Below are 115343 nucleotides of genomic sequence, written 5' to 3'. Positions count from 1 at the left end.
TCAAGAGCATCAGGCTGGAATGTGCTGATTTATGCAAAGAAGGGGCAGACAAGTCTGGACCATTTACTGAAAAAACCTTCACCGATGAACATGAACTTGAAGTCTTTGCAAATGCCTTGAACAAGGCAGTGAAAATAAATGGTGAACTGAATTATGTTACATGTTTTCTAATGCATATTTCTTACCTTGACGGCACGCAAAAAAAGTATGTACTAAACATTTCGGATAGCGAACAAGAGGGGATAACGGGTCTGCTGGTAGATACTGAAGACAGTGGACAGGGTTATGAGATCCCAGAGAGAATTCATAATGAGTTAAGGGCACTGATTTATTAGTTACTTAGCTTTCGCACTAGAGATATCAGGTGAATCCCTCATGGCAGGAATAGAGGGAATACAGAAAACCCGAGCAATTATCGCGAAATCGGCGAGAAATTGTTCGGGTTTTTGAGTGAACATCAGCAGCAAAATACAATACATAAACTAGGCCGCAAAATATGTGCGTTTTGCACACATTTATGTTATGGTATATATGTGCAAAACGCACATAAATGAATTGAAGGGAAGAATGCAAATGATTAAAGCCGCAATTGTTAAGCAAGCGGGAATCCCTCCCGTATTAGGTCAATTTCCTGCCCCCATTGAATCCGCTGACAAAGTTATTGTTAACGTTTCGGCCGCTGCTTTAAGTAAACTTAGTAAGTTTCGTTCATTAGGCATGCATTATTCATCAGAAACAAACTTTCCACTTGTAGCTGGTGCAGATGGTGTCGGCACATTGGCAGATGGATCTCGTGTTTACTTTGCGCTCCCTGCCGCACCCTATGGGAGTTTTGCTGAACAAACGATTGTAGAAAAAAATATGATTATACATTTACCCAAAGAGATTGATGAAATAACCGCCGCTGCAATCACAAACCCGGCTATGTCCTCGTGGGCTGCTTTGGTCTATCGGGCGCATTTCCAGTCTGGTCAAACGGTTCTGATTAACGGTGCAACTAGTGAATCCGGTAGTTTGGCCATTCAAATTGCAAAACATTTAGGCGCAAAAAAAATTATTGCAACAGGACGAAACCACACAAAGCTACAGTCCATCGGAGCAGATGAATTCGTTGCATTTGACATGAATACTGACAACGGCAAAAATGCTTTTGAGAAAGCCTTAGAGCCAGCTTTTGCGGATGGAGTAGATGTTGTACTCGATTATCTCTGGGGTGACAGTGCCTTCGCCATTCTCTCTGCTGCTGCAAAAGCTGGTAGGAGCCGCCCAACGCGATTTGTTAGTATAGGAACTGCGTCCGGGCAAGAATCCATCAATATGCCCTCTTCATTACTTCGTGCATCTACGATCGAGCTGGTCGGCAGTGGCGGCAGAAGTGTTTCACAATTGAATATGCTGTCATCTGCACAAAGTGTTTTGGATCTTGCTTCAAAAGGAAAGATCCACATCGCTACAACAACATTTTCTTTAGAAGATATCGAAATAGCCTGGAATGCGCCATTGACACCTCGTCCCGTTATAATGATAAAATAAGGAACATGGAAGATAAACTTTTTAGTACACTGATTGAATTGACTACAATGCTTAATCAGTCAGATCGCCATAAGAAAATGATTGCCCATGCTGGCGTTAACATGGAAGCAGCTGCTTTTCGTGTTTTCATCGGCATTGGGCGTCTTCAGTCAACTAGTGTCGGCGATTTGGCTGCCATGATGGGCAAAAATTACTCCAGTGTTAGCCGTCAAATTGATAAATTGGAAATAGCCGGATTGGTCCATACTTATCCGGCAAAGAATGATTCTAGAATTCGTGTTTCTGAATTAACAAATCACGGAAAGGAGATTTTTTCTCAAATTAACTCCACTCGAAATGGCATCTTACAAGAAGCCTTGACGGACTGGACCGTAGACGAAAAGCAGCGTTTATTGAACGACTTAAGACGCTTAATTGATTCCTTAAATAAATTCAACTAATCAATGTTCAGACACTTTCTTATTGGCATGGTTGCTCGCGCTCCCATGATACCAAACGAGCAAGGTGTTTTTTTTGTCAAGCCCAAAAAGGGCATAGTGACTCAATCACTTTGCACCTTTTAGAATAGCTAACCTTATTGTGATGGGGGAAGTGCGTATTGCTGCTGAATGGCGGTATCCCTGCTGCGTGTAAGTGTTTTACCCCATTTAATAGACGGGATTTCTATAAAAAGATAGGACAATGCAGCAATGGAAATACTAGCCGCGGCTGTTAGCAAGAGGATGAAGCCAATAGGGATGATTCCGTACAATAATTTAATGGAAGCTACCAGGATAATGAAATGATATAAATACAGGCTGTACGAGATCCGCCCCAGATAGCTGACGATTTTATTTCTCAGGATTGTTGAGAATCTCCCGCTGGATAAGGCAATGATTATTAACGAGCCGCACCCGAGCATGTTGATATAGGAAACCATACCTGTGATTAAGGGGTTGCTTCCTGGTGCATGCAGCGAATACAACGCATAGGCAAAGGTAAAAAGAATGATTTTCGGGAGAGATCCGGTTCTTTTATAATGTTTGATGAAAAAAGCTCTGTGTTTCGCCAGCAATGCGCCGACCACAAACAGCAGCATATAACCAACCGTATCTCCGTATCCGCCTAAATAAAAACCGATAATACCAGCCAATAGGTAGGCTGCGACGTTTTTTTGCCATGAATATCTGATCACTCCATACATCATCAAGGGGAACAGAATGGATATGCGCATTTCATGAACCAGCGACCAAATTACATTGTTAAATGCATTCACATTGAAGCTGCCGATCAGGAAAAAATGTCCCAAGAGTAGTCTGGCTGAGATCGGCGTAGTCCAGCTCATGGAATTATACCACTCACTCAGTTCAGGAATGGAGCTCCTTTGGATCACTATGCTGAGAAGTACCGCTAAACATATGGCAACATAGAAAGGGATGCAGATTCTGAGAAATCTCTTGAGCAAGTAGGGCAAGTACCGGATTGTAGTTCCTTTAAGAAAGGGTAAAGCCAGAACAAATCCGCTCAGCACGAAGAATAGTTTGACAGCTTCCGGACCGCCGATAAACAGAGCCCTTGTGAACGGCAAATATTTGAGCACGAAGAGAGTCAGGTTATCCTGCGGCGAACTGGGCGAGTAAATCATGGGGAAGACAATCATCAGGTGTGTAATAAGCACCAGAACAGAAGCGATGCCTCTGAGCGAATCTAATTCAACATAATGACCATTAGCTTTAACTTTATGGTTATTCATCAGCATCCCTCCTTTATTTGTTTATATTTTAGCACATATGGAGAACTTTTATATAAAAAGTTATTCATAACGAATAACTAATAAGAATATGAAAAAGTTTTGGTAAATGCTGTAACATCAAGGTATACTAGCCCGTCAATAGTAACAGAGGTGAATTACGATGATGAAATGGATAAAAAGTGGCGGGCCGATTTCAATACTGCTTATATTGCTGCTGCTCGCAGCCGGTTGTGGGACGACAAATAAGGCGAGTGTGAAGCCAATAGCCGGGACTGCTGCACCTGAAGCAGCGCCGGAGCAGACGTCAGAACCCTGCTATGCCGAGATTGAATGGGTGGATTTCTTGATGATCAATGATATCAGGTATTCTCATAATTATGATGCAACCAAGCCGGTACCTGCGGATCAACGGGGAGATAAGGTTGGGGAAGTGTCTTTTAAGGTGAGTGATAATGCCTGTACCGATCATGTCGTCAAAAACGGGGATGCCGCATTTCTTCCTGTGGGTACAGTGATCTATGCGCTGGAAGGCTACAGATCCGAATATCGGGTGGTAGCGGATAACAAGATTTATGAAGTAGAAGAGAATCCAAAGGCAGCCACTATCGGAGACCTGCTGGATATTGCAGGGAAAGTGGACAAAGTTAGTCTGGAAAGCGGTATGGATAGCAGTCAGATTGGTGATTTCACTAAAGAGGCCTCCGAAGGATTTATTCGTGAACTGCTGCCTCTGAAGAATGTTGGTTTTGATGCAGTCTATAAGCAAACAAAACATGAATACGGAGTGTTCCTGCGGGTGCATCTGCAAGACGGCACTTCTTTCCGGATGGTATATTATCCCAAGGGGAATGCCTTCACGGCAGGCGCGTTCGGAACAGACCGTTTACAGGAGTTAATCACAACCCAAAGGCAGCAAATTAAGGCGGCTGCGGGAATGTAAGTTTCATTATATTTTTGCTGAGGGTGTGAATATAAATGCTTCCATTAGTCAGGCTGGCTACAATAAAAGATGCGGATGTTTTGTCCAGGTTAAATTATGAGTTTAATGGCGGGGATAAGCGTCCGGAGGCGGAAATTATCGAAAGTTTGAACACTGGGAACGAGTTAGTTGCCGTTGCCGAATTAAGGGACCAAGTCGTCGGCTTTGCCTGCGCGCAGAGCTCACAATCCTTCTGCTACGCAGCAAGTCATGGTGAAATTACGGAAATGTATGTTCAGGAATCAGCCCGGAGGAAAGGCGTGGCGGTGGCACTGCTTGCCTTTCTGGAAGCTAAGCTCCGCTTGCGCGGTGTAGGCACAGTGAAGATTTTGACAGGAAAAACGAATCATCCGGCGATTGCCACATATGCACGCTGCGGGTATATTAAGCATGATGAAGCTGTTTTAGAGAAAAGATTATAGTATGAATATTGCCTGGAGATTTTGCTGATGCAGTTACTTACATAGAGCAGTACGTGCGTGGTGTGGAATAACCACTGATCTAAATCTCTAAGGACCCGTCATTAACAGTGCACGAATTGTCGGGTGACTGTGCACCATTATTGCTATTCTGGATGTGAGGAGAGGAGGAGCGAAGATGAACCTGCTGGAGAACATGAATCATGCATTGGCTTATATCGAAGAACAACTGACTGGGGAGATTGATTACCGGGAAGCGGCAAAACGCGCATTATGCTCGGAATATCATTTCAAGCGGATGTTTTCTTTTCTCGCCGGCCTTTCGCTTTCGGAATATGTACGGCGTAGACGGTTGACGCTCGCGGCCTTCGATCTGCAGAGCAGTCAGCTCAAAATTATCGACATTGCGCTGAATTATGGATACAGTTCACCGGACGCCTTCACCAAGGCATTCCAGCAGTTTCACGGTGTTCTGCCCTCAGAAGCAAGAACCGCAGGACCTTCACTGAAGTCCTTTCCTCGAATGACTTTTCAGCTCATGATCAGAGGAGGAAATGAAATGAATTACCGGATTGAGGAGAAGGAAGCATTCCATATCGTCGGGATCAAGAAGAGAGTCCCTATTATTTTTGAGGGGGTGAATCCGGAGATCTCCGCAATGTGGCAAAGCCTGGATCTGCCAACCCTCTCCAAGCTCAAGGAGCTTTCGAATGTCGTACCCCTGGGACTGATAAGCGCGTCCACAAACTTTTCCGAGGGGCGGATGGAAGAAAAGGGGGAACTGGATCATTACATCGGAGTGGCTACCACTCTGGGATGTCCCGAGACCTTCTCGGTGCTGGAGGTTCCGGCAATGTCTTGGGCGGTATTCGAGTCCATCGGACCTTTTCCGGCTACCCTGCAAAATATTTGGGGACGGATCTATTCCGAGTGGTTCCCTTCTTCCAACTATGAGCAGACCGAAGGGCCGGAAATCTTATGGAATGAGAGCAAAGACGTAACGTCCCCGACTTACAAAAGCGAAATCTGGATTCCGGTTGCAAAAAGAGTGTAGAAGCGGGTGCAGCTTAAGGGAGCACACTTGTTCAAGAAGGATTAGTACAAAACAAATACACCGTCAGATTGCTGACGGTGTATTTGTTTTGTCTGGCTCAACCGGCAACACAGGTGACCGGTTCTCTCACATGTCAATCCCCTCAAGGCCGCTTCAACGGAAATCCGTATACCTTCGCTTGCCAAGCTGTGAACAGCGCAAGCAGCAATAGAATAAACAATGCCCAGGGGAATGAGGCGACACCCAGCGTTTCGATTAGAACCCCGCCCAGCACACCACCGCTGCCGATCGCCAGATTCCATGCCGTCACCAACATAGACTGGGCGACATCGGCACTCTCCCCGGCAGCTTCAGCAATTGCTGTCTGCAGCATTGTTGCAGCGCCTCCGAACGTCAATCCCCATGCAGCAACCACAGGATAGATTACGACGGGATGGTTGCTTATGCCAAGTGCAATGGCGGCCAAAGTAAATGCTGCGAGGCTGATCAGAACCAATGGACGCAATTTACGGTCGATCAGAATACCGGTAATCCCGATGCCTGCCAGTGAAGTAATACCGAAAATAAGCAGCACCAGGTCAATACGCCGGGTAAGTCCGGCCTGCGCAAGAAATGGCGCAATATAGGTATAAAGGATGTTATGGGCCAGTACCCAAGCGAGAACGACTGCCAGAACCGGCCGCACTCCGGGAATAACAAAAACCTTATAGAGCGGCAGCTGCTTATCGGCACTTGTGCCCGGGTAGTCCGGCAGCTTCCAAAGCACCCAGAAGACCAGCAGCAGCGCAAGCAGTGACATGATTCCAAACACAGCACGCCAGCCGACGAAGGTGCCAAGAAATGTTCCGGCAGGGACACCGATGGCCAGGGCCAGAGGCGTGCCGACCATCGCCACCGCCATGGCCCGCCCCTTAAGTGATTCCGGCACCATGCGGCGGGCATAACCTGCGATCATCCCCCACAGGACACCGGCACAGATGCCGGCCAAAAAGCGGGCTGCCAGTGTCAATATATAATTAGATGAAAAGGCAGTGACGGTGTTGAATACGAGAAAACCAATAATGCATAGCAGCAGCAGGGGCCTCCGCCGCCATCCGCGTGTTGCGGCGGTTAAAGGAATGGCGGCCAACAATGAACCGAGGGCGTACAAAGTGACAAGCTGACCGGCTAGAGCTTCAGAGACTCCAAGCCCATCACCAATTTGCAGCAGCAAGCCGGCTGGAACCGTTTCGGTGAGAATACAGATAAACCCCGTCATCGCGAGGGCGAGCAAGCCAGCCCATGGGAGCCGCTCAGAAGTGCCGGAGTCATGCTGTGCGGAAGAAGTTGTATTTTGGCTCATTTGAGTAGCACCCTCTCCTGTACTCATTCTCTATGATCTGATGCCGGCATAAATTGCGTCACAAAGGTCAACCGTAAACTGGCCGGACATGCCTTCCAGTAAGGTATTGGTAAATGCCACAACGCTGAGCCGCTGCGTAGGATCGACGAACCATGAATGACCATAAGTGCCGCCCATCCGCCATGTTCCCGGTGATTCAGGAGTGTTTGCGGCGGCAGGGTCTTTCAGTACTGTAATGCCAAGACCGAATCCCCGTCCTGGCCAAAAGGGCATAGGCAGATCACCGATCTGATTGGTAGTCATTTCATGAATCAGAGATTCCGGCAGCAAAGGGGCCCCGCCCTGGCGCAATGTTTCCAGCAGATGCAAAAAGTCCCCGGCACTGCCAACCATACCGGCTCCACCGGAGGGATAGGCGGCGGCATCAAGTGCCCGGCCTGGAGCAAGCAGGAAGCCTGCTGTACCGTCCACAAAGGCAATCTTGTCGGGATCAAGTAATGGCCGCGGCTCCGGGTAGTCGTTGGCATAGGGGGTGGCCAGCCGTTCTGGATCAGCTGCAATGAACCCGGTGTCACTCATGCCGAGCGGTTTGGTTACCAGTGAATCTATGGCTTCGCTAAGCGTTGTTTCTGTGACCTGGGCGATGATTGCACCCAGCACATCCGTTGCTATGGAATATCTCCACTCGGTGCCTGGCGTGTAGAGAAGCGGCACAGAGGCGAGGCGGCGCATATTCTCTTCCAGTGTGATTCCGGACTGATCCATGCCGTCCGAAATCCCTGCCCGCTGATAGGAACTATTCTCTTCCTGTAAGAACCGGTAAGACAGACCCGCCGTATGCGTCATTAGATGGCGGACCGTCAATTGCGCGAGTTCGCCGTTCTGCAAGCGTGGGCGGAACTCCGGAAGCCAACGGTCAACACGGTCGTCCAACTGCAGGCGCCCTTGCGCAACCAGCACTAAGGCAGCCGTGGAAACAATAGGTTTGGTGACCGAGGCGAGCCGGAATAAAGCATCTTCACTCATGAGCCGGTTCAGCCCGCGGTCAGCATAACCGGCAGCGCGGCTGTAAACTATTGTTCCGTCTATCGCCACTTTAATGACGGCTCCTACCAACCTCTTGTCGGCAAGCGTCCGATCCAATACTTCATCGATGCGGCCCGACAAACATTGCGGATCACTTGGGTTTGAATATAATGTATACATGGTCTCCATCCTCTCGGAATAGTTAAAGTCTTGGACACTTTACTATTGTAGGCTTATTATATAAAATAAGTTACCTTGGTTACATAACGTAACAAAGGTAACTCGGCTGTATAACGATTAAATTATATTTGTTTTAACCAATTGACCTGAATTTTAAAGGAGCTGACTATAATGGATCATGTGGATAAGCAAATCCTGTTCCACCTGCAGAGCCAAGCGAGAATTTCTATGACAGAACTGGGGAAAAACGTCGGCTTATCACAGCCTGCAGTTACAGAGAGGGTTAAACGCATGGAGGAGAAGGGGATCATCAGTGAGTATCGCACCATCATATCCCCTGAAAAGATTGGCAAGCAGGCTGCCGCCTATATATTGTTTCATTCTAGAGATTGTAACGCATTCCTTGATTTCTGCCGGGCCGCTCCCGATGTGGTCGAATGTTACCGGATAAGCGGGGAGCACAACTATTTGTTGAAAGTGATTAGCGATTCTACGCGAGCGCTTGAAGAGTTCGGAAATCAATGTGATAAATACGGGACCTACACGATTCTAATCGTGATGTCATCTCCTATCGATCATAAATTCCTCATCCCTTCACTGGGGGAAACACCAATAAATATGCTGAGTTAATCAACCCCCGCCGGAATGATTTAAGGCTCGAACCCTAGCGCAGCTGCGCCGGGGATTCGAGCCTTTGTGTGCTTCAACTATAAACTAAGCAGGTAGTATAGCTGCATGTGATTCTTCAAATAGGGATGCTTCTGCCTCTGCTGCTTTAAACTGGAGGTTATATAACTGTGCATAAAGCCCGTTTTGGGCGAGCAAAACATCATGTGTGCCTTCCTCGGCAATTACCCCCTGATCCAGTACAACAATTCTGGATGCGTTCCGTACGGTTGAAAGCCTGTGTGCAATTACCAGTGTAGTCCTGTTGTTCATCAAGTGATCCAACGCTTCCTGAACCAGCAGCTCGGATTCGTTATCCAGAGCAGAAGTGGCTTCGTCCAGCAAAAGCAGCGGTGCATCACGAAGAAAGGCCCGGGCAATAGCGATTCGCTGCCGTTGTCCGCCGGAAAGACTCGAGCCGTGTTCACCGATGACCGTATCGTATCCGCCCGGAAGCTTCGCGATAAACTCGGCTGCGCCCGCAAGCCGGGCGGCTTCGTAAATTTCTTGTTCACTGGCTGAATTAGAGCTGAAGGCTATATTGTCTCTAATCGTACCAGAGAACAAATAAGGGGATTGCGGTACATAAGTAACCTGTGCCCGGGCTTCTTCCAGCTGCTCCTGAACCGCTCTTCCATAAACTGAGATGCTGCCGGCATCGGGTGCATACAATCCACAGCATAAGCGGGCAAGCGTTGTTTTGCCGGAACCGCTTGGACCTACAACAGCGACCGTTTCTCCATGCTGAATTTGCAGGCTGAAGCCTTCAAACAGCGGCGGCTCCGTTTCTATTCGGCCGGAATAGCTATAGCTGACCTCTTGTAGGCTTAATGCAGCCGACTTCTCCGAAGCGGGGGGAGGAGGGGACGAAGCCGGGGAAGAATGTGGTGCTCCTTCCTCATCTGCATCCAGTACAGCGAATACGCGGTCGGCTGCTCCTAACGCTTCTTGAACACCACCCCAGGTCTGGGACATGTGGACAAAAGGCCACTGTACCCGTCCCATCAGAATGATGAAGGCGAGTACTTCACCGGCTGTTGTTCCGCCTCTTACGGCAGAGACTGCGATCAGCGCAGCGCAGGCCACCATTACGATATTGTTGATAAAGGCAGAGGACTGCCAGAGCAGCGTGTTCAGCAGTGCTCTTTGGCGCTGCAGCCGGTTCAACTGCTCACGTCCGGCTGCATACCGGTTCAAGAGATTGTCCTCCAGGGAAAAGGCCCGGACCACTTTCATTCCTTGCAGCGTTTCCTGCAGAATACCCCGCAGCTCAGCTTCCTTCTGATGGATCTCCGTGAACAGTTTGCGGAGTCTGCGGTCAAAGAAGCGTCCGGAAAGAAACACAACCGGTCCCGAACCGAGCGCCAGCAGCGCGATCCAGACATCCATTTTCGCCAGGTACAGAAAAGAAACGAGACATAAAAGCAGATTATAGCCCAAATCATAGACGATGCCGTTAATCATGCCAATGGCCGCACCTGCATCCCGGTTATTGCGCGAGACCAAATCTCCTGAATGCATGGACTGGACTTCGCGGAAGGGAAGCCGGTGGGTCTTGTCGAACAGCTTGGCGCGAATCGCCCAAGCCATTTGGCTCTCTGTAATAAAGCGGAAGTAATGCTGCAGCATGAGGCAGATAATAATGATAAAACAGACGATGGCGCAAATAACGGTAATGCGGGTAAGGGAATGCATATTAGAGCTGTTGATGGTATCAATAAACACCTGCTGGATGGCTGCAAAGCCGATGTCCAAGACTAGCCTTGCCGAGAGCAGTAATACAGCCGCCATTAACCCGATACGGTAGGGGGTTGAGAAGGTCATCAACCTGCGCAGTACATATCCAAGCTTGAGTTTTGCGGACGCTTTTGCATTCATTCCAGACCCTCCCTGACCTCAAGCAAATCGTGATTCTGCTTCATCGAAGTCTCAACCATTTTGAAGTACTTGCCTTCTAGTGCCATTAACTCCTGATGTGTGCCTGTTTCTGCTACAGATCCTGCTTCCATGAAATAAATCTGATCGGCGTCACGGATAGTGGACAATCTATGGGCAATAACGACTGTTGTCCGGTCATGCATGAGCTCCCTGAGGGCTTGCTGAATCAGCTCCTCATTGTGGCTGTCCAGTGCGGCCGTGGGTTCATCGAGCAGCAGAAGTTTGGGCTCGCGGACAAACGCCCGGGCAATGGAGAGACGCTGCCGTTCCCCGCCGGATAATGTTAACCCCCGTTCCCCAACAGTAGTCTCATATTGTAAGGGCGTTCTCATAATGACTTCATGGATGCCGGCTCTTTGGGCTGCTTGGATGACCTCCTCCGTTGTGGCACCGGATTTTCCCCAGGCTATATTCTCATGGAAAGTGCCGGAGAACAGATAAGGCTCCTGGGACACGTAGGCAATTCGCTCACGCCAGAGCCGGAGCGGGATTCTGCTTAAGGGGTGAGCGCCACAGCAGATAACCCCTTCGTCCGGTTCATAGGCTGCGAGCAGCAAATGAAGCAGGGTGCTTTTTCCGCTTCCACTGGGGCCTGCTAATGCAGTCACCTTCCCGGGTCGTATGGTAAGCTGCACATTGTTTAATACTGGAGCGGCATCATAGCGGAAAGTTACGTTGTTAAAAGAAATATCGGATCGGCTGATCATTTCCGGATCGGGCTCTTCAGTTATCTCCATCCGGGAATTTAAAGCTGCAGCTTCGTAATTTGCCGCTTCCTCCGGTAAATCCAGCACTTCAAACATCCTTTTGCCTTGCGCTAAAGACATCTGCAACTCCGTCCACAGGTTGGCCAGCTTCGAGACCGGATTTGAAATCTGCTCAAAACAGATCAGAAAGGCCGCCACAGCCCCCACATCCAAACGCCCCCCGATGACCAGATATCCGCCAAAAGAGAGGACGTAGAGCAGTCCGCCAAGGATAACGACCAGTGGCATATTATAGCCAACAGCTTCTAAACGGGTGAGCGGTATATGAATAGTGAAATATTGTTTTACCCGGGCGGCAAATTGTTGGTGCAGCCTGGGGGCAAGAGAGAAGGCACGCACGACTTCGGCACCCTGGACCGTATCCTGAATAAACATTTGCTGCGCGGTTTCGATCTTCTGTCTTTGCTCATGCATGGAGCGCAGCCGGGAAGTGAAGGGAAGCATGACGAGTGGAACCAGGGAACAAATGATGATCGTTCCCAAGGTTAACGCAAATTGAAGCGATAACAGATAGGTGAGAAGGAAAGCAATCTGCAGCAGATTGCTGAACAGGTCAATGGTTTTCTGGTTGATTCCATGCTGGGCCGCAGAGGCGGAATCATTAATCCGGCTGATCAGATCTGCAGAATGATAACGATCCAGCTCTTTCATTTGCACGTTCAGCAGTCTGCCCAGAAGTGATACCTGAAGCCGGGAGGTCGACTTGACCTCAAGTACACCTGACAAATAGCTTTTTAGAAAGTTGGCTGCGGCATCGACGAACATAATGACAACGGCAAACAGGGTGGCGGAGGTCAGGCCCGGCATATTGTGATTTGTAGCCGAATTAATAATTCGCCGTAAAGCTTCGGCTACACCAACCGTTGTAAGAGAGATGACTGCTGCCAGGGCGCATAATAGAATGTACCAGCCTAAATAAGGCCTGCCAAGTTTAAATAAACGGAAAGTTGTGCTGGAAACAGCAGCGGATTCCTTGTTGCCGGCTGCTGCATGGCTTGATTCACTCACGAGGGACACTCCCCTTATTCTCAAATTTTCCTGTACTCCTGTTAAGCCAGTCTAATCTTCATCCAGCATGACTTTTGTGGTTAAAGCCAGCAATTCCCTTAATCTATCTATGCGCAGATGGTAATATAAGCGGTGATCCTCTCTTTTAATTTCCAGAAGATCCAGAAAGAATAAGAAGTTGGAATGGTAATTTACAGCTGCCGGTGTAATGCCAAGGGCCGCGGCGATTTCCTGCCCGTAATGCGGGCGTTTTTTTAACAGCAGCAGGAAGTCGAGGCGTCTTTTATCCGAGAATGCTTTTAAGAAAAGCTCTGTTTTCTCCCGGTCAGCAGCAGGTCCGTATACACGGTCGTTGAGTACCCCAAATATCACCCATCCGACCCTTCCAGCCTCCGTCCAGAAATTAAGAAAATGATTGCCCACCTGCGAAAAGAAGCTGATATGAAAAGTCGTCGGTTCATCATACAGCGCAGGCTCATTTTTGTTAATATCCCTAATGAAGCGGACGGGATCGGCCAGGAAAAGTGCTTCGTAATGTAGAGTGGCTTGTTCAGACTCCATTCGTAACCGCTCTTTCCAATAGGTAAAGACATCCTTGTAGAATTGATGGAGCAGCTGCATATACCGCAGTTTCGTTTCTTCCGGGAAAGCAAGACATTCAAGCAGCGGTCCTTGCGCCCCGGCAACCTCAGGCTGGGGTTTCGTTCTTGCCACAAGCTCAGACATCAAATGAACATCCTTCTTGACTTCCTCCCAGTCATTGCCTTCCAGCAGATCCTCCAATTTATCGGAATACACGCCATACACCATTTCGGCTACCACTTGTTCTGCCGGTCTCTGCTCCAGCCGTTCAATCCATGCTTCTGCAGTCTGTGGATCAGGATATGTGCAGATGGATTCGTAGAAAGCAAAATCGAGTGCCTTATGGAAAAAGTTATAATTGAAAAAAAACTGAAGCTCCCGGTAGGAATGAGGTGACAAACGGACCCGTGCGTCCTCAAAGTAGGCTGCTACGAGTGGGTCCATCTTAATCTTGTAATCCTCTGCCATGGAGGTAAGCTCTCCCTTACAAGCGATCATTCCCATGGACACTATCAATTCGATGGCCTCATTGTAAGCAAAATTAATATTGTTCAGTAACATATCCTTCATCGCAATTTGCATACTGTCCTCCAATTTCAGGATTGAATATTTTAAATCTTATGGATAGTTGGTTAATATTTAATAATTACTTAATGTTAAAATAACCCATAGTCAATATTTTGTAAAGAGTAAATTTATGATGGAGATCCAAGCCATAAAACGGCAAAAAAAAGATGCCATAGGCATCTAGGGTGATCCGTAATTGTATTATTGTAATTGTGTCATGTACTCATATGCAGTAATCCCGAACATACTTTTGAAATGCCTGTTCAGATGTGTCAGATCCACAAATCCGTATTCCGCTACGGCCGTGTAGATATCCTTGCTGGCCTCAATGGACCGTTTGGCATGTTCCACCTTGCAATTCAGAAAAAACTGATAGGGCGAGATCCCTGTATGGGCCTTGAACTCGCGGATCAGCTGGTATTTGGACATCCCAAACTCTGTACAAAGATCATCGAGTTTGAGCACATTGCCGATGCTGCCGTACATCATTTCCTTCGCCTGTTTCACTAGCCGGTTATTCTTCCGCTGCTCTGCGTCCATCGCTGTTTTGGATAACATGCCGATTAGATTGATCAACCGCTCCGTACACAGCGTTTCGTCGTTACCGTCCAGAATGGCCCGGCTGAGGGCGCAGATGCTTCGTGCCAGGCTGACGTCGTATACGATAGGGGTCTGGAAACGCAGCTCTTTCTTCCCCAGGATCTCAGCTACCAGCTCGGGCTTGATATAGAGCATAACATAATCAATGCCTTCCTTATCGTAGGACCTGCCGTCATGATACTGCTCGCGGTTAAACAGCATGACGCCATTCCTGTGGGAGGACTGGAAGCTGTCGCTCAAATTATATTGCTGAATGCCGCGCAGGGTTACGCCGACAGCATACTCCTCGTGGCAATGTTTTTTATAGGTGAAATCGGCAAAACTTGCCGCCAGAGCAAGGACATCTGCAGATTTTTTATACGTAAATTGCTCCATACTCTCACCCCCAACACTCTCTATATGATTCCCGATGCCATAATTGCAGAGTATACCAGAAACAGCGCCATTAGAACATTGACTATTTTTTGATGCTGCTGGAGAAATTTCTTGAAGACTGTACCACAGATGACCCAGGTCATAAACGCCAGAAACCCGATAACCGTAATGATAGCTACAAACTGAAATGATGCTAAAGAGGAGGAATAGTAAGGCATCACATAGCTGGGAATCACCGTTAAAGTAAATATGATCACCTTTGGATTCACAAACTGCATCACTAGGCCTGACAAAAAATTGGTATTGTGGAACGGTGTGGCCTTCCCTGTATTCATCTTGTAGATTTGATAGGCAAGATAGAGCATATAGACACTGCCGATGATCTGCATAATACTCACAATATTCGGGATCACTCCGGCAAGCACATGGTTCAGCACAGCAGAAGCGGCAAGCAGCAGGCCAAAGGCAATCGTGGCTCCGTATACATATTTCATGGTTTTTCTTGCACCGAAATGCTGCACTGAAGATAAGATCACAATATTGGTGGGCCCGGGTGTGAAGGTGATAACAACGCAATAGATGATAAAAGCTGTAATATTCATGAGGACCTCCTAAAGTGTATTCCCATGAATAATACAGGCGATCTTAGCATGCATATAGTATATTATTGCAGAAATCACCGAACAGGTGAAACAGGCAGGTGGCACCATCCACAGTGGATTTACGTTCAAATGAGCATACGGAAAAACTCAATCCCCACTTTTTGCAGCGATCCTCTTCCCGTGGACCGTTATTGCTTTTCGCTCGGAAATGTAGGAGCCGGCGAGGGTGAGCAAGGTTCCCGCTACAGTGACCCAAGTGATATTCTCATGCAGGAACAGGGCAGAGGCGGCAACCGTAACTACAGGCACAATATAGATGTACACGCTTGTTTTTACCGCTCCAAGGATTCCGACCACCCGGTTCCAGGTGACAAAACAGAGTGCCGAGGCTCCCAGACCTAAGAAAAGAAGGTTGGATACATTGGAAAGGCTGAGGTTCTATGTAGCCATTATAATATGAACAAAAGAACATTTCTTGAATGATGTTGCTGGAGCTGAGGTGCAGAACAGCCTTACAGAAAAGGCTAATTGTGGTATGATTTCCGGGAAGAAGCGAAAAAGGAGTTTGCCAATAAGGGGGATTAATCATTGTCCAGAACAAGATATGGAGCTTGTATCATCACGCTGATGTTAGGCTTGCAGCTGGGGTGCAGCGCGGACATAGAGGGAAATGGGAATCATAGAGTAACGGAAACTAAGACTGAAACCAAAACTGTAGAAATAGATAGTAATAAACAGAGTGCAAGTATTCCGTTTACACAACATCTCTACTCCAAGCATTCGACTGATTTTACTTGGGAGTGGAGTAATACCGAAAATTTACCGAAGGAAGTAACGGACCGGTATAAAGAGTACGAAAATTCAGCACCCGGCGGATATCTAGTGAAGGAAACCCCCACAGAGTATTTCATTTGCGTGAGCATCGGGGAAACAGAGTCGGTAACAAAGGGATTTGAGGTAAAATCGCTAACATTTCCGGCTGAACATGCCGCAGCTGAAAAACCAATTTTAAAAATTGAGGCAGTGCCTGCAAGTGATCAGAATCCATCGGACAAAGAAATGTCAGGAAAATTGTTTACCAGATCTCTTATCAGTGTCGCCAAGGAAGATTTGCCGGAAGGCATCCGTCTACATTCAATGATTATGAGTCTGGAAGATTGAATGGAATATCAATAATTAAGTGAAGGTGATCAAGATGTTAGATTTAATCTCTGCACACCGTTATTTATATTTTCTTATTAAAAATCAGGGCTCCATAGCAGAATTCGAACAGTGGCTTTACAGCAATGATGAATTGGAGCAAATTTTGGGTGAACAGGAATACTACGAATTTATCTCGAGGAATTATAAGAACAAATACGCTTTTCTTGAAACAGAGAAGCAGGTCTACAGAATTATTCAGCTAGGCAGGTTTGAACAAGAAAGGCTTGAACTGTTGCTTAATGAGCTTCTGACGCTTGAGGATGCTTCAAGACAACTGGAGATTATGCATGTGCTTTATGAAGAGTATTGTAGTGGTTACTCATTTTTGAGATACATAGCTTTAACCTATATTACTACGTCTGACGAATATAAGGAGATACTCATTGAGGATAAACAGAAGAATAATTCTTATATCACTGGCGTAAGGAGAGAAGCGAGCAGGCTGCTTGGTTTTTTCGGACGAAACGAAATCATTATCGAGGAAGAACATGAATTTATAGACCACAGGACTGAAAAGGACAGAATTGAAATGCATAGCATTGATAAAATGTTAAATCAAAAATGACTTTAATTTCCCGTTACCCCCTTGCATTCCCTTCTCATTTCTCTGTGACCGCTGGTCCGGTTGCAGGGGGATTCCTATCCATAGCGTCAAATAAAGGAAGTATGACAGCACAGCGGATTGCATTGAAAGGAGTAGAGTATTAGGGGCAATAACAACTTAAGAATAACGTAAGAATTACATAAGAAAAAAGAAATTTCTGATCACTACTATAGTAATTAGGGAAAAGAACAGCTAAGTAAGGAAGGTGTATCATTTGGAAATCAAAATACGGAAAACTACGGTTCAAAACCTCTGGATGATGTGGGAAAAGGCATTTTCGGTGCTTACATATTTTCGGGGAGCGAGTACATCGCGTTTTGGCATATGCTCGGTGATGCTAAAAAAACATCGGGGCGAGGCCATTGTATGCCAGGATTCAACAGTTATCCATAAAGGAGAGTGGGTAGGGGAGCTTCACCTGGACAATGAAAAAATTCTGAAGCTTATTAAGTCCGAAGGCTCGGATCGTGCGGCACTGCAAACGGCCCGGCTGCTGCGTAAATCAATGAAGCAAATTAATGAAGCCTTTGAATCGCAGTCGGAGTACCAGCAGGTGAAAGCGTTAATGGGGATCACGCTGCTCCATCGCGGTTTGACACATGGTCTGGGCTTTGAGCAGCAGCAGATGAAATCGGGATTTTTTATGAGAATTACAACAGTCTACCTCCGCCTGCTGCTGTCAGCTATGCATCCGGAAGGAAGAAAAAGAATTGACCGGCGCACTGATCAGCTTGTACCCATGCTTCTGGTTCACTCGCGGGGATCGCTGAAGAAGCGTTTCTCACCCGAACAGCGTCTGTCCGGATAAGCTGCCAATAAAGGGGGAGGCGAACCATGTTTAACTATTTAATAGGAGGAATACTCTGTATTGCCGCTTTTTATATGTTCATTCCAAGCTTAATTTCGCGGATGACCGGATGGGGGGTCTTCCGCAAAGGTAAAGGAAAGGGAGAGGTGGCCTTCACTTTTGATGATGGGCCACATCCGGAATATACACCGAAATTACTCGATTTATTGAAACGGCATCAGGTTAAGGCAACCTTTTTCGTACTGGGATCGCAAGCGGAACGGTATCCCGAGCTTGTTCGCAGAATTGACCGTGAGGGCCATCAGATTGGCATACATAATTATTGTCATACTTCCAACTGGCTAATGCTGCCTAAAACGATTCGCAGTGAACATCTGGATCGTTCCGCAGATATTATAGAAGGTATTGTTGGCACCAGACCCGACCACTATCGTCCGCCCTGGGGCTTAATGAATATGTTTGATTACTTCCGTTACAAGGAGTACCGGATTGCACTATGGTCAATTACGGCAGGTGACTGGAGCAGCCGGGTCTGTCAGACCCGCCTCCAGTCAAAGCTGCTTGACCAAATTACTGGCGGCTCCGTTGTGTTACTGCATGACAGCGGCGAGACAGTGGGTGCAGACTCACAGGCACCTCATTTTATGCTGGAGGCTTTAGACGAGGTGCTGCCGCAATTGAAGACAAGACACCTTAGATTCGTACGTTTGGATGAAATGGCATAATACTCATAATGAACCCTCTGCGTTGTTCGCAGCGGGTTTTTCCTGTAAAGGGGATTAAGTAATATTGACCTGGCATAACGAAATAGTTAATGATAATGTAGATGGACACTACAAAAAGATGAATCTGTCCAAGGATTCAAAGCGGGGTGGCTTTATTTGTTTAAAATTATGCTTATCGAAGATGATGTTACGTTATTCAATGAGATCAAGGACCGGTTGTCCCAGTGGTCCTATGAGGTCTATGGCATTTCGGATTTCGGCAAGGTGCTGCAGGAATTCACGGTGATCAAACCGGAGCTGGTCGTGATCGACATCCAGCTGCCTCAGTTTGACGGGTTCCACTGGTGCCGGCTGCTGCGTGCACATTCCAATGTGCCGATTATCTTTCTGTCCTCACGCGATCATCCGAGCGATATGGTGATGTCTATGCAGCTGGGAGCCGATGATTTTATTCAGAAGCCGTTTCATTTCGAGGTGCTGATCGCCAAAATCCAAGCCACATTACGCCGGGTGTACAACTATAGCACTGAGCGGACGGAGCTGAAGACATGGCGCGGAGCGACGATTGAATATGTGAAGAACACTGTAACCAACAGTCTTGGCGCTGCTCTGCTTACTAAGAATGAGACGTTTATCCTGAAGATCCTGGTAGAGCGCAAAGATCAGATTGTAAACCGTGAAGACCTGATCAAGGATCTGTGGGACAATGAGCATTTTGTGAGCGACAATACGCTGACCGTGAATGTGAACCGGCTGCGCAAAAAGCTGGAACCGCTGGGGCTGGACACTTACATTGAAACCCGGGTGGGACAAGGGTATATGGCAACTGAAGAGGCGGCGTTATGATCTGGAAATACCTTAAGGAGAAACGGAGCTGGCTGCTCCTGCTCGTCTTGCTGCAGCTGCTCCTTCTGTTAGTAGTCTATCTCGATGCATCTATTCCGTTAATGCCGATGCTGTACATAATACTGCTAAATCTGCTGGTCTGTACCGCATTTATGTTTCTCCGATATCCCAAGGAGACCCGGTTCTACAGAAACATGGAAGCCTGGGATCAGACTTATGATCTTGGTGTTCTGGGTGAAGCCGAGAGCCCGTTTGAAAAGGTAGTGCAGGAAGCGGTGATCACCCAAACGGAACGTTACCGGCAGGAGACCTCGGTGAATTTTCAACTGCTGGAATCGGAGAAGGATGATCTGCTGTCGTGGATTCATGAGGTCAAAACTCCGCTAACGGCAATGCAGCTGATGATCGAACGTCTTCCGGACGAGACGCTGCAGAAGCAGTTAATGTACGAATGGCTGCGGGTCCATCATCTGCTCGACCAGCAGCTTCACCAGAAACGGATTCCCTTTATGCGCAATGACCTATTTATCGAAAGGGTCAAGCTGGAGCCGGTTCTGAACAAGGAGATCCGGGCGCTGAAATCCTGGTGTATTCCCAAAGGCATTGGTTTCGACGTATTCCTTACGTCCGAAGAAGTACTGACCGATGGCAAGTGGCTAGGCTTTATGCTCAGGCAGCTGCTGACGAATGCCGTGAAATACAGTGAAGCTTCCGATATCCTCATCCTGAGCACGGAAAGAGATGGTCATGTTGTGCTTACCGTTGAGGATTTCGGACGGGGAATTGACCCTAAGGATCTGCCGCGGATATTTGATAAAGGCTTCACCTCAACGAGCGGGCGTCAGGAAGGGGCCGCTACCGGGATGGGACTGTATTTGACTAGGCAAGTAGCGGAGCCGCTGGGGATCAATATTCAGGTGAATTCCGTATTTGGGCAAGGAACAGTATTTACATTGATTTTTCCACGGGAGAATGAGTTTGTAAAGATTGAAGGCTTGTGAACACATTTGAACGATTTCTCGCGAGAGCCGCTGCATAAGGATGTTTTTGCACATGAAGGCCAGCAGGACTATTATGCTATCTCGAAGATCCGTTGGTCGCCGGATGGAACGCTGGCTTGGGCGGATACGGCAAGTCCAGCCCATACATTCTGAGAATGGCTGGGCCTTTTAGGAGATACCGGGCATGTGACAACAATGTCACATGCCTCTTCACTTTGTTCGGCGAATCGCAGGAAAAAGAACAACATCCCGCTTATGATAGAACTATAGAAAAGGAGTGGGTGAAACATGATTATTATGCAGGCTAATAAAATTTACAAAACCTACGGAAAGAAATTCAATAAACAAGAGGTCTTGAAAGGCATTGACCTTCAAGTAAATAAAGGCGAGTTTGTCGGCATTATGGGGGCGTCCGGTTCAGGAAAGACGACACTGCTGAACGTGCTGTCCTCCATTGACCGCGTAAGCCAGGGAACGATCGAAATCGAAGGCAAGGAATTTACGGGCATGAAGGAAAAACAGCTGGCTGAATTCCGCAAGCATCATCTCGGATTTATTTTTCAGGAATATAACCTGCTGGATACGCTAACGGTCAAAGAAAATGTGATGCTGCCGCTGTCCATCACAGGTATTTCCAAGAAGGATGCCCATCAGAAGTTTGAACAGGTAGCGGGCGAACTGGGAATCTACGAGTTGAAGGATAAGTACCCCTCGGAAATATCCGGCGGGCAGAAGCAGCGGACATCGGCGGCAAGGGCGTTTGTGCATGACCCGAGCATCATTTTTGCAGATGAGCCTACAGGGGCGCTGGATTCCAAGTCGGCTTCCGATCTGCTGAACAAGCTTTCTGACATGAACAGCAAACGCCAGGCGACCATCGTCATGGTTACGCATGATCCTGTGGCGGCCAGCTATTGCAGCCGGGTGGTGTTTATCCGTGACGGGCAAATTTATACGCAGTTGAACAAAGGTGATGAGTCCCGGCAGTCCTTCTTCAACGATATTATCAAGACTCAGGGCGTATTGGGCGGTGTTCAGCAATGAGCCTGAATTATATCGTTCTGCGCAATCTGAAAAAAAATATTAAAAATTATTATCTTTACGTCTTTGCCTTGATCTTCGGTGTGGCGTTGTATTTTTCCTTTGTGACCCTTAAATATGATCCGGCCATGGACGAAGTCAAAGGTTCGGTAAAGGGTGGGGCAGCTATCGGCACCTCTTCTGTGCTGCTAGTGGTCATTGTTGCGATTTTCCTGCTCTATGCCAATACGATTTTCATTAAACGGCGCAGCCGGGAGATCGGCTTGTTCCAGTTGATAGGACTCACCAAGGGTAAAATCTTCAAATTGCTCAGTGCGGAGAACCTGATTCTGTATTTCGGTTCCATGATCATCGGAATTGGTGCGGGATTTGTGATGTCACGGCTGATATTGATGATTTTGTTCAAAATCCTTGAAGTGGATGAATTGGCCAAGCTGCGTTTCTCCACGCAGGCGCTGCTGCAGACCGTAATCGTTTTTGCCGCGATATACCTGCTGATTATGATCATGAACTACGTGTTCATTAAAGGGCAGAGCATCCTTTCCCTGTTCAGGGTCACTTCCACGACTCAGGAGCGGATTAAAAAAATGTCGCTGTGGGAGATTATCATGGGTTTGCTAGGCATTGGATTTGTTGCAGGGGGGTATTATCTGTCGACCCAGCTTTTCGGCGGAAAGTTCAATGCCATGAACGAATTAATGATTATCATGATCTTGGTTCTCGGCTTAGTCATTGTCGGCACCTACCTCTTCTATAAAGGTTCGGTCAGCTTTGTATTCAACGCGATCCGCAAGAGCAAAAAGGGTTACCTGTCCATCAACGAGGTACTGTCGCTCTCATCGATCATGTTCCGGATGAAATCGAACGCGCTGCTCTTGACGATCATCACGACGGTTTCTGCACTGGCCATCGGGTTGTTGTCTTTAAGCTATATCTCCTATTATTCGGCGGAAGCGACAGCCAAAGAAAGTTCCCCGCATGATTTTGGCTTTGCCCGGACCGAGGCGAAGGAGAAGTTTATTCAAGCGCTCAATAAGGAGCAGATCAAGTACAAGGAAATTGATATCTATCCGGTTGGGGTGGATGTAGATGCCACTCAAATTATGGACTTCTCACCGTTCACAGCCTCCCGGGACCGCCTCCTATCCACCTCTGTTGTCAGTGACATCAGCATCGAAGGTGTAGAATTGGAACCCGGTGAGACCCGTCTCATGGGCTACAGCAGTGCTTTGGAAAAATTAATAACACTGAAAGAGACCGGAGAGGTTGGGTTCCTGACTTCAAGCGGGACGATTAAACTGCAGCTGAACGGTGTATCCAGTCAGCCTACCCTGCCTGTCTATTATGCCTCCGGCTCCGGAGTATTCGTGGTGGATGAGTCCGTTTATCAGAAACTGGTTAAAGTGCTCGATCCCAAACTGCAAAAAAAGAAAGAGGTAGCGAATTATTATGGGATTGAAATCACCGACCGGTCGAAATTGGACACCGCGAATCAAATTTACGAGAACCAAGCTCCGCAGGAGCCAAGCTTTTCCCAGCATGAGTACGAAATGAACCAGCGGAGTAATATGGGGATGATTATGTTCATCGTCGGGTTTCTGGGCCTGACCTTCCTCATTACCTCAGGCTGTATTCTTTACTTCAAGCAGATGGATGAAGGCGAGGAGGAAAAAGGCGGCTATACGATCCTGCGCAAGCTGGGCTTTACCCAGAGCGACCTTCTACGCGGCATCCAATTCAAGCAGTTGTTCAATTTCGGCATTCCGCTGGTCTTCGGCCTGAGTCATAGCTACTTTGCTGTCAAATCCGGCTGGTTCTTCTTCGGTACTGAGATGCTTACACCGATGATCCTGGTCATGCTGTTCTATACAGTACTGTATTCGGTCTTCGGCTTCCTGTCGGTACTCTTTTACAAGAGAGTGATCCGTGAATCGTTATAGGAATTACAGCAGTCTGCCTTTCCGGCAGGCTGTTTTTTTATATGAAGCAAGTAATCGAAACTTCCCAAATAACGGAAGCGTATGTATATATAAAGCTATATTTAAATGGAGGATAACTGCTATGCCAAATGAGGCGAAAAGGTTCTTTAAGCTGTTTGCCAAGAATATTAAGGAATCAACAGGTCCCGGTTATTATCAGGCCAATGGAATTTATGTCACTTGTGTTCATTGCCAATATGATAAATTCGAGCATGGATACGCGCAGCTGAATACAGCTTTCTTAAGTTTTTTGAACCTTGATTTTGCCAACCGTTCCGCGAACACCTTAACTTGTCACCGTTGTGGTTATATTCATTGGTTTAACAAGGATATTAAAAGAATGAGGTGAAGGTATGGACCCGGTAGAGGTATACAAAGGCAGACGTCCTGCGGAGCTTATGATGACTATATCGCTATGTGTGTCGATAGGAATTGCGATCTTTTCAATGCTCTATTTATCGGAAGAAGGGAGCTTTTTACTTTATTTCGCGTATGTTTGGAGCATCTTCAGTCTTACCATCATAGGGGTTTTGCTGCAACGGCTTTTCACAGCCAGGCAGATTATGAATATCGAGCTGAAACCTGGTGCAATTATCTTAAAAGATTTGACCATTGAAGCCGAGAAAACCAAAGCTGTGTATATTAAAGGGTATTTCAAGCCTGTGGTCGGAATTAAACCGAATGGAAATGTTTTTGTACCGTATAAGTCCTGTTTCTCCTTTGCCGAAAAAGAAGACCAGGGGATGAAAGCGCTGAAGGCATGGGCAGAACATCATCAGATTGAAGTATTCCATAAAAGCTTTAAGAGATGGCTATAAGCTTGACTACAAGGTACATAAGAGCGTACAAAGGCACTAACCCGCGTTAGTGCTTTTTGCGATGAATAGTTGCAGACAGAAGCTGTAAGTATAGCCTGAAGTCGTCTTAGCATAGCGCTGGGACGATTTCAGGCTTTTTATTTCTTGCTCCAGCAGTCCTACCCGTGCAGTTCATCGTCCACTGAAGTAGTTCCGTGGCATAACTCCGGGAATGATCGCGCAATAACAATGGAATCCTCGTAGCCGAGGTTGCCGGAATGGGATACAAGAATCGGATATTCCAGGGCGTCCCTTTCCATGCGCATATCCCAAATGTAATGATTACCGCTCCCGTCCATCGCAAAGGGCACCGCTCCCGGCATATACTCCGGAAACTCATAGGCCAGAAGCATGGGTCTTAATTCAGCCGCGCTAAAAAACTGAAAGTAGCGTTCCCCGTTCACAAACTCCCCGCCATTAGAATAACGCAGAAAGTCCAGATAACTTGCAGGCAGCGCTTTGTGCGGGATGGACCATAAGCCGGGGTCAAACGGAGCGTACTGCGCATGCAGCGGATGGGCAACCGGGAAGGGATTGCGCTGCCGGCTGATGATTTCGTCGATTTCCGGCGCCGTTAGCGGTTTGTGCCAGCTCTGCATAAATTGCTCCAGCTCTGTTTCCGTTAGGCCAGGCTGCTTCTGATAACTGATTCCGAATACGTTGTCCCATTCCATGAACGATTCCCCCTTGTCCGGTCTACCGGATGATGTCACAATACGTTAAGATTAATAGAGTAGTAGAGCCAATGCAAATTACGTTTCCAGAGAAGGAGCGGGAATTGGACATAATTGTAGCTGGAGGTAACCTAAGTGGATGACTCAAACATCAAAGTACTCGTAATAGAAGATGATGCCGATATCAATCGCCTGCTGTGCCGTATGCTTACGGGCGAAGGACTTACTGCCGTCTCTGCATTTTCAGGAAGTGAAGCATCGCTTCGGCTGTCGCTTGAAGCATACCAGCTGGTGCTGATGGACCTAATGCTTCCGGGAATGCCTGGAGAAACGTTGATTCCGCAAATCCGGGAACAATCCACGGTTCCGATCATTGTCATTTCTGCAAAAAGTACGCTGGAGGACAAGGTGGGGCTGCTGCGTTTAGGTGCGGATGATTATATTACCAAGCCCTTTGATCAGGAAGAAGTTATGGCTAGAGTGGAGGCACAGCTTCGGCGTCTACAGTATCTGCATGCGGTGAATCCTGACGAAGAAATTATCCGTATACGTGAACTGATCATGGACAAGCGGCGGCGTGAAGTCACCTTGAACAGCGAATTGCTGACTATAACCAAATATGAATTCGAAATTCTGGCGCTGCTCCTGTCCAAGCCTGATAAGATTTTCTCGAAAAGTGAGATCTACCGGAATATCTGGCAGGGGACGTATCTTGGAGACGATAACACCATTAATGTACATATCAGCAACTTGCGGGCCAAAATCGCCGCGGTTACCGAAGAGGAATATATCCGTACGGTTTGGGGTATCGGGTTCAAAGTGGTGTAGCTTTAACTTCTTTAAGGTTTCTTAAGGTTTTGCTTAAAGCTTATTAAGGGTGACCTGGATACAATTGAATTATCAAATTGCAAGGGAGTCATTACGATGATGCATTGTATACTGGAGATTGAGGGACTAAGTAAAACCTACCGGGAATCACACGCACTCCAGAATATCCACCTGAACATTGCTGCAGGTGATATTTGTGCAGTAATTGGTAAAAATGGCGCAGGTAAAACTACATTATTCAAATGTATTACCGAACAGGTCTTTCCGACGGCAGGCAAAATCACTTTGTATGGAAAAAGTGAAGCTGCCGAGGTTAGGCAGGAACGCAGGAAAATAGGTGCCCTCATTGAAGAACCCGCATTTTTTCCGGACTTTACGGCCAGGCAGAACCTGGAATATTACCGCCAGCAACGGGGCATCGCAGGCAAAACCTCTATCGATCAAGCCCTTAAGGAAGTGAGGCTTCTTACTACCGGGAAGAAGAAATTCAGGGCGTTTTCCCTCGGGATGAAGCAGCGGCTGGGACTGGCGCTTGCCCTGATGACTCATCCGACATTCCTGCTTCTGGATGAACCGACTAACGGTTTGGATCTGGAAGGGAAGGTGGAGATCCGTCAGCTTATTCAGACCTTAAATGAGGAAAAAAAAGTGACGATCTTAATCTCAAGTCATGTGTTATCTGAATTACAAAGCGTGGCTACCCGGTATGTTTTCATGGATCAGGGACGGATTGTTGAGCAGCTGACGGCAGAGGAACTGCTGAACAAAACCAGAAAAACCGTTGAGCTGGTTGTGAATGACAGCGGCAAAGCCGCCACGATTCTGGAAAAGCACTTCCCGGGCATCCCTTATCGAATCCTGCCGGATCATCACATTCAGCTGTTCGGCGGTATGGACAAGACCGATCATATTAACGGGGTACTCTATAGTCAGGGTATCGGTGTATTTTCGATAAATGTCACGGGAGGAGACCTGGAAGAATACTACCTGAGTCTGCTGGGAGGTGAACGTGATGCTTAATCTGATGAAAAGCGAGCAGTATCGTTTCGTCCGGACCCGAAACTATTATTTATCTGGCTTGCTCTATATTCTGCTAATGGTTGGCGCTGCTGTGGCCCTTTATGCTTTTAATCAGTCAGAGCTTAATTTTCCTTACGGGAATGAACGTTTCTTCTACCGCAATGTCCTAAGCATGATGCCGGTTGTGTTCGTATTGCTCTTCATCTTTCCGCTGATCGTTATGGGCGACAATAAGAATGTGCTTAAGAATACGGTAGCCTATGGCTACAGCAGGCAAGCCATCTATACAGCCAAACTGCTGATTACAATGGCCGGATTCTTCTTATTCGCTCTTGTACTGGTGGGAGTGTCCTTGCTTTTGGGAACTACCCTGATGGTTCGCAATGTGGATCATGCACTCACGGAATATACGAGGATGCTGGTTAACATGCTGCCCCTCATGATTGCAGGAATCACAACCTACTACTGTCTTGCTGCCAGCATGAAGAAAAATGCACAGCTGCTCATCGCCTACCTGCTCATCTATTTCCTGCCACATTATATTCTGGGTTACCTCCAAGGCAGATTTACATGGGCAGAGTGGCTGCATAGTCATGGACCAGCTTATTATTTGCTTAATGCCTATGAAGATATGGGCTATGCAGCCTGGGAACCGTGGGCAGTGGGGGCGGTCTATACGCTGGTCTTTTATACGCTAGGGCTATATCTGTTCAAGAAAGAAGAGTTCTGACTATAAGTCCAGGAGGGGATAAGGAACATGCATCTAGCTCTCGTCATAACTGCGGCCTTAACGGCTGCTTTGTTTCTTATTCCCTATATGCTGCAGCGGCGGAGCATTATGCAAGTACGAAAACAACTGGCAGAAGTAGACCATCCTCCCACGCAGCACCTGAACGTTAAGCTGCCTTTGCCGGGGCGTGAAATGGAGCAGCTGGTGGTTGCCATTAACCGGCAGCTCGATCAGCGCAGGAAAGAACAAGTGACCCATCAATCGAGAGAGCTTGCAATTAAGCGGGAAATCGCCAACATTTCTCACGATTTGCGGACACCTCTTACTTCAATGCAAGGCTACGCCAATCTGCTGAAGGACCCGGCAATCCCCATAGCGGAGCGTCAGGAGTACCTGGACATTATTCTGCATAAAATGACGGTGATGAACAACATTGTGGAGTCGTTCTATGAATTGTCCAGTCTGGAGTCCGGGGACTATCCTATGGATATGCAGCCCCTCTATCTGTACAGCATGTTGAGCGAAGTTATTCTCGCGTTCCACACGGACCTAGTACAGAAGAACATTGAAGTTCAGCTGAACTTGGATGAAGCGGTGCGGAGTATCTGGCTGGATGAGAAAGCCATGATCCGAATTTTCTCCAATGTGCTGCAGAACGTGCTTAGGTATGCCAAAAACCGGCTTACAATTTCTTTATTTACAGAGGATCACAAAGTAATGATTATTTTCGCGAATGACACCGATCATATCCACGAATGGGATCTTCCCAAGCTGTTCGAGCGAACCTATACCAGTGATCACTCCAGAGCAAGCGGCCAACTGGGCCTCGGCTTATCCATCGTGAAACAACTGGTAGAGAAGCAGGGGGGGAGCCTTGGCGCCGCACTTGCGGATGGGGAGTTTCAATTGGTTCTTACGTTTGGAGAATGACAGAAAGGGAGCCGCACCCAGTGCGGCTCCCTTTCTGTCATAAACTAAACTATAATTCTGTTAGATAAGCGTGACCAACAGTTCAGTGATTTTGCCGTTACTAACCTTACAACGTAATGTCAGGTTAGAGTGTTTTGCTTGATTTTAAATAGGGAACGCCAATCGTCATATTCTTCCATTTCATTGTATAATAAACTTATATATAGACTACTTTGGCAGCTCAGGGGAGGACAAAATGAACAAACGGATTGCAATCCTATGGGTCACTATCATTCTCATGTTTGTTATAGCTGGTTGTAATTCCAACAAAAGTTCAGTCAGCCGGGAATGGAGCACATCCAATCCAACTGCGGAAGATGTTCTGTCTGACAATTCCAATGCGAACATCTTTATGTTCTCGGATATCATTTATAACTCTGGGATTCCATGGGTGGATGAATTAGAACTTCATAAAGATCAGTATGTAACGGAAATTATTGAACAGTCTGGAGATGGCAAGGAATTTAAGAATGGCACGGCCAATCAATTATCCATTGGGACAAAGATCTACAGCGTCAAGGAACGGAGCGATATATACATCGCGGAAACTGAAGACGGAGATTTGAGATTTTATGGATTAGTGGAAGGGTGAAGAGAGAAAGGAACGGCCAATACTAAAGAGTGGTCAGGAGGAAGCAACAATGCGAAGGAAGACAGTAGCCATATGGAGTGGCGTCATTTTTTTAATCGTTATCGGTATAGGTGTGGGTTATAAAATATATGACAACGATACCGCAACCTATGATATGTGGAGCAGCAGGTGGGGAATAACGATCCCCAAACCAGCAGAGCTAGTAGTTGTTTTTGAAAGTGAACCGAGTTTTCATGGGGATGGAGAAGGATACTATGTTCTGAATTATAACGAAGAACAACTGGCAAAGGTTCAAGACCAGGCACTCTGGCAGCCAATAACTGAAGAATCAAGGCATTCCCTGGAAGGAGAAGTATCGCGGTTCACACAATCTATTATACTGGTGTCCCAGAAAGAGATTGCTAAATACGGTAAGCTTTATAAGAACTACCCGACGGAGTATGACGCAGGTGATTATTATTATTACAAAAAGAAAGAGGACGGCAGTTACTGCATCGTCATCCTTAACGTGGATAAGCAACGGTTGTACTTGATGGAATGGATACAATAAGGCGCTAATTCCTGGATAGCGGCCTGAATTAGTTTGGCACTTTCACTTCAATGAGCGGGCAGAAACCGGGATTCGCCTGGCATAATTGTTCGGTAAACTCCGGCTGAAGCTTGGAGAGCGCTGTGAAATAACTTCCGATAATATGATTAAGACCAACAGCACCATTCTGGAAAGACTGCGGGTTGAGGGTCTGGACATGACTGTAATAGTACCTTTTCTCCCGCTTAGGCAGCTTGTAGATAGAGGGTGGAGTGTAGGTCACAACGTCAAAAGGATTGGCAATGCGGTAGCTGTTCGGAACATACCTTGTACTTACTTTTGCAAAGGCCGGATCGCCTACACGGGGGGACCCATAAGTGAATAGATAAGGTGAGCGGTAATCCGTATTGGCACTCAGATCGACTGCACACATGGTTGCAAGTGCTGCACCGAGGCTGTGGCCTGTAATGTATAAGGTCTTGCCGGATTCGATCTTGGACAGTGCTGAGAGAATTCCTTCACGGGCCGAAGAATAGATGTCTGTGAAGCCGCGATGGGTAAGGCAATCTTCCTTAATATATTTGAATTTTCTCTGTGAGGCGATGATGTCCGAGATCCAATTGGTTGTCGAGCTGGTCCCCCGAAAAGCAATAATTATCTCCTGTGGAGATTCCATAATAAACCCGAAGTTTTCCCATACATGGCCCAAGGATTTCGCCTTAATTACATGATTGACCGAATAATTCGCCGGCACGGCGAACGAACCATCCGTATTCGAAAATTGCGCATAGGTCTGTCCGCAGACAGCAGCCAGAAAAATCGCCCATTGCTCATAACCCTTATTGCTGCCCATCTGCATCCCGCCCTTCTTTCTTATTTAGGCTACCCGACAAACCTGGATAGTTCCCGGTTGAATTTTTCGCATTCGTCATAGAACAATCCGTGGCCGCTATTCTCGAATGGCACAAGCACAGAATTCTTTATCCCTTGATGCTGCACCACAGCCAAAGGGTAGTAACAAACTTGATCATGGATACCATGAAGAATCAAAGTAGGGACCTGTATTTTTGGGAGATCCTGAAATAATACTTCGGCGAGCCAGGCGTTGGAGACGGCTATAGTGGACCAGCTTGCTGCCTGCAGTCCTAGTTGGAAGAACCAGTCCGAGAACGGCTCCGATACTTTTTGATAGAAGAATTGTTCTCCGAAGTCACGCAGCATCTTGGGCCGATCCTGATAGGTCGCTTGAATGATCTGATCTATAGCTTCTTTTGTGGTGCCATAAGGAAAACCGGGCCGCTGAATCAGGCTGGGAGCAGCCGAGGCGAAAAGCGCAAGTTTGGACACCCCATACCCGTTGTGGCGGGCCATATAACGTATAGTTACAGCTCCTCCGGTGGAGTGTCCCGCGAGTGTAATGTCCCGAAGCCCTAAAGCCCCGATAACACACCGGATATCGTCCGCTAACCGATTGTAGTCGTATCCGCTCAAAGGTTTATCCGAATTGCCGAATCCCCGCATATCCATTCCGATACAACGATATCCCATGGGCACCAGACGATTGTACTGATATTCGAACATCTTGTGGTTCGCAGGCCAGCCATGGATGAACAATATCGTTTTCCTGCCTAGCGGGTTGATATCATTTACATATACATTCACCTGCGGTTCTACTCTAATCCAATGTTCCATTAGGCTTCCCTCATTCATCCGTTAATTTGTCTTTTCAAACCATATTATTCAGCTGATTGGGTTAAGTGCCTACAAAAAAAACCACCGTTTAATAACGGTGGGGTTGAATGGGCTATGTAGGGCTGTCCTTGCCGCGAGGGCTGTGCCTACTATTCTACTTCGGCAACCTCTCTATCAGGTAATTGTGTCACATAACTGTCTGACAGCTGAAGGAGCGCCAGGGCACGATTGAACTCATCTTCTGTGGATTGAAGCGGTTTAGCGCCATCTCCGGATAAAGTATAATGTTGGCCATCTTCAAAGCCGCTGCCGGACAAGAAAAGCTCTTCGTTATTCACGAAAGATCCGGTAGGTAAATAATAGCGTTGAGGCAGCAGGTTATAGGCGGATTCATTTAACAGATCCTGTCCAAAATGAATATGGTTATCTAGCGTTACCCCTAATAAATTGGATACCGTAGGTAAAATGTCAACCTGTCCGCCTAATTGATCCTTTACAGTTGGAGTCGTAATCCCCTTAGAAGCTATGATTAACGGAATATTGATCAAATCGCGTTCCGTATATTCATGATTCAGAATTTCCTCAAGTAAGACTTTATCCTCATCCTTAAGTGAGAAAATAGGAAGCCCCCGATGATCACCATATAATGCGATTAAGCTGTTATCCCATACGCCGTTCTGCTTTAGTTCGTCGATAAACTGTCCAAGCGCGTAATCCGCGTAATTCTGAGCACGAATATAATCGCCAACGAGCGTTCCTTCAAATCGCTCCGGTAATGTCATTTTGTATTTGCTTTCCGGAATCGAGAACGGATTATGAGAGGACATGGAGATTACATGTGAATAGAAAGGTTGGGCACTTTGGTCCATTCGGGCCAGCTCTTGCGATGTCTTCTTGTAAAGAACTTCATCGGACGCCCCGTAGAAGACGGTGTCATCTTCACCGAAGTAAGATTTGTCATAAAAGCGGTCGAATCCTAATGCCTCATAAAGCTCCCCGCGGTTCCAAAAGTCAACTTCATTCGTATGGAAGGTTGCCGTATCATAACCCTGCGCCTGCAGCAGCTTAGGTAAGCTTGGAAGCTCTTTGGGAGCATAGATATCAGTAGCTGGACCATTCGGTGGCACATAAAAGGAAGTGTTCACGATAAATTCAGCATCGGAAGTGTTGCCTTGTCCAACCTGCTGGTAGAAACGGGGGAAATAGAAATTCCCGGCGGCAAGCTTGTTCAGATTCGGAGTGATTTCCTCCCCGTCAATCGACAAGTTAATCAGGAAGTTCTGAAAAGACTCCATTTGAATAATAATCAGGTTCTTTCCTTTGGCGGCTCCGAACAAGAGCGGATTAGATTGAGCCTCAATGCCTTTAGTTTGATCAATGACGGATTGATTAATTTTGGAAAGCTCAATAAGCTCTTCTTCACGCTCTGCAAGCAGGGCGTAGGCTTCATAGTTGAGAATTCCCATTTGCTCAGCCTGGATGGTTTCATTCATACTGGCCTGGTTCGGAAAAATATTCATTACACAGATCGCAAAAGAAACACAGAACAAGGCAGCCACCACTTTGCGGTTACTTCGGCGTGACATGGCTTTTTTCCAGGCGACTGCTTTCTTTCGGCTAAACATAACCAAACTAATGATAATGATATCCAGAAAAATAAGCATATATTGAGGGTGCATGACCGAAAAAATACTTTTCTTCACAGCTCCGACCTGTTTCGCCTGACCGATGACCTGAGAAGTAGCAATAATACCAAAATGATTATGATATACAATCAAAGAGAAGAACAAAACAGTAATGAGCAAATTCACAAACATGTAGATGGCTATTTTACGTTTTGTAGCGAACCATTCGATCAAGCAGAAGATCAATAGCACAAAAGGAATTTCTTTGAACCATGTAGTCCAGGTTGGCCCGTCTTCGAACAAGTAATACCAAGCAAAATAGCTTTTGGCAAGCATGATCAGTGAGAAAAATAATATGGATCTTTTACTGAGTGTACGTGGTTTCTTCAACCGCATCGGTTATGCGCATCCTTTTCCTTTTAATTAGTCCATTCTATTACATGGAAGCGCTCAAAATCAACTAGATTGGGAGAAGGATTTAAGAGAAAGACAACCTTATTATGTAAAATTCATGTCAATTACTGGATTTGACTACTCGCAGTATAATTCTCTTAACAAGCTAAAGAGCTCTATATGAGGGCTGAAGTGTTAAAAGTTGAAGCCATGCTATTTGCCGCTCCTCCTTGAATTCGATCAGTGGACGGAATACCATTATTTTGTGGACGGTTGCGCCGGACACCAACGGGATAGAGCGCTTGAATCCGTAATTGACTCCCGTAGACAGAATGGTCATGTTCATTTGTCGAACGGCTTTCAATGAAATATGTAGCCCCACTTGCCAGTACTGTCAAAAAAACCCCCGTTTTTATTAAAAATCATATTTCCCTCCCGATGGGTAGCGCACACTTATACGCCTGCGATACATTTCGTTTCCTAATCATAAGTCAACAGAAACTTTACTACCTCAGTCTTCAGCGTTTCGTGAAATTGCACGCGATCAAAGCCAGGTGGGTCCTGTGAGGGGGGAAAGGCGGGTGAAATCATCGCAGCTGGGAAAGGACTCAGGAAGGAAAAGTGTCCGGCATTCTCCACAGTCCGATAGCGAATCATCCGTGGTTCAGCAACACCATTCAAGATGATCTGTGCGTGAAATGGAGGTGTGTACGGGTCTCGCTCCGCGTCCAGCATGAGAATGGGGAGACGAACGTCGCTTAATGCCCCCTCATTCTGGAACCAAACGGACGCCGGGGCCAGCAAAATCAGGGACTGGATTCGCGAATCGCGAAGGACATCGATTTGCTGCGGCTTCCCATTTGGGCTCTCATTAGGGAAGGAGGTCGGGACGCCGCCAGCTGCTGCCAGCGCGGTGTAGCCGCCCATGGAATGCCCGATGACCGAGAGGCTTCCCGGCTGGATAAGCCCCTTAAACCTCTCATCTTCAAAAAACCAGTCGGCTGCCATGCGAAGGTGCTGGGGTCGATAGGTGAGGTTTTGGACCGTACCTTCCAAACTATTATCGTTGCGGTTATTGTGCGGATGTTCGGGCAGGCCAACGATAAAGCCGCTGCGTGCCAAATGCCGAGCAAGCGACCAGTACACAAGCGGCGAACCACCTGTACCGTGTGAAATGAGGACCAACCTAAACTTTCCCTCCCTCGGCGTAGCGTCTCTGGCCACTTCCAACGAGTACGGCCCTAGACGATCAGCCTGTTCCGGTGAGTCTGTCGGATACATCACGATCATAGGAAAGGTCACCCTCAATGAGTTTTCTGTAATTTGTACCTCGCAGCATCCTGCGTATCCTTCATTAATGTCTGCTTTTTTGTTCATCTTGATTTCTTCCTCTCCTTAAGCGAAACGCTCCTAAGATGGCGAGCTAACGGGAATATATATGTCCAATACCGAATCCTCGTTCGTCGGTCCTAGATATCGTTGGTCGTAACGCGCGAACTCCGGGGCATTCGTACGAACGCTGCCTGACTGGGGTAACCACGTTTCGTAAATGTATTGGAACGTATCGTTGAGTCTCGCTAATGTCCCCTTATGAGTAAAAACCGCATAAGTTGCCGCTGGTAGCAGCTTAGCGACCATTCCCAAGAGAACCGTACTCTCCTCGCTGGTCGCCTCGACACAAGCGGTATAAGTGACTTCCCATTGCTCGCCCGTAAGTTCAATGACCGCATAAAATATGTCTTCCGTATCCGGCTTTCGCTTAATTTCAAACACACGCTGCCTAAAGCTCCGCCATAGCATTCCGACCTCGTCCGAATTGACACCCGGTATCGACATGCCGACCAAATGCAGATTGTCCAGGCAGACAAAAGCTGGCACGAGGGAAAAGCCCTTATGCAAATGTTGCAGCCCCACTTCATCCAAAGGAAGCTTCTCCATGGCCCGGAACAACGTGTCCTTCATGTCCCTTTGCTTGCGAAATTGTCCTGGCGAGATGGAGAACAATTTCCGAAAGGCTCGGGCGAAGGATTCCTGGGACTCGAATCGGTACTGGATGGCAATATCTATGATCCTTTGGTTGGTATGAAATAAATCGTATGCCGCGTGCGTCAATCTCCGCTTGCGTATGTACTCTGAGACGGAGCATCGAGTAACTGATAGGAAGATCCTGTGAAAATGGTAAGGCGAATAGCCGGCAGCTTCCGAAACCTTGGCGCTTAAACTCTCATCGGTCAGATGATTTTCAATATAGGAAATGGCCTTGATTACCGAATCCTTATAGTTCACATTAATGCCTCCATAGAGATATTATCACTGTACGACAGATGAAACGCTCGGTTTTGATATTTTTTGCGGAATATTTTTCGTAAATCTGAGCATAAGCCTTTTTCATTTCTTCTCGTAATTCTTTGTTCTCGTTCTCCAGTGCTTTGATTTTGCGTTTTAACGTTTCGATGAGTATATCCTTATTCGCATCATTCATCTCACGCTTGATTTGCTTTGGAGTAGGTGCTTGTGATTGTTGACGGCGTAAGGATTCGATCCTCTCGCGGATATCTGAATGGTTATATAAACTCGCTTTCGATACACCCGATTCTTCTGATACGCTATTGAAATTGATACTCTTGTTGGCTCGTAAGAGGCGTTTAATCGCCTGATCTACCTTCTCTAAGGTACTCGCCTTCCCGTTGGGCATGGATTCTCTTCAGATAAGCTGTACGGTCGTAATTAGCCATTTCCAGCACTTACCTTTCTTTTTATACGGTCTTGTCTACCGAAAATGATATTGCCTTCTTGAAGGTTAGTTAGAATCCCCTGATAACGTAGTAGATTTTTCTCGTTCTTCTCAGCCATATCTTCACGACCATGTTGTTTTGCTGCCACAATAGCCTTTGATGTGGTTTTAATATGCAGTTCATATTTCAGTACATCCAATTCAGAGAAGCCTATGGCTAAATCTTTACATGGGCTTCCTCCATTACACGTTAAGCAAGGTGGTGCTTCCATGTGAGGGCATTCACCTTTTAAACGAGCGTGGCATGTCCCATAAGGGTTATCCATTGCATTCAACTTATGGTCTTGCCATAACGCATTTAAGATCTCTGCAGGAATGTCTTCTCCCACTTTAATTTCTTGCACATCACCGACTTTCGATCTTCGTGAAATCAAGATAGTGAGCAGAATTACTCTTGTTATAGTGGATCCCATATTTATCATGCAGTATCCTTACATCCCAGCGATCTTTTTCCCATTCTTCACGGGTGTCTGTTAATTGTAAGAACTTTGAAAGAAACAATCACAAATAGCCCGCCAAATGTGTTTTTCGTGTAACTTCGGCACGAAATGCATGTTTTTGAATCTCTTGTGTCTTATATTTCTGTTCATGCAACCAAAATAGCCATTCACGCTCTACTTTATCAATACCTAAGTCAAGCAGGGAAAACAGAGTAGGGTACTATTCATTTAGGAATTTTGAAAATACGCTCCAGCATTGTCCCACAAAAATAGTGACGAGAGCTTTCTCAGCATAAAATAGCTCGTGATACCAAAAATATTTTACTTCCAAATTAACCGTAGAGCTTTTGATTTTAAAATGGATATTTTGAGTTGAGTGATTATAATTCTCCGCCAGCTTTTTAAGCTGTTTGATATCTCCGATAAAATCAACATTCCATTTATCATTGACCAGGAAATAAGGATTATTTACATGCTTCACGTTTATAGATCCATCAGTATGAATGGTCTTCTCAGGATAAGCAGAAAGCTCTTGCTCTAATCTCTCATGAAAGCTCAATTCCTCACGGTATGTACGTAGAATAGTTTTTTTCATATTCAATCACCTTGAATCCTTTATATTGATCTGAAATGCTGTCTGTGCTTTCTCCCAATCCTTACGAATGTCATCTTCTGAAAGATGTACGTATAGATTCATCGTGGTCTGAATCTGCGAATGTCCTAAACGTTCCTGCACTTGCTTTATGTCTTTGGTTTCTTGGTAATACATCGTAGCGTGTGTGTGTCTAAAAAGGTGGGGGTGAAGTTTGCGAATTCCCGTTTTCTCCCTTAAACGCTTAAAAAGAGCTTCTACAGCGGTAAGTGTCAGGGGCTTACCTTTATTTTCACCTCGAAGAATTACAAAAACGAAATTGGAGCGAAAGTCCAACTCATCAAGGACTTCATATAAGTAGTCATCAAACAAGTCCATTAACGCTTGGGACACATATATTCCGCGCTCACCTGTTTTGAGCATGGCTCCGTTTTGTAATTCCCCTCGATCTTTTAGAAAAATCCGATGGCCTCTATAATCAAACTTAAAATCTTCCAAATAGAGTGAGAGGACTTCACCAATTCGCAAACCTGTTTCAAATAACACTTGGATGAGAAACTGATCTCTGATGTTTGTTGTTGCGTTTAGCACTTGCTGCACTTGTTCTTTTGAAAGTGTCTCAACATTTTTGCGTGGCTCTTTAATTTTTAATATATTTCTTATAGACGGCTTGTCCTTATGGACGTGATGCAGAAAGCTTTTATATCGTGATCTTCCTCCAGTAAATACCCGCATAAACTTCTCGGACATATCATCGGGAAGCTCTTCATTTCGATACAAGTAATCATAAAAGTTTGTAACAGCTGTTACTGTTAGATTAATGGTCTTTTCTGTCCTCTTTGTTTGAATCGGTTTAAGTGGAGTTATCTTGTTGCTTTCAAAAGGGCTACGCAACCAACCAACAAATTCCACCAAGTCTTCTAATCGAATATTATTTTGATCTTTATTCGTCTCTTTTTAGTACGCAAAATACTGCTTTAACGCATAACAATACGTTTTCTGCGTATTTCTACTTTTTCCCGTATTGTCTAAGTATTTTAGGTATTTCAAAACAGGGATCACAGGTAAACCATTTCCATCTATCAACATGTAACGTTTGTTGTTATCCATTAGAATAACTTCTTGTACTCGCATCGACTTTCACCTTCCAACATTAATTGATTACGCTCGGTTTTTAACCACTCTACGCCTCCCGCTATGGGCTACGCCCTCCACAAATAGAATCATATGTTGCATACTTCGATGTCTAAATAATGAATCTATCATATATAAATATAGTGGATATATGCTCATAAATTGAACAAAGTATCCACTATTTATAATAGTCTAATTAATGAAAAATAAATTGTTAGACTCGGAAAATAAAGTTGTAGACTGAGAAAATAAAGTATTAGACTGGCGGGCGCTTCATTAAGCTAAACATTCCTGTAAGGCTTAAGATTTGGTCTTTGTCAAAAAAGGAGCGCCTCGGTATGATGGGTTTGTCGACGGGTTTATAACCCAACACCATCAAGGAGGCGCTCTTATTATGAAGTTTAAACAATCAGACGGTCAAAATCAACGCATTGAACGAATTTCCACATCTCACCTTGTTGTGGGTATAGATATCGCGAAGGAAACTCATGTTGCACAAGCGTAATTAGATCGGTGGATCGAGGGAATAGGGCAGAAACACGGCTTAAAGGATCTCATAATCGGGATGGAGCCGACCGGACACTACGGGTATAACCTGACCAATTGGCTTACCGACAAAGGCATAGGCGTTGAAATGGTGAATCCGGCAACCACCAAACGAAACAAGGAGAACCGCGATAATTCCCCCTCCAAAAGTGATCCGAAGGATGCGCTTGTCATTGCTGATGTGATCAGTCGAGGCTACTACTATGAATACTCGCGACAGGCTATCGTCTTTCAGAAGTTACGAACAATTATGAGTGACCGGGAATATTGGGTGACGAATAGTGTACGGCTACAGAACCGGATTATTCGCTGGTTAGACATTCGGTTCCCCGAGTATTTCTCGGTGTTTAAAAACTGGGCATGCAAACGTTCCATAGCTACGCTTAAAGAATTCCCTTCTCCGCAGGATTTAGAGTCTCTTTCCGTATCAGGTGATCACGAGATGGAGAGAGCATATGAAACGAGCTGGTGGCTCGACTGGCATGCAGAAGGCTGCGCAGCTCATCGCTCAAGCTAAGAACAGTATAGGCGAAATGACTGCTCTAAATGAAGCGAAACAGGATTTAATGGCTATTACAAGAGTTCGAACGGATGGTAGAGATACTAGAGAGAATTGAACCGAAAGTACTTCAGGGAAACGAAAGGGACAGATTGTGCTTTCTAAAAGGGGCGATGCTACGCTGCGAAAATACCTGTATCTGGCCACGCTCCAACTCGTTGGAAATCATCCGATGTTCCGACAGCTGCATGAGAATAATGTTCAAGTCAAGCAAATGAAAAAGCAACAATCAGTATTTAAACTACTTGGAAAACTGGCACGAATCATCATTGGCATCGTTCAAAGGGGAGAAGCCTTTTCTCCTGGAAAAGCTGCCCCTACTTGCATTCAAGCTGCCTAAGACTGATTAAGCGATCACGTATATTGACTCATTCGTAGGATTTCAAAAAGAAAGCACAGAGGACCGAGTTCCTGCCCGATAAGGGCTCAGACCCGTCAGCTAAACGTTATCGGTCTCCACGCCTTGGTCAGGTGAAACGAAGGAAGGTAAGGGCATAGACCCGTAGAGTCATGGGATGGTGAACCCCCAAGGAAATTGTGGAGTATGCGTGCAGAAGAATAACACTTGGAGAGCTGTTCCACACGCTTCTTCTGTTCCCGCATACCCAAGATCGAGACAACGGTGTCTAATGAGCTTACTTTCTGAACGTTAACTGTATTCCGAGGCGACGAAATCCTACGAATGAGTGAGTATATGTGAGATAAACCCTTAAAACCGAGGGATGGGCAGGATAGTTGTAAGGATTGCTTGAATACCGCGTGAAAGAAAAAATAAAACAGAATTGACATTGGAGTTCACTCCAATGTTATTGTGAATGTATGGAAAAACAATATTCTATAAAAGAGGTTTCACGGAAACTTGGTATTCCGAAGGATACGCTTCGGTACTATGACCGTATTGGAATCGTATCGCCGTCCCGGGAACACAATTCTTACCGTAGGTATTCGAAGGATGACCTCGTCGATTTGATGAATATTCAAATCATGCAGTATGCGGACTTTTCTCTAGAAGAAATCAAGGGGAAGTTTCAGTTCCACAGAATGCAGAGTGTAGATTCTGCTTATTACCAGGAGGTCGCTGAATTCCTTGATGCCAAAAAAGCAGAAACACGCAAGAAAATTGCACATCTTGAAAAGGTCAGTCAGTTGTTCGACGTAGCAGTTGAAACGCTAAGGGGCTTTAATCATGAAAGTGACCAGCGGCTAGCAGAGTTCGTTCGGGAGATTTACCGGGATCTTCACAAGAAGGATCCTGGAATAACTAAGGAGGATTGTGATGGACATCAAAATTAAGAATTATTATTATCTGATTGCTGGCGTTCTTGCGATACTGTTTGCCGTTACGCACGCTTGGAACGGGCAATCCGCTGTACTGCCGACGCTCTTTGTGAATGATATAGCCATGGATACACGGATAATATTTAGGTATGTCTGGCACATTATCACCGCAGAGAATCTGGTCTTTGGTATTGTATTTATTATCCTGTCATTTCAAAGCGAGCGATCGAAGATCCGGCCTGCTGCATGGACGATCGCGTCACTTCTGCTCGTTCGTCTGATGGTTATTCTCGGCGTAACGGCATTTTATGATGTTTCTGCACTTACGGATACGTTAATCGATTCTATTGCCATCCTAATCTATGTCGCTTTCATCATATTGGGCATAAGAATGAAGAAAAAAGAGTTCGGAGGTCAATCGCCACAAACCAGTAGGAAGGTTTGAAGAACTAAACTGCGTTTCACTGCCAGTGATTTGCAATACGCTGACGGGAAACGTTAGTTGAACGACAACAGCGGCAGTCAAAGACTTTATTTTTCAAGTCTTGTTCTGTCGCTTCTTTTTTTAATGGATTAGTCTAAACCTTATTTTTCAAAAGCTGACGATTCTTCAATTCAAAAACCGCGTTAAATCAACGACTCCAGTCTAATACTTTATTTTCACCGAACAGTTACTATAGTTCATCCGAATCACGCCGTCCAATTGGAGAACGGGCTGGGTTTTGTACTTTTTTACCGAACCTCCAGAGGGATGGTCCTTACGGAAAAAGGTTCACAGCTACTGCCGGAAGCGCAGAAAATACTCGCATCGATTGACGATTTCCACTATAAAGCAAGTGATTTGCTGACAAATTCAACGGAACCCATTCGGATTGGATTGAATACAGACGGGCAGGTTCTTCAAATTAAACCAATGTGGCACACGGCGGAAATTGAGTATGAAGGAGCTTTGAAAAGGAGGTAGTCCTATGACTTGTGTGGCGGAATTCGGTATCATAGATGATTTTGAGAAAGATAAGGATTATGCTGTCTGCTATGAACCCATGAAATATCATTGTGTGGCAATTGATGATGATATCCTGAATGATTGGTGGAGCGACCTGACTTTAATTAGAACCTACTTCCACTCCTATAGCAGACCGGATTTTGCGCTTGCGAGGTGGGGAGTCACGTTAATTCCGCCTGAATCATTAGAAGCTTTCTATAGCATTGTGGCAAAAGATAGAAGATCAGCCTCATCAATGGAACTGACAGATTTAATAACATTATTAAGGAGGGCGATTGCTGAACAGAAATATGTTATACATTATGGTGTATGAAGATAATTTACTGTGAACATCCGATTCTAATTAGACTCTTCAACGGAAGGGTCTTTTTCGTAAGCTTAAAAGTAATAGAAGAAATCACCTGATCGTGTATTCATCGGCATGTTTAGTTATCCCGTTAATATGCCGGAATGGCGTGGATTTCTTTGGTTAGGAACATGACCATTGTTCGATTACAAATTGTGGAATCTATGCTACAATCACTCTGCAAAAGAATATTGCAACTATACATACATATGGAGGGAATTGTAAGATGAATATTATTGGCCTGGGGGGACTCCCTTGGGATACATTAGAGCAGGAGGTTGGACAAGGCGGGAAATTTGTCGTGTATACATATTGTATATCCATCATCTTCATGACCTTCCGGAAGAGTTCGTCAATCTATTACATAGAACCAAGAATGGGTTCAGTGGGCACAGGGCTCAAATTCACGTTAATTAGTGTATTGTTCGGATGGTGGGGCATACCGTGGGGGCCGATTTATACCATTGGTTCGCTGTTTACGAATTTAAGTGGAGGCCGTGATGTGACGGTAGAAGTAATGGATTCGATGATAGCAGATCGAAGAGAGCAGTCGGAGTTGCTTAATTTTATTGAACGAGTACAAGACAAATTGGAGAATCAAGTATGATCCTTCCGGAAGGTATTACGGGATTTGGCAAGAGTTTAGCCACAACAAAAATTACGGAGAAAGAATTTAAAGTCTTCTGTCACCAATTTTCAGAAGAATTAGGGTTGGATATAGTTAATGTTATAGAGATTTTTTACACTTCAAATTACTACATTGGAGAACTGGCTAAGGCATCTGGTAAGGTGTATATAATCATGAACAAACAATATCCTTTCGTAGCATTTGCAAGCGAATATAGAAATGGAAATATTGAATTTATTGATAATACATATTATATTAATACCTTTTCTCGATGCAGAGAGCAATTTGAAAGTAATGATCGCTGCGATATTTATCGCATATTAGGGCTTGAGGATCTTGAAATGAGAGTTAATGAAGAGATGATTCAAAACCTGAACCAAGATGAACTGAAGCAGATTAAATATTGGAAACCACAAGTACTTTAAAGAGATAGTTTTTAATAATTGGGATTAATGAATCAACCTGACAGAGACTCTTCCCGGAAAGGGTCTTTTTTACGCAAATTGCTGAAGAATGCGGGTAGGAATAAAATATGTCTCGATAAGCTGGATGAACATTACTACTTACGTTGGCTGGCAAACGTAACAGAGGCGGAGGGAGAGGGAGGCTGGAAAAACGTTAGTGTTCGACATTAAAGATTGATCGGAGGCCTCCTCTCTCCGCAGTGGCTACGTCACTCTTTTCTCATGAACTGGGGGCTAAGTAGTAACTTGAATTCACTCAATACAGCAGTTTTGGAATTCTTCCAAAACCTTGGATTTGTCTCCATGAATCTTTTCCAGGTGATCCTCACCCCAATAGCATAAATGGTCTAGCGCGGGTTTTAATCCCCAGCCGTAGTGCGTTAACTCATACTCCACTTTAGGGGGGATCTCCTTATAAACCTTTCGTGTAACGATCTTATCGTTTTCCAGGCCTCTGAGCTGAGTGGTCAGCATTTTTTGAGTAATGCCGGGTATTAACCGACGAAGCTCAGACGTTCGTTTCCGTCCTGTCATCAAATGGTAGATAATTAAAGGCTTCCATTTTCCTCCCATTACTTCTAAAGCCGCTTCCACTCCAACTTGATACTTCTTTTGAACGCTATTTTTCATCTGTTCAGTCATCTCTTAATCCTCCGTTAAAAAGGCTAGGTTTGCTGAGAACAACCAATCACTTCAACCCGTTACTCAGGTCAGTTTCTGGGGAATCCACCTAAGGTACTTCCATGTTCCTATGGCACCTGTATCTTCCTATAGAACTTAAAAGTGCGTACTTCCAGATTATTTTCCTACTGTTTATAATAGCATCAGCCATTGATCATGGCTAGAAGTCAGCTGCTCAAGAAAGGTAGTGAAGATACAAGCATGAAAGTATTAATCGTTGTTTCACACCCGAGAAAAGATTCCTTGACCTTTCAGGTGGCTGGTCGTTTCGTACAAGGTCTTGCCGAGGCTGGCCACGACTACGAGATATTGGATTTGCACGGGATTGGTTTTGACCCTGTTTTAAAAGGAGCAGATGAACCCGATTGGTTAGTTGCGGAACAGTCCTTTTCCCCTGAAGTAGAAATGGAAATAAGACGGATGAAGGAGCATGATGCTTTGGCATTTATTTTTCCTCTTTGGTGGTGGCATTTGCCGGCTATGCTAAAGGGGTATATTGACCGTGTATGGAACAATGGGTTTGCGTACGGTTCGAACCACCTTCATCATCAGCATGTCTTGTGGCTAGGTTTGGCTGGCGTTTCGAAAGAACAGATGAAAAAGCGTAACTATGATGAAACGATTACTCATCTGCTGAATGTAGGAATTGCAGATTATTGCGGTGTTTCCAATTCCAAGGTTGAATTCTTATATGAGACCATGGCTTCAAATCCCGGTCATTTCGAAATGCTGCTTAACCATGCTTACCGCTTAGGTTTGAATTATGCCAAGGATCATTAAGCTGGAGGGCGGTTTAACCTCAGAGGGGAAAGAGGTAGTTAAGCCGAATAATATATCAAGCGAAAAAGTGCACAAAGAATTAACACCGCTGAGGCAGTTGAGATCGGAGAAACTGCATTAATTCACTAGGAGGTAGAGTATGGGACATCGGGCCAATCTAATGATTATTCGGGAAGGTAATTACTCTTTGTACTACAGCCATTGGTGCGCAATTACTCTTCCAAGTGATTTGTTCTGGGGACCGGAAGCGGCTGTGGCTTTTATTGAACAGCAGGAGCCTGCAGAGGGTTGGCTGGACAATGCATGGGCGGAAGGCTGTGCATGTGTGGATTTGGATCACCGGCATTTATTGTGGTACGGCGGAGAGGACGAGCATTATGAGATTCCGCTGCGCCGGCATCTATTGAAGATGATGCAGCCCTTATGGCCGGGATGGACCATTGAATGGGCTTCTTCCGGGATATTGGACATGGCAGCTTATGTGGGTTATCCGGTGGAAGAACTCATCAGTGAAGTGAGTAGGACCATTACACCATTATCGCTGGTGCCTGAATCCAGGGACGGCTGGGTCCGAACGGTGGCAAGCGTGGTTTATCTGGATGGGGAACTGCGACTATACCCAGTACAATCGGAGCTGGAGGATTATCTATTGCAGGGGCCTTCGCTGGTAGAATTGCTTAATAAATCGGAAGGCAGCACAGAATTGGACTTAAACGAATGGCCGAAAGAGACACCGGATCAAGGCTTTCACCTGGATTTGCTGGCACGAACGATAGATATCTGGTATGCCCCGGATGCGGGGAATCTGTTGCAGCAGATTCGCACAGCTTGGCCGGGATGGACCGTGACCGATCAAAGAGATCAGTATGAGTCGCAGATCCGGCTGACAGAAGGGAAGCTGTGCTTTAAGATGGAGAATTCGCAAGAGTTGACGGAGCGGTTAACCTCTCATTTGCTGGGAAGTCACTCCAGTCCTGTAGATACCATTAAAGAGATTGCCCGTTTAAAGGCAGAAGCTGGAGAAGAGATAGAGGTGAACCCGCATGCTCTGGTGGATGAGCCTCATGACATTCCACTAGATACACGTGAGCAGCTGCTGCGGTATGCCGTTGCGAACATGGCTGGGTAATGTTGTGGATTTGAACCCAGACCTATCGCCCAGACCGTATTCCACAGGGGTACTAAGTATGAGGGGGCTTGCTTCGTGCAAGTGCCTTTTTTTGGTACTTGAAAATCAAATCGCGATATGCTAATCTGTAAATGTAAAACATGTAACCGGTTACACACAAGGGAGTGAGAGCAGTCCATGATTACAATTAAGGATGTCGCCAAAATTGCCGGCGTTTCGGTGGCCACGGTTTCACGGGTAATCAATGAATCAGGTTATGTCAACATCGATACCCGCAAAAAGGTAGAGGCGGCGATCCGGCAAAGCAATTATTCCCCCAATGAAGTGGCCCGGTCTTTATACAAACGCAAATCCAAGTTAATCGGTTTACTGCTGCCGGATATTACCAACCCTTTTTTTCCACAGCTGGCACGGGGCATCGAAGATTACATGCAAGAGAATGGGTACCGGATTATTTTTGGCAATAGTGACGAGAATGAAGAGAAGGAACTGGATTATATCCGCACTTTTGTACAGAATAATGTCGTAGGTGTGATATCTTCAACGAATTTTCCCGACAGCGGGGCTTATCTGGAAATGAATATTCCGGTTGTCTTCCTGGACCGTACTTCCAATGACAGTCCTTCCGTTTACGCGGATGGCCGGAAGGGCGGACGTCTCGCCGCTCAGGAAATGGTCGCAAGAGGCAGCAGCCGGATTACCATTATCCAAGGACCGGCCCATGTCAAGCCGGCGCAGGACCGGTTTCAGGGCGCGGCCGAAGCGCTTGAAGAAATGGGGATCAGCTACAATGTGATCCGGACATCATCCTTTTCCTATACCGAAGCAGAGCAATGGGCGACCGAGCTGTTTGAGCGGTTTTTGGATACGGACGGCGTGATCGCCAGTAATGATATTGTGGCCACGGCGGTTCTTCATGAAGCCCACCGGCTGGGCAAAACCGTGCCGGAGGATGTTCAGATTATCGGCTTTGACGATATTCCGCTCAGCAGTCTGATGTCGCCATCTTTATCAACTATCCGCCAGCCTGCGCGTGACATGGGCAGCGAGGCCGCCCGATTATTGATTCAGCTCATTGAGCAGGATCAGGTGGAAGAGAAGAACATTCAGTTGCCGGTCAGCTTCATCGAGCGGGAAACTACCCGAAGCAGAATAGAAACCAGTAAGAAAGGGTGAAAGATATGGCTAAGATTTGTGTAATTGGAAGCTGTTCCATGGATTTGGTGGTAACCGCTTCCAAACGGCCTCAAGTTGGTGAAACGGTTCTAGGAGACCGCTTCACCACCGTTCCGGGAGGCAAGGGTGCGAACCAAGCGGTTGCCGCCGCACGGCTGGGTGCTGAGGTAACGATGATCGGCTGTATCGGGGACGATTTTTACGGCAAAGCGATCATGGACAATTTTAAAAGAAATGGCGTTATTACCACCAATGTGGAACCGGTTACACATACAGAGAGCGGAACAGCCCACATCGTTTTAGCTGAGGGGGACAACAGCATTATCGTGGTCAAAGGCGCCAATGATTTCGTCACGCCTGCTCTGGTCGAACGGGCACTGGACGCCATCCGCAGCGCCGATATGGTCCTGGTGCAGCAGGAAATTCCGGAGGAAACGGTATCGTATGTTAGCAGCCTCTGCCAGAGAATCAATGTGCCCTTGCTGCTCAATCCAGCGCCTGCCCGTCCGCTTAGTGAAGCGGTGATCGAAAAGGCTGCCTATCTGACGCCGAATGAACATGAATGCTCCATTTTGTTCAGCGGGGTGGATAAAGCAGAAGCTTTACGGAAGTTTCCGGGCAAGCTGTTCATAACGGAGGGCAGCAGCGGTGTGCGGTATTACGATGGTGAGCGCGAGGTGCTGGTGCCCACTTATCAAGTGGAGGCTATAGATACAACTGGAGCAGGAGATACGTTCAACGCTGCATTTGCCGTGGCTCTGGCCGAAGGCAGCTCCATCCCGGACAGCGTGAAGTTCGCGAATCGTGCAGCGTCTTTATCCGTAACAAAATTCGGCGCTCAAGGCGGCATGCCCATGAGAGCTGAAGTCGAGGAGAGTCTTTAATTATGAAGAAACATGGAATATTGAACAGTCATATTTCCAAAATACTGGCCGACCTGGGCCATACCGACATGATTGTCATTGCAGATATCGGACTGCCGGTTCCGGCGGGCGTTCTCAAGATTGACCTGGCGCTTAAACTGGGCGTCCCCGGCTTTCAAGAGGTCGTCGATGTCATTGCGGAGGATATGGTGATCGAAAAGGTGATTGTGGCCGAGGAACTGGCCGTGAATAATCAAGCAACCTCGCAATACGTGAATGATAAATTCAGGGGAACGCCGATAGAGGCGCTTACCCATGAGCAATTCAAGCAGTTGACCCAGAAGGCCAAGGTGATTGTTCGCACGGGCGAAGCGAAGCCTTACGCGAACTGCATCCTGCAAGCCGGCGTCTATTTTTAATATGGAGGAGGTTCGAGGGATATGCGCATTGCAATGAAAGACATTTATAAGTCCTTTGGCACCAACCCGGTTCTTGCGGGGGTAGATTTCGAGCTGCTGGATGGGGAGATTCATGCCCTAATGGGAGAGAATGGCGCCGGCAAATCCACACTGATGAACATTCTGATTGGTCTTCATCAGCGGGATCAGGGAACGATTCACATTGATGGGCGGGAAACCTATTTTGCCAACCCCAGAGAAGCAGAGCGAAGCGGGATCGCCTTTATCCACCAGGAGCTGAATGTATGGCCGGATATGACGGTTCTGGAAAACCTGTTTATCGGGAAGGAAAAAATCTCTTCACTTGGACTATTGAATATGAAAGAAATGAAAGCGTTAGCAAATGAACAATTCCGCAAGCTCTCCGTGACGATTCCACTGAACCAGGAGGCTGGGGAATGTTCCGTCGGGGAGAAACAGATGATCGAGATTGCCAAGGCGCTCATGACCCATGCCAAGGTTATCGTGATGGACGAACCCACGGCTGCACTGACCGAACGGGAAATTCAGAAATTATTCGAAGTCATTGCCTCTCTCAAAAAAGAAGGTGTCTCCATCGTCTATATTTCGCATCGGATGGAGGAGATCTTTACGATATGCGACCGGATCACCGTCATGCGGGATGGGAAAACCATAGATACCCAAGCCATTCCAGACACGGATTTTGACGATGTAGTTCGGAAAATGGTCGGACGTCAATTAACGGACCGTTTCCCTCAGCGTGTCTTCCAGCCGGGAGAAGTGGTGCTTGAAGTGAAGAATGCTTGCAAAACGGGGAAATTTAAAGACGTTAACTTCTCGGTGCGGGCCGGTGAAATTATTGGATTCTCCGGATTGATGGGATCAGGCCGGACGGAAATCATGAGAGCGTTGTTCGGACTGGACACTCTAGACAGCGGTGAGGTGAAGATTCGGGGAAAGCAAGTGGCAATCCGCAATCCCCATGATGCGATGCAAGCGGGTATCGGCTTCGTTACGGAGGACCGGAAGGATGAGGGCTTGATTCTTGATTTTTCCATTCGGGACAATATGGCAGTAACGAATTTATCCAGCTTCGCCCCTAAGGGTGTAATCATAGACAAGAAGGAAAAAGATTTCGCGGACCTGCTCATTCAGCGTCTTCAGATCAAGACAGAGTCCTCATCTACACTGGCGCGTCAGCTCTCAGGAGGCAATCAGCAGAAAGTGGTCATCGCCAAATGGATTGGTATCGGCCTCAGCGTGCTGATTCTGGATGAACCCACACGCGGCGTCGACGTGGGAGCGAAGCGCGAAATCTATCAGCTCATGAACGAGTTAACCGAACGCGGCGTTGCGATCCTTATGGTCTCCTCTGAACTGCCAGAGATTCTGGGGATGAGTGACCGCATAATAGTGGTCCATGAAGGGAAGATTGGCGGAGAACTCTCCCGGCAGGAAGCTACGCAGGAAAGTATTATGACATTAGCCACAGGGGGGCAATGAGATGACAACAATTACGGATGGCAAAGAAAAGAAGAGTTTGCGGGTGGGGCAGATTACACAGAAGTTGGGTCCGCTGTTGGGGTTATTTATTCTTGTTCTCATCGTGTCCATGCTGAATCCGAGCTTTCTGGAGCCGCTTAATATTCTGAATTTGCTCCGGCAGGTTGCGATCAACGCGCTGATCGCCTTTGGCATGACCTTTGTCATTCTGACAGGCGGAATTGACTTATCGGTGGGTTCCGTTCTCGCGCTCTCCAGTGCCTTCATGGCCAACTTGCTGTTGGCGGGCTGGAATCCCATACTGGCGATTATCGGCGGCTGTGTATTGGGTGGAGTGATCGGGATGGTCAACGGCCTAATGATTACCAAGGGTAAAATGGCACCGTTCATCGCTACCTTGGCGACTATGACGATCTTCCGGGGATTAACGCTAGTCTATACGGACGGCAACCCGATTACGGGCCTTGGAGACAGCATGACGTTCCAATTGTTTGGCCGCGGGTACTTCTTAGGGATTCCCGTTCCCGCTGTGACGATGATTATCGTGTTCGCTCTGCTGTGGGTTGTACTGCACAAAACGCCGTTCGGCCGCAAGACCTATGCTATCGGCGGCAATGAGAAAGCTTCAATAATTTCCGGGATTAAGGTAGACCGCATCAAAATTATGATTTATTCACTGGTAGGTATGCTGTCGGCATTGGCCGGGGCCATTCTGACTTCCCGGTTGAATTCGGCCCAGCCAACGGCGGGAACCTCCTATGAGCTGGATGCTATCGCGGCCGTTGTACTGGGAGGCACCAGCTTGACCGGGGGCCGCGGACGTATTGTGGGTACCTTAATCGGTGCACTCATTATCGGAATTCTGAACAACGGGCTGAATCTGCTGGGCGTTTCTTCTTTCTACCAAATGGTGGTCAAAGGGATTGTCATTGCGATAGCCGTACTGATTGACCGCAAGAAAGCCGCATAAAAGGGGGATTCTATTATGAAAAAAATCACTTTAGTCCTGACGTCTATACTGCTGCTGCTAATGACCGGCTGCTCCCTGGAGCCCCCGGAATGGGCCAAGCCCAATAATGAAGGCAACGGGCAAAATTTGAAAATCGGCTTATCCCTCTCAACCCTGAACAATCCCTTCTTCGTGGCCCTCAAAGACGGCGTGACAGCGGAGGCGAATAAGCAAGGGGTGGAGATCCTGGTTATCGACGCGCAGAATGACTCTGCCAAGCAGAACAATGATGTGGAGGATCTGATACAAAAAGGGGTAGACGCGTTGTTGATCAACCCTGTGGATTCATCGGCAATCTCGACGGCGGTCCAGTCGGCGAACAGTCTGGATATCCCCGTCATTACACTGGACCGCTCGGCGGATAAAGGAGATGTCAAAGCGCTGGTCGCTTCGGACAACATCAAAGGCGGTTCCATGGCGGCTGAATATATCGTCCAGAAGCTGGGTAAGGGTGCGAAGGTCATCGAGCTGGAAGGATCACCGGGCGCATCAGCTACACGTGAACGGGGTAAGGGATTCCATGAAATCGCGGATACCCAGCTTGAGGTCATGGCAAAGCAAACCGCCGATTTCGACCGCACCAAAGGATTGACGGTCATGGAGAACCTGATCGAAGGAAATCCTGGCGTGCAGGCAGTCTTCGCACACAATGACGAGATGGCGCTAGGGGCAATTGAAGCAATCCAGAGCTCGGGTAAAAACATCCCCGTAATCGGGTTCGACGGCAACAAAGACGCGCTTGATTCCATCGAGGCGGGCAAACTGACCGGAACCATCGCCCAGCAGCCCGAATTAATCGGCCAGTTGGCCGTTCAAGCTGCAAAGGATGTGCTGGACGGGCAAACTGTAAAGCCGATGATTCCCGCACCGTTGAAGCTGGTCGTGAAAGAGTAATAGAAGACAAGGCTTGATCTGCCTCAACCCATGCAAAGCCCGCGTGATTCAGGAACTCCTGCATCACCGGGCTTTTTTAGGCCTATATTATTCCATTGAAACAATATGCATATCAATCCAGTCATTTGAATTAGAACTCAATATACTTTTTGCTGCCTCATCAAATGTCAAATCAGCATCATTCGTGTAAACAACCCATTTACTCGACTTTTCAGCATTTGGCATTGTGCCACTTAACTCAAGACTATATGTATACTCTTTTCCATTTGCATCTACATATTTAGTGGGGCTATTTTTTGCACTAGCTGACAAAAAGAGAAGTGAAATTGCGAGAATCAATGCAACTGAAATGTTTTTTTTCATATTCATTACCTCCGTAATAGCATTTATTTGGCTAATTATACCATATGACAAAGGCAACCCTGAAAATTGTACCTCAGGAGGAATGCTGAATGGAATGGACCCTAGAAGATGTGGAAGACACGAGCCGATTATACTCGGAATCCTTCTTTATTCCCCCGGAACAAGAGAGAAGGGCATCAAGCGGGTGATGTCGTGGAATTTGAACCCAGACATATTGCCCAGACCGTACTCCGCAAAGGGGACCCGTTGTGGGTGGAGGTGGGTGAGAAGATAGCTTTTGTCTCCAAAAAATGCCTGCAGCCCGGAAACTTCGTCCGCTGGATGTACCGGACGCCTGCAACCCGGGAAGAGGACAGCGGCTGGCGGCTTTTTGCCGGAGATGAAGATAACGAATATCTGAACAATCCCAACAATACACAGCTCATGCGTGTGTACCCTATTCTGGATCTGGATTCTAGTCTGCTCGAGCCATTTCAACGCGAGGTGGGTACGGCGTTCGAACGGGGGAGTAAGGATGGGGGATGGGTGGAGGTTAAGGATTGGGGAAAGGGTTGAGGAACAGGTGAAACGGAGAGCAGCCCTATAAGGACAGTATTTATACTTCAACCTTATATTTCTCGCGGAAACGGATCTCGTCTTTGGCTAATTACGACATCCGTTTCTTTTTGGTAGCATAACTTAGTGATTATACCGCTAAAATGCATTGTGCAATGGTCAGATGAAGTACTATACAGCTGAGAACTTTTATTCTCGGCTTTTTCATCTGCAATTCATAGGAGGAAAATCATGAGCAGTGTATTGGAAAGTCTATTCTATGGAAACATCCGACCTGACGAATGTATACACCCAACAAGTCCTGAATACCGTGATTTGAACCGGAAAATTACTGCATCAATAGAAGCCTATCAAAAGAAACTCACGATGGAAGAATTCGATGCTTTGGAGGAATTAATAGATTTGCTGGGTCAAACTACATCCATTTATGCTGCTGCGGCATACACGCAAGGTTTCCGGCTGGGTGTCTTGATGATGCTTGAGGTGTTGGGTGGTGGGGATAGATCAAATTCTTCGTAAAAGAACAATTGAAACTGGCTCATGGAGGATAGGCGATGTTATAATAAACCTAATTTTTCAGGAGGTGCTCCTTATGACCCATTCCATACGTTTACGGTAATTGGAGGTGCAAGACTGGTGAACTCGCCCATTTTTTGAGACAAGGGAATGAGTTTATTTGTTATGCGCCTGTTTCAGTGTACCTATGCTAATGGAATGAGTTTATTTGAGTTTTCAATCAAAGGAGATGACCTTATGCAAAAACAATGGAAAAAAACATTCGCGCTTATTTTTAGTGGACAGATATTCTCTATACTCACGAGTTCGATGGTTCAATTCGCAGTGATCTGGCATTTGACGGAATCGACAGGTTCAGCCGCAGTTTTGATGATTGCCGGATTGGCTGCATTCTTGCCGCAAGCTGTCCTGGGTCCCTTCGTAGGGGTCTGGCTGGACCGCTGGAACCGTAAATTAACGATGATTATTGCGGATAGCGCAATTGCGCTCTTCAGTCTGATCTTAGGGTTCTATTTCATTTTGGGGGAGCCGGGACTCGGAATCGTCTATGTCATTCTGAGCTTGCGTTCGGCAGCTTCGGCCTTTCATGCCCCGGCGTTCCAGGCGGCCGTTCCGTTGATTGCACCGGAAGAGGAGCTGACAAGAGTCGCGGGTTGGCAGCAGATGGTCTTCTCTTTCTCGAATGTAATGGGTCCAGCGCTTGGGATAGCAGTATATTCGGCGACTTCGCTTGGGGCGGTATTGCTCCTGGATGTGGCCGGGGCGCTGATTGCGAATCTAATGCTGTTCCTGGTGAAGATTCATCAGCCCAAAGCGCAGATAACAGTTTCACCCTCCTTTATCCATGAATTCCGGCTGGGCTGGAGCGCACTCATTCAAGCAAAACCTATTGTGTTGATTACAGGGGCTACAGCAGTGTTCAGTATCGCGTTTATGCCGCTGGCGACTTTATTTCCTTATATGACGTTGTCTCATTTTGGCCGTGGGGGCTATAGTGCCAGCCTGGTGGAAGCGGTGTTCAGCATCGGGATGATTTTGGGAGGATTGCTTCTGTCGGTGTTCTCATCCAAGTGGAGTGATATTAGCTATATGAGCCTGGGTCTGCTGGTCATCGGCCTGACCTGTGTAATCAGCGGCTTGATTGGTCCGGATGCTTTTGTGATCTTTGCGGTTCTCTCGTTCTTCATGGGCAGTGCCGCACCCTTCTTCAATGGTCCCTTCATGGCGATGATTCAGCGTTCATTCGAGCCGGAGATGCTGGGACGCGTCATTTCACTCGTGACCAGTATTATGATGCTGTCTTCACCGATTGGACTTCTGGTGGCAGGACCCGTGGTGGATGAATACGGCGTGCAGCTATGGTTCCTCGGTTCAGGAATCGTTGTGATGCTGACTGCTCTGTTTATCTTCATTCAGTTTCGGCGGCTGGCGTCCCGGCAGCGCACAGAGACTGAATAGACGTTTAGCCGCGAACAGCAGAACGAAGTCAAGAAATTCTTACGACTACAGCGGCCGGAAGATCAAACATTCCCCGCAGGTGTATGGTAAGTACAACGATGGAACAATTGCAGAAAAATGGTGGGGAGAGGGTACCTTGTTCTTGCGCAGTCTTGAAATTCTGAGGAAACATGAAATGGACCATAGCCGTTATCCGTTTTCCATTACAGCTTTAAAGAACCTCAGCACCATCGAATTCAAATCAAACGTTGCCTTCTTTGTGGGAGAGAACGGATCGGGCAAATCAACCCTTCTGGAGGCCATGGCCTATCAATGCGGGTTTAATACGGCTGGAGGCAGCAAGAACAACCTTTACGAGGTGGATGCTTCCCACTCTGCTCTGGGAGATCATATTCGCTTATCATGGCTGCCCAAAGTTACAAACGGCTTTTTTCTTAGGGCAGAGACCTTTTATCACTTTGCCTCTCATCTGGATACTATGCCTCAGAGCTTACAGTATTATGGTGGGCGATCCTTGCACGAGCAATCCCATGGTGAGGCGTTTCTGGCACTCTTTAATCATCGTTTCGGCAAAAAGGCGATCTATTTACTCGACGAACCGGAGGCGGCTCTTTCGCCAGCACGGCAATTGGCCTTACTCCGTATTATTAAGGATCTGGAACATGAAGCCCAGTTCATCATAGCTACACATTCGCCGATTCTTCTCGGTTATCCGGATGCCCAGATATTGAATTTCGATGAAGATCCGGTTGGGGAAATTCGTTATGAAGAGACGATGCATTACATGATCACAAGACGCTTTCTCGAAAATAGAAAGAGTGTACTGCGTGAGCTGTTCAGCGATTCGGATGAAACTGACTAGGGTTGAAACTTCCTTGAAAAAGAAGTGATTATGGGCCGGTCCGAGAGGATCGGCTTTTTTGGTTTATCCATCCCGAGGCCGAGATTTAAATCATCTCACAGACCGTTAAGATCCTAGCAGGTGCGGGATTATAATAAAGCAGCACCGAGGAAATACATAGCAGGTTTATATTCAGTTTAAATAAGGAGCTTACCATCCTTATATATTCAGTTGTTTAGGAGGAATTGCAAATGAATCAATTAACGAAAAAAGCACCACACCACGGAGATTGGGCCATTGAAGCGCAGGGGCTTGTCAAAGTCTTTGGAGATAACCGGGCGGTGGACGGTGTGGATCTGAAAGTGGGGACCGGTTCGATCTACGGTGTGCTGGGTCCGAATGGAGCGGGGAAGACCACAGCCATCCGAATGCTGGCGACCTTACTAAGACCGGATGCAGGTTCGGCGCGGATCTTCGGACATGATGTTGTAAAGGAACCGCAGATTGTGCGTCAGCTGATCGGGGTGACCGGCCAGTACGCTTCAGTCGATGAGTCGCTCAGTGCGACAGAGAATTTGGTGATATTCTCCCGCTTGCTCGGACTGGGACGTGCCGAGGCGCGTCATAAGGCAGCAGAGTTGCTGGAGGAATTCGGACTCACCGAAGCGGCGAAACGCCCGCTCAAAAATTTCTCCGGCGGGATGCGCCGGAGGCTGGATTTGGCCGCGAGTCTGATTGCGCAGCCACCGCTCATTTTCCTGGATGAACCCACGACCGGTTTGGACCCGCGTACGCGCAACCAAATGTGGGACACGATCCGGCGGCTGGTGAAGTCGGGTTCAACTGTATTGCTAACCACGCAATACCTTGAAGAGGCTGATCAACTGGCCGACCGGATCGCGGTTATCGATCATGGCCGTGTGGTTGCCGAGGGCACTGTAGATGAACTGAAATCCTCTGTCGGAAGTTCGTCGCTGCATTTAAAGGTTCAGAATCCGCAAGATCTCACGAATGCCCGCCGGCTTGTGCAACAGGTGCTTCAGGTACCGTCCAGTCTTTCGATGGAAGTGGCGAAAATCACTGCACCTATGGGCAACGCCGACCGGGTCACCGATCTGTTGATCGCGCTGCGCGAAGCAGGTATCCCGCTAGCCGAATTAAGTGTGCAGAAACCAACGCTGGATGAGGTATTTCTGACGCTCACGGGCCATGGTGTACAGGAGGACGCGGTTCAGGCGTCCGGCAAATTGAACAAAGTGGAGGAACAACAGTATGAGTACAATCATTAAACCGGGTGCCGAACGCCAGCTGAAAAATCATTCGAGCTTTAGCCAATCGGTACGCAATTCACTCACAATGGCCTATCGGGGGTTGCTGAAAATCAAGCGCACACCCGAGCAGTTGTTTGATGTCACGTTTCAGCCAATCATTTTCACGCTGATGTTTACTTATATCTTTGGTGGTGCGATCTCCGGAGATGTGCATAATTATTTGCCGGTCATCATCCCCGGTATTCTCGTACAGACCGTTATTACGACTTCCATAGTTACAGGCGTTCAGCTTCGGGAGGATATGGAAAAGGGTGTGTTTGACCGGTTCAAATCACTGCCGATCTCGCGGATTGCCCCGCTCGCAGGAGCATTGCTTGCCGACACCGTCCGGTACACCATAGCGACTGTGCTTACTTTTGTCATGGGATATCTTCTGGGCTTTCGTCCCGAAGGCGGGATCGGGCATGTAGCCATCGCAGCGCTCCTCGTGATCGGATGTTCCTGGGCGATCAGCTGGATTTTTGCCTTCTTCGGCGTAATAGCGCGCACGGCTTCCAGTGTGCAGGGGATATCCATGATTGTGCTGTTCCCGCTCACCTTTCTTTCCAATGCTTTTGTGCCGGTCAATACCATGCCGGACTGGCTCCAGTGGTTCGTGAATATTAACCCGATTTCGCATCTGGTGACAGCCGTCCGGGAGCTGGTCAACTCGGGGACGATGGGCACAGATCTTGTCTTCTCCCTTGTCGGAGCGGCTGTAATCGTAGCGATCTTCGCTCCCATCACCGTGCGTGCATATATGCGTCGTACGTAACTGTTTGGATTTCTACCGCAAATCGCGGTTAAATTCAGGAAATCCAAACCTAACAGCGGCCGGAAGTCCAAATATTCTCTGTAGTCACGGCCAATCCCGAAATAGAAGAATTATAAGTTCAATCTATATAGTTGCCCGATACGGAAAAATTACGTAACTTTCGTACCGGGCACGGCTTATAAGGCATGACGATAATATTCCTGCAATTCCTCTACGCTGAACAAATGCTTCTGCAGCCCATGATAATAGTTCCCTTTCTCTGCCGTAAAACACAGCATGCAATAATCCGGATCAGTTGGACCAAGCGGATAATATTGTTCGTCGCCTTCTTTCCAGAAGTTCTGCTTCGTTTCATCATCAAGGAATACCTTCATATGCCCTGTAAGCATCAATCCGTGAAAGTCCTCGGCGTCGAGAAAATAAATGCAAGATTTGGAGTTGTTCATCCATTGGCTGGTGCGGATTGCAGACGTGTTTGTCGAGAACCAGAAGGTCTTTAGGCCTTCATGTTTGATCTTGAACATATTTTTGGCGTTTGGAAATCCGTCACTGTCAATTGAACATGCAATGGCATCACGGCTATTTTCAATTAATTTGAGGATAGCGTCTTTAGTTTGCTGCTCCATTTCGGGTTCCTCCAATTCATCAATTCAAATTATCAACAATTCTGCTCAGCATTTTCTCGAATGCAGTAACCTCCGATTCTGTGAATCCCTGATAGAACAAAGTATTCATTTGTTCAGATACGAGATCGTAAGCCTCACGGTATGCTTTGGCCTGTTCAGTAATCGTTATGAAAGTTTGCCTGCGGTTATGGTTGTCTGGAATTCGAACAATAAGCCCCCCTTCTTCCATTCTGTCAAGCATGCTGGTCAAAGAAGTATTTGCAAGCGAGGTAAGCCGGCCAATCTCGGAAATCGTAAGCCTCTCGTGTTCCCACAGCACATACAAAATCCTTCCTTGTGCCCCGTTAAACGCGTCCACACCGCTTTCTTTTAACATTTTTTCAAAAACTCTGCCTTGGAGCTGTTTGATCTGAGAGATTAAGAAACCACCTGATGTTTTCGTGTGGACCACCTTCCTCCTGTACAGGATATTCCTATATAGGAATGTTATCTGCGCTTTTTATCACACTTGATCTTCATATTTTTCCATTTGATAATATGATAGAATACGTTTCACTTGGAGGGATACATATTATGAATCTTCACATTGCCATTTGTGACGATCAGAGGACAGAGGCCTCAAGATTGGAAGAATTGCTAATGAAGCTGCTGATGAACCTGCAGGGGATAACTGGCACCATTGAGATTTTTGAGTCAGGTGAATCCTTGCTTACGGCCATGAGCTCTACTGCTTACGATATTGTTTATCTGGATATGGAGATGCCCGGGTATAACGGCATAGAAGTCGCAGAGAAGATCCGGCTAGAAGATGCCGGTGTGTTAATCATCTATGTCACCAGCCACACCAGTTATATGAGAAGAAGCTTTGAGGTTCATCCGTTCCGTTATTTGCTGAAACCCATTGATGAACATGAACTGCAGGCCGTGACAGTCAAGGCCGTCCAGCAATGCATGCAAAGAAGCAATGTGCTGTCATTCTCAATTCATCATATGGACTATAATTTAAAAGTAGATGACATTATGTATATCACGGTAGAACGGGGGAAAAAATTGGTCCTGTGTACTGAAAACGCTACTTATTCATATTACGGCAAATTGGGGGAGTTGGAGGGACGGCTCTGGCCGCATGATTTTTGTCGCGTACATACGGGATACCTTGTAAATTGGCTCTATGTCCGTTCTTTAAGTAAAGAGCTTATTCAATTGAAGAACGGAGTGGAACTTCCTGTCAGCCGCAGTAGAAGCTCTGATTCTTTACGGTCGTACCACGCCTTTATAGAAAAGAGGCTTCTTAGATAGATGTCTTTCATTCAGGAGAATAGTCCCTACTTTTTGCTCGGTGTGTTTATGCTCATCCTTATTTATGCTCCGCAGGGGTTTGCATTCTATATTTTTCTAAAAAAATTTCTAATCCTGAACAGGAGCAAGAAGTCATTCGTTGGCTGCCTTATTCTCGTTTATATGGTTAAATCACTTACCGCAGCCAGCTTGCCGCCGGTTGTTTCGGTTGTCCTTCACCTCCTAGTATATAGTCTGATTACGACCGTTTATTTTCGCGGCAGTGTGCTGCAAAAGCTGTTCTTCAGCAGTTTCTATACGGTATTTACAGTTGTTATTGAAATGCTGGTGTGGTACGGGGTTCAGCATATCCCGCTCAATCCCGAGAGAATGGATAATGCCAATTTCCTGTGGCTGTCTTTCAGTTTCATCGTTCTTATTTTGCTAAGCATCATGTTATGCCTGCTATTGTTACGGTTATTCCAAGTTGACAACACAACGTTACTGTCGAATCAGGATTGGGCTGTGCTGAATCTGGTTTCGGCCGGCTCTTTGCTCATTATTATTGTCAATATAAGGGGGAATGGGTTCAAGCCTTCCAATATCCCGCTTGAATTTGTGATCATCCTGTTAGGTATTCTTGTCATTAACATTGCTGAAATGTTTATGTACCATAAGTTAATGAAACGGATGCAGGTAGAATTCCATAATCATGTGCTGGAGCAGCAAGTGACGGAATACACAGGTAAACTGAAAGAGAATCAAGAAGCAAAGCGCTTGCGGCATGATCTGAATCATGTTCTGCTCCTCATTCATTCTCTGCTGGAAGCAGGAGCTGTACAAGAAGCCAGCGCTTATGTTGCGGAGGTTGCTTTGAAGCATAGGCCGGGAGAAAAATTTATCTCTTCTGGAAACATAGCTATTGATGCGATCTATAACGAGAAGTTCGCTATAGCTGAACTGAATAAGGTTGCAATGCAATCTCATTTTCGCATTCCTCAGGACTTGTCGCTTGCAGGCAAAGAGGTGAATATTGCGATAATCCTTGGCAATGCCCTCGACAATGCGATTGAAGGGATTCAGAGATTACCCCAGCCAGGGCCGTATTCAATTGAACTGGAAGTGATTTATAGTGACGGATTATTGGTGATTTCCCTGAAGAATCCCGCATCTCTGCTTACGGAGGACGGACATGGCTCCTTTTTATCCAGCAAGCGGAACTTAGGCAGCAAAGGGTTCGGAATCGAAAGTATTGAGTATGCCGTTCAGCAGCTTCAAGGAAGTGTCAGTTTCAGATATGAGGATCAGCAGTTCATGATGCTGGCGGTATTGCCAGTGCCCGGGTAGCTATCAGATGCCAACTACTCCATCAACCGGGCAAGTTACGGTCTCCTCCCGTTTCAGAGAAGCAGTCCATGATAAAGTGAGGCTGTTCTTTATTTAAAGGAGGTTATTCCGTTGACATTGTCATTGCTCATCAGTGCAGTCCTTCAGCTTATCTTGTTCACCTCTATTCCCTATGCATACTGGTTCTTTACAAGCAGAAAGACATCTTCGTTTGTAAAGTGGATTGGCTGGAAGAAACCTCAAGTGGTTTCCAGGAAGCAGTTCATCCTATGCTTCATCCTTACAGTGACTATATTCACCAGCTTGGGAATGCTTACTACAATCTATATGCTGGATAAGGATACTTTGGCCAGCTCGCAGTTTTACGGTACAGGTCTTAAGGGTCTGATTCCGGCGTTGATCTTTTCATGGGTGCAGACGAGTTTGTCCGAAGAGATTCTGTTCCGCGGATTCATTGGCAAACGGCTAAACTCGAAGTTCGGATTTGCAATTGGGAACAGTGCCCAGGCTCTATTGTTTGGCGCCGTACATGCTGTTATGTTATACAGTAGTGCCGGATTATTTCATTCTGTAGTTGTAATGATTCTTGCAGGCTTTGTGGGCTGGAGTATCGGACTGTTGGACGAGAAGTTATCTGCCGGCTCGATTATACCAGGTTGGGTCCTGCATGGGCTGACTAACCTGATCTCCTCCATTGTTATGATGTATCAATGGATGTAGAGAAGTTTACAGATCTCCTGTGGGTTAAAACCATAAATTGGAGGGAATTTGATGCACAAAAATGAAGCATTGCAGACATATCCATGCTCCGGGATCGAACATTTGAAGGTTCATGGCAGAACAACAGGCTGCCTGGACCCGGTAACCTTGTTCTGGACAGGAAGTGCGGTTGAATTCAACGTAAAGGCTTCGGAGCTCTGGATTGAAGTGGAGTCCGGATATGATCAGTACGAGCCTTGGATTAGTATACTCATCAACTCTGTACCTGTAAGCAGACAAATGTTAACCGCGGGAAGGTACTGGGTCTGTGTGTTCAGAGGGATGAATGAGAATGCTGTGAAGAATGTCCGGGTTGTAAAAGATGTGCAGGCTATGAGCGGAGATCCGGGCTGCTACATGCAAATCCACGCCGTGAAGACGGATGGGGGATTTGTACCTGTTGAAGCTAAGCCCTATAAATTTGAGTTTATTGGCGACAGCATTACTTCCGGGGAAGGCGTCGTCGGAGCCAAAAGTGAAGAAGACTGGATTCCGATGTGGTTCAGCGCAATACATAATTATACGGCAATGACGGCTGACGCTTTGAACGCAGAATATCGGGTTATTTCGCAAAGCGGATGGGGCGTGCTTACTAGCTGGGATAATAATCCGCATGCCAATCTTCCTGAAACCTACGAGCAGGTATGCGGGCTGCTTGCCGGTGCGAAAAATGCAGCGTTAGGAGCTTTTTCAGCAAATGATTTTGATTCTTGGCAGCCGGATGTGGTGGTGGTTAATCTCGGAACCAATGATGACGGTGCTTTTCATTCTCCGGGATGGCACGATGAAGATAGCGGGAAGATTCATAATCAACGGCTAAATGAGGACGGGACTTATAATGAAGGGGATTTGGCGGCATTCGAGTTGGCTGTTGAGAAGTTTCTTCTGAAGCTCAGAACTAATAATAAAACTGCGCACATCATCTGGGCCTATGGAATGCTGGGCATCCCAATGATGCCGGCGATTCATCGTGGTGTAGACCGTTATGCCAAGAGAACAGGCGACAAGAAGGTTTCTGTATTTCAACTTCCGAATATGACGAATGAAACTATAGGTGCAAGAAGCCATCCGGGAGTATTGGCCCATAAGCAAGCGGCACAAGAGCTGACCGGTTACATCCAAGGAATTTTAGCGACTATAAATTGAACTTAAATACTTGAGATAAGGAAAAGGGGCAATGGAGGGGGATTTGGAACTGGAGGAGCGGTATTTAGGAGGTGCTGGATGAAGGATAGATTTTGTAAAGCGTTGGAAAGTAATGATTTGGCTGAGATGAGAAAAATACCAAAAGGGATTTGCACAACCATCTTCCAAGAGGCGGTAATAAGAAGTATATCGAAGAATGGGCCGGGGTGAAAATACCTGATTGTCCGAAGTTTAATGACCTGAGCGAAATGAATCAATGGAATGCGCAATACATAAAACCATTATTTCAGGGAAGATTAGGGTATGAAAAACGTATCGAAGCCGCATTTATGCAGGCAAAGTTGGATGGTGTTCAGCTGCTTCATATGAGCGTTTCAATAGGAGAAGAGGCTTTTTATGATCAATCCATTGAGGATTTGGTTAAAGCATTAAAAAGGATTCATCAGAGCGTTGCTCCAGATGTTACTTTTGTACCGGAAATTACATTCTTATCCTATACTCCTATTGATGAGATAAATGAAAAGTTAGATCAATATTTCGCTCAGAATTATTTCCAATCGTTGGATATGTTTGGCGATGAATTTGCTGTTCCTTCCTTCAAAAAAGTATACAGAAAAGCGAAAGAAAAAGGATTGCTGCTAAAAGCGCATGTAGGCGAATTTGGATCAGCTGAGTTAGTCAAAGAGGCTGTAGAAGAACTTGAACTGGATCAAGTTCAACACGGCATAGCTGCTGCCAGCTCGCAAATCATTATGAATTGGTTATGTGATCATAAAATTCAGCTTAATATATGTCCGACAAGTAATGTTGTACTTTGCAGGGCAGCAGGTTATAACGTGCATCCTATTAGAACATTATATGATAATGGGATTAGAGTCACCGTAAATACGGATGACATGATTATTTTTGATCAAAGTGTTTCGGAGGAATTTTTCAATCTGTATCATGCAGGTGTGTTTTTAATCCAGCAGAACTAAATGAGATCAGAGAAAATGCTTTGTGAAAAATAATAAATTTCGGATAGGAGATTTTATGACGGAGAAAATTGATGCAGGATGGAATTTCGACAACAGTTATGTTTCTCTTCCCGAATCGCTGTATACAAGGCTCAAACCTGATTCCGTACGACTGCCGAAGCTGGTGATTTTCAATGAAACCTTGGCAGCATCTCTTGGGTTGAAGGTTCAGGCGTTGCGTAGCGATAATGGAGCTGCAGTGCTGGCAGGCAATGAAATTCCTGAAGGTGCTGATTCACTTGCCCAAGCTTATGCAGGACATCAATTCGGACACTTTAACAGGTTAGGTGACGGGAGGGCTGTGCTTCTTGGTGAACAGATTACGCCAGAAGGCGAGAGGTTTGATATTCAGCTTAAGGGCTCAGGTAGAACGCCATACTCCCGCGGAGGCGATGGACGTGCAGCGCTCGGGCCAATGCTTCGCGAATATATTATCAGTGAAGCCATGCATGCGCTTGGTATTCCTACCACCCGCAGCTTGGCGGTAGTCACTACAGGGGAGCTGATATTCCGCGAGACTGAGCAGCCGGGTGCTATATTGACTCGTGTAGCTGCCAGTCATCTGCGTGTCGGTACCTTTCAATACGTCTCCGCATGGGGCACTGACAAGGATCTTCAGGCCCTGGCAGATTACACGTTGCAAAGACATTATCCGGAAGCTGGCTCTGATTCTGATCCGAACCGTTATCTTGTGCTGCTTCGGGAAGTGATCAAACGTCAGGCTGAGCTGATTGCTAAGTGGCAACTGGTCGGGTTTATTCATGGAGTGATGAATACCGACAACATGGCACTAAGTGGAGAAACCATTGACTACGGTCCTTGTGCTTTCATGGATGTCTATGATCCTGCGACAGTATTCAGCTCGATAGATCTTCAAGGCCGGTATGCCTATGGCAATCAGCCGGGGATTGCTGCATGGAATCTCGCAAGATTTGCAGAAACGCTGCTGCCGCTGCTGCATGAAGACAAGGGCGAGGCGATCAGCCTTGCCGAGGATGCAATTGCAGATTTTCAAGAGATCTTCCTCAGCCATTGGCTCACAGGAATGAGGGCGAAGCTGGGAATCTTTAATGAAGAACCGCAGGATGAATCTCTTATCGAAGGCTTGCTTGAAATGATGCAACAGTATCGTGCCGACTATACCCATACTTTCCGGGCCTTAACTTTAAATAAGCCGGAAGAAACGGTTTTGCATGGAACACCTGAATTTACCGGGTGGTATGAACTTTGGCAGGCGAGACTGGGCAGGCAGCAGGAATCGCAAGACGCTTCGCAGCAGCTAATGCGCGCCAGCAATCCAGCGGTAATTCCACGCAACCACCGGGTAGAAGAAGCGCTCGAAGCAGCAGTGAGAGAAGAGGACTTTAGTGTGCTGGAGCGGCTCCTTGGTGTGCTTGCCAACCCATACGCCTACTCATCAGATCAGGATGACTACAATTCACTGCCAGAGGAATCCACCAGACCCTACCGGACTTTCTGCGGTACCTGACTAAAAAAGTCTAAATGTTCACTCTAAAGTGGATACACTATTTTTTCTCGGGAGCTAGATATTATGAAAAACAATGCCAGTGAAAAAAACAATATGGGGATAACGTCTAACTAATCATGTCCGTTAACGTTCCCCGCCATCTGAAAGGGGAAAATCAATTTGAATCAGGTATTATTAATTATCGACGCGCAGCAAGAGTTAATTGATGGAAATGAGCAGGAAAGTGCGGTATTTAACAAAGAACAGCTTATCCGGAATATTAATAAAGTGATTGAACGAGCCCAAGAAGCAGGTGTCGAAGTTGTGTTTGTAAGGGACCTCGATGTAGCGGAGGGAAAAGGTGCAGGCTTTCAAGTGCACCATGAAATCAATAAGTCTGCAGATGCCAAAATCTTCGATAAGCTGGCAACCAATTCTTTTCACGGGACAGGACTTCTTGCATACCTGAAAGATCAGCAGATTGGGCATGTGGTCATTATGGGTTGTAAAACTCAGCACTGCATCGATACTGCAGTCCGGACTGCTACGGTCAGTAATATGGATGTCACCTTGGTTGGGGATGGACATTCTACAACGGACACTGATGTTTTAAGTGCAGAACAGATCATCAGGCATCACAATAAAACGTTACATGGGCACTACAATGTCGAGCACTTTTCTATGGTCAGAGATTCTGAGGAAGATTTGTTTCGTCCCACACATGACTCTTATAGATCATAATTCGCAGGCGGCACTTAAATGTGCCGCTTTTTGCTGACTTTTAGTTAACGAAAAACTATTAGGTAGAATATGATCCTGGAGCTGTCACTGAATCTGTGAATGTAAAAAAGAATTAATAGAAAAAATTCCATTGATTACTATGGAATATAATGTTATATTGTGTCAGGGATATCTATTGATGTCATACATATCCTCTATACTATCAATCATGTCATTTTGTTTTGAATAGCTGGCCGGCTTTCAAATATAAATTGAAAAATTTATAGAAAAGAGGAAATATTATGATTTTGAAGAAAGGCATATGTTTAGTAGTTTTAAGTTCAATGCTTCTTGTTCCAACGATAGCAAGCGCAGAAACTGAAGGAAGCAATATTGAAATTCAAAGCGAAGGAATTAAACCGGCTCAAGAAAAGCTAGATTCTTTTATATCAAAAGCACGTAATTTATCTGAAGAATATTCACCATCGAACAAACAACAAACCAATAATTTAAATTCAATTCCTGAAACATTTAACTATACATTTGTAGAGGGAGATACAGGATATTTTTATGAGAGGTCTTCGGTAAGTGCTGATGAATACGTATTAACTTACCCTATAGAATATTTAGCACAAAACGAAATAACATCTGATCAGAGTGAAGTAACTGCTGCTGCCTCCGACACAATTCCAAGTGGGATCGGGGGACGAGCAACAGTTCAAAAAAATGGAAGCATCAACACCTTTGTTATTCGTACTCCTGCTACTACAACAGGACCTACAGCCCGAACCTATATTTATGGCGGTTTTTCTGGTGTAGGAAAGGACAAGTCAGGAACAACTAACAGAACAATTGAGTCAGATATGGGACTTGTATTTTCAAGTGCATATGGTGTTAATAAGTGGCAACCAACTATTAATTACTATTGGGGAAGTAAAGGAGATGGAAATACAGTTCCAGGAAATCGAATAAGTCCATATAATGAAATTTGGTATAAAAATGGATACGTTCCAGGTAAAGATGTAGATGTAACTATTTATCGAAATCTTGGTAATAATACTAGATTATCCACAAGAGGTTATGCTCTTTATGCTGACCATGAGGGGAACGGAACAAACACATATCTTACAGCCGTAACAGAAATAGCAAACACTTATGTTAGTAGCACCAGTAGTTGGAAATATTTGGCCACTATTGCGGATACAGTAGTTAATGAAGTGCCTCAAGGGGACGCTGCTGGACAAGTTACAGGTATATTGAGTAATATTCTCATAGACGGTAGCGCATATACTCCTGTGTCCAACGGTACCGATTTTGCTAATGTAACCGTTTCGAGCAACAATGTAACAATAAAGGTTTCAAAATAATTATTACTGTTCAGTGTAAATAAATTTAAAGACACCTTATTTTTATGATGCCGTGGAAATATTCTCTGGTGTTATCACATAAGGTGTCTTTACTACTTTATCTCGAAAGGTTGATATATGTGCTCATCAAACGAAAGTTAATAATGCTTTGTCTTCTGATAACAACTTGTTCATCGATCCCTGTAGCAAATGCAGCATCCACTTCATCTGCACCGGTTAAATCACCATTATTGTTGAAAATTAACCAGTTCTATGTGGCATACACCGCTCCCCACGCACCATATGTTGATAACAAAAATCGCCTAATGGTTCCATTGCGCAGCATATCTGATTTCTTGGCTGCTGACGTGAATTATGATGCTAAGACAAAAAACGCTATGATCACAAGAAAGAACTATCTAAAGGAAGAAGAGAAGAACTATACTATAAAAATGACAATTGGGTCAAAAGAGATTGAAATAAATAATGTGAAATCCGAGATGGATACGGTACCAGCTTTAATCAAAGAAAGTATGTTCATTCCATTGAGCGTAGTCACTAAAGCACTCCATATTAAGACTACCTGGGATCACAATAAAGGACTTGTAAGTTTAAATCTCGATCCGGCCTACTTGCCTTCGGGAGTAGTAAGTGATGAGGGCCATCTCGGGAAATCCGATACGAAGGTTAGGCCTATAAACTCCACTATTCAAACGACAATCAACAAAGCCGGAATACCCGTCATTAATGTAAATGTGACGGCCCTCAACGAGGGGGAATCGTCATTAAGTATTGGAAACTATTTGCGCTTTTATGTTCAAGATTCGAATTTCGGTTCTTTTGATGTATACAATAAAAATCAAATCAAACCTGGCGACACATTCTCCGTTCAAACAACAAATACAATTCTTGCAGATTCACTAAGATATATTCTAGTTGATGCTTTTGCAGATTAATTTGTAGGATTTATGATGCTGCAAATACTGATAAGATGAATGGGAATAAGCCCTTGCCGTTAATGGCAAGGGCTTAAATACTAAAGCTGTATCCATTCGCCAAATAACTGCTGCGCCTTGTCCCAATCGACCCCAAGGCCTCCGTACCATCCTGCCCACGGCATTTCCATGTCAGATCGGCCTCTCGTATTGTTCAACTGCAGTTCTCCGTTTACAATGTCTTCCCTATTGCTCCAACGATCAGCTTGAAGCTCCAGCACTTGATTGGGCAGGATGCCGACCGTTGCCAGTGATTGCAGGATACCCCGGCGCACACCCGCCGTTCCTTTAACCAGCTTCATGGAGGTTAGGCGTTTCTCATATTTACCTGGAGTCTCATCCTCCGGCGCCTCAGCGAGATTGCGGAGCAGCCGGTTAAAAACGGCAATATCCTCACTACTCGGGATTATAGGCTCATTCTTTATGATTTGCGCAAACTCGGTTATGTCCACATAGGCGCCTATTGGACTATTTCCATATGTATTCCCTAAGTGAATGGCATATCTAATATAGGATGCGTTTGTCCAGCCTTCATCGTTGTGGCTGAACCCGCACACTTTACAAAAGCGGAAACGTTCTGCTTCTTCATAACGATGCGGGCGGGTGTGAAGCATTTGGTGATAACTGGTCAAAGGGGAGATTCCACGTGGAAAGCTGCCTCCTACACCTGTGACAAAAGCGGCGGCAATTACCTTCCACGAAAGGTTTGCATTCGCCTGCATCGTGGTCAGGCTGTGAATCACAGAATCATGTGTGATGTGCCCGATATCATTAGCCTGCCAATGATGCTGTTCCAGCAGTTCCCGTTCGGCAGGAGATAGGGTATCCACCAAGTAGAGGCTTACTTCCCTCTCTCTGTCGTAATTGTAATTAGGATACTTGTACAACTTATTCAGTACTTTAAGCACTTTATGGTTCAAATGAGCTCACCTCCTTACCAGTTTTCTTATAGTTATACCAAATAGAACTGGTTCATTTCAAATAAAAAGGAAGAGGGGAGGGTCATAGAACTTTTTTCTAAAGCAACGAACCACGTAATTGCACTAGGCATATGATGTATTAGTTTATTAGGAAGGGAGTGTTAATTATGAGTTTTCAAACTGCAGGATATCAGCAAAAAGTTTTGTATCAAGCAGACAGCCAATCTGTTCAAAACTTAAAAAACATTAGGAGCCACCTACAGCATATATGCAAACAACATGGTAATCAGATTGTCAGAATTGAAACCCTGGACGGTCAAGTTTACGTCGGGAGAATTGTGCATTGTGACAGAGGCTTACTGTATTTCGCAGTTCCAAAGCAAGGAGGGCAGCGTGCTTTTTTCGGAAGTCCTTCTTACAGTAGTGATGAGATGATTCTAACTCTTGTCCTGTACGAGCTGCTTGTCATTACTTTATTGTACACATAACATAAATGGGAAAAGAGCCTCCATAGCGTAGGCTCTTGTTTTTTTTAATATTATTTTAGAACGTTCTCAGTACAATTACCAACAGAATGTAAAGTACCAAAATGACAGTAGTAGAAGTATACCCTCCGAATCCTGCACAACCACTCATTATTGTTCCTCCTTTGCTTTAACTTATACACCCATAATATGTATCTGTCCCTATCTCTGTAACGACTAATGCCTAATGTTTTTTTTTCTTAATCATTTTCCTCGCTCTTTATTAAACCTATATCCATCAATTTTTACAAAAATCATGTTATTTTTGCGATTTCAAGCCTTATACTTCCTTTATGAGTCACCTCACCCTGTCCAAACTCACATATCCTATACATAAAAGCATTCGGTTCATTCAGGAGGTCCAGTTTATGAGTACATATTCGAAGGAAGAAAAAAGCTGGATGTGGTACGACTGGGGTCATTCCGCCTACTCCATCATCATTTCGACGGCAGTCTTCCCGCTCTTCTACAAAGCAGCAGCTCAGGGTGCTGGCATCAGTGCCGCGGATTCTACGGCTTACCTGGGATATACTGTTGCAGTTTCGACGTTTATCCTTGCCCTGCTAGGCCCGATCTTGGGCACAATTGCCGATTACCAAGGGTTCAAAAAAACGTTTTTCGCCTGCTTCAGCTTGCTCGGTATAGTCGCTACCGCGCTGCTCACGTTTATTCCGAACGACAGTTGGGAGCTGCTGCTCATCTGCTATATGTTCATCGCGATCGGGTCGGCAGGCTCCAATGTGTTCTACGACGCGTTCCTAGTAGACGTCACCGACAACGAACGGATGAATAAGGTGTCTGCCCGCGGATTTGCGATCGGGTATATAGGCAGTACGATTCCTTTTATCATCAGCATTGCGATCATTCTTCTTGCTGAGCAAGAAATTCTGCCGATCTCCGTCACGGTGTCGAGCCAAATCGCTTTCTTCATTACGGCCCTCTGGTGGGGCATCTTCACCTTACCCATGCTCCGCAACGTACACCAGAAGCATTACTTGAACCGCGAGCCGCGAATCATCACGAACAGCTTCAAGCGCCTCTACGAGACCTTAAAGCAAATCAAGCAGCATCGTGCGATTTTCCTTTTTTTGCTCGCTTATTTTTTCTATATCGACGGCGTTGGAACGATCATTACGATGTCTACCGCTTATGGGACTGATCTGGGCATCAAATCGACTGATTTGCTCATTATATTGTTCGTCACGCAAGTCGTCGCTGCTCCATTTGCGATGTTGTACGGGCGTCTGGCGGATCGGTTCTCGGGCAAAACCATGCTATATGTCGGTATCTGTGTCTATATCATCGTATGTATCTACGCGTATTTCATGAAGTCGGTGTTCGACTTCTGGGTGCTTGCGATGCTAGTTGCCACGTCGCAAGGCGGCATTCAGGCGTTGAGCCGGGCTTACTTCGCACGGATGGTGCCGAAGGAGAACGCTAACCGGTTTTTCGGGTTTTATAATATTTTCGACAAGTTCGCATCGATTCTGGGACCTCTTCTAATCGGAGTCACCGCACAGTTCACCGGCCACACGAACATGGGAGTCTTCAGCCTTATCGTCCTGTTCATCGCAGGTATTGTCATTCTCATGCTAGTGCCGGAGCCGGGAAGGGGATAGGATGCCGGTTTGTCAGGCGGACGTCATGGCCGCAAGACGAGCAGATTAAACTAGTCAGCGTGATAGCGCGTATATTAAGAAGCTGAGCATGAAGGGTTAGGAGAGGACGATACTCCAATAAAACAGCGGCAGTCCGGGACATGATTTCGTCGTCCATGGCTGCCGCTGTTTCCTATAATTGGGTCAGACTGAGCTATGTACTCTTTAAGTATAAGAGTTTTTGCCCTCGTAATGGTCTTCCAAATAATAGTATAATGAGAACTTATAGGGCTATTATTGCTCTGCTAAAGTAGATTACATATCCATATTTGAAACATAAGGAGATGAGTTCATGACAGCAATTATCCCTACGGAACAAATCCGCATTATTGAATACGATCCTTCTTACGCTGGAGCGGTCGCGGAGATGTGGAACCGCAGTAACGAAAGCTGGGGCGGCGGCACCAACCACAGAACAGAAGACAGTGTGCGCAGGGAAATGGAGGTTTCGGCCAATCTTCATGTGTTTCTCGCTGTCGATGGCAAAGAGGTGGTCGGATTCTGCAGTTTTGCACATTACCGTCAAGACGAGGGAGCATTGTACGTACCGTTATTAAATGTGCGACCTGATTATCACGGTTACAAGGTAGGCCGTAATCTGATTTTGAACGCCGTCCGCAAGACCGTCGAAGCGGGGTGGCCGCGTCTCGATCTGTTTACCTGGGCAGGCAACACCAAGGCTGTGCCGATGTATAAGAAATGCGGATTCTTCTGGGAAAAGAATGAAGATTACGTCCATCTGATGAACTTCATTCCAACCGTTCTTCAGACTGAAGCGCTTGCTCCCTATTTCGAGGAGCTGGATTGGTACGCAGACAGCACCCGCGAACTTCCCATTCAGCCGGATGGCCGGCGGGAGCGTGGGTTTGATTTCTTTGATTATACTTGGCAAAAGGGAGAACTCTCCTTGCGGGCAGAATTCGAGAAGTCCGGTCGCGGGCTGACCGCTCTTGATACACCTGACTATGAGATCTCAACTGAAATAGACGATCATGATCTTGTGTTTGGCTCCGCTTACAAGATTCGTTATGTGATCAAGAATCGTTCTGCATCTGAACTCGCGATTGAGATCAAGGGCCAGAATGATAAGAACATCCGGTTTGACCTGTCTGCTGTACATACACTTGCTGCGGGAGAAACGGTTAGTGTAGAGGGTGAATTCGAGCTTGATCCGGTTCGGGAGGAGCAGAATGATAAGAAGACCCATCCGGTTGTGACGAGCCAATGGATCATCGGTGGCAAGCGGGCTGAGTTCCGCCTTGGCGTAGCTCCGAAATTTCCGGTCAAGATGAAGATTGCTTTGCCAACCCGGGAGTTGTATCCGGGCCTGCCGGCTGAGCTGTATCTGAACGTGGAGAATAACTTCGCCTCGGAAGCGGAGTTCGCTTTTGAATTGCCGGAGAAGGATTTCCTGCAGTGGGGTGAACGTGCAATACGCTTCACGGTTCCGGCTAAGAGCAAAGCCTCTATCCCGGTAGCCTTCACCCTGTTGTCCTACGGGCTTTACTCACAAGATATTGAAGTGACGGCCGTTCCAATTGGGCAAAAGGCGGTCACCTTCACAAGCAAACTATCCGTTCTAATGAAGGGAACGCAGGGCCGCTTCGGCGGGCAGGAGGGTGAACAGTGGGTCGCCGTGAACGGTGCCTTCTCGCTCCATATGAACAAGTCCGACAATGGAATGTGGATTGAATATCCCGGCTCCAGCCATAACTTCTGGTGGACCTTTCCGAAGCTAGGCAAGCCGTTCGCAGAAGAATTTTCTAAGAAGCAGGCTGTCAGCGTGAAGATCTACCCGGAAGGGGAGAGCCAGGTTCTCGAAGCGCTCTACGAGTCGGATGAATTCCCGGGTATGGAGATAACAACGGTGGCTAAGCTATTCGCTAATGGAATCGCTGAGTTTCATCATGAGATCTGCAACACCAGCAGCAAAGCATTAGATGATAACATGTATGTACTGACGAATTTCGGCTTTTTTGGCAAGCGGCTGATCCTGCCGTATCAGGGACATTACGTGGACATGGGCGATGCGTACGCCGGTGATCCGGGTCTTTGGGACAGCGACCAGGTCACGGAGAACTGGATGTTCTGCAAGGAAGAGAACGTCACCTGCGGAATTTGCTGGGACCCTTCGCTGAAGCTGCTTCGCCCGGAATACACGCTTGGGCTTGAGCATAACCTTGGGCAGATTTCCGCTGGAGAGATCGTGCGGACAAAGGCAACTGTGTTTGCACTAAACACCTTTCCCAAGTGGCCGGAATTCCGCGCCTTCGCCAGAAAGCAGAAGAATTCGGTTATCCCGGTGCTGGACGATCATCTGGAACTCACACTCGGCGGCGGAAATCCGTTTGCGGCAGGTGCGCTTCAGGCAGAACTACTCGAACGAAAGATGACCCCGCTTGCAGGAAGCCTTGAGCTGTTTATGCAAACCGATGGCAGAGCGGAGCAGAGAGCGGCTGGTATCGAGTTGCAAAGGGAGCAGGATATACGCTCTGCGGGCTTTGAACTCCCTCCTGAGGAAATGGGATCGCCGGGACACAGCGAATCTGGTCACAAGGTCCGGGTGGTCTATCGCGGAGAGGATCGCATTCAGGAGCGGTCGGGTCTCTGGTTCCCTCAGACGGAAACAACAGTTGTTTGCGAGATCGAAGAAGGTCCGGCGGGTCCCATTTATACGGTGAGTAACGGAGTACTCTCGATAGCGGCTGCCCCTCAGTTCGGAAGCGTGGTGCATTCCTTGAAGCACCAAGGGGAAGAATGGCTGGACAGCTCCTACCCGGAAGCCATTCCGCGTTCCTGGTGGAATCCTTGGTACGGTGGTCTCGGCGTAGGAATTTCCGGAATGGGTGGATTCAGCCGGCAGCAGGAGCCGAGAACCGCAGCGTGGGTGAAGCGGAAGGATGTTTATGGAAATGTCTGGAAAGGCCTGCGATTAACCACTTCTATCGAAAAGCAGGAAGCAAACCGGGGGATCATAATCAACCAGCATTACCTTATGCTGCCCGGCGTTCCGGTGCTCTGTATGCTGCATTCGGTAACCAACGGAAGTGGAGTGGTTCTGCCACAGTATTCGCTATCTGAGGAGAGTTACTTCAAGCCTTCACCTGTTTTTGCCGAAGGATGGATGGAATTCCCCGGGGAAGGCAAATTCCTTCTGGGGAAAGTGGAAGCTCAGCTGGATTCCAAGGGGATCTTGCGGGTCGGTGCGGTTTCACGTAAGGATATGCTGCATGTTGTGAATCATTACCCCAACCAGAGGGCTTCATTGTATGTGAACAATAAGGTGTTCACTCATGATGTGGATCATCATCTTCCACTTCTAAACGGAGAAACCGCTTGGACACAGCCAACCTTCTTGATCATGGGGGAGATCCCTCTGAATCCAGAGGATGTACGGGGCCTTCTGAAGCTGGCCTTTACCAGTCCTACTGACGAAAAGGAGAGCATAAATGCCGATCATTGACATACACATTCATCTGTCTGACATCGACAGCTTTCATCAAACAGCGGCGGATTTGTCCAAGGTCGATTACACAGCCGCTGGCCTCAAGGCGGAATTTGACAAGAACGGTGTAGTTCTCGGCATTGGTATGGGGGTCACGGAACAGACGAAGGGTGCTTTTCCTGACTCTGCTTCACCCAATCCGATGGGCCTTGATTTGGAAGCCAGTGTTCCGCCGTTCTTAATGGAATGCGTTGGCATCAACCCGAACATGCTCGCAGGGGACCAGGTCCAAGAGGAGCTTGACCGAATTGAAGCACGGCTGCAAGCTCCCGAGGTAGCGGGAATTAAGCTGTATGCCGGGTACTACCATCACTACGTTTATGACAAAATCTATACACCGGTCTATGAGCTGGCTGCCAAATACGGCGTGCCTGTGGTCATTCATACCGGCGATACGTATTCGATGAATGGATTGCTTAAGTATTCGCATCCTCTTACCGTAGATGAACTAGCCTACCAGCAGCGCGGCGTGAACTTTATGATCTGCCATCTGGGCGATCCCTGGGTGATGGACGCTGCCGAAGTGGTGGCCAAGAATCCGAACGTCTATGCCGATTTGTCCGGCCTTGTCGTCGGCGACCGGCCCCATTTTGAACGGTTTATGAACGAACCCTTGTTCATGGACCATTTCCGCCGGGCACTGGTGTACTCCGACCATTATGAGAAAATGTTGTTCGGCACCGATTGGCCGCTTGCCCCAATTGACCTGTATGCGGAATTCGTCCGCCGGCTTGTACCTGAGCAGCATCACGAGAAGGTGTTTTACGAGAATGCCTTTGGCTTGTTTCCGCGCATCCAGCAGCGGATTGCGGCGTTCTGATACTTCCGGGGACAGCCCAGCCAGAGTGCAATGAGGTATAATTGAACAAGCTTTCCCCTTAGATCGTATGAGGGGATGGCTTGTTTTTGGTTTAAGAGAAATGTACGATTTTTTAAAACCGTATGGAGTTGTGGCGCTTTAGCCTTTATAATATGACGAGTATAAAGAATAAAGGAAAAGGTGTTAAATACATGAGCATATTAAACGTAGAAAAGCTGAGTCACGGGTTTGGAGACCGCGCGATTTTCACCGATGTATCCTTCCGCCTGCTTAAGGGCGAACATATCGGTCTGATCGGTGCCAACGGTGAAGGTAAATCCACCTTCATGAACATCATCACAGACAAGCTTCAACCGGACGAAGGTAAAGTTGAATGGGCAAAACGGGTGCGGACCGGATATCTGGACCAGCACGCGGTGCTTACCAAGGGACAATCGATCCGTGATGTATTGCGCGGAGCGTTCCAGTATCTGTTCGATATGGAACAAGAGATGAACGACATGTACGGCAAAATGGGTGAGGTGTCCCCGGAGGAGCTGGAGCAGCTGCTCGAGGATGTTGGAACCATTCAGGACACATTGACGAGCCAGGATTTCTATATGATCGACGCCAAAATCGACGAAACCGCCCGCGGACTTGGACTTACAGACATCGGCTTGGATAAGGACGTCCATGATCTCAGCGGGGGGCAGCGGACTAAGGTGCTGCTGGCTAAACTGCTGCTGGAGAAGCCGGACATTCTGCTGCTTGACGAGCCTACGAACTATCTTGACGAGCAGCACATCGTGTGGCTGAAACGGTATTTGCAGGAATACGAAAATGCCTTCATTCTGATCTCGCATGACATACCGTTCCTGAACAGTGTCATCAACCTGATTTACCATATGGAGAATCAGGCACTGACCCGTTATGTGGGGGATTATGACTATTTCCAGCAGGTGTACGAGGCGAAAAAATCGCAGCTTGAATCTGCATTCAAACGTCAGCAGCAGGAAATCGCAGATCTAAAGGACTTTGTTGCGCGGAACAAGGCCAGTGTGGCTACGCGGAATATGGCGATGTCCCGGCAGAAGAAGCTGGACAAGATGGAGGTTATCGAGCTCGCGAGGGAAAAACCGAAGCCGCAGTTCAACTTTAAGGACGCGCGCACTTCCGGCAAGCTGATTTTCGAAACGAATGAACTTGTGATCGGTTACGATTCTCCGCTGTCCAGACCGCTGAACCTGCGCATGGAGCGGGGACAAAAAATAGCGCTCGTCGGTGCGAACGGGATCGGGAAGACGACGCTGCTGCGCAGCATTCTCGGCCAGATTCCGGCGATCTCCGGTTCGGTCAAGCTCGGCGACCTGCTGGAAATCGGCTATTTCGAGCAGGAAATGAAGGATGCGAACTACAACACCTGTATTGAAGAAATTTGGACCGAGTTCCCGTCCTATACGCAGTTTGAAATTCGGGCGGCTCTTGCTAAATGCGGCCTGACGACCAAACATATCGAGAGTAAAATCACGGTCTTAAGCGGCGGCGAGAAAGCCAAGGTCCGTTTGTGCAAGCTGATCAACCGTGAGACAAATCTGCTCGTACTTGACGAACCAACCAACCATCTCGACGTAGATGCGAAGGACGAGCTACAGCGTGCGCTCAAGGCGTACAAGGGCAGCATTTTGCTGATCTCCCATGAGCCCGAGTTTTACCGCGATATCGTGACAGAAACATGGAACTGCGAATCGTGGACGACAAAAGTGTTTTAAACAGCCGGCAACAGAGCTGGTCTGAACGGTGACCCGTAAGATGGAAACTTTGAACATCAAGTGACCCTCTTACGGGTCATTTGTGTTTTTTACAGTATACAAATTGATACTATCTGCCGCATAGTGCTGCAGGAGCTTAATTGGCTTTTACTTATAACAACAATAATATATTTAAATTCACTAATTATTTATTGAAAAACGATAAATTATGTGCTAAAGTCATATTAAATTTAAACATAAGTGAGGGGCTTTTTATGAAACGAGGAACAACACTCTTTTTAAAGGCAGCAGTTATTCTGATTGGAATCCCGGTTCTGGCTTTGTGCATATTTCTGGTACCTGAGATCGCGAATTTTGCAGCAGAATTGTATCCGGAGATGACGTACATCCAATTTCTCGTTTATCTCGATTTATATGCATCGGCGATTCCTTTCTACATTGCTCTGTATCAAGCTTTTAAACTTCTGGGCTATATTGACAACAACAAAGCTTTCTCAGAATTATCAGTACGAGTATTAAAAAATATAAAATACTGTGCAATTACAATCAGCAGCGTGTATGTGGCAGGCATGCCACTCTTCTATCTCATAGCGGAGAAGGATGATGCCCCTGGAATCATAGTCATCGGATTGATTATTATCTTTGCCTCCATGGTGATTGCCGTTTTTGCTGCTGTTCTCCAAAGCCTTTTAACAGAGGCGATTGAACTAAAATCTGAAAATGATTTGACAGTCTGAGGTGAAAACTATGGCGATTATAATCAATATTGATGTGATGTTGGCTAAGCGGAAAATGAGCGTAACCGAACTTACGGAGAGGGTTGGAATCACGATGGCTAACCTGTCTATATTAAAAAATGGAAAGGCAAAAGCAATTCGATTTTCCACTTTAGAGGCGATTTGTAAGGCTTTAGAATGTCAGCCTGGCGATATCTTAGAATACAAAAGTGACGAAGATACTAATTGACCTGAAATGTCTAAAAATAGTTCAATGGAGCTTCTGCTGATGTTTTGGCGGGAGCTTTTTTGAAAGATAAGAATTTATAGGCTTCACGCTATAAATTATCCTTCTATTTCTCGCTGAAACGGATACCGTCCTTTTGAGGACGGCGAAGCCGTTTCCACTTGGTTGTCTTAAATTTGTGTAAACGGTTAGTGGAGAGGTTTTCTGTCAACTAGTTGCAGAGAAGTAGAGGAATAGAACGTCTAACCAAATGAAGAACGTTAAGATATAAATAAAGAGCGTTGCTCCAGGCAGCAGCTTCTAATGACTTGGGGCTGTGCGGAGTATGGAATAATTCGAACAAGAAGAGGAGAGACAATGAAGAACTTATTTAGGAGAAAAGGCTTAGCACTAGCAAGTGTAATCTTGCTTATCATAATCATTACTGCCGCTGTTGACAGGGGCGCGTTTGGAACGTTGTTTACGGAAGGGAAATATGATACTGAGGAGCATATGGTAGAGACCCTTATGGCCAAAACAGCGACTCCAGGAGTAGCCATAGTCTCATCCAAGCAGGGCAATACAGATTATAAAGTATACGGATACGCAGATGTTGACCTAGACAAGAAGGTCACTGAAGAATCATTGTTTGAATTGGGATCAACGACCAAGGCATTTACAGCTCTGGCTATTATTCTGTTGAAAGATGAGGGGAAACTGGCTTATTCGGATTCTGTCTCAGAGTATCTTCCCCGTTTTGTCCCAGCCTTTCAAGGAGAGAATGTGAATATTACAATTGATCAGCTGTTAGCTCATACAAGTGGGATTCCGTCTTGGAGTATAAAGTTAATTCCTGAAGGTACTACTGAGAATCTGCTTGACGAAACCATAAATAAGATTTCAGATATTTCATTGGATACATACCCGGGGACAGAATATCAGTATGCAACTGTAAATTATGATATTCTGGCGATGATTATTGAGGAAGTTACAGGTACAAGCTATCAGAATTATGTAACTCAGAATATACTGGTACCGCTAAAAATGACGGACAGTTATTTTTCAACAGGTCAGGAACAGAAACCGGATCAGCTTACCAGAGGATACCGGGTGTTTTTCGGCAAAAGCTTTCAATATGATGCCCCCAGATATTATGGGAATATTGCTGCTGGATATTTGGTGACGAATATAAAGGATTTGGAGCATTGGATGAATGCCCAATTAGGAATGGGTGATATCCCGGATGGTCTGAGGAGAGCTATTCAGCAATCTCATGAGGTGGACCTCCAAACCGCTGGATATGAAGAGGAGAACCAATACTATTCATACGGTTGGAGTAATGATCCAGAGGAACGGGTGATTAGTCACAGTGGAAGTAATCCTAATTATTCCTCACATTTTATTATTGATATTGAGAAATTTGAGGCCGTATTAGTATAAACTAATTTAAATTCAACTGCACCATCGCTGATTGCACATAACCTGCATGAGAATATGAATGGTAATCCTATGAATAAATTTACATACGATGACAGTTACATATTGCTTGATTTGATCTTTTCGTTCCTGGCCTTACTAACAGCCATTAGTTTAACTCTTAAGGTGATTAAGCTAGCTGGAGGAAGCAAGCAAAATAAACAGGTTGAAAAGACAAGGAACAAGAGACTTATAGTAATTATTGTTATTATCCTAAGAGCGATGTTGCTGGTATTGGTTATGTTCTGGCCTTATCTGTTAAACAATAATTACTACATGATTAGCGTGTGGATGTCGTATTCACTATTCCTATGGATGGGGCTTGTTTCACTTAGCTGCATGTTATCGATTATATTGAATTTGAAAAAGCTAGGAGTCCTTAGGAGCAATTTGCCCTAGCTAAGCCTGAACCGGTCACCCATTTGCTATCAAGTAGCATTACCGGTTCTGCTTTCCTGGTTTTGTGCTCCACGATAATGTGAAGTATCACCCAGCAAATCGATGTGTGGTATTCCGTCTATTACTTGTACTTTACATAATGCAGTGGAGAAAATATCCGGCATTTCCCCGATTTCCCGTAGTGATTTATTGAGAAAATGAGCCATAATGACTTTCAAGGTCATTCGGTGTGTAACAATGAGCAGCTTCTGTCCCGGGTTATCGTTAAGGATGCACTTAACAGCGGGAATCACTCTTTGTTCTAGCTGTTCATACGTTTCTCCTAAGCCTATAGGAACATATAGATCAGGACTGGTGAAAAATTGAGCATATTGCAAGGGATAATCTTGCTCTATTTGCTCGGTTTTCATTCCTTCCCATATCCCCATATTGATTTCTATCAGCTCATCCAACTGTTGAATAGGCAGCGTTCGATTTCCCCTCAGAATTTGCGCAGTGTGGAATGCTCTTAGACTGCTACTTGAATAGATCGCGTCTAAGTTCTCTCCCTCTAAACGTTCCTTCAACCATTCAGCTTGCTGCTTTCCCAGGGTAGTAAGAGCTGAATTCTGATGCCCTTGCATTCTTTTCTGCAAATTCCATTCTGTCTGCCCATGGCGGGTTAAATATAATACGGTTTCTGTCATGTTCGAAGCCTCCCTTATTTATAGATGTAAGTATAAAATAAGAGAATATAAATAAACATTATATAATAATTAATATTCATAATGTATATTTATAGTTGCGAATTCCTGTTTGCACAAATACAGCGTTCCATTCATATCGTTAGGAAGGTATTCAGATGAACTTTCATGTATTGAGATTGTTTTATTACGTGGCGATAACAGGTAGTGTAACCAAGGCTTCGGAGCGATTGCATATCAGCCAGCCCGCGATATCCGCACAGATTCGTAAGTTTGAACGGGAGAATAATATTACATTATTAGAAGTGAGAGGAAAGAGGATGGCGCTCACACCACTTGGACACAGGCTGATCCAGCCACTTGAGAAACTGTTTGCCATGGGTGAACAAATAGAGCAAATGATTGAAGATTATCACAAATTTCCGATGGGGAATATCCGTATCGCAGGCAATTACCTTGCTACAAGCCTGCTGATTCCTAGATGGGCATCCTTATTTAAACAACGGTTTCACGACCTTGGAATTCAGATTTCAACCGCCAATTCTTACGAAACTATGGGGAAACTAATTAACTTTGAAGCGGACGTGGCTATTTACAGTGATATGGAGTTCCCTACACATAATACGGGAAACTTTGAGTATCGCGAATTGTACAAGGATGAGTACGTGTTTGTGGTTTCTTCCGAGCACCCTTTTGCCAAGCAGCAGATCTGCCTTGAGGACGTGGTATCTGAGGCGTTTATTATGAGAGAGGAGGGTAGTGCGGCCAGAGAGAGACTGCTTCGGCTGTGTGAAGACAGAAAAGTAGCGCAACCCAAGATCGAACTGCAATTTAATGGTGTGAACGAGACGGTTCTGGCCGTGATAGCCGGTTATGGAATTACCTTTGTTTCTTCCTTGTTGGCACAGCCTTATCTTGATCAGGGGACGTTAGCCAAGGTTGAAACAGGAGACGCTGTGACCAAGCATTCCATATGGATGGCCAGCAGACCCAAGGCACAGCAGGAAAGTTATGTTCAGTCGTTCGTTGCACTGGTCATGGAACAATTAGAGAAGTAGTTGCTTGAACAGAGATAAAAAAACTCAAGAAGTTACCGAATTCTTTAGATCTATTTGATCTAAGCGTAATAAGAGAAGACCGTTCCTGATAAGGAGCGGTCTATTTGTAGTGGTGTCTATGGGAAATGGAAATTTAACTCTTGAATGCGGGTTGGTTCACTAATTGCACCAGCTCAAGCAGCAATGCTTCTTCCGAGTGAATGATTTCAAGCATTTTCTTATGAATTTTGCCGCGTTGTGCCGGTTTGTTACCCGAACACATCACCTTTATCATAAATTGATTCACCATATTCCACGTCTCCCCGGCAATCCGGTAGCCCTCGGCAATGCGGGTAAGCTCAGACACTTCTTGATCAGCGGAAATGGCACTCAAGAAGAGGCTGTACCTTATCCGGGTGATCGGAAGGGTATTGGCAGCCAGCAAGAAATAGGCACTATATTCCCCGGGGTTCTCTGCGATTATTCCTGTCTCGAGGTAGGCATCAGCATAGGCTCTTAGATGCTCCGCAACCTGGAGCGGCTGGATTTCATGCTCTTGATTCAGCAGCGTATGCTCAAGGGCAAGGCGCCATTGCCCAAGGGGGCGTGATGGTTCGCACAGGCTGAACTCTGCGAAGAAATGGCAGGCGGACTCCCATTCATCCAAATCCACCGCTTCCAGGGGGCGGCCGTAGTAGCCATCCGTTAAATAAATCTTCCGGCTTGAACGATCGACGCCTACAGCCAGACAAGCGTGTGAAGTATGCAGCTTACGGTAGGCCAGACACCAGGGGCAGCTATAGGAATCGAATCCTACCAGAACAGGCATGCCGCCAGCGAGCCGCTTCTCTAGCATATCAAGCAGAAAAGACTTGTCCATCGCCGGCTCTTCCCGGTTCACATATGTAAAATTTATCCCATGATAAGCCGCCAGATACTCCTTACTGATTCGCGGAGTAGATACCCGGTCGATGATGGACTGTTCTGAAGACTGTTGTTGCTTGAAGGAGAACTGCCAGGCATTGCCGTACATGTACTTGCTGTCTTTACCCTGCCATTCAGCCACTGATTGGATACAGTCATCGATACAGCTGCGAAGCGTAGGGTAGGGAGTGCTTTTAACGGGCAGGATGTTCAGCATAACTTATCATCTCCTTGCCAGTTGAGAAATGGCTGTGCCCCCAATTGCGGTAATTCCCCGGTGTCATCCCGCTGTATTCGCGGAACAAACGGTAGAAGTATTTCATATCTCCAATCCCGACCTCAAGCGCAATCTTCTGAATGCCAAAGTCTGTGAACATCAGCATTGCACAGCTGTATTTCATACGAATTTCCTGAAACAGCTGGATATAGGATTTGCCGGTCTTCAGCTTGAACAGTCTTTGAAATTGGCGCGAGCTCATGGAAATATAGCGGCTGATCTCCTTCAATGAAATTCTCTGTTTGAAATTACTGACCATATATAAAATTACATCATGCAGCGGATCATCTGCCTGCTGTAAACGGTCTGAGAAAGGAACTCCCGCACAAGGCTCGACAATCCTTAGAAGTTCAAACAATAAGGGGTACAGCCTCAATGGATCTGCCGACGGGCTGTTGTTATGTAAGTCCTGCATGTGGCGGAACAAGGCCTCCAGTTCCATTCCCTGCTCGTGGTAACCGAACCAGGACTTCTGTTCTTCCAGCAACCGCAACCGGCGTTGCTGTTCTTCATCGAATGGCCCCGTGAAGAGCGCCGGCAAAGCGGCAGGAAGCTTGAACACCTCAAGACTCAGCATACAGTTCAGGATCCGCAGCGGCTGTGTTCCACTCAGATCCCGGGGCTGGAACACATGGGATACCCCAGGCGGGATGACAAACAGATCGCCCTTTGCAACCTGTATTTTGTCCCCGTCGATAAGCTGAATGCCCTCTCCCTCAAGCACATATGCGATCTCCATGAAATCATGCTGGTGGAGAACAGATGTGAGTGATTCTTCGGTCAGCAACACTTGAACCGGTGAATTTGTGTCAAATAGATATTCCCCAGCAACTACCGGAAAAACCTCCATAGACGAACCTCCGTTTCAGCTAGAAATAGAAGAATAAGTAAGATTAGTAGTCTGGAATCCATCTAGTATAACTGAATATTTTGGCGCATTCAACCATATATTAACAGTATTAAATTTGGTATATTCTTTTCATTCCATCCAAGTAATCACACAGAAAGGAGTATACACATGCAGCAAAAAGTTATTGAAATCATAGCGGAAATTAAGGAGGATCCGGCGTTGTTGCAAACGCTTGACGGCAGCTCCGATTTGACGATTGACGCTGCTCTGGATTCGCTCCAGATTATTAATTTTATTCTTAGGATCGAAGATGAGTTCAATGTCGAAGTTGATTTCGATACCTTTGATCTGGAGCATTTGAAATCGGTAGACCGTTTCACGGGTTATGTTGCCGGACTTACCGGACAATGAAGACTACGGTGCATTGCGGCAGCTTTGAGTCGGAACGGTACTGGCGGGAGAAAGACCTCGCCGCGCTGCCTTCCATTCCCGACCTGAGCGGGATGTCTATTGTGCAGGCTATGGATGAAATGCTGTTTGTATTCTGCGGCAGCGGCGATGTGCTGCTGACCCGTTACGGCATGGACAAAGCGCAGGCCGATTATTTGCATTCCCTCGGTTATGCATTCACTACAAATGTGTATCCGATGACATTGCAAGAGGAAGGTGCTGCTCAGGAGAGTCTGAATATATTTGAGCTGCTGGACAGACTGGACCCGGAAGGCCCATTAGCCAGGATGATACCCGGGGGAGCGTCTCTTTCCCCCTTTGCCGTGCTTCCCGGAACACAGAATGCCCTAAGGCGCTACCGCCTTCAGCCCGAACTGCCGGACGAGCAGACGGTACGCAGCGTGAACACCAAATCCTACTCGATAGCGATGCGGGACCGCCTGTCGTTGCCGAACGTAGGGTTAGCGGTTGACAGCGTCCAGGAATTACTGCATACCGGACTGCAACTGCTGGAGAAGGGCCCATTCCTGATCAAAGATGAGTATGGTGTTTCCGGCAAAGGAAACCAGCTGGTAGATTCCGAGCGGACCCTGCGCAGAATTGCCGGGTATCTGGAATCCGGCAGGAATAAGGAGAAGCGAATCCGCTTTGTGCTGGAGCGGCTGCTCGACCGTGAAATGGACTTCTCCTGTCAATTTCATATTGATCAAGCAGGTGCAATCTCCATTGTGTCTGTGCAGCAACTGGTCAACAATGGGTTTGCCTTCGGAGAATCACAGTCTCCCGGCAAACCGCTGCTGGATAGGCTGGAGCAGGAGAATTATTGTGAAATCATGCACAGTATAGGGAGAAAACTCTACGAGGATGGCTATTATGGCGACGTCTGTGTGGATTCGATGCTGCTGCGCGACGGCTCAATTGCGCCTCTGGTCGAGATTAATGCACGAAAATCGATGAGTCTGATCAAGCACAGCGTAGACCGGTATCTGAACCGGGAAGACATCTATACGGTTCTGGTTCAAGTTCCGCTGGTTTCTATGGGGCAAACCTCTTATGAAGTGCTGCTGCGGAATTTGGAGCAAGCGAATATTCTGTTCGGCGCGGGAAACGGGGAAGGCGTAATTCCTTTAACTTCAGGTACGCTTCATCCGCCGGGCAAGGAGCACTCCGCAGGCACCAAAGGCAAGCTGTATGCGGCGCTCGCTTACCGCGATACTGCGCATAAGAAGGAGCTGTCGGTCAAGCTGGACGAGGCGCTGCAAAGCAGCGGATATACTATTTTGCGGAAATGAAGGGAAGCAGCCAATGAAGGATACAGTGACGATACTATGTTCTGGCTTTGGGCTGGGCTTTTATGTTCCTGGCCTGCTGATTGAACGGGCGCTGAAGGTTTTGGGAATCAAGGCGGAGGTGGAGGTCTTCGAAACCTTAATGTTTGAGGATAAGAAGAAGACGACAGATAACAGCCGCAAAGCTTACAGGGAGAATTTTGCCGTGGCGCTGACTTCGCAAAAAATACCGGGGGATATCCGCAGCAGCCTTGACCCCACTGTGGTCAAAGCGTTATTTGAACGCTGGCGCGGGGAAGGAAGGCAGCATTTCATTACACTCTCCGGACACTGGGTTCATGTACTGGACATGTACCGGGAAACGGCGGCTTATGAAGTCTTGGCCGATTTGCTCTATATCGATGCGGACCTCTCTCCTTCCTGGAAGAACCTCCGCAAACTGAACCCCGGGTATGCGCAGGGCTACCATGAAGTGAACATGTATGACCTTGTGAATCGGAAGGTGCTGTGCAGAATGGACACGGGTATCGAGCCGCTGCCCATGCCAGCAAGGAATGGCAGATTGGTTGTTCATGGCGGAGGTTGGGGAATCGGAACATTCCGCGAGAAATTTTCTGAGCTGGAGGCAGCGGGCTACCTGCTTGATATAGCTGCTTACAGCAATGAGGAGATTGGCGAAGAAATCCACGGAAGACACTACTATATGAATGACCCGCAGTGGAGGACATGGCTCCGTGACAGCAGCGGACACTACTGCTTTCCTCCCTTTGCCAAGGTGAGCGGCAGCGGGGAGAACCGGTTCCCTCCTTGTCATAATTATCCAGAAGGCATGTATGGTGTTATCCGCCAGGCCTCCGCAGTCATCAGTAAGCCGGGTGGTGGTGCCTTGGTCGATTCACTGTCTTCCGGGACTCCGCTCGTGCTGCTGGACCCGTTCGGTCCCCATGAGCAAATTAACAGTGATCTCTGGGTCGAGCTTGGCTTCGGTATCCATTATGAAGAGTGGAAGCAGGCTGGCTTTGACCGTGAACTGCTGCGGGGGTTATCGGAGAACATCCTAACATCCAGAGAACAGTATCCTGATTATGCCAAAAGCTATGCAGAACGTCTGTATGCAGCAGAAGGGAGAAGCTAATGCAACCAAGCAGCAAAGTCGCGCTGGACGCCAAGTCCTTTGAAGCGCTGAAACGCACCATCAAAAATGTCGTCGTTCCGCATAGAGAGCGGAAGCTTGATCCCGGCTTCAAGACAGTGATGCCGGAAATTATGTCGCTCAAGCTGACCAACCGTTGTAATCTTCGTTGCAAGCATTGTTATCAGTGGAATGAATCCGGCTATCACCATGATATGGACAAGACCGAACAGAATCTCGATATGAGGCTGGATATGATCCGCGAACTGCTGGAGGAGACCGATGAAGCACAGTCCAGACTGTACTTGTGGGGCGGAGAGCCGTTGTTTCACCGCGATACACAGCAAATTCTGGAGCTCCTCCAGGCGCACCCCAGAGATACGACGATTTGCACCAATGCCCTTCTTCTCTCTAAATATGAAGAGGAGCTGTGTGCGATCTCGGACAATCTGGAACTGCTGATCCCGATTGAGGGCTTCGAGGAAGAACATGATCTGCTGCGGGGAAAAGGCTCTTTTCAAAAAGTGGTCGAGGCTGTGGACCGGCTGCTTGCCTTGCGGGAGCAAGGGAAGTTCAGAGGCAGAATATCAGTGCATAATGTGATCAATGACAATATGATCGGCAAGCTGTACGAAATGGTGGAATTCTTCGAGCAAAAGGGTGTCGATCTGGTGCTGCTGTGCTTCCCCTGGTATATATCCACAGAGACCAGTCTGGAAATGGACCGGTTCTATGACGAACACTTCCAGTGGCTTGCCGAGCTGAGCCCGGACCACCGCAGCAGCTGGCATGCCTTCAAGTATCATATCAAACCTGACAATGTGGTCAGGCTGACGGAAGACCTGAAACGGATCAATGCCCACACCTGGAAAAATACCCGCATCCGTTACCAGCCGGGACTGGACTTCGATGAGATCGAGGATTTCGTGGCCGGCAAGCCGATGGCGTCCCGCAGCAGCTCGAAATGTCTGGCGCTTAGCACCCGGGTCGATATTGCCCCGAATGGCGATGTAAGCGCCTGCAAGTTCTTTTCCGAGTTGTCTATTAGCAATGTAAACGAACAATCCCTAACGGATATTTGGAACTCCGAGCGTTATGACCGGCTGCGGAGGACTCTGGACGAAGGGTTGTCCCCGGCCTGCTCTAAGTGCAATGTGCTGTACCTGAATACCTATTCGGCACTGACACATGTATGAGGACTGAAGGCGGGGCACACTCTTACAGGCTTGGCATTCTCGGTGCTTCGAATATCGTCAGGCCTGCCCTGCTGGAACCGGCTCGTTATGTTGATGATATTACCGTATCCGCTATTGCCAACCGCACCCCGGAAAAGGCAATGGAACTGGCTCACGCATACAACATCCCCCAAGTTGCAGGCAGTCTTGAGGCGTTGCTGGAAATGAAGGAGCTGGATGCGGTATATATCGCTCTCAGCAATGACCTGCATGCAGAGTGGGCCCTCAAGGCACTGGCGGCTGGCAAGCATGTGCTGGTCGAGAAGCCAATTGCCTTGACTCCCGCAGAGGCGGAACAATTGGGGACGGCTGCGGCACAGCCTGCAGCCCCGAAGCTAGTCGAAGGTCTGATGGTGGCCCATCATCCTTGGCAGCAGGCGCTCAAATCCATCATTGATTCCGGTCAATACGGCCAGCTGCGCAGTCTGAAGACCCGTATAACCATTCCTGCCAAGGACCAACATTCCGGGAATTACCGCAGCATCAAGTCAAAAGGCGGCGGTGCCTTCGCTGACCTGGGCTGTTACTGGCTACAGTTCGTGGCGAACATAGAGGGGCTTCAACATGTGCAAATCTCCGGGCAGTCGCAATTTGACGGTCCGGACGGCTGCGACTGGACCTTTCAGGCTGCGCTTAAGTATGACAGCGGGCTGGATACGGAATGTCTGATCTCCTTTGAGCTGCCTTACCGCGCCTCGCATACCCTTTATTTTGATCAGACGGTGCTGACGGTACCCGATTTTTTACGGCCGCTCAAAGGATTCTATCCTATGAAAATACGCCATGATCTGCCGGATGACCGCAGTACAGTTCAAAATTTTGAGCCAATGAATTATTACGTGAACCAGCTTCGAGCTTTCGCTGAAATAATGGATGGGACCCGTGAAGCTGGACTGGAACGTTCCTTGGAACGGGTAACTCTTCAAGCGCGAATGATGGCTGTGGCCCAACAGGCCTGGAGCTATAGGTAAATAAGAAAACAGTCTGCATCCGGTGGCCAGAGTTGCTGGTCTAGGGATCAGACTGTTTTTGTTGTGCGGATTAACGGTCTGACAAGGGAGGAGGCTGGTCTATCCAGTTGCGCTCATTGTTCTTTACATAGATCCCCAGTGCTTGGTCTGAGGAAAGCCCGGGGTTGTGGAAAGAGAGCATCATCGCTGCAAAGCGTGTGCTTTTATTGACGTTCGGATGGAGTAGAAGCTCTGTAGCCCGCTGTTTGAAATCCTCCGGTTTGTGCGGCGCGGTCTCGACCGTATCCAGCAAGGCCTTGTGGCTGGGGAAGAGCATACGGTTATAAGCCAGGATCATCCGTCCGCTGTAAAATACCAGATTGCTTACTGTATGCGCCATTAGATAGGCATCGTTATTTTTGGCGGCTTCCTTAGCGAAATAAAAAGCATGCAGGTGAATCTGTGCGCTGAAGTCCCGCAAATTGCACTCACGGTTCTCTTCGGGATAAATGGGGATTCGAGCTACAATACGCTCCAGTTCAGGTATTCTTGAGAAAAGCACTTGCGAACCGGTAAATGCATACCGTGTCGCCTCGTTACCGCGCTCAGCGGCCAGCTCCAGAAAGCGGAGATTAGTCACCTTCACATCTACGTACCCGCCTTCATATGTGCTGGCCTCCCGGTCCACATAAGACAGGTTGTTATTTTTTGCATGTACCTCGTAGGATTCATCTGTGACTACCAGATGGACATCCACATCGGAAGTTTCCTTCGCCCGGTCCCGGGCAACCGATCCAGAGGTGATGACCGCCAGACATGAAGGGGCAACCTTCAGCTTGTTCACGAAATTCTCCATTGTCTGTCTATGGTGTTCCAACATCAGGTTCATCCTCTCTATATTGTTTTTGTTCTATTAAGAGCGTAACGATTACCATGCTTAGCGGCTATGGTCAATGAAGACATCTATTCTTTCGCAGCGTTTAATAAAATCGCTTGCCTTGGAGTTAACTCCAAGGAGTAAGCTACATTTGAAGGAAACAAAATCTATGTGGAAATGGGGAACAATCAAATGGAATATATGAAACTCGGAAATACTGGTTTGGATGTCTCTCGGCTATGTCTGGGTTGTATGAGCTTTGGTGAAGCAGAACGATGGGTCCATCCATGGGTCCTTGATGAAGAGCGGAGTCGTCCCATTATTAAACAAGCTCTGGAGAATGGGATCAATTTTTTTGATACAGCGAATGTATATTCAGACGGAACAAGCGAGGAAATCGTTGGGCGGGCTTTAAAGGATTATGCCAATCGAGATGAAATTGTCCTGGCGACGAAAGTTTATTTCCGGATGCATCAAGGTCCAAACGGTGCCGGACTGTCCCGAAAGGCGATCATGAGTGAAATAGATAAGAGTCTTAAGAGACTGGGAACAGATTATGTGGATCTGTACCAGATTCACCGCTGGGATTTCAATACTCCCATTGAAGAAACGATGGAAGCCTTGCATGATGTTGTTAAGGCCGGGAAGGCAAGATATATCGGTGCTTCTGCCATGTATGCTTGGCAGTTTCTAAAGGCATTACATGTAGCTGAGAACAACGGGTGGACTAAGTTTGTATCCATGCAGAATCATTTCAACCTCGTATACCGTGAAGAGGAGAGAGAGATGCTGCCGCTTTGTAAGGAAGAAAAAATCGCTGTGATTCCATATAGCCCACTTGCTTCAGGGAGATTGACCCGTGATTGGTCGGAAACCACACATCGCTCCGAAACCGACCAAGTCCAGAAATCTAAATATGATGCGACTGCAAATACGGACCGATTGATTGTAGAGAAAGTTGCAGCAATCGCAGAGCAACGTGGTGTACCCCGTGCTCAAATTGCCCTTGCCTGGGTGTTGCAGAAAGAACCAGTAACAGCCCCGATTATCGGTGCCACGAAAATGTCTCACCTTGAAGATGCCGTAGCCGCTCTTTCCATTACGTTAACAGCTGAAGAAATTGCGTCGCTGGAAGAGCCATATGTTCCTCATCCGGTAGTGGGTCCTATTTCTATGTAATGATAAAATTGCAAGCTATGAACAGACAAAGACACTAACCTGCGTTAGTGTCTTTTAGTTTCTTTTACTGATCAGGTCTTCGGGGAACTATCGCAGAAATATAGGGTTCTGGAATTGGCAGGGGCTGTTCCAATGGCTGAGAAGGAAGTGAAGTCCCGGATTAATGGGCAAATCCATATTTTACATACCAAATATATCCTAAAATACAAAATTATGATGATATTGTTCTTGTTTTGTTTTAAAATAGAGTGGAGTCTAGCATTTGAAGGGAGGGGATAGATCAATATAGAAAGCGCTTACTTTTAAAAAAATTAATGGGAGGAAGGGAATTATGATGAAAAGGCTTGGAATCATATTCATATTGCTATCTGTGGTTCTATCCGTTATTCCGGCAGCAGCTTCCGCAAACACCCAGACTAAGATTTATGAAGCAGAGGATGGTATATTAAGTGGAACTACTGTCGACACGGCAGTTTCCGGCTTTTCCGGCACAGGGTATGTTACAGGGTTTGACACCGCTGGCGATTCTGTAACCGTTACGACAATGGTGGAAACGACGGGGCTATATCAAATCTATATCAGGTACAATGCGATTTACGGCTATAAACAGGCTAATCTGTCTATAAACGGAGTGCCCGCCGGAGTGGCTGATTTTGCGGAAACGACTGAATTTACTGAAATTCCAGTGACAAAAGCGTTATTAAATGCAGGAGAGAATACAATTCGAATTGAAAATCACTGGGGCTGGTATCTAATTGATTATGTCAAAGTAGAACCTGCAGCTGCTCCTGCCCCTCACCAAGTGACGGACGCTTTAGTCAATCCGGCTGCAACACCGGAAGCTAAAGCATTGATGGGCTATCTTGTTGATAATTATGGCAAAGCCATTCTTTCAGGACAGCAGGAATATGACAATGTGAGCTGGTTGCAAGCCAATACCGGAAAGAAACCGGCAGTTGTCGGATTTGATCTGATGGATTATTCACCATCACGAGTCGAGCGGGGGACTACCTCTAACGAGATTGATCAAGCCATCCAATGGGACGGCCAAAATGGGATTGTGACTTTTGCTTGGCATTGGAACGCACCCAAAGACCTCATTGATCAGCCAGGAAAAGAATGGTGGAGAGGTTTCTACACAGACTCAACCACATTCGACCTAAGTTATGCTCTTGAACATAAAGCTTCTGAAGATTATCAGCTGTTATTAAGAGATATTGATGCCATAGCTGTCCAATTAAAAAGATTGCAGGATGCGGATGTTCCAGTATTGTTCCGTCCATTGCATGAAGCCGAAGGCGGATGGTTCTGGTGGGGAGCAAAAGGTCCGGGGCCAGCTAAAGAATTATACCGTATTGTGTATGATCGTTTAACGAATATGCACCACTTGAATAACCTCATTTGGGTATGGAACTCCGTTGCCGAAGAGTGGTATCCGGGGGATGACGTTGTAGATATTGTAAGTTACGATTCCTATCCAAGCAAAGGGGATTACAGTCCACAGATCGGAAAATTCGATCAACTTGTAGCACTGGGTAATGATCATAAACTTGTAGCGTTAAGTGAAAACGGTTCCATTCCAGATCCTGAGCTATTACAACTATATAATGCCGATTGGAGTTGGTTCTGTACTTGGGAAGGAGAGCACTTAAAAGACGGAATAACAAATTCATTGGCTCATCTGAATAAGCTATATAATCACGAATACGTGGTGACATTGGATGAATTACCGGATTGGAAGAATAATCCGACGAATCCCGATAAAGCACCGGAGGCACCTAGCAATGTAGCGGTAAAGGCAGGCGATAATCAAGCCACAATTAGCTGGAAAGCATCCAGTGGTGCGGCTGGTTATACGGTACAACGTGCAGCAGTTAGCGGCGGGCCTTATGAGACTGTGGCAACAAATGTAACGGGTACAAGCTTCACAGACAACAATGTTACGAATGGTACTGCATATTTTTATGTGGTGAATGCGGTAAACAGCGTAGGAACCAGCGTTAACTCTACTGAAGTTAGCGTAATTCCACAGGCTCCGGCTACAGGCTCACTCAAGGTTCAATACAAAGTAAATAACAGTAGTGCAACAGACAATTCGATCAGTGCTTCATTCAATATTGTAAGTACAGGAACAGCTGCAGTAGATTTGAATGCTCTCAAAATACGTTATTATTTCACGAAAGAAGGAAGCGCAGCAATGAACTTCTGGACGGATTGGGCGCAGATTGGAAGCAGCAATGTAACCGGAACTTTCACACCTTTAAGTGAGGCGAAAACGGGTGCTGACACTTACCTGGAGTTGTCCTTTAGCGCAAATGCAGGCTCCATCGCAGCAGGAGGACAGAGTGGTGACATTCAATTCCGTGCTGCGAAAAGCGACTGGTCAAACTTTAATGAAGTGGACGACTACTCGTTTGGCGGAGCTCAAAACGCCTTCATCGATTGGGAGAAAGTTACACTATACCAAAACGATACTTTAGTATGGGGGATTGAGCCTTAAAATAGTAAAAGGGCTGTTCCATAACGTCCCTTCAAATATACAACAAACCCAGTGCCGGTGCGGTACTGGGTTGTTTGATAGGAATTCTGTTCCTCTTATACAATAAAAGCTTTTATTCACCCATAATACCCACTTGACTAGGGGGAATAATAGGTTTATAGTATGAAAAAAGCTTGAAAAACAAAGACGTGTTTTGAAATAATCATCTATTTAATCTATTAATTTAATAATTGTATACAATTATACAAATAAATTTAAAGCCATTCTCAAATTATCGATGAGGAGCAATATAGGTATGGTGATACGATCACGAAGGTTGTCTAAGGATAATACCTACTATGCATTAAAACAAAAAATTATTGATAGTGAGTTAGAGCCGAATCAAGCGGTAAATGAAGAAAATTTGGCGGCGTTGCTCGGGGTCAGCCGGACTCCTTTAAGAGAGGCCATTCAGAGATTGGAGAATGAGGATTTTCTCGTTCGTCAGCCAAATGGCAGGTTGCGGGTAGCCTCCGTAACTATCAAAGAGGTGGAAGAGGTTTTTCTGATTCGCAGCATGCTTGAAGGCTATATTGCTAGAAGTGCAGCTAAGCATGCTACAGATAAAGATATTCTACATTTAACAACGATGATGGAGCGAATCAAACATTCCTTCCAGCTAGGTGATAAACAGGATTTTGTATCCTATGGTTTTGAGTTCCATGATTATTTATCTGAAATCAGTGAACTTAGAACGTTTGAGAAAGTTCTGAATCAATTAAGAGATCATTCGCTTCGCTACTGTCGCTATGTCTCCATGCATGGAGATTGGAACACACAGGCGGATGAAGAACATAATTATATCCTGCAAATGATCGCTGACAAAAATGAAGATGGTGCAGAAAAAGCAATGCGGGATCATATTCTAAGCAGCTTATCTACTGCGCTTGCGCGAATCAAAGGGATGGAAGAAAACGAGATAGACCATATCGGCCCATAACGAAAGGGGATTACTTCACCTATGAAGCCACTGCATAAGATTGATCAAGCTTTAGCTAGTCAATTAATAGAGGTTCGAAGAAACCTGCATCGAGAACCAGAGCTGGCATATGAAGAGTTCAGAACAACAGAGAAACTGCAGGAATGGCTGACAACTGCCAATATACATATTTTAGACCTCCCTTTAGAGACGGGACTTATCGCAGAGATTGGACAAGGTGACGGGCCTGTTGTGGCCATTCGCTGTGATATTGATGCACTCCCGATAGAAGAACAAACGGAATTACCTTTTGCCTCAGAGATTCCAGGAAAAATGCATGCATGTGGCCATGACTTTCACACCGCTACCATCTTAGGCGCTGCCTTGTTGCTGAAAGAGCGTGAAAGTGAATTGCCGGGAAGAGTTAGAGTCTTGTTCCAGCCGGCAGAAGAAACAGGACACGGGGCGGAAAGTGTCTTAGCATCAGGAGGCCTCAAGGATGTAGCTGCTATATTCGGTTTACATAACTCACCAGACTTGCCAACAGGATCTTTTGGAACGAGGTCGGGAGCTTTAACGGCAGGTGTTGACCGGTTTGAAATCACTGTAAAAGGCGTTGGCGCTCATGCTGCTACTCCGGAAAAAGGTGTGGATTCGATTGTGACCGCTGCGCAAATTGTTACAATGCTGCAAACCGTCGTAAGCCGCCAAAATAATACTTTAGAGCCGGTTGTGTTAAGTGTTACCAGAATTAACGGGGGCTTCACATGGAATGTATTGCCGGAAAAAGTTGAATTAGAAGGTACGGTACGTACTTACAATGAAGAGATCCGCCGCCAGATTCCTATACAAATGACCCGAATTATCGAAGGGATTGCTGCAGGAGCCGGGGCTGAGGCGCAATTGCACTGGTATCCTGGCCCGCCAGCAACTATTAATCATGGGGACTGGGCTGACTTCACCAAAGAGGTCGCCATAGGAGCCGGATATGATGTGCATGATATCCCGCCGCAAATGGGGGGAGAAGATTTCTCATATTATTTACAGCAGATACCGGGTGCATTTGTAAATATCGGAACAGGCCCGGCCTATGCTTTGCATCACCCCCGTTTCGATGTGGATGAGGCAGCTATACTGCCTGCCGCTAAATATTTTGCTTCATTGTCAGAGCAAGCACTTCAGAAGCTGCTAGAGAGGGCTTAATCCTAAATCTTAAATCTACAATATGATTGAGGGGAATGAACATGATTGAATTAAAGAATGTGTACAAAACATTCACTCGCAAGGATATTACGATTGATGCTCTGCAAGGGATCAATTTAAAGGTTGAAAAAGGCGATATATTCGGGGTTATCGGCTATAGTGGTGCGGGAAAAAGCACATTAATCCGTTTAGTCAATTATTTGGAAAGACCCACAAAAGGCCAGGTTCTAGTAGCCGGGCGTGATTTAGGAACCTACAACGACAAAGAGCTGAGGGCGGCCAAGAAAAATATCGGCATGATTTTTCAACATTTTAACCTGTTAGAATCTAAAAAAGTATTTGATAATGTCGCGATTCCTCTCGTTCTGCTGAAAAAGAATAAAGATGAAATCCGCAAGCGGGTACAGGAGCTGCTTGAGTTTGTCGGATTAAGTGACAAGGCTGGAAGCTACCCGAGTGAATTATCAGGTGGACAGAAGCAGCGGGTCGGGATTGCCAGAGCGCTTGCCTCGAATCCGTCTATCCTGCTGTGTGACGAAGCGACTTCTGCCTTAGATCCACAGACAACACGATCTATTTTACAGCTTTTGAAAAAAATCAATGCGGAATACAACATTACGGTGATGATCATTACGCATGAAATGTCTGTCATTCAAGAGATTTGCAACAAGGTGGCTGTGATGGAAGAGGGGCGGATCATCGAGCAAGGAAGCGTGCTGGATGTATTTGGTCAACCCAAACATGAGACCACGCAAAATTTTGTGAAAACCGTTATTCAAAACAGCATGACGTCCAGCGTTCAAAAATCAATAAAAGCAGAACATGGAAGTCTGCTCTATAAACTTAATTTTGTTGGTGAAAATGCATCTGAGCCCGTTCTGTATGAGATGATTCGTTCTTCCGAGATAAAGGTCAATATTTTATTTGCGAATATGACGGAGATTCAAGAAACGACACTCGGAACAGTGATCATTCAATTAAATGGAGAGCAATCAGAGATTAACAATGCTTTAGCTTTCCTGAAAAGAAGCGGAGTCGGTGTAGAGGAGGTAGAATCTTATGTTTTCGACCACAGTAACAAGTGAACAATTTATGCAGGCCATAATAGAAACGATTCAAATGGTAGGGTTCTCCTTGTTTCTTGGTTCCCTGCTCGGGATTCCAATCGGGATATTGCTAGTAATCACTCGTCCAGGCGGTGTATTGGAGAACAAAGCCCTTTACGCCATCATAAATCCGATGATCAACATCATTCGCTCTCTACCCTTTATTATTTTGTTGGTTGCGATTGTTCCGTTTACACGGGCCATTGTGCATACTTCGATTGGGACAAGCGCAGCGATCGTACCTCTAATTATCTATATCGCACCTTATATAGGACGTTTGGTAGAGAACTCGCTGCTTGAAGTGAACCCGGGAATTCTGGAAGCCGCAGAGGCGATGGGAGCTACTCCCTTTCAAGTTATCTGGTACTTTCTGTTGCCGGAAGCGGTCGGATCCTTAATCCTGTCATTGACAACAGCAACGATCGGATTGATAGGTGCAACTGCAATGGCCGGAACAGTAGGCGGCGGCGGAGTCGGCAACTTGGCTATAGTCTATGGATACCAGCGTTTTGACACCGTAGTTGTGGTTGCCACCGTTCTTATTCTCATCATTTTGGTGCAAGGCATTCAATCTTTAGGTAACAAGCTGGCAAGAAAAATTCGCCGCTATTAGTTATTACAGAGACATGGAGGGATTGGCAGATGAGTGAATGGAGTAAGCAGGATCGGTTTAAAGCAATATTGTCCGGAGAACGGGCGGATCGTCACATTGTCAGCGGATGGCGTCATTTTATTGACAAGGAACAAAATGCAGAAGATTTAGCAGCAACAACGATTTCTTTCACGCAAAAATATGATTGGGACTGGGTCAAAATTAATCCTAGAGCAACTTATTTAGCTGAAGCTTGGGGTAATCAGTATGACTTTACGGATTATCAGACTGTCTTTCCAAGACAGAAGACGACTGCTATTCCTACAGCCGATAACCTGTGGGATCTCGAAGTGAAAAAGGCAACCCAGACTGCATCGCTGCTGGAGCATTTAGAGGCGGTCAGAAAAATTCGTCAAGGGTTACCTGACACCCCGCTGATCCAAACGATATTTTCGCCATTAACGGTGTTGCTGTTTATCGTTGGGCGTTCTGCTTATGTAACAAAAACTGTGTTTGGCATTGAGCAGCCTGTTACTTTGGAATCGTTGTTTAAAGAGCATAGAGCGGCAGCACACCATGCATTACATGTAATTTCTTTAACCTTAGCCGATTATGTGAAAGAGTTGCAGCAAGCGGGTTCAGATGGTTTGTTCTATGCGGTGACAGGTACAGCACATCCGGGATTATTTGATGAAGCGATGTTCGATGAGTTCTCCAGACCCTATGATTCTATTGTGTTGGAGGCCGCAAGCTATGGCAAAAACATCCTTCATACCTGTGGATCGCATGCAAAGCCGGAGAAATTCAATGATTATCGTATTGATGGAATCAGCTGGGATACTATAGCCGAAGGCAATCCAGGTTTAGAAGCGAATCTTAAAGCTACTAAAGTAGGCGGCGTTGATCATGGATTGTTTGCAGTAAACAATACAGATCAAATTCAAAAGCAGGCGAAGGAAGCTTTGACGTTAATGAAAAACCAGCCTTTTATTCTCTCGCCAAATTGTGCGATCCCGCTAAATGTTACAGATGAGGCGTTAGAACAACTAAAAAACTCAGTATTTGAATAGGAGATGAAGGTAATGAAAAAGTTAATGTTAGTAATGTTGATAGGTGTTCTGGCGGTGTTAACGGCCTGCGGCAATAAGGAAGCAGAAAGTTCTGGAGATAAGAAGAAGCTTACCGTTGGATTCGGTGTCGGAACCTATGAGGAACAATTCCGTCAGTCGATTCTGCCGATCCTGGAGAAACAAGGCTATAAAGTTGACATTAAAACCTTCTCGCAAAACATGCAGGTTAATCCGGCGATGAAGGAAGGCTCCATTGACGCGAGCATATTCCAAAGTACAGCTTACATGGAAGCCATTAATAAAGAAATTAACGCAGACATGACAGGAATTGCTTATGTACCAGGTGCTCCACAAGGTCTTTATTCCGTAAATCATACTACTCTTGACGATGTTAAAGATGGTACAACGGTGGCGGTTCCCAACGATCCGGTTAACCAGGAGCGTGCACTTCGTATTCTGGAGGAATTGGGCTGGATCAAAATTAAAGAAGGAGCAGGTGTAGCGGACTTCAACATTAACAGCATGGAGCCGGATAAGTATAATATTGATATTAAAATTTTGGACCCGGCGCAAATTCTGGTTTCCCTTCAAGATGTGGATTATGGTGTTGTGAACGGTAATTATATTGCGAATTCACCTGACAGAAAGATTACGGATGCACTCAAGATTGAAAACACGCCAATGCAGCACAGAATCATCGTATCGGTTAACAAAAAGGATGAAGATTCCCAGTGGGCCAAGGACTTGAAGGCTGCCTATGAATCCAAAGAGTTTGAAGAATATATCCTTGGAATCGAGAAATATGATGGTTTCATTTTGCCTGAAGCATGGAAAAATAATTAAGTAAGGAGTGAACGTACGTGACCAAGCAAAAGATTCATTTTATTGGCGGAGGACAGATGGCGGAAGCTATCATCCGCGCAAGTATTGCCAATGATAGCCTGTCTGCAGATCAAATCAGTGTATCCGATATTAATGAAGCCCGTCTTCAGTTGTTGAATACAAAATACAGCGTAAATACGGATAGTTCGCAGGAGCATGGCCTCTCAACAGCAGAGTTGATTGTAGTTGCAGTTCGCCCACAGGATGATTTGACTGCACTCGGACAAATTGTGCAACAATTCGCTTCACCTGCTGCTGCAGTCGTATCGATTGTGGCGGGGGTAACGATTGTGCAGTTAGGACAATATTTTGGAGCTGAACGCCCAATCATTCGGGTCATTCCCAATACGTTGACTGATACGGGTTACGGATATAGTGGTGTAGCCTTAAATGCCTACGCCACTCGTGATCAAGTTGAGAAGTTCCTGCTCGGGTTCGGCAAAGTACAATATCTGGAGGAGTCATATATAGATATCTTCACTGGGTTCGGTGTGGCTGGACCTAATTATATCTATTATTTCATTGAATCTCTTGCGGATGCGGGTGTCCTCGCCGGACTGCCACGGGAGCAAGCTTGGAAGGTAGCGCTGGAGAATGTTATGGGAGCGGTTGTGATGCTGCAGCAGACAGGTCTACATCCAAGACAATTGCTTGATATTAATAATTCGCCTGGCGGTGTTGGTATTCACGGCTTGTACGAGCTGAACAACAGTGATTTCGCGGCCGGACTGCAAAGAAGTGTTCTGGCAGCCGTGAAGCGCACTACTGAGCTGGGAGTGAAGGAATAATGGCAACCTTGAAATGGGATCATTTAGTACACTATGTGAATGATCTGGATAAACCGGTTGAAATCTTCGGCGGTTATGGTTTGGTTGCTTTCAAGGGAGGTTCTCATAAGGATTGGGGAACCTATAATGCCTTAAGTTATTTTGGGCTAACGTATCTTGAGTTTCTCGGCATTGAGAATCTGGAATTAGCAAAGGCAACCGAACACAATGTTGTAGTGAGGGATGCGGTTAACCTTCTTCCTGAGCAGGAAGTCTTAAGCAGAGTTGTGATCCGGACGAATGATATTGAAGAAATCGCTGCCTCCTTGAAGGCGGCAGGCTTATCATTATCTCCTATAATCGATGGTAAACGTCTGGATAATGAAGGAAGATTAATAGAGTGGCGGATGATGACCATTGATGGAGACTTTCAAGGACTGGTCTATCCGTTTATCATTCAATGGAACGGGACGGATGAAGAGCGATTGGAACGGTTAACGGCATCCGGAGTCATTCAATCCCATCCTGCGGGACATGCGGAAATCGTGAGGGCGGTATTCCGTGTCTCAGATCCTGCAGCCGCCGCTGAACATTGGGGAGAGTTATTTGGACTGCCAATTGAACAGTCAGAGGTTAATAACACCTTCACCCTTAAGATTGGAGATAATTCTTTTGCTTTTATGCAAGGGGATGAGAACCAATTCAAACAGGTCATTTTTGAAACAGATTCCATCGGGTTAAAAGGGAAGACGATTCAAGTTGGTGCTGGTGAATATGTGTTTGTTTAAAAGTAACTGCATCAACTGATTTCCTTGGTTTGAAAATGGGTTGTTATCGCGTAGCGCGGTAACAACCCTATCTGCGTTTTGCAGAGAGAATGTGTTTATCCCCATTTCCCTGCCGATAAAGCGGATTAGCACTGGCAGCCGTATTCTCAAAATCTTCTCGCAGCCCAAGCCAGCTGAACAGGCAGGAATACAAGATTGAACTGTCGAAAAATGATGTAATTTTTATTATTGGGGCATTTTGCATCAGATGTTAAAATATATCTTATTCAGAAAGAGGAGGAAGTACTATTTATGAAATGGGTTTGGGGAGTAATAACAGCGGCAGTATCAGTAATTGTGCAATTGCTTATCTTGAGTCTCTTAGGTTTTAACTTTTTCAGCTTTTCTGTGTTATTCATTATTCCGGTAGGGGGGATTATTCTCGGAGGTATAGCCACCTTCGGATATTTTTCTAAAACTGTGAGACAGGGATTAAAGCCGAATAAAAACAGCTACTTAATTTCGCTTATTTTCATATTACTTTCATTTAGCGGGTTTATGTATGGAGAATATCAAATGGCATATGTCTCATCATCCAATGAAATTAATTATAAGTTTGAGGGGGAGCATATAAGCAATTTTGTGTTTGGAGAATCAGATGAACCTATAACTCTATTGAATTATTATGATTATAAATTTAATAATAGCAGTTTAAGCATATTTTCAAGAGGGCATGTGAGCAATGCCATAGATATTGAACCCAATAAGTGGGTGAACATCAGCAAATTCCTCATACAATGTGTTGGTTTATTAATAGGTGGTCTAAGTGCCGGATTGCTGGTGACAAGTGGTAAGACACATTGTTCTTCATGTAACAAAGCGTATCTACAGGAACATAAACTTTTGGACGTAAATGATGAAATGATAGAACCGGTATTAAGTGAAATCAATCAATACATACAAAATAACAACGGTGAAGGATTAACAAATTATATCACAGAACAAAAGACGCTTTGTGAGGATGTGGCTTCAGATACTAATGTTAAATATGGATTTAAGTTTGGTCATTGTCCCAATTGTCAACAGGGCTACCTGATAAAGAGTTGTTATACGCTAGATAAACATGGGAATTTTGAAGAGCAGGAGGATAAAAAGGCAGTCATTCCTATCAGCCAAGAGATTGTAACTAGTGTACAAAAAACAGAAATAGCATCGTAAATGAATATTTGAGAGAAGTGGAGAAACCTGCCACTTCTTTTTCACGTGCTTCCTTAGATGCGGCGGACAAAAGAAAAAGCGCTCGAGGTATGTTTTCCCATACCTCGAGCGCTTATTTAGGCTGTTACTGCGGGATAACCTGGGTGATCTGGTTCAATAGCTCGTTGACTTGGTTTATAGTCTCGGGAATACCTGTCGATTCGAAGGCGGCTTTTCCTTCTTCCAGGTTAGTTATGGCCTGATCCAGTCCTTGCTGCAGTGTTTCATTGTATCCGACAATAGATTGATGCAGGTCTGCCGCATATTCCGGAACCTGAAGCCCGGCATATTGGACGATCTGTTCCTTGAGGGCAACCAGCCTATCCTTTAATTCATCCCTGGCCTGCGGGTCTGTGGCAGCATCTGTAGCCCAGGTCCCCATCTCTTGTCCGAACTCCGTCAAAGTTTGCATATAAGAAGCTGTATCGGCGGTGAAATTGACGCTGTCTCCTACCTTTTCCGCAATCCCGCAACCCGGTACAACCAGCAAGATGAGTAGCAGCAGACTTAAGCCATATTTCTTCATTTGCGTCACTCCTTTAGAGTATTGTATGTGCCAAGTTTACTGTAGTTCATACGGCCAGAAGGGCATCAGGTTGCATGAAAGTGATATGCGGCTACGATTACCGATGAAGACGATACTGCTCCATACTTCCAGGATTTAAGTGCTCCCAAAAGGTTTTGGGGTTTAGGGGGAACTCGTTATTTATGGGGACTTGTATTTTAGAATTTTCACATGGACTATTAAAGGAAATTGTTTCCCATTTTTGCGGGGATGCTGCCCCAAAACACACCTGTACGCTAATCTCCGTCGTGTCAAAAACCATTGAATGCAAGGTTCCTAAACCATCTTCATAAAATGGGCAACATACGCCCTTTGGCACTTTTTCCTCCAGTATTGTCTTTATTGATTCTACAGAAATAGATCCTTTCTTTTTTGAGAAGTAATCTTTTATAGTGTTATATCGAATAACAGAATGCCTTCTCCGGTTATTATCATAAGGCAACATTTCGTTGCTCTCATAATGATTTGTTGCAACAAGGAAATCTTCACTGTTTCTAAAAGATATTTTCCTATCGTCTCCGAAACAGGCAGTTTCAGCTATTGTGGCATTTCCGTAAGTATCAGCAATTAGCAGGTTTACATTGCTTCGTATAGGCATATTCTTCAAAAGATATATGGCATCCTCACATCTCATCTTCAGTAGAAAATTCATAACTTCTGCCAATTAAAGTGTGCCCATCAGATGTAATACTTGGCAAAGCTGAGAATTGACTGCATGCTCCAGCTTCTATTACATGATCCGCAAATACAGCCAATTTTCCCAGTGGGATCTTTAAGCTGTCTGAAAGTCCAAGGATTTCCTCGTTTACTCCGGGACAAAATTCATCTAAAAGGGTTTGTTTCTTTCTTAATAAAAAACTATCCATACAATCACCTTGTATATTGATACTCCTAAGCTCCGGGTTGTTTCTGACTGTATGAGCCAGCTTAGTGCCAATCTCGTAATGGCTGCCCTCTGAGACGAATTTTGAAAAGCTAACAAACTGGTTTGACATGTTATGCGCCTTCTTTCAGATTTTTTCGGAAATTTTATAAGTACTATGATATTGTTTTTCTTTCATATTGTCCTGTCATTACCTGCGCATAGTTGACAGGTCGAAGAGGGGCACGAGCTGAAGAGCAAGCTTCGAATTTTCGGAATTCTGTACAACTCTCGAATACTTGATGTTAGGTAACTCTGCCTTTAGGATTACCTTTGGTTTCTAATCTGGTTTGCAAAAATAAAAGAAATCAGTTATATTCAAAGTAATTAGATAATCTAACTATAGGAGTAAGGAGGTATACAAATTGAAAAGAAAGCCTGCCAAGGAATATACAACTGAGCAACAATTGCCGAGACTTGGAACATCACCTTATTTGAAGTTGATGGAGCGAACAGCCTCATCCGATACCAATCTAAATTCAGCGCATCTGGGACTAATTATGCTCTGGCTGGGAGATAACATTTTAGACATGGTGGATATTGATTTAGCTCCTTTTGACATCACGGAGAGCAAGCTGGATCTATTACTCCTATTATCCCTTCACGCAGATCAGGAGTTGGTGACACCTTCATCCATAGCAGACCGGTTGGGGATTCGCCGATCGTCTGTAACGGCCTTGTTAATATGGCTGGAGAAAAAAAACTTGATTGTTCGTGAACCGTATGCCAAGGATGGCCGCATGACTCACGTTCGTATTAGCGCTGAAGGCAGTACGCTTGTGAATCAAATATTGCCTACGTTCTGGTCTACTTGCGCATCCCTAGTTGATGAATTAGATAAAGAGGAGCAAGCGGTGTTCCAAAAAGTGTTGGTTAAACTAAATGCAAGCTTAGAAAAACGACTTGGATCAGGCAGATGATTTTTTTGGTCATATAGTTAGATAATCTAATTACATTAAAGAGATGAAACTTTCAATTGCGGCTTCCATGTAACTCCCATTTCGCAACGAAATCTAACTTCGAACAAATTTTATAATTGAGGTGTAATATGAACAATTCAATCAATGCTACGGGTGCAACTAGAAATTATACGCTTATGACCATTATCCTTTGCTGGACCGGCCTTGTTGTCATGTCCAGTCTATACGCAACGATTCCGCTAATTACATTGTTTGCACAGCTTTTTGAAATTTCCACGACGAATGCTGCCGCTGCGGGAAGTACTTTTTCGATAGGCTTTGCCATTGGTTGCTTAATCTATGGCGCGCTGTCCGATAAATACGGACGTAAGACCGTTATATTTGCAGGGCTCCTTTTCCTGACATTGATATCATTAATTCTGGGAACCGTTCACAGCTTTGCATGGATTTTGGGATTAAGAGGACTACAGGGAGCAGCAGCAGCAACCTTCTCTCCAGTAGCACTTGCCTATGCGGTTGAGATGTATCCAGCGGAAAAACGGGTAACTACCATTGGTTTTATCAGTACAGGATTTCTGATTGCTGGTATTGTTGGTCAAGTGGTTAGTAGTATACTCAGTGAGCATTATGGCTGGAACGCTGTTTTTTATAGTCTTGCCGTTGTTTATGCGGTGACCGCCATATTAGTGTTCTTCTTCCTTCCCAAAGGAGGTATCCAGCAGGCACACGCTAATATCTGGGAGCCTATTAAGCAAATTGGCAAAGTGTTTGTTCAAAAACAATTGGTGTTATGTTATCTAGTGGCATTCGTTCTGCTTATGTCTTTTGTAAGCATGTATACAGTGCTGGGTAACTATCTAAGTACAGCTCCATATGAGCTAAGCAAGCAAGAAATTCTTTCTGTCCGTATTATCGGCATAGTAGGCATGCTCGTTTCTCCATTCGCGGGAAGAATATCTAAGCATGTCGGCTTAGGTAGAACGCTTCGCGGTGGATTGTTGCTAGCGATCATTGGTTTGGCGTCTATGGGGATGATTTCTAATCTGCCACTTCTTATTGTGATGAGCATCCTTTTTGTGGGGGGGATCGCACTAGCCGTTCCTTCACTTGTTTCGCTTGTTGGGCAAGTGGGCGGCAAGATGCGCGGGATAGCTGTATCCGTATATACTTTTATATTGTTTACAGGCACAAGCTTCGGTCCGATTATCTCGCTTCAATTGATGAATAATGCAAGTTATTTAATTACGTTTCTTCTATTGGCATGTATTCTGTGCATTGGGTTGCTAGCAGCATGTCTTATTCATCATGATGAGGCAGGAGAGTTAAACAGCCAGTAAATGTGTTATCAATAAACAAAAAACGATGAAATGACATCATAACGATTACTCATTTGATTTCATTTTAACGAATCCGTTCTGGAATTCGAAAGATTAAATTATTCTAGGAAGCTTCCTCCAGAGTTGGGTGGGAGCTTTTTAGCTTCTAAGTGTATTTTGAAATCGTAATATTCTTCCATTTAATAGTATAATTAAAACAAGTTTATTGAATCTTTAACTATTGAGGACTTCCAAGGCACAAGGTTATGGAGGCTACGCTAAATTTCTGCTCCACACAATGTCAATGAATCAGGTTTTGTGCGAGTTAACCACTGGTATGAAGTTGGGGACTATTTTTTAACGAAAGAGGTATGAAATGAAAACAAAGTTCATTAACATTGAAGGATTACATGGCTGTGGGAAATCAACAACTGCATGGAAGCTAAATGAAAAATTGAGGGAGCAAGGCTTCAACTCGAGAGTCTATCTTGAAGTGGACATGGACTATGCTCAAAGAAATCCCTGTGACCTTAGATTTTTAGCTTTATTAAATGAAGAAGAATATAAGAATCTGACTATTCAGTATCCTGAACAATCCAGCTTAATTGAAAGTTTAGTTGAGAAAATTGATGATGAATACTATCAAATTTATTATCCGGACATAAGTGATGATTGTAATGAATTATTAGACAAACTAAAGTCTTATCAGGCATATGAAGGAAGATTGAATAGTGATACTTTTGTAAGAATAATGTTTATGAAGTTTAATGATTTTGTTGAGAACGCAGTGCAGGATGATATTGTTTATATTTTTGAAAGTGTTTTATTTCAACACATTATAAATGAATTATTGCGTTTCAGTAACTTATCAGAAACATATATTTCTGAATGTATAACGAAATTGACAAATATTTTAAAACCACTGAACCCCATATTGTTTCATTTGCGCACTGATAATACTAAAGGGATTATAGATAAAGTTGCATCTGAACGGTTGTCAGATAATTATGATTTATATCCTGATTGGATTGATTGGATGATTGAATATGTAAAAAATTCTAGCTATGGGGAGAAGAATAATGTCCAAAATAGGGAAGGTTTAATGGATTTCTTTTATAAAAGGGCTGATATTGAAGAGAAGGTATTTAGTTTATTGGATATAGAGAAACATATAATTAACATCGATCCGATAAGTAAAGAGACACTGAATTCTATGGTTTACAGTATCCTAAGAGATGAAAGTAATAAAACAAATGAATTTAAAATTAAGTAATCCCAATAAAAAACATAATAACGGAGGTTCTATGCAATGACGACTGATTTATTCTGGGAAATGATAAATAACTCAAAAAAGTATGGTGAAGAACAAGTTGAATGGTTAACCAAAGAATTAACAAAGTCTAGTAAAGAAGAGATCCTTCAATTTGAAATAGAATTTAGGAATAAGATGGAACAATCCTATACATCTTCATTATGGGCGGCAGCTTTTGTAGTAATGGGAGGATGTTCAGATGATGGATTTGATTACTTTAGAGTTGGTTAATCTCCCGAGGAGAAGAAGTATTCCATCAGGTAATAAAGAATCCTGAATTTCTGGCAGAATATTTATCTGAAGAAAATTTGCAAGAGGATGTTTTTGCCCCCCAATTGGAAGAGATGCTATCAGTTGCTTCAGACGCGTACATTTATCTAAAAACCGGTACGTTTGAGTATAACGATGACATAAACACTGAATTTTATAATGAGTTAGAAGCTCGAGGCTACAATTTTGAAGTAATAGAGATTGAAAATGATTGGGAAGAAGAAGACCTGGAAGAAATGTACCCATTGTTATGGAATAGATTTGGAGAGAACCCGCTGACCTAAGGAATGCTTTGATGGCGGACAAACCGGAATGTAAAGGTCTTGAACTTCGCGGACCGACGAGGTAACTGTATGCTTTATGAAGAGGTGGTACTATGGAGAAATTTAAGTTAGGTATTGCTGTATTGGTATTTGTGGTCCTTGCGGGTTTCGGAGGAAACCGTATCGTTTGAAAACTACATCGCTAATGAAAATCTCCGTCAGTTCACTAATAAAATGTTGGTGTTAGAACAACTGCAGGATTTGAAGGGTGGTAATGGTATAATATTCGGTTACTATTTAGAGTTCCCCTTTTCAAACAGGGGTCTGGGATGAGCTGCAAGCTGTTAATTCAATCTGTTAACAAGTCATTAACAATAGCGGATGTGTACTTTGGAAACAAAGATGGTGTAGATACGTTGGCAACAGGTCACCCAGCGGGAAGAAAACTTGATAATCCTAAATTATGGGATGACCAGGAATGGGTTGACGGTGTAATGGAGAAGCTTAGAAAATATGAAACCGAACTTTTGAGCATGTAATGATCCTGTTGATAGATTATTAGAATAGGAGGATTACGATGGAACCCACATCCGCCCTTATTAAGTTTGGTGGAATTACATTGATCCTTTCGGGGATTCTCTTTTTTGTACAATATCTATTCATGTTACCAATGCCCAGTTCTCCGCTCTCGGATGCGGATCTGGTGACATGGCTGCAGGAGTGGCGGTTCAATCTCTCAATGGCAGACGAACTTTTGTTCTTTGCTACATTATTATTGATACCCTCAATCGTTGCATTGTACCAGATATTGGTGAAGGTAGACAAGATCAAAACATCGCTGGGATGCAATCTTTTGGCTGTTATCATATCGGTTAATATCTTACTGGTCATTATCTTGGGGCGTTTGGTCTATCCCGTCTATAATATTGAACTCTCACCTGATATCTACAAGCTGGTAATCAGCATATACTATGGAGGTATGCACTCTGTAGCGATCATACTGAGCATGGCAACCATCATATTGTGTCTCGTGATAAGAAAAAGTGTGCTCGGCAAGTCTGCAGCTTATTTTGGATTTGTGGTAGGGGTATTGGATCTTATCGGAGCCTATCCGTGGATAGTTGGAACTACTATGGTATTTGTTTCTCAGTTGGCTTTCGCTGCATGGTTTGTTTTTATCGGCATGAGAATGCTGGGGAGGATGGAGGAAGCAGTGGGATAGGCTATTTAATTACCATTTTCGGATTGTCCTATCAAGCTGACATACTTATTGGTAAACGGATAAACAAGCTCCCGTGGTTCGTCACAGGAGCTTGTTTTTGCTGCGGACTATTCTATTTTGCCGGGATAACGCTTGGGGTTGTCTGTCTGACCCAGAATATAGTCGATGCTTACTTTATGGAAATTGGCCAGTGTAATTAAAACGGTACTCGGGACATCCAAATTTCCGTTCTCATAGCGGGAATAAGTGGCTTGTGTAATATGTAATAGCTCAGCCATTTGTTGCTGTGTTAGATCTTTGTCTTCGCGTAAGTTGCGGATTCTTTTGTACAATGTGATCACCCAAGCCAAGTTTACTTTATGCGAAAAATGCATAATGATATTTATGCGGTTTTCGCATAAAATTTATACATAGAAAGATTGATAGTCTGCGAAAGGAGGCCTAATGAATCATTTTAGAGGATTTTCATTTTAAGCAAGTCGAAACGCTGTTCGATTTATTGATTGATTCCAACTCCTTGCAATCATCTTAATCGTTTATTCAAGGATATAAAATAGGGCCATTAATGATGGTTGAAGTGTTTAATGGGGATAGTAATAGATTAGCCAAGGAAAAGTCACCGTATCTGCTGCAACATGCGCATAACCCGGTGCTGGTTCCCTTGGTCGGAGGAGGCTTTTAAAATCGCCAAGCGCGACTACAAGCCCGTCTTCCTTTATAAGCTAGTTGTTGATTCACACGTACCTGTCATTGATGAGATATTCGTGTGAATCAATTATTGTTGAATCTCTTGCAGCATTTGCTGATGGAATCTAATGTAAACAAGCTGGAGGCGCATGTTGGGCGGCACTCCAGCTTGTTTTTATTTGTTGAGGTTCATCCTGCTCGTAAGTAAGATAAATTCACTCTTGCTATTAGTTGTAATTAAAGATATATTATTAATTAAATGAATGATCATTTAATTAATTGGGGTTTTGTTTAAAGAGAGGAGAATATATTTGGCCAGACCCGTTAATGAAGAAAAAAGACAGGAGCGGCGTAAACGTATCCTAAAAGAAGCTGTAGTCCTGTTTGCAGAAAGTGGATATTCAAATACCACAACGGCTAGCATTGCCCAGAGTGTGGGAGTGACTCCCGGAACCATTTTTCAATATTTCCCTAGTAAAGAAGCTTTATTCTACGCCGCTGTCATGGAGCCGCTTGCTGATATTCAGGTGAAATCACTTGCTTGTCTACAACAAGAGGGGACGCCGGGGGTATTGATCATGAACATGGTAAAAGAACAATTTGACCATATCTACTTCTATACAAATGAATTACGGCTTACTCAATCTGTTTTAGGACAACGAATAAGATTCCCTGAACTTACAGAGAAGGTCCTTGAAAGTATAAAGGTAATGACAGATAAGATCGAATCTGTTTATGCCAAGGGACAGTCCATGGGAGAATTCAACAAAAGCTTTTCTCCGGCAATGATCTCCCGTGCTTATATCTCTTTCTTAAATGGAGTGGCTTTAACTCTTGGAGAAAATATTCTTAATCATCCCGAGTGGGAAAATCTGAAGGGGCATGCCTTTTATTTGTTCGCACCCATACAATCTAAAGAAAAACTGGGGGAGTCTAAATGAGTCAAACATCATTACAACCCGATCTGACATTTAACGTTCGTGTGAAAAGACGGAAGAAAATTTTATGGAGTCTGGGGATCGTGCTTTTGCTTGTGATAGCTCTTGTGTTTTTTATATCTTATAAAGTAGTAGACACCTTGCTGCATCATCCTAAAGACACTAATGTCAGCTACGAATTGAATATCACTAAAACTCCCTACGAAGAGGTCGAGTTCAAGAGTCTGAAAAATGATAATACGATTAGAGGGACCTTTTTTCCTTCCGGTAAAGCAAGTGATCAGACGATTATTGTCGTCCATGGATACACTAGTAATCGTTTAGTCAAAGGACGGACTCGAAAGTTAGTAGAGCATTTCGTCCCGAAAGGCTACAATGTATTGGCATTTGACCTCAGCTCGCAAGGTAAATCCGATGGTGATTTGATTACCCTGGGCCGCAATGAAAAGTACGATTTGCTGGGAGCGGTGAGCTATTTAAAATCCAGAGACCATACAGGTGATAACATTGGAGTGATCGGCTTTTCAATGGGTGCTGCTACTTCTTTGCTAGCCGCAAGTGAGAGTGATGATATCAAGGCCGTAATTGCAGATAGTTCTTTTCGTAATGCCGGTCTATTTCTGAGAGAGGGTTTGCCCTTCTTTTCAGGTTTACCTGCGTTTCCCTTCAGTTATACATCGACTTGGATGGCAAATTGGGCCTTTAAGGTTGATCTTGATTCCATATCTCCTATGGATGCGGTGAAAAAGATGCAAGACAAGCCAGTTATGCTTATTCATGGTACTGGAGATCAGCAAATTAGTTATAAAAATACAGAAATTATCTACGAGTCCTTAACAGATAACCCAAATGCAGAAGTATGGTACCCGCAAAATACGGAACATATCGATGCTCTCAACCACTACCCGACTGAATATTTCCAAAGAGTAGACCGCTTTATGGATGAGTATGTAGGAAAATAATTTCAGTCCAAGAGAGCCAACTAGTGTACGAAGTAAAACTACCCAATAATATCAAGCATTTTTAGCCTGTAGTGTAGAGCATGGTGATAAGATCGACTCAAGCTGTCGTTGCAAAGAGGGGGGATTTGACCTCTATGCCCTGACCTTCAGCATTATATTCACGAACGTATATGAGATAAGCATTTCGTATCCATTTATCTTAATATTGTTTCACCCCAAAAGACACTAACACTACTGTAGTGTCTTTTTCATTCCCATTGAGCAATATGAATTTATATACATTTGAGTCGAAGGAGGTATATATTGGAGAACAGAGAAGGGGAAAATTCTAACCGATTACTACAAGAAAAATCACCATACTTACTACAGCACGTCCATAATCACAGTGACTGGTATCCGTGGGGTGAAGAAGCCTCCATTGATGAGATGTTCGTGTGAATAAATTGTTTATAGCAGCATCCTCAAGTAGACTATAAAGGATTATTACTTTTTGGAAAAATGTATAGTGCAATAAAGTGCATTGTGTGGATAAAATTGTATATGAATCTTTGATAGGTTTGACAAAAGCGGGTATTTCAATGATTCCAATTGCAGGCGGCGCAATTAATGAGGCGCTGTTTGAAATCAGAGGTGGAATTGCACAAAGGGGTTTTAAAATTTATTAGGAATGGATAGTACGCCTTTATTATTCTAAATGATGAAATCTACTCTCGTAACCATAGGCACGGGAGCATCTCGATATAATTAAACAACATGAAAATTTCCAATTATAAATCCGCTAATATGGTTAAAAAGAACATTAAGGAAGGGAAGGCAGGTGAGTCTAATGGAGGATTTGTATTATGGAAAAATCAGCCCAAGTGAACGAAGCTATTCTAGCGATCCCAAATATGCACTGTACTCCAAGCAAATCTCTGAGCTGGGTACCCGTAATTAAGGAAGCTGTCGCTATGGGAGCAGTTGGGAAGCTATCGGAGCTTAGGTAATGAATCAAAGTGACAGTTAGAGATGAATACTTTTTTTAGAGAACCGGGGCGAGATAGATTCGTTTCGGTTTTTTTGTCTAAGCCAAGTTACATTAATTTCAGGAAAGAAATAAGACCCAGCCTGGTTGGTCATTAGTAATTACTATTGCATTCACCTCAACTAGTATGGCTATACAAAGAATTTAAAGTAATGCTGAAGCTGATCAAAAGAATAAGTTAACGCTGCTTCAAAAGAAAATGGATTTATTCAGTCGTAGAAGCTGCAACTGCACAAGTGATCAACAAACAATTAAAGCTGAGATTCCGTCAACTACCATACAGGCGAGTGGATTCGCCCGCTGGTATCAGATTAACAGCAAGGCATCCGATGTATTTTTGATTACACTACAGTGATGGACCTGACTAATACAACATCAAAGTAACTGAATTCAACTGGTTAATCCACTAAATTTTTACTACTAAATGATAAACACCGTTACAAAAGTTTTCACTTCAAAATACTATAACTTATCTAATGATGGGGAGTGATAAGATATGAGTATAAATCCACAGTGTAAAAGGTTTGCCGAAATTTTTGGCGGTGAAGCACAAGTCATAAACGGAGTATGTGTAGCCACTAAGTTGCGTACAAATATTAAGGTGAAAATTTTGGGCAGACGTTCTAAGGGCCTATTCACACTTCCTTTTGGTATTTCCTTCGAGAGTGTGGGTGCAGATGGCAGGGGGTTATGTCTTGGAGAGTCAGTGATACTCACTAAGGAAATAAATCCGTTTATCTCTAGACTTCGAAAATCAGGAATTAAAGTAACGGCTCTTCATAATCATTGGTTATTCACAAATCCAAATATATGGTATATCCATTGGGAGGCAATTCAGCGTCCGCTAGTTTTTGCTAAGAACGTGCGTGAAGCATCTAGAGTATTGACGAACAAACCGGTTGGTCCATTTATTTGTAAGCCTGCTAAAAAATAAGGGTATAAAATAAAAGGCACTAGCCCCCTGCTAGTGTCTTACATACACGATCCGAAAATAATAAAAAATCAATGCGTATACCGCAAAGATATACAAAAGAATGTAGCATGTTATTAGTTTAATCTATTATTGTATTGGTATTCCTTCTACACTTCTTGCGGCTCTCCCCGTCTATTTTGGGTCCACACGAAAAGAGGTGATGCCTATGACAACTCAAAAAGTACCCAATAGATTAGCCAAGGAAAAGTCACCGTATCTGCTACAGCATGAACATATTCCGGTGAACTGGTTCCGTGGTCGTGAATAAACCTGTCTTCCTATCTATTTCGTAGTGTGCCTTTAACCGACTTGTCATTGATAGGAGGTTCGTGTGAGTCATTATTTAAAGAAGTTCTTGCAGATGGGTTGCAGGAATTTTTTGATAGAGACAAATCTTGACAAGATTAGTTGTTAAAGCTACTATAGTTATGACAATGAAAATAAGGGGGGTTATACAAATGAGCATTCAATATGACTACACACAATTGATCGGATTCAAAATTATTAAGGGCGAAGTTCTCATAAAGAGAAAGCTTCTAAGCGCCTTCTTAGATAAAGGATATGATATCACTTTTGAGCAATGGACAGTTCTTAATGTACTTTATACAGAATCGGGTCTGATTCAAACTGAAATTGCAATCAAAACTTACAAAGACAAAACAAATTTGACCAGAATTCTGGATGTTCTTTCTAAAAAAGGTTATATTGTACGCGAGACCCATGATAAAGACAGAAGAAGCACCCGAATTTACTTGACTGATGCAGGAAAAAAGATGTTTCACGATCTGATTCCTTGTGTGAAGTCTATTAATGAACAATTTCGAAAAGGCATATCAGACGAAGATTTCGAAGTGTTTATGAACGTGCTTGATAAAATAAGCGGTAATGCCGAATGATTTTTTTTGTTAAATAGTTGCTATAGCTATAATAGATTAAGCTAATAAAATATTGGAGGAGGAATTTATATGGTGAAGCTGTCCCTGCAAGAGAAGTTTGCATTTCAGTTTATCTTTAATGAAAAGAAGGTGTATCACAGATGGTACGGAAGATTCTTGTCTTTCGGAATTGATTTCGGAAGATTGAAAAGAGTCGTCGTTAGAATTCCAAATTGGATGCAGTGGTGTGAAGAATGGACGAAAGAAGGAGATGAACTACATAGAAAAGCAGAACAGGCTCTAACTGAAGGTTATCGTACTAAGGCCAAAGCATTGTTTCATGAGGCAGTAGGTTGCTATCATGTTGGCCAACACATCTTCTTTATTGATTGCAGCCAGAAAGAAGGATCTCAAGAGAAGGCAAGAAGAAGCTACAAACAGGCTATCAGTTTATATGAAGACAAAGAAAAACCAATCCGGATTGAGATTCCGTTTAAAGGTGTGAAAATTCCTGCTTATTTACGGCTTTCAGGAATTCCGAACAAACCATTGGTCATTTTTGTGAATGGAATGGATAACATTAAGGAAGCTGAAGGCCATTCCCAGGGCACTCTTTATAAACAGCATGGATTCAATTTTATTACTTTTGATGGCCCCGGGCAGGGAGAACTGTGGAAGGACATGAAATTTGATGTCAAAGAATATCACAAAGCAGTTTCAGCAATTATCGACTGGGTGGAGAAGCAACAGGACTATCAAATGGATACTCAAAAAATCGCCTTGACAGGCTTTAGCTTAGGAGGATATTTAGCTCCGGTGTCTGCAGCGTATGACAAACGAGTAAAATGCGTGGTAGGTAACAGCGGGCTGG

General features: G+C 45.5%; 119 protein-coding genes and 9 pseudogenes (2 of these 128 running past the window's edge). 94 read left to right on the top strand and 34 right to left on the bottom strand.

The genetic code is table 11. The features are described 5' to 3' along the window. The 3 genes from NST99_RS21555 to NST99_RS21545 all read left to right on the top strand — a co-directional run. On the top strand, positions 1-335 hold the end of the coding sequence (locus tag NST99_RS21555; protein ID WP_341094255.1) for a hypothetical protein. The gene continues 391 nt to the left of window position 1, outside the view; the window shows 335 of its 726 coding nt (coding positions 392-726); the start codon falls outside the window, past its left edge; the stop codon is at positions 333-335. 238 nt (positions 336-573) lie between these two features. Beyond that, the gene (locus NST99_RS21550; protein WP_341094254.1) at positions 574-1533 is read left to right on the top strand and encodes a zinc-binding dehydrogenase; all 960 of its coding nucleotides are present in this window, start codon (positions 574-576) and stop codon (positions 1531-1533) included. A 5-nt stretch (positions 1534-1538) separates the two neighbouring features. Further along, a complete protein-coding gene (locus tag NST99_RS21545; RefSeq protein ID WP_341094253.1) occupies positions 1539-1973 on the top strand; it encodes a MarR family winged helix-turn-helix transcriptional regulator in 435 nt (144 codons plus the stop codon). A gap of 134 nt (positions 1974-2107) precedes the next feature. On the opposite strand, the gene NST99_RS21540 is transcribed toward NST99_RS21545, so the two are convergent. Next, positions 2108-3265, bottom strand: a complete 1158-nt coding sequence (locus NST99_RS21540) for an acyltransferase family protein (RefSeq protein ID WP_341094252.1) — start codon at positions 3263-3265, stop codon at positions 2108-2110. A 163-nt stretch (positions 3266-3428) separates the two neighbouring features. On the opposite strand from NST99_RS21540, the gene NST99_RS21535 reads away from it, so the two are divergent. The 3 genes from NST99_RS21535 to NST99_RS21525 all read left to right on the top strand — a co-directional run bounded on the left by NST99_RS21535 (position 3429) and on the right by NST99_RS21525 (position 5717). Further along, the gene (locus NST99_RS21535) at positions 3429-4205 is read left to right on the top strand and encodes a hypothetical protein (RefSeq protein WP_341094251.1); all 777 of its coding nucleotides are present in this window, start codon (positions 3429-3431) and stop codon (positions 4203-4205) included. Between the two features lie 35 nt (positions 4206-4240). Beyond that, positions 4241-4666, top strand: coding sequence for a GNAT family N-acetyltransferase (locus NST99_RS21530; protein WP_341094250.1), 426 nt, complete (start codon positions 4241-4243; stop codon positions 4664-4666). 175 nt (positions 4667-4841) lie between these two features. Next, complete coding sequence (locus NST99_RS21525; RefSeq protein ID WP_341094249.1) at positions 4842-5717, top strand: AraC family transcriptional regulator; 876 nt, start codon at positions 4842-4844, stop codon at positions 5715-5717. 142 nt (positions 5718-5859) lie between these two features. Here NST99_RS21525 and NST99_RS21520 read toward each other — a convergent pair whose 3' ends face one another. Beyond that, on the bottom strand, positions 5860-7059 hold the full coding sequence (locus NST99_RS21520; protein ID WP_341094248.1) for an MFS transporter: 1200 nt from the start codon (positions 7057-7059) through the stop codon (positions 5860-5862). A 30-nt stretch (positions 7060-7089) separates the two neighbouring features. Next, positions 7090-8265 (bottom strand): serine hydrolase domain-containing protein, encoded by a 1176-nt coding sequence (locus tag NST99_RS21515; RefSeq protein ID WP_341094247.1) that lies wholly within the window; start codon positions 8263-8265, stop codon positions 7090-7092. A gap of 171 nt (positions 8266-8436) precedes the next feature. Between NST99_RS21515 and NST99_RS21510 the strand changes: the two genes are divergently transcribed. Then, positions 8437-8895 (top strand): Lrp/AsnC family transcriptional regulator, encoded by a 459-nt coding sequence (locus NST99_RS21510; protein WP_341094246.1) that lies wholly within the window; start codon positions 8437-8439, stop codon positions 8893-8895. 84 nt (positions 8896-8979) lie between these two features. Here NST99_RS21510 and NST99_RS21505 read toward each other — a convergent pair whose 3' ends face one another. The 6 genes and pseudogenes from NST99_RS21505 to NST99_RS21480 all read right to left on the bottom strand — a co-directional run. Then, on the bottom strand, positions 8980-10809 hold the full coding sequence (locus NST99_RS21505; RefSeq protein WP_341094245.1) for an ABC transporter ATP-binding protein: 1830 nt from the start codon (positions 10807-10809) through the stop codon (positions 8980-8982). Beyond that, positions 10806-12644 carry an ABC transporter ATP-binding protein gene (locus NST99_RS21500; protein WP_341094244.1) on the bottom strand — a complete coding sequence of 613 codons (1839 nt, stop codon included), beginning with the start codon at positions 12642-12644 and terminating at the stop codon, positions 10806-10808. The genes NST99_RS21505 and NST99_RS21500 overlap by 4 nt, the downstream gene beginning before the upstream one ends. 51 nt (positions 12645-12695) lie before the next feature. After that, positions 12696-13808: an ArsR/SmtB family transcription factor gene (locus NST99_RS21495; RefSeq protein ID WP_341094243.1), complete on the bottom strand. Its 1113-nt coding sequence runs from the start codon at positions 13806-13808 to the stop codon at positions 12696-12698. A 186-nt stretch (positions 13809-13994) separates the two neighbouring features. Continuing rightward, positions 13995-14768 carry an AraC family transcriptional regulator gene (locus NST99_RS21490; RefSeq protein ID WP_341094242.1) on the bottom strand — a complete coding sequence of 258 codons (774 nt, stop codon included), beginning with the start codon at positions 14766-14768 and terminating at the stop codon, positions 13995-13997. Positions 14769-14788: 20 nt separating this feature from the next. Next, positions 14789-15370: a LysE family translocator gene (locus NST99_RS21485; protein WP_341094241.1), complete on the bottom strand. Its 582-nt coding sequence runs from the start codon at positions 15368-15370 to the stop codon at positions 14789-14791. Positions 15371-15517: 147 nt separating this feature from the next. After that, positions 15518-15802 (bottom strand): annotated as a pseudogene (locus NST99_RS21480) (EamA family transporter); the annotation flags it as partial. Between the two features lie 156 nt (positions 15803-15958). On the opposite strand from NST99_RS21480, the gene NST99_RS21475 reads away from it, so the two are divergent. The 11 genes from NST99_RS21475 to NST99_RS21425 all read left to right on the top strand — a co-directional run bounded on the left by NST99_RS21475 (position 15959) and on the right by NST99_RS21425 (position 24395). Beyond that, a complete protein-coding gene (locus NST99_RS21475) occupies positions 15959-16531 on the top strand; it encodes a hypothetical protein (protein ID WP_341094240.1) in 573 nt (190 codons plus the stop codon). 34 nt (positions 16532-16565) lie between these two features. Continuing rightward, a complete protein-coding gene (locus tag NST99_RS21470; protein WP_341094239.1) occupies positions 16566-17138 on the top strand; it encodes a hypothetical protein in 573 nt (190 codons plus the stop codon). 244 nt (positions 17139-17382) lie between these two features. Next, a complete protein-coding gene (locus NST99_RS21465; protein WP_445744981.1) occupies positions 17383-17985 on the top strand; it encodes a YkoP family protein in 603 nt (200 codons plus the stop codon). A 26-nt stretch (positions 17986-18011) separates the two neighbouring features. After that, entirely contained in the window at positions 18012-18710 is a 699-nt protein-coding gene (locus NST99_RS21460; RefSeq protein ID WP_341094238.1) for a polysaccharide deacetylase family protein, read from the top strand. Between the two features lie 156 nt (positions 18711-18866). Next, entirely contained in the window at positions 18867-19556 is a 690-nt protein-coding gene (locus tag NST99_RS21455; protein WP_341094237.1) for a response regulator transcription factor, read from the top strand. After that, positions 19553-20557 (top strand): sensor histidine kinase, encoded by a 1005-nt coding sequence (locus NST99_RS21450; RefSeq protein ID WP_341094236.1) that lies wholly within the window; start codon positions 19553-19555, stop codon positions 20555-20557. Before NST99_RS21455 ends, NST99_RS21450 begins: the two co-directional genes overlap by 4 nt. A 6-nt stretch (positions 20558-20563) precedes the next feature. Then, the gene (locus NST99_RS21445; protein ID WP_341094235.1) at positions 20564-20710 is read left to right on the top strand and encodes a hypothetical protein; all 147 of its coding nucleotides are present in this window, start codon (positions 20564-20566) and stop codon (positions 20708-20710) included. A 135-nt stretch (positions 20711-20845) separates the two neighbouring features. Further along, on the top strand, positions 20846-21601 hold the full coding sequence (locus NST99_RS21440; protein WP_341094234.1) for an ABC transporter ATP-binding protein: 756 nt from the start codon (positions 20846-20848) through the stop codon (positions 21599-21601). Then, positions 21598-23538, top strand: coding sequence for an ABC transporter permease (locus tag NST99_RS21435; RefSeq protein WP_341094232.1), 1941 nt, complete (start codon positions 21598-21600; stop codon positions 23536-23538). Before NST99_RS21440 ends, NST99_RS21435 begins: the two co-directional genes overlap by 4 nt. A 121-nt stretch (positions 23539-23659) precedes the next feature. Next, positions 23660-23926 (top strand): zinc ribbon domain-containing protein, encoded by a 267-nt coding sequence (locus tag NST99_RS21430; protein ID WP_052092171.1) that lies wholly within the window; start codon positions 23660-23662, stop codon positions 23924-23926. 214 nt (positions 23927-24140) lie between these two features. Continuing rightward, positions 24141-24395 carry a hypothetical protein gene (locus tag NST99_RS21425; protein WP_341094231.1) on the top strand — a complete coding sequence of 85 codons (255 nt, stop codon included), beginning with the start codon at positions 24141-24143 and terminating at the stop codon, positions 24393-24395. Positions 24396-24553: 158 nt separating this feature from the next. On the opposite strand, the gene NST99_RS21420 is transcribed toward NST99_RS21425, so the two are convergent. Further along, positions 24554-25108 carry an SMI1/KNR4 family protein gene (locus NST99_RS21420; protein WP_341094230.1) on the bottom strand — a complete coding sequence of 185 codons (555 nt, stop codon included), beginning with the start codon at positions 25106-25108 and terminating at the stop codon, positions 24554-24556. 135 nt (positions 25109-25243) lie between these two features. Here NST99_RS21420 and NST99_RS21415 point away from each other — a divergent pair, with 135 nt between their 5' ends. The 6 genes from NST99_RS21415 to NST99_RS21390 all read left to right on the top strand — a co-directional run bounded on the left by NST99_RS21415 (position 25244) and on the right by NST99_RS21390 (position 29797). Beyond that, positions 25244-25936, top strand: coding sequence for a response regulator transcription factor (locus NST99_RS21415; protein ID WP_341094229.1), 693 nt, complete (start codon positions 25244-25246; stop codon positions 25934-25936). 96 nt (positions 25937-26032) lie between these two features. Next, a complete protein-coding gene (locus NST99_RS21410; protein ID WP_341094228.1) occupies positions 26033-26956 on the top strand; it encodes an ABC transporter ATP-binding protein in 924 nt (307 codons plus the stop codon). Next, positions 26949-27686: a hypothetical protein gene (locus NST99_RS21405; protein ID WP_341094227.1), complete on the top strand. Its 738-nt coding sequence runs from the start codon at positions 26949-26951 to the stop codon at positions 27684-27686. Before NST99_RS21410 ends, NST99_RS21405 begins: the two co-directional genes overlap by 8 nt. Before the next feature lie 27 nt (positions 27687-27713). Next, a complete protein-coding gene (locus NST99_RS21400; RefSeq protein ID WP_341094226.1) occupies positions 27714-28616 on the top strand; it encodes a sensor histidine kinase in 903 nt (300 codons plus the stop codon). Between the two features lie 235 nt (positions 28617-28851). After that, entirely contained in the window at positions 28852-29247 is a 396-nt protein-coding gene (locus NST99_RS21395) for a hypothetical protein (RefSeq protein WP_341094225.1), read from the top strand. A 49-nt stretch (positions 29248-29296) separates the two neighbouring features. Continuing rightward, the gene (locus NST99_RS21390; protein ID WP_341094224.1) at positions 29297-29797 is read left to right on the top strand and encodes a hypothetical protein; all 501 of its coding nucleotides are present in this window, start codon (positions 29297-29299) and stop codon (positions 29795-29797) included. Between the two features lie 28 nt (positions 29798-29825). Here NST99_RS21390 and NST99_RS21385 read toward each other — a convergent pair whose 3' ends face one another. From NST99_RS21385 to NST99_RS21345, 10 genes and pseudogenes are all read right to left on the bottom strand, one after another. Next, the gene (locus tag NST99_RS21385) at positions 29826-30629 is read right to left on the bottom strand and encodes a lipase family protein (RefSeq protein ID WP_341094223.1); all 804 of its coding nucleotides are present in this window, start codon (positions 30627-30629) and stop codon (positions 29826-29828) included. A gap of 29 nt (positions 30630-30658) precedes the next feature. Further along, a complete protein-coding gene (locus tag NST99_RS21380) occupies positions 30659-31468 on the bottom strand; it encodes an alpha/beta fold hydrolase (RefSeq protein ID WP_341094222.1) in 810 nt (269 codons plus the stop codon). A 149-nt stretch (positions 31469-31617) separates the two neighbouring features. Beyond that, positions 31618-33489 carry an LTA synthase family protein gene (locus tag NST99_RS21375; RefSeq protein ID WP_341094221.1) on the bottom strand — a complete coding sequence of 624 codons (1872 nt, stop codon included), beginning with the start codon at positions 33487-33489 and terminating at the stop codon, positions 31618-31620. Positions 33490-33966: 477 nt separating this feature from the next. Beyond that, positions 33967-34863, bottom strand: a complete 897-nt coding sequence (locus tag NST99_RS21370; protein ID WP_341094220.1) for an alpha/beta hydrolase family protein — start codon at positions 34861-34863, stop codon at positions 33967-33969. A gap of 33 nt (positions 34864-34896) precedes the next feature. Beyond that, the gene (locus NST99_RS21365; RefSeq protein ID WP_341097716.1) at positions 34897-35448 is read right to left on the bottom strand and encodes a GyrI-like domain-containing protein; all 552 of its coding nucleotides are present in this window, start codon (positions 35446-35448) and stop codon (positions 34897-34899) included. 18 nt (positions 35449-35466) lie between these two features. Then, a pseudogene (locus NST99_RS21360) lies at positions 35467-35772 on the bottom strand (helix-turn-helix domain-containing protein); the annotation flags it as partial. 73 nt (positions 35773-35845) lie between these two features. Beyond that, a pseudogene (locus NST99_RS21355) lies at positions 35846-36221 on the bottom strand (DUF6262 family protein); the annotation flags it as partial. Continuing rightward, positions 36214-36630: pseudogene (locus NST99_RS33765) on the bottom strand (tyrosine-type recombinase/integrase); the annotation flags it as partial. The pseudogenes NST99_RS33765 and NST99_RS21355, both read right to left, overlap by 8 nt. A 310-nt stretch (positions 36631-36940) precedes the next feature. Then, positions 36941-37315, bottom strand: coding sequence for a hypothetical protein (locus NST99_RS33760; RefSeq protein ID WP_445744980.1), 375 nt, complete (start codon positions 37313-37315; stop codon positions 36941-36943). A gap of 6 nt (positions 37316-37321) precedes the next feature. After that, a pseudogene (locus NST99_RS21345) lies at positions 37322-38446 on the bottom strand (tyrosine-type recombinase/integrase). 394 nt (positions 38447-38840) lie between these two features. On the opposite strand from NST99_RS21345, the pseudogene NST99_RS33755 reads away from it, so the two are divergent. The 7 genes and pseudogenes from NST99_RS33755 (at position 38841) to NST99_RS21305 (ending at position 43234) form a co-directional block, all read left to right on the top strand. After that, a pseudogene (locus tag NST99_RS33755) lies at positions 38841-39891 on the top strand (IS110 family transposase). A 479-nt stretch (positions 39892-40370) separates the two neighbouring features. Beyond that, a complete protein-coding gene (locus NST99_RS21330; RefSeq protein ID WP_341094217.1) occupies positions 40371-40844 on the top strand; it encodes a MerR family transcriptional regulator in 474 nt (157 codons plus the stop codon). Further along, entirely contained in the window at positions 40828-41274 is a 447-nt protein-coding gene (locus tag NST99_RS21325) for a hypothetical protein (protein ID WP_341094216.1), read from the top strand. The genes NST99_RS21330 and NST99_RS21325 overlap by 17 nt, the downstream gene beginning before the upstream one ends. 258 nt (positions 41275-41532) lie before the next feature. Next, positions 41533-41793: a hypothetical protein gene (locus NST99_RS21320; protein WP_341094215.1), complete on the top strand. Its 261-nt coding sequence runs from the start codon at positions 41533-41535 to the stop codon at positions 41791-41793. Between the two features lie 4 nt (positions 41794-41797). Then, positions 41798-42148, top strand: coding sequence for a short-chain dehydrogenase (locus NST99_RS21315; protein ID WP_341094214.1), 351 nt, complete (start codon positions 41798-41800; stop codon positions 42146-42148). 259 nt (positions 42149-42407) lie between these two features. Continuing rightward, a complete protein-coding gene (locus NST99_RS21310) occupies positions 42408-42788 on the top strand; it encodes a hypothetical protein (protein WP_341094213.1) in 381 nt (126 codons plus the stop codon). After that, positions 42785-43234, top strand: a complete 450-nt coding sequence (locus tag NST99_RS21305; protein WP_341094212.1) for a hypothetical protein — start codon at positions 42785-42787, stop codon at positions 43232-43234. The genes NST99_RS21310 and NST99_RS21305 overlap by 4 nt, the downstream gene beginning before the upstream one ends. Positions 43235-43525: 291 nt before the next feature. Here NST99_RS21305 and NST99_RS21300 read toward each other — a convergent pair whose 3' ends face one another. Continuing rightward, entirely contained in the window at positions 43526-43915 is a 390-nt protein-coding gene (locus tag NST99_RS21300) for a winged helix-turn-helix transcriptional regulator (RefSeq protein WP_341094211.1), read from the bottom strand. A gap of 240 nt (positions 43916-44155) precedes the next feature. Between NST99_RS21300 and NST99_RS21295 the strand changes: the two genes are divergently transcribed. From NST99_RS21295 to rbsB, 8 genes are all read left to right on the top strand, one after another. Continuing rightward, positions 44156-44734 (top strand): NAD(P)H oxidoreductase, encoded by a 579-nt coding sequence (locus NST99_RS21295; protein WP_341097715.1) that lies wholly within the window; start codon positions 44156-44158, stop codon positions 44732-44734. 139 nt (positions 44735-44873) lie between these two features. Then, complete coding sequence (locus NST99_RS21290; RefSeq protein ID WP_341094209.1) at positions 44874-45863, top strand: hypothetical protein; 990 nt, start codon at positions 44874-44876, stop codon at positions 45861-45863. A gap of 177 nt (positions 45864-46040) precedes the next feature. Continuing rightward, the gene (locus NST99_RS21285; RefSeq protein WP_341094208.1) at positions 46041-47039 is read left to right on the top strand and encodes a LacI family DNA-binding transcriptional regulator; all 999 of its coding nucleotides are present in this window, start codon (positions 46041-46043) and stop codon (positions 47037-47039) included. A gap of 5 nt (positions 47040-47044) precedes the next feature. Further along, positions 47045-47923 (top strand): ribokinase, encoded by an 879-nt coding sequence (gene rbsK / locus NST99_RS21280; protein WP_341094207.1) that lies wholly within the window; start codon positions 47045-47047, stop codon positions 47921-47923. 2 nt (positions 47924-47925) lie between these two features. After that, a complete protein-coding gene (gene rbsD, locus NST99_RS21275; protein WP_341094206.1) occupies positions 47926-48321 on the top strand; it encodes a D-ribose pyranase in 396 nt (131 codons plus the stop codon). Positions 48322-48342: 21 nt separating this feature from the next. Then, positions 48343-49824 carry a sugar ABC transporter ATP-binding protein gene (locus NST99_RS21270; RefSeq protein ID WP_341094205.1) on the top strand — a complete coding sequence of 494 codons (1482 nt, stop codon included), beginning with the start codon at positions 48343-48345 and terminating at the stop codon, positions 49822-49824. Position 49825: 1 nt separating this feature from the next. Next, positions 49826-50794, top strand: coding sequence for a ribose ABC transporter permease RbsC (gene rbsC / locus NST99_RS21265; protein ID WP_038593920.1), 969 nt, complete (start codon positions 49826-49828; stop codon positions 50792-50794). Positions 50795-50809: 15 nt separating this feature from the next. Beyond that, positions 50810-51727: a ribose ABC transporter substrate-binding protein RbsB gene (gene rbsB / locus NST99_RS21260; protein ID WP_341094204.1), complete on the top strand. Its 918-nt coding sequence runs from the start codon at positions 50810-50812 to the stop codon at positions 51725-51727. Positions 51728-51814: 87 nt separating this feature from the next. Here rbsB and NST99_RS21255 read toward each other — a convergent pair whose 3' ends face one another. Continuing rightward, positions 51815-52090: a hypothetical protein gene (locus NST99_RS21255; RefSeq protein ID WP_341094203.1), complete on the bottom strand. Its 276-nt coding sequence runs from the start codon at positions 52088-52090 to the stop codon at positions 51815-51817. A gap of 192 nt (positions 52091-52282) precedes the next feature. On the opposite strand from NST99_RS21255, the gene NST99_RS21250 reads away from it, so the two are divergent. The 6 genes from NST99_RS21250 to NST99_RS21225 all read left to right on the top strand — a co-directional run bounded on the left by NST99_RS21250 (position 52283) and on the right by NST99_RS21225 (position 57545). Further along, entirely contained in the window at positions 52283-52645 is a 363-nt protein-coding gene (locus NST99_RS21250; RefSeq protein ID WP_341094202.1) for a DUF2185 domain-containing protein, read from the top strand. A gap of 231 nt (positions 52646-52876) precedes the next feature. Beyond that, a complete protein-coding gene (locus tag NST99_RS21245; RefSeq protein ID WP_341094201.1) occupies positions 52877-53164 on the top strand; it encodes a DUF6809 family protein in 288 nt (95 codons plus the stop codon). Between the two features lie 234 nt (positions 53165-53398). Further along, complete coding sequence (locus NST99_RS21240) at positions 53399-54619, top strand: MFS transporter (RefSeq protein WP_341094200.1); 1221 nt, start codon at positions 53399-53401, stop codon at positions 54617-54619. Positions 54620-54755: 136 nt separating this feature from the next. Continuing rightward, positions 54756-55481: an AAA family ATPase gene (locus NST99_RS21235; RefSeq protein ID WP_341094199.1), complete on the top strand. Its 726-nt coding sequence runs from the start codon at positions 54756-54758 to the stop codon at positions 55479-55481. A gap of 230 nt (positions 55482-55711) precedes the next feature. Next, entirely contained in the window at positions 55712-56749 is a 1038-nt protein-coding gene (locus NST99_RS21230) for an ATP-binding cassette domain-containing protein (protein WP_341094198.1), read from the top strand. Next, a complete protein-coding gene (locus NST99_RS21225; RefSeq protein ID WP_341094197.1) occupies positions 56733-57545 on the top strand; it encodes an ABC transporter permease in 813 nt (270 codons plus the stop codon). Before NST99_RS21230 ends, NST99_RS21225 begins: the two co-directional genes overlap by 17 nt. 176 nt (positions 57546-57721) lie before the next feature. On the opposite strand, the gene NST99_RS21220 is transcribed toward NST99_RS21225, so the two are convergent. Together NST99_RS21220 and NST99_RS21215 are read right to left on the bottom strand one after the other, a co-directional pair. Further along, on the bottom strand, positions 57722-58171 hold the full coding sequence (locus NST99_RS21220; RefSeq protein ID WP_341094196.1) for a pyridoxamine 5'-phosphate oxidase family protein: 450 nt from the start codon (positions 58169-58171) through the stop codon (positions 57722-57724). A gap of 19 nt (positions 58172-58190) precedes the next feature. Continuing rightward, entirely contained in the window at positions 58191-58547 is a 357-nt protein-coding gene (locus tag NST99_RS21215) for a MarR family transcriptional regulator (protein ID WP_341094195.1), read from the bottom strand. A 197-nt stretch (positions 58548-58744) separates the two neighbouring features. Here NST99_RS21215 and NST99_RS21210 point away from each other — a divergent pair, with 197 nt between their 5' ends. From NST99_RS21210 to NST99_RS21170, 9 genes are all read left to right on the top strand, one after another. After that, entirely contained in the window at positions 58745-59470 is a 726-nt protein-coding gene (locus tag NST99_RS21210; RefSeq protein ID WP_341094194.1) for a LytR/AlgR family response regulator transcription factor, read from the top strand. Beyond that, positions 59471-60796: an ATP-binding protein gene (locus tag NST99_RS21205; protein ID WP_341094193.1), complete on the top strand. Its 1326-nt coding sequence runs from the start codon at positions 59471-59473 to the stop codon at positions 60794-60796. It abuts the gene before it with no gap. 111 nt (positions 60797-60907) lie between these two features. Then, positions 60908-61516, top strand: coding sequence for a CPBP family intramembrane glutamic endopeptidase (locus NST99_RS21200; protein WP_341094192.1), 609 nt, complete (start codon positions 60908-60910; stop codon positions 61514-61516). A gap of 51 nt (positions 61517-61567) precedes the next feature. After that, the gene (locus NST99_RS21195; protein ID WP_341094191.1) at positions 61568-62701 is read left to right on the top strand and encodes an SGNH/GDSL hydrolase family protein; all 1134 of its coding nucleotides are present in this window, start codon (positions 61568-61570) and stop codon (positions 62699-62701) included. A 206-nt stretch (positions 62702-62907) separates the two neighbouring features. Then, entirely contained in the window at positions 62908-63678 is a 771-nt protein-coding gene (locus NST99_RS21190; protein ID WP_341094190.1) for a hypothetical protein, read from the top strand. A 55-nt stretch (positions 63679-63733) separates the two neighbouring features. Next, positions 63734-65206, top strand: coding sequence for a protein adenylyltransferase SelO (locus NST99_RS21185; RefSeq protein WP_341094189.1), 1473 nt, complete (start codon positions 63734-63736; stop codon positions 65204-65206). A 159-nt stretch (positions 65207-65365) separates the two neighbouring features. Continuing rightward, positions 65366-65926: a cysteine hydrolase family protein gene (locus NST99_RS21180; protein ID WP_341094188.1), complete on the top strand. Its 561-nt coding sequence runs from the start codon at positions 65366-65368 to the stop codon at positions 65924-65926. A 281-nt stretch (positions 65927-66207) separates the two neighbouring features. Beyond that, entirely contained in the window at positions 66208-67272 is a 1065-nt protein-coding gene (locus NST99_RS21175; protein WP_341094187.1) for a YrpD family protein, read from the top strand. Between the two features lie 119 nt (positions 67273-67391). Continuing rightward, complete coding sequence (locus NST99_RS21170) at positions 67392-68207, top strand: copper amine oxidase N-terminal domain-containing protein (RefSeq protein WP_341094186.1); 816 nt, start codon at positions 67392-67394, stop codon at positions 68205-68207. 80 nt (positions 68208-68287) lie between these two features. On the opposite strand, the gene NST99_RS21165 is transcribed toward NST99_RS21170, so the two are convergent. Next, on the bottom strand, positions 68288-69166 hold the full coding sequence (locus NST99_RS21165) for a hypothetical protein (RefSeq protein WP_341094185.1): 879 nt from the start codon (positions 69164-69166) through the stop codon (positions 68288-68290). Between the two features lie 167 nt (positions 69167-69333). On the opposite strand from NST99_RS21165, the gene NST99_RS21160 reads away from it, so the two are divergent. Then, on the top strand, positions 69334-69654 hold the full coding sequence (locus tag NST99_RS21160) for a hypothetical protein (RefSeq protein ID WP_076114330.1): 321 nt from the start codon (positions 69334-69336) through the stop codon (positions 69652-69654). Between the two features lie 55 nt (positions 69655-69709). Here the strand turns inward: NST99_RS21160 and NST99_RS21155 are convergent, their stop codons facing one another. Further along, positions 69710-69802, bottom strand: coding sequence for a YjcZ family sporulation protein (locus tag NST99_RS21155; RefSeq protein WP_231578298.1), 93 nt, complete (start codon positions 69800-69802; stop codon positions 69710-69712). A gap of 256 nt (positions 69803-70058) precedes the next feature. Between NST99_RS21155 and NST99_RS21150 the strand changes: the two genes are divergently transcribed. From NST99_RS21150 to NST99_RS21120, 7 genes are all read left to right on the top strand, one after another. Beyond that, positions 70059-71309 (top strand): MFS transporter, encoded by a 1251-nt coding sequence (locus NST99_RS21150; RefSeq protein WP_341094184.1) that lies wholly within the window; start codon positions 70059-70061, stop codon positions 71307-71309. A gap of 331 nt (positions 71310-71640) precedes the next feature. After that, positions 71641-74811 carry a GNAT family N-acetyltransferase gene (locus NST99_RS21145; RefSeq protein WP_341094183.1) on the top strand — a complete coding sequence of 1057 codons (3171 nt, stop codon included), beginning with the start codon at positions 71641-71643 and terminating at the stop codon, positions 74809-74811. Next, complete coding sequence (locus tag NST99_RS21140; protein ID WP_341094182.1) at positions 74798-75673, top strand: amidohydrolase family protein; 876 nt, start codon at positions 74798-74800, stop codon at positions 75671-75673. Before NST99_RS21145 ends, NST99_RS21140 begins: the two co-directional genes overlap by 14 nt. A gap of 191 nt (positions 75674-75864) precedes the next feature. Then, positions 75865-77421: an ABC-F family ATP-binding cassette domain-containing protein gene (locus NST99_RS21135; RefSeq protein ID WP_341094181.1), complete on the top strand. Its 1557-nt coding sequence runs from the start codon at positions 75865-75867 to the stop codon at positions 77419-77421. Positions 77422-77675: 254 nt separating this feature from the next. Continuing rightward, positions 77676-78158 (top strand): DUF2975 domain-containing protein, encoded by a 483-nt coding sequence (locus tag NST99_RS21130; protein ID WP_341094180.1) that lies wholly within the window; start codon positions 77676-77678, stop codon positions 78156-78158. A 10-nt stretch (positions 78159-78168) separates the two neighbouring features. Then, on the top strand, positions 78169-78387 hold the full coding sequence (locus tag NST99_RS21125) for a helix-turn-helix domain-containing protein (protein ID WP_038593853.1): 219 nt from the start codon (positions 78169-78171) through the stop codon (positions 78385-78387). 354 nt (positions 78388-78741) lie between these two features. Next, positions 78742-79803: a serine hydrolase domain-containing protein gene (locus NST99_RS21120; RefSeq protein ID WP_341094179.1), complete on the top strand. Its 1062-nt coding sequence runs from the start codon at positions 78742-78744 to the stop codon at positions 79801-79803. 464 nt (positions 79804-80267) lie between these two features. Here NST99_RS21120 and NST99_RS21115 read toward each other — a convergent pair whose 3' ends face one another. After that, positions 80268-80924, bottom strand: coding sequence for a histidine phosphatase family protein (locus NST99_RS21115; RefSeq protein ID WP_341094178.1), 657 nt, complete (start codon positions 80922-80924; stop codon positions 80268-80270). 155 nt (positions 80925-81079) lie between these two features. Here NST99_RS21115 and NST99_RS21110 point away from each other — a divergent pair, with 155 nt between their 5' ends. After that, positions 81080-81979: a LysR family transcriptional regulator gene (locus tag NST99_RS21110; RefSeq protein WP_341094177.1), complete on the top strand. Its 900-nt coding sequence runs from the start codon at positions 81080-81082 to the stop codon at positions 81977-81979. A gap of 133 nt (positions 81980-82112) precedes the next feature. On the opposite strand, the gene NST99_RS21105 is transcribed toward NST99_RS21110, so the two are convergent. After that, a complete protein-coding gene (locus NST99_RS21105) occupies positions 82113-83099 on the bottom strand; it encodes a hypothetical protein (RefSeq protein WP_341094176.1) in 987 nt (328 codons plus the stop codon). Beyond that, positions 83077-84009 carry a helix-turn-helix domain-containing protein gene (locus tag NST99_RS21100; protein ID WP_341094175.1) on the bottom strand — a complete coding sequence of 311 codons (933 nt, stop codon included), beginning with the start codon at positions 84007-84009 and terminating at the stop codon, positions 83077-83079. Before NST99_RS21100 ends, NST99_RS21105 begins: the two co-directional genes overlap by 23 nt. A 168-nt stretch (positions 84010-84177) precedes the next feature. Between NST99_RS21100 and NST99_RS21095 the strand changes: the two genes are divergently transcribed. From NST99_RS21095 to NST99_RS21075, 5 genes are read left to right on the top strand one after another with little or no spacing between them, the layout of a single operon-like run. Then, positions 84178-84420 (top strand): acyl carrier protein, encoded by a 243-nt coding sequence (locus tag NST99_RS21095; RefSeq protein WP_341094174.1) that lies wholly within the window; start codon positions 84178-84180, stop codon positions 84418-84420. Further along, positions 84417-85751 carry a hypothetical protein gene (locus NST99_RS21090; RefSeq protein WP_341094173.1) on the top strand — a complete coding sequence of 445 codons (1335 nt, stop codon included), beginning with the start codon at positions 84417-84419 and terminating at the stop codon, positions 85749-85751. The genes NST99_RS21095 and NST99_RS21090 overlap by 4 nt, the downstream gene beginning before the upstream one ends. A 13-nt stretch (positions 85752-85764) precedes the next feature. Beyond that, the gene (locus NST99_RS21085) at positions 85765-86883 is read left to right on the top strand and encodes a UDP-glucuronosyltransferase (protein ID WP_341094172.1); all 1119 of its coding nucleotides are present in this window, start codon (positions 85765-85767) and stop codon (positions 86881-86883) included. After that, positions 86883-88076 (top strand): radical SAM/SPASM domain-containing protein, encoded by a 1194-nt coding sequence (locus tag NST99_RS21080; RefSeq protein ID WP_341094171.1) that lies wholly within the window; start codon positions 86883-86885, stop codon positions 88074-88076. Before NST99_RS21085 ends, NST99_RS21080 begins: the two co-directional genes overlap by 1 nt. Further along, entirely contained in the window at positions 88073-89086 is a 1014-nt protein-coding gene (locus NST99_RS21075) for a Gfo/Idh/MocA family protein (RefSeq protein WP_341094170.1), read from the top strand. Before NST99_RS21080 ends, NST99_RS21075 begins: the two co-directional genes overlap by 4 nt. A 70-nt stretch (positions 89087-89156) precedes the next feature. Here the strand turns inward: NST99_RS21075 and NST99_RS21070 are convergent, their stop codons facing one another. Further along, entirely contained in the window at positions 89157-89945 is a 789-nt protein-coding gene (locus NST99_RS21070) for a nucleotidyltransferase domain-containing protein (RefSeq protein ID WP_341094168.1), read from the bottom strand. Between the two features lie 189 nt (positions 89946-90134). Between NST99_RS21070 and NST99_RS21065 the strand changes: the two genes are divergently transcribed. The 11 genes from NST99_RS21065 (at position 90135) to NST99_RS21015 (ending at position 102184) form a co-directional block, all read left to right on the top strand. Next, positions 90135-91121, top strand: a complete 987-nt coding sequence (locus NST99_RS21065) for an aldo/keto reductase (protein ID WP_341094166.1) — start codon at positions 90135-90137, stop codon at positions 91119-91121. Between the two features lie 331 nt (positions 91122-91452). Beyond that, positions 91453-93621 (top strand): glycosyl hydrolase, encoded by a 2169-nt coding sequence (locus tag NST99_RS21060; RefSeq protein ID WP_341094165.1) that lies wholly within the window; start codon positions 91453-91455, stop codon positions 93619-93621. 295 nt (positions 93622-93916) lie between these two features. Further along, positions 93917-94600, top strand: a complete 684-nt coding sequence (locus tag NST99_RS21055) for a GntR family transcriptional regulator (protein ID WP_076114509.1) — start codon at positions 93917-93919, stop codon at positions 94598-94600. A 30-nt stretch (positions 94601-94630) separates the two neighbouring features. Beyond that, a complete protein-coding gene (locus tag NST99_RS21050) occupies positions 94631-95782 on the top strand; it encodes an amidohydrolase (RefSeq protein ID WP_445745039.1) in 1152 nt (383 codons plus the stop codon). Positions 95783-95823: 41 nt separating this feature from the next. Next, complete coding sequence (locus tag NST99_RS21045) at positions 95824-96867, top strand: methionine ABC transporter ATP-binding protein (protein ID WP_341094162.1); 1044 nt, start codon at positions 95824-95826, stop codon at positions 96865-96867. After that, a complete protein-coding gene (locus tag NST99_RS21040) occupies positions 96842-97501 on the top strand; it encodes a methionine ABC transporter permease (RefSeq protein ID WP_038593806.1) in 660 nt (219 codons plus the stop codon). Before NST99_RS21045 ends, NST99_RS21040 begins: the two co-directional genes overlap by 26 nt. A 29-nt stretch (positions 97502-97530) precedes the next feature. Further along, positions 97531-98550: a uroporphyrinogen decarboxylase family protein gene (locus NST99_RS21035; RefSeq protein ID WP_341094161.1), complete on the top strand. Its 1020-nt coding sequence runs from the start codon at positions 97531-97533 to the stop codon at positions 98548-98550. Between the two features lie 12 nt (positions 98551-98562). Further along, positions 98563-99393, top strand: a complete 831-nt coding sequence (locus NST99_RS21030; RefSeq protein ID WP_341094160.1) for a MetQ/NlpA family ABC transporter substrate-binding protein — start codon at positions 98563-98565, stop codon at positions 99391-99393. Between the two features lie 17 nt (positions 99394-99410). After that, positions 99411-100220, top strand: a complete 810-nt coding sequence (gene proC, locus NST99_RS21025) for a pyrroline-5-carboxylate reductase (RefSeq protein WP_341094159.1) — start codon at positions 99411-99413, stop codon at positions 100218-100220. After that, on the top strand, positions 100220-100987 hold the full coding sequence (locus tag NST99_RS21020) for a VOC family protein (protein WP_341094158.1): 768 nt from the start codon (positions 100220-100222) through the stop codon (positions 100985-100987). The genes proC and NST99_RS21020 overlap by 1 nt, the downstream gene beginning before the upstream one ends. 291 nt (positions 100988-101278) lie before the next feature. After that, complete coding sequence (locus NST99_RS21015) at positions 101279-102184, top strand: hypothetical protein (protein WP_341094157.1); 906 nt, start codon at positions 101279-101281, stop codon at positions 102182-102184. Positions 102185-102308: 124 nt separating this feature from the next. Here NST99_RS21015 and NST99_RS21010 read toward each other — a convergent pair whose 3' ends face one another. From NST99_RS21010 to NST99_RS21000, 3 genes are all read right to left on the bottom strand, one after another. Then, positions 102309-102749 carry a DUF6376 family protein gene (locus NST99_RS21010; RefSeq protein ID WP_341094156.1) on the bottom strand — a complete coding sequence of 147 codons (441 nt, stop codon included), beginning with the start codon at positions 102747-102749 and terminating at the stop codon, positions 102309-102311. Positions 102750-102846: 97 nt separating this feature from the next. Further along, positions 102847-103440: a carcinine hydrolase/isopenicillin-N N-acyltransferase family protein gene (locus NST99_RS21005; protein ID WP_341094155.1), complete on the bottom strand. Its 594-nt coding sequence runs from the start codon at positions 103438-103440 to the stop codon at positions 102847-102849. Further along, positions 103412-103783: a hypothetical protein gene (locus tag NST99_RS21000; RefSeq protein ID WP_341094153.1), complete on the bottom strand. Its 372-nt coding sequence runs from the start codon at positions 103781-103783 to the stop codon at positions 103412-103414. Before NST99_RS21000 ends, NST99_RS21005 begins: the two co-directional genes overlap by 29 nt. 292 nt (positions 103784-104075) lie before the next feature. Here NST99_RS21000 and NST99_RS20995 point away from each other — a divergent pair, with 292 nt between their 5' ends. From NST99_RS20995 to NST99_RS20970, 6 genes and pseudogenes are all read left to right on the top strand, one after another. Then, positions 104076-104630 (top strand): MarR family winged helix-turn-helix transcriptional regulator, encoded by a 555-nt coding sequence (locus NST99_RS20995; protein ID WP_341094152.1) that lies wholly within the window; start codon positions 104076-104078, stop codon positions 104628-104630. Positions 104631-104758: 128 nt separating this feature from the next. Beyond that, positions 104759-105967: an MFS transporter gene (locus NST99_RS20990; protein WP_341094151.1), complete on the top strand. Its 1209-nt coding sequence runs from the start codon at positions 104759-104761 to the stop codon at positions 105965-105967. 355 nt (positions 105968-106322) lie between these two features. Next, positions 106323-107219, top strand: coding sequence for a hypothetical protein (locus NST99_RS20985; RefSeq protein ID WP_341094150.1), 897 nt, complete (start codon positions 106323-106325; stop codon positions 107217-107219). A gap of 36 nt (positions 107220-107255) precedes the next feature. Further along, positions 107256-107812 (top strand): annotated as a pseudogene (locus NST99_RS20980) (DUF4240 domain-containing protein). A gap of 308 nt (positions 107813-108120) precedes the next feature. Further along, the gene (locus NST99_RS20975) at positions 108121-108330 is read left to right on the top strand and encodes a hypothetical protein (RefSeq protein ID WP_341094149.1); all 210 of its coding nucleotides are present in this window, start codon (positions 108121-108123) and stop codon (positions 108328-108330) included. A 38-nt stretch (positions 108331-108368) separates the two neighbouring features. After that, the gene (locus NST99_RS20970) at positions 108369-109013 is read left to right on the top strand and encodes a hypothetical protein (RefSeq protein WP_341094148.1); all 645 of its coding nucleotides are present in this window, start codon (positions 108369-108371) and stop codon (positions 109011-109013) included. A 107-nt stretch (positions 109014-109120) separates the two neighbouring features. Here the strand turns inward: NST99_RS20970 and NST99_RS20965 are convergent, their stop codons facing one another. Next, the gene (locus NST99_RS20965; RefSeq protein ID WP_341097714.1) at positions 109121-109345 is read right to left on the bottom strand and encodes a helix-turn-helix domain-containing protein; all 225 of its coding nucleotides are present in this window, start codon (positions 109343-109345) and stop codon (positions 109121-109123) included. A gap of 236 nt (positions 109346-109581) precedes the next feature. On the opposite strand from NST99_RS20965, the pseudogene NST99_RS20960 reads away from it, so the two are divergent. The 9 genes and pseudogenes from NST99_RS20960 to NST99_RS20925 all read left to right on the top strand — a co-directional run. Next, a pseudogene (locus NST99_RS20960) lies at positions 109582-109729 on the top strand (DUF255 domain-containing protein); the annotation flags it as partial. Positions 109730-110011: 282 nt separating this feature from the next. After that, a complete protein-coding gene (locus NST99_RS20955; RefSeq protein WP_341094146.1) occupies positions 110012-110641 on the top strand; it encodes a TetR/AcrR family transcriptional regulator in 630 nt (209 codons plus the stop codon). Continuing rightward, positions 110638-111600: an alpha/beta hydrolase gene (locus NST99_RS20950; protein ID WP_341094145.1), complete on the top strand. Its 963-nt coding sequence runs from the start codon at positions 110638-110640 to the stop codon at positions 111598-111600. Before NST99_RS20955 ends, NST99_RS20950 begins: the two co-directional genes overlap by 4 nt. Positions 111601-111903: 303 nt before the next feature. Further along, positions 111904-112014, top strand: a pseudogene (locus NST99_RS20945) (DUF255 domain-containing protein); the annotation flags it as partial. A 110-nt stretch (positions 112015-112124) separates the two neighbouring features. After that, positions 112125-112265, top strand: a complete 141-nt coding sequence (locus NST99_RS20940) for a hypothetical protein (RefSeq protein WP_341094143.1) — start codon at positions 112125-112127, stop codon at positions 112263-112265. Between the two features lie 161 nt (positions 112266-112426). Beyond that, a complete protein-coding gene (locus tag NST99_RS33750) occupies positions 112427-112537 on the top strand; it encodes a DUF6809 family protein (RefSeq protein ID WP_445744979.1) in 111 nt (36 codons plus the stop codon). A gap of 583 nt (positions 112538-113120) precedes the next feature. Further along, the gene (locus tag NST99_RS20935) at positions 113121-113558 is read left to right on the top strand and encodes a DUF1259 domain-containing protein (RefSeq protein ID WP_341094141.1); all 438 of its coding nucleotides are present in this window, start codon (positions 113121-113123) and stop codon (positions 113556-113558) included. A 497-nt stretch (positions 113559-114055) separates the two neighbouring features. Then, positions 114056-114493 (top strand): MarR family winged helix-turn-helix transcriptional regulator, encoded by a 438-nt coding sequence (locus NST99_RS20930; RefSeq protein WP_341094140.1) that lies wholly within the window; start codon positions 114056-114058, stop codon positions 114491-114493. 69 nt (positions 114494-114562) lie between these two features. Further along, on the top strand, positions 114563-115343 hold the 5' portion of the coding sequence (locus NST99_RS20925) for an alpha/beta hydrolase family protein (protein ID WP_341094139.1). It continues 341 nt past the right edge of the window; the window shows 781 of its 1122 coding nt (coding positions 1-781); the start codon lies at positions 114563-114565; its stop codon lies off the right edge, out of view.

The organism is Paenibacillus sp. FSL L8-0470 (assembly GCF_038008625.1).
In the GTDB taxonomy this organism is placed as follows: Bacteria; Bacillota; Bacilli; order Paenibacillales; family Paenibacillaceae; genus Paenibacillus_AQ.
The sequence above is the reverse complement of the archived record's forward strand: the minus strand, read 5'-3'. Positions and strand labels throughout refer to the sequence as shown.

What these genes read in the sequence shown, in the direction of transcription:
- NST99_RS21550 (WP_341094254.1), top strand. Translation starts at nt 574, where the DNA reads ATGATTAAAGCCGCAATTGTTAAGCAAGCGGGAATCCCTCCCGTATTA.
- NST99_RS21545 (WP_341094253.1), top strand. Translation starts at nt 1,539, where the DNA reads ATGGAAGATAAACTTTTTAGTACACTGATTGAATTGACTACAATGCTT.
- NST99_RS21540 (WP_341094252.1), bottom strand. Translation starts at nt 3,265, where the DNA reads ATGAATAACCATAAAGTTAAAGCTAATGGTCATTATGTTGAATTAGAT.
- NST99_RS21535 (WP_341094251.1), top strand. Translation starts at nt 3,429, where the DNA reads ATGAAATGGATAAAAAGTGGCGGGCCGATTTCAATACTGCTTATATTG.
- NST99_RS21530 (WP_341094250.1), top strand. Translation starts at nt 4,241, where the DNA reads ATGCTTCCATTAGTCAGGCTGGCTACAATAAAAGATGCGGATGTTTTG.
- NST99_RS21525 (WP_341094249.1), top strand. Translation starts at nt 4,842, where the DNA reads ATGAACCTGCTGGAGAACATGAATCATGCATTGGCTTATATCGAAGAA.
- NST99_RS21520 (WP_341094248.1), bottom strand. Translation starts at nt 7,059, where the DNA reads ATGAGCCAAAATACAACTTCTTCCGCACAGCATGACTCCGGCACTTCT.
- NST99_RS21515 (WP_341094247.1), bottom strand. Translation starts at nt 8,265, where the DNA reads ATGTATACATTATATTCAAACCCAAGTGATCCGCAATGTTTGTCGGGC.
- NST99_RS21510 (WP_341094246.1), top strand. Translation starts at nt 8,437, where the DNA reads ATGGATCATGTGGATAAGCAAATCCTGTTCCACCTGCAGAGCCAAGCG.
- NST99_RS21505 (WP_341094245.1), bottom strand. Translation starts at nt 10,809, where the DNA reads ATGAATGCAAAAGCGTCCGCAAAACTCAAGCTTGGATATGTACTGCGC.
- NST99_RS21495 (WP_341094243.1), bottom strand. Translation starts at nt 13,808, where the DNA reads ATGCAAATTGCGATGAAGGATATGTTACTGAACAATATTAATTTTGCT.
- NST99_RS21490 (WP_341094242.1), bottom strand. Translation starts at nt 14,768, where the DNA reads ATGGAGCAATTTACGTATAAAAAATCTGCAGATGTCCTTGCTCTGGCG.
- NST99_RS21485 (WP_341094241.1), bottom strand. Translation starts at nt 15,370, where the DNA reads ATGAATATTACAGCTTTTATCATCTATTGCGTTGTTATCACCTTCACA.
- NST99_RS21470 (WP_341094239.1), top strand. Translation starts at nt 16,566, where the DNA reads ATGTTAGATTTAATCTCTGCACACCGTTATTTATATTTTCTTATTAAA.
- NST99_RS21460 (WP_341094238.1), top strand. Translation starts at nt 18,012, where the DNA reads ATGTTTAACTATTTAATAGGAGGAATACTCTGTATTGCCGCTTTTTAT.
- NST99_RS21450 (WP_341094236.1), top strand. Translation starts at nt 19,553, where the DNA reads ATGATCTGGAAATACCTTAAGGAGAAACGGAGCTGGCTGCTCCTGCTC.
- NST99_RS21440 (WP_341094234.1), top strand. Translation starts at nt 20,846, where the DNA reads ATGATTATTATGCAGGCTAATAAAATTTACAAAACCTACGGAAAGAAA.
- NST99_RS21435 (WP_341094232.1), top strand. Translation starts at nt 21,598, where the DNA reads ATGAGCCTGAATTATATCGTTCTGCGCAATCTGAAAAAAAATATTAAA.
- NST99_RS21430 (WP_052092171.1), top strand. Translation starts at nt 23,660, where the DNA reads ATGCCAAATGAGGCGAAAAGGTTCTTTAAGCTGTTTGCCAAGAATATT.
- NST99_RS21425 (WP_341094231.1), top strand. Translation starts at nt 24,141, where the DNA reads ATGAATATCGAGCTGAAACCTGGTGCAATTATCTTAAAAGATTTGACC.
- NST99_RS21420 (WP_341094230.1), bottom strand. Translation starts at nt 25,108, where the DNA reads ATGGAATGGGACAACGTATTCGGAATCAGTTATCAGAAGCAGCCTGGC.
- NST99_RS21410 (WP_341094228.1), top strand. Translation starts at nt 26,033, where the DNA reads ATGATGCATTGTATACTGGAGATTGAGGGACTAAGTAAAACCTACCGG.
- NST99_RS21405 (WP_341094227.1), top strand. Translation starts at nt 26,949, where the DNA reads ATGCTTAATCTGATGAAAAGCGAGCAGTATCGTTTCGTCCGGACCCGA.
- NST99_RS21400 (WP_341094226.1), top strand. Translation starts at nt 27,714, where the DNA reads ATGCATCTAGCTCTCGTCATAACTGCGGCCTTAACGGCTGCTTTGTTT.
- NST99_RS21395 (WP_341094225.1), top strand. Translation starts at nt 28,852, where the DNA reads ATGAACAAACGGATTGCAATCCTATGGGTCACTATCATTCTCATGTTT.
- NST99_RS21390 (WP_341094224.1), top strand. Translation starts at nt 29,297, where the DNA reads ATGCGAAGGAAGACAGTAGCCATATGGAGTGGCGTCATTTTTTTAATC.
- NST99_RS21385 (WP_341094223.1), bottom strand. Translation starts at nt 30,629, where the DNA reads ATGGGCAGCAATAAGGGTTATGAGCAATGGGCGATTTTTCTGGCTGCT.
- NST99_RS21380 (WP_341094222.1), bottom strand. Translation starts at nt 31,468, where the DNA reads ATGGAACATTGGATTAGAGTAGAACCGCAGGTGAATGTATATGTAAAT.
- NST99_RS21375 (WP_341094221.1), bottom strand. Translation starts at nt 33,489, where the DNA reads ATGCGGTTGAAGAAACCACGTACACTCAGTAAAAGATCCATATTATTT.
- NST99_RS21370 (WP_341094220.1), bottom strand. Translation starts at nt 34,863, where the DNA reads ATGAACAAAAAAGCAGACATTAATGAAGGATACGCAGGATGCTGCGAG.
- NST99_RS21365 (WP_341097716.1), bottom strand. Translation starts at nt 35,448, where the DNA reads ATGAAGGACACGTTGTTCCGGGCCATGGAGAAGCTTCCTTTGGATGAA.
- NST99_RS33760 (WP_445744980.1), bottom strand. Translation starts at nt 37,315, where the DNA reads ATGAAAAAAACTATTCTACGTACATACCGTGAGGAATTGAGCTTTCAT.
- NST99_RS21330 (WP_341094217.1), top strand. Translation starts at nt 40,371, where the DNA reads ATGGAAAAACAATATTCTATAAAAGAGGTTTCACGGAAACTTGGTATT.
- NST99_RS21325 (WP_341094216.1), top strand. Translation starts at nt 40,828, where the DNA reads ATGGACATCAAAATTAAGAATTATTATTATCTGATTGCTGGCGTTCTT.
- NST99_RS21315 (WP_341094214.1), top strand. Translation starts at nt 41,798, where the DNA reads ATGACTTGTGTGGCGGAATTCGGTATCATAGATGATTTTGAGAAAGAT.
- NST99_RS21310 (WP_341094213.1), top strand. Translation starts at nt 42,408, where the DNA reads ATGAATATTATTGGCCTGGGGGGACTCCCTTGGGATACATTAGAGCAG.
- NST99_RS21305 (WP_341094212.1), top strand. Translation starts at nt 42,785, where the DNA reads ATGATCCTTCCGGAAGGTATTACGGGATTTGGCAAGAGTTTAGCCACA.
- NST99_RS21300 (WP_341094211.1), bottom strand. Translation starts at nt 43,915, where the DNA reads ATGACTGAACAGATGAAAAATAGCGTTCAAAAGAAGTATCAAGTTGGA.
- NST99_RS21295 (WP_341097715.1), top strand. Translation starts at nt 44,156, where the DNA reads ATGAAAGTATTAATCGTTGTTTCACACCCGAGAAAAGATTCCTTGACC.
- NST99_RS21290 (WP_341094209.1), top strand. Translation starts at nt 44,874, where the DNA reads ATGGGACATCGGGCCAATCTAATGATTATTCGGGAAGGTAATTACTCT.
- NST99_RS21285 (WP_341094208.1), top strand. Translation starts at nt 46,041, where the DNA reads ATGATTACAATTAAGGATGTCGCCAAAATTGCCGGCGTTTCGGTGGCC.
- rbsK (WP_341094207.1), top strand. Translation starts at nt 47,045, where the DNA reads ATGGCTAAGATTTGTGTAATTGGAAGCTGTTCCATGGATTTGGTGGTA.
- rbsD (WP_341094206.1), top strand. Translation starts at nt 47,926, where the DNA reads ATGAAGAAACATGGAATATTGAACAGTCATATTTCCAAAATACTGGCC.
- NST99_RS21270 (WP_341094205.1), top strand. Translation starts at nt 48,343, where the DNA reads ATGCGCATTGCAATGAAAGACATTTATAAGTCCTTTGGCACCAACCCG.
- rbsC (WP_038593920.1), top strand. Translation starts at nt 49,826, where the DNA reads ATGACAACAATTACGGATGGCAAAGAAAAGAAGAGTTTGCGGGTGGGG.
- rbsB (WP_341094204.1), top strand. Translation starts at nt 50,810, where the DNA reads ATGAAAAAAATCACTTTAGTCCTGACGTCTATACTGCTGCTGCTAATG.
- NST99_RS21255 (WP_341094203.1), bottom strand. Translation starts at nt 52,090, where the DNA reads ATGAAAAAAAACATTTCAGTTGCATTGATTCTCGCAATTTCACTTCTC.
- NST99_RS21245 (WP_341094201.1), top strand. Translation starts at nt 52,877, where the DNA reads ATGAGCAGTGTATTGGAAAGTCTATTCTATGGAAACATCCGACCTGAC.
- NST99_RS21240 (WP_341094200.1), top strand. Translation starts at nt 53,399, where the DNA reads ATGCAAAAACAATGGAAAAAAACATTCGCGCTTATTTTTAGTGGACAG.
- NST99_RS21230 (WP_341094198.1), top strand. Translation starts at nt 55,712, where the DNA reads ATGAATCAATTAACGAAAAAAGCACCACACCACGGAGATTGGGCCATT.
- NST99_RS21225 (WP_341094197.1), top strand. Translation starts at nt 56,733, where the DNA reads ATGAGTACAATCATTAAACCGGGTGCCGAACGCCAGCTGAAAAATCAT.
- NST99_RS21220 (WP_341094196.1), bottom strand. Translation starts at nt 58,171, where the DNA reads ATGGAGCAGCAAACTAAAGACGCTATCCTCAAATTAATTGAAAATAGC.
- NST99_RS21215 (WP_341094195.1), bottom strand. Translation starts at nt 58,547, where the DNA reads ATGTTAAAAGAAAGCGGTGTGGACGCGTTTAACGGGGCACAAGGAAGG.
- NST99_RS21210 (WP_341094194.1), top strand. Translation starts at nt 58,745, where the DNA reads ATGAATCTTCACATTGCCATTTGTGACGATCAGAGGACAGAGGCCTCA.
- NST99_RS21205 (WP_341094193.1), top strand. Translation starts at nt 59,471, where the DNA reads ATGTCTTTCATTCAGGAGAATAGTCCCTACTTTTTGCTCGGTGTGTTT.
- NST99_RS21195 (WP_341094191.1), top strand. Translation starts at nt 61,568, where the DNA reads ATGCACAAAAATGAAGCATTGCAGACATATCCATGCTCCGGGATCGAA.
- NST99_RS21185 (WP_341094189.1), top strand. Translation starts at nt 63,734, where the DNA reads ATGACGGAGAAAATTGATGCAGGATGGAATTTCGACAACAGTTATGTT.
- NST99_RS21175 (WP_341094187.1), top strand. Translation starts at nt 66,208, where the DNA reads ATGATTTTGAAGAAAGGCATATGTTTAGTAGTTTTAAGTTCAATGCTT.
- NST99_RS21160 (WP_076114330.1), top strand. Translation starts at nt 69,334, where the DNA reads ATGAGTTTTCAAACTGCAGGATATCAGCAAAAAGTTTTGTATCAAGCA.
- NST99_RS21155 (WP_231578298.1), bottom strand. Translation starts at nt 69,802, where the DNA reads ATGAGTGGTTGTGCAGGATTCGGAGGGTATACTTCTACTACTGTCATT.
- NST99_RS21150 (WP_341094184.1), top strand. Translation starts at nt 70,059, where the DNA reads ATGAGTACATATTCGAAGGAAGAAAAAAGCTGGATGTGGTACGACTGG.
- NST99_RS21145 (WP_341094183.1), top strand. Translation starts at nt 71,641, where the DNA reads ATGACAGCAATTATCCCTACGGAACAAATCCGCATTATTGAATACGAT.
- NST99_RS21140 (WP_341094182.1), top strand. Translation starts at nt 74,798, where the DNA reads ATGCCGATCATTGACATACACATTCATCTGTCTGACATCGACAGCTTT.
- NST99_RS21135 (WP_341094181.1), top strand. Translation starts at nt 75,865, where the DNA reads ATGAGCATATTAAACGTAGAAAAGCTGAGTCACGGGTTTGGAGACCGC.
- NST99_RS21130 (WP_341094180.1), top strand. Translation starts at nt 77,676, where the DNA reads ATGAAACGAGGAACAACACTCTTTTTAAAGGCAGCAGTTATTCTGATT.
- NST99_RS21125 (WP_038593853.1), top strand. Translation starts at nt 78,169, where the DNA reads ATGGCGATTATAATCAATATTGATGTGATGTTGGCTAAGCGGAAAATG.
- NST99_RS21120 (WP_341094179.1), top strand. Translation starts at nt 78,742, where the DNA reads ATGAAGAACTTATTTAGGAGAAAAGGCTTAGCACTAGCAAGTGTAATC.
- NST99_RS21115 (WP_341094178.1), bottom strand. Translation starts at nt 80,924, where the DNA reads ATGACAGAAACCGTATTATATTTAACCCGCCATGGGCAGACAGAATGG.
- NST99_RS21110 (WP_341094177.1), top strand. Translation starts at nt 81,080, where the DNA reads ATGAACTTTCATGTATTGAGATTGTTTTATTACGTGGCGATAACAGGT.
- NST99_RS21105 (WP_341094176.1), bottom strand. Translation starts at nt 83,099, where the DNA reads ATGCTGAACATCCTGCCCGTTAAAAGCACTCCCTACCCTACGCTTCGC.
- NST99_RS21100 (WP_341094175.1), bottom strand. Translation starts at nt 84,009, where the DNA reads ATGGAGGTTTTTCCGGTAGTTGCTGGGGAATATCTATTTGACACAAAT.
- NST99_RS21095 (WP_341094174.1), top strand. Translation starts at nt 84,178, where the DNA reads ATGCAGCAAAAAGTTATTGAAATCATAGCGGAAATTAAGGAGGATCCG.
- NST99_RS21090 (WP_341094173.1), top strand. Translation starts at nt 84,417, where the DNA reads ATGAAGACTACGGTGCATTGCGGCAGCTTTGAGTCGGAACGGTACTGG.
- NST99_RS21085 (WP_341094172.1), top strand. Translation starts at nt 85,765, where the DNA reads ATGAAGGATACAGTGACGATACTATGTTCTGGCTTTGGGCTGGGCTTT.
- NST99_RS21080 (WP_341094171.1), top strand. Translation starts at nt 86,883, where the DNA reads ATGCAACCAAGCAGCAAAGTCGCGCTGGACGCCAAGTCCTTTGAAGCG.
- NST99_RS21075 (WP_341094170.1), top strand. Translation starts at nt 88,073, where the DNA reads ATGAGGACTGAAGGCGGGGCACACTCTTACAGGCTTGGCATTCTCGGT.
- NST99_RS21070 (WP_341094168.1), bottom strand. Translation starts at nt 89,945, where the DNA reads ATGTTGGAACACCATAGACAGACAATGGAGAATTTCGTGAACAAGCTG.
- NST99_RS21065 (WP_341094166.1), top strand. Translation starts at nt 90,135, where the DNA reads ATGGAATATATGAAACTCGGAAATACTGGTTTGGATGTCTCTCGGCTA.
- NST99_RS21060 (WP_341094165.1), top strand. Translation starts at nt 91,453, where the DNA reads ATGATGAAAAGGCTTGGAATCATATTCATATTGCTATCTGTGGTTCTA.
- NST99_RS21055 (WP_076114509.1), top strand. Translation starts at nt 93,917, where the DNA reads ATGGTGATACGATCACGAAGGTTGTCTAAGGATAATACCTACTATGCA.
- NST99_RS21045 (WP_341094162.1), top strand. Translation starts at nt 95,824, where the DNA reads ATGATTGAATTAAAGAATGTGTACAAAACATTCACTCGCAAGGATATT.
- NST99_RS21040 (WP_038593806.1), top strand. Translation starts at nt 96,842, where the DNA reads ATGTTTTCGACCACAGTAACAAGTGAACAATTTATGCAGGCCATAATA.
- NST99_RS21035 (WP_341094161.1), top strand. Translation starts at nt 97,531, where the DNA reads ATGAGTGAATGGAGTAAGCAGGATCGGTTTAAAGCAATATTGTCCGGA.
- NST99_RS21030 (WP_341094160.1), top strand. Translation starts at nt 98,563, where the DNA reads ATGAAAAAGTTAATGTTAGTAATGTTGATAGGTGTTCTGGCGGTGTTA.
- NST99_RS21020 (WP_341094158.1), top strand. Translation starts at nt 100,220, where the DNA reads ATGGCAACCTTGAAATGGGATCATTTAGTACACTATGTGAATGATCTG.
- NST99_RS21015 (WP_341094157.1), top strand. Translation starts at nt 101,279, where the DNA reads ATGAAATGGGTTTGGGGAGTAATAACAGCGGCAGTATCAGTAATTGTG.
- NST99_RS21010 (WP_341094156.1), bottom strand. Translation starts at nt 102,749, where the DNA reads ATGAAGAAATATGGCTTAAGTCTGCTGCTACTCATCTTGCTGGTTGTA.
- NST99_RS21005 (WP_341094155.1), bottom strand. Translation starts at nt 103,440, where the DNA reads ATGAATTTTCTACTGAAGATGAGATGTGAGGATGCCATATATCTTTTG.
- NST99_RS21000 (WP_341094153.1), bottom strand. Translation starts at nt 103,783, where the DNA reads ATGTCAAACCAGTTTGTTAGCTTTTCAAAATTCGTCTCAGAGGGCAGC.
- NST99_RS20990 (WP_341094151.1), top strand. Translation starts at nt 104,759, where the DNA reads ATGAACAATTCAATCAATGCTACGGGTGCAACTAGAAATTATACGCTT.
- NST99_RS20985 (WP_341094150.1), top strand. Translation starts at nt 106,323, where the DNA reads ATGAAAACAAAGTTCATTAACATTGAAGGATTACATGGCTGTGGGAAA.
- NST99_RS20975 (WP_341094149.1), top strand. Translation starts at nt 108,121, where the DNA reads ATGAGCTGCAAGCTGTTAATTCAATCTGTTAACAAGTCATTAACAATA.
- NST99_RS20970 (WP_341094148.1), top strand. Translation starts at nt 108,369, where the DNA reads ATGGAACCCACATCCGCCCTTATTAAGTTTGGTGGAATTACATTGATC.
- NST99_RS20950 (WP_341094145.1), top strand. Translation starts at nt 110,638, where the DNA reads ATGAGTCAAACATCATTACAACCCGATCTGACATTTAACGTTCGTGTG.
- NST99_RS33750 (WP_445744979.1), top strand. Translation starts at nt 112,427, where the DNA reads ATGGAGGATTTGTATTATGGAAAAATCAGCCCAAGTGAACGAAGCTAT.
- NST99_RS20935 (WP_341094141.1), top strand. Translation starts at nt 113,121, where the DNA reads ATGAGTATAAATCCACAGTGTAAAAGGTTTGCCGAAATTTTTGGCGGT.
- NST99_RS20930 (WP_341094140.1), top strand. Translation starts at nt 114,056, where the DNA reads ATGAGCATTCAATATGACTACACACAATTGATCGGATTCAAAATTATT.